Here is a 109631-nt window from a genome sequence, read left to right on the forward strand (position 1 = left end):
TTTTACAATGCAATATTAAAATTAGCAACCGCCTTGGCCGGTTCGCAGGCCGGTAATGGCGCATTAACGACCGCTTTTCAGGTACCAAGCCCGGAGGTTCGCTCCGGGCTTGGTGCATTTAATCTGACGGCGACGGTCAGAGCGTGCCGGCGCGCTGCTGCGTCATCATGTAGGTGTCGTAGGAATATTCGGCGATCTGGGCCCAGAGATAGGCGTCCTTCTTGAAGGCCTGCTGGCTGTCGTAGATCTTCTTGAAAGCCGGGCTCTTGGCCGAGAGTTCGGCATAGGTTTCCATCGCCGCCTTGAAGCAGACATCCATGATCTCGCGGCTGAAGGGCTTCAGGATCGCGCCTTCGGCGACGAGCTTCTTCAGCGCCGTGGCGTTATGGGCATCGTAATTGGCGAGCATGCTCATGTTGGCCGCGGCGCAGGCGTCGGTGAGGATCTGCTGGTAGCTCTTCGGCAGGCCCTTGAACTTTTCCAGGTTGAAGAAGGCATGCATGGCCGGGCCGCCTTCCCACCAGGCCGGATAATAATAGTACTTGGCGACCTTCACGAAGCCGAGCTTCTGGTCGTCATACGGGCCGACGAATTCGGTGGCGTCGATCGTGCCCTTCTCGAGTGCGGCATAGACGTCGCCGCCGGCGATCTGCTGAGGCGTGACGCCGACCTTCTGCATCACCTGGCCTGCGAGGCCGGCGATGCGCATCTTCAGGCCTTTCAGGTCGTCGATCGTGTTGATCTCCTTGCGGAACCAGCCGCCCATCTGGGTGCCGCTATTGCCGGCCGGCAGGGCATAGAGGTTGCGCGGGGCCAGGAATTCGTTGATCAGGTCGTTGCCGCCGCCGGCCGTGAACCAGGCATTGGTCATGCGGGCATTGAGGCCGAAGGGAATGGCGGTGCCGAGCGCAAACGCCGGATCCTGGCCGATGTAATAGTAGGAACAGGTATGGGCCATCTCGACCGTACCGTTGGCCACCGCATCTGCCGCCTGCAGCGGCGGTACGATTTCGCCGGCCCCGAAAGTCTGGATGGTGAACTTGCCATCCGTCGCGTTCTTCACGCTGTCGGCGATCTGGTTGGCGGCGTTGAAGATGATGTCGAGGCTTTTCGGGAAAGACGACGTCAGCCGCCAATTCACTCTGGGGCTTTCCTGGGCGAGTGCCGGAGCGGCGAGCGCGGTCGCAGCGGCTGCGCCGACCCCGGCCGTGGCGGCTTGCTTGAAGAAATGTCTGCGATCCATGAAAGTCCTCCTTGAAGCGAAGTGGGCGGCCTGTCCCGGCCCCGTCGGTCTCGCTCATAATCCTTTCATTTCCGGAACGGCAAGGAAATTCCAAAAACTCGCACTGGTGGCCGGCCCAACGTCGGGCCGGCCGGGTCGCGGCATTCGCCAGGAAAGTGTCTGATCGTCGAAGAAATAGCCCGCCGTCGGACCGTCCGGCCCGAGCATGGCAAGCCGCACCGGCGCCTCTGCCGCCTGTTCGACGGTGCGATAACCCGTATGGCCGTTAAAATCGGCCTTCGTATAACCCGGATCGGCCGCATTGATCGCTTCGCCAGCCCGCGATGTCGGGCGCCCGCGCGACAGGATGGCGGGCGATATCGAGCTGGTCGACGGCTGATGGACAAAAAAGCCCGAAGCGATGCTCCGGGCTTTTTGATGCTCAACTTCGGACGCTGATTACAGCGTACCCTTGCGCTGCTGCACCATCATGAAGGTGTCGTAGCTGTATTCGGCGATCTGGTTCCAAAGATAGCCTTCCTTCTTGAAGGCCTGCTGGCTATCGTAGATCTTCTTGAATGCGGCGTTCTTGGCGTTGAGTTCCGCATAGACTTCGAGGGCAGCCTTGTAGCTGGCTTCGAGGATTTCCGGGCTGAACGGCTTCAGGACCGCGCCTTCCGAAACGAGCTGACGCAGCGCCTTGGCGTTGTTGGTGTCGTAGCGGGAGAGCATGTTCTGGTTGGCATTGGCGCATGCATCCTTGATCATGCGCTGGTAGCTCTTCGGAAGGGCGTTGAACTTGTCCTTGTTCATGAAGGCGTGGACGGCCGGGCCGCCTTCCCACCATGCCGGATAATAATAGTACTTCGCGACCTTCACGAAGCCGAGCTTCTGGTCATCATAGGGACCGACGAATTCCGTGGCGTCGATCGTGCCCTTTTCGAGCGCCGCATAGACGTCGCCGCCGGCGATCTGCTGCGGGGTGACGCCAAGTTTCTGCATCACCTGGCCTGCAAGGCCGGCAATGCGCATCTTCAGGCCCTTCAGGTCGTCGATCGTGTTGATTTCCTTGCGGTACCAGCCACCCATCTGGGCACCGGTATTGCCGGCCGGCAGCGCGAAGAGATTGTAGCCGCCGAGGAAGTCGTTGAGCAGTTCGTTGCCGCCGCCGACCGAGAACCATGCATTGGTCTGGCGGGCGTTGAGACCGAACGGAACGGCGGTGCCGAGCGCAAACGTCGGATCCTTGCCGATATAGTAATAGGCGCAGGTATGCGCCATTTCGACGGTGCCGTTGGAAACGGCATCCGCAGCCTGCAGCGGCGGCACGATTTCGCCGGCGGCGAATGTGTGGATCGTAAAGTTGCCGTCCGACGCTTCCTTGACGCTTTCAGCGATGTCGGTGGCCGCGGACCAGAGGATGTCGGTATTCTTGGTGAACGACGAGGTCATCCGCCAGGTGATCTTCGGGGATTCCTGGGCGATGGCAGGCGCAGCAAGCGCGGTCGCTGCAGCGGCGCCCACGCCGGCGGTCGCTGCCTGCCGGAAGAAGTTTCTGCGGTTCATGGGATTATGCCTTCTAAACTTTGGGAGGTGCCCGGATTTTTGCCCGCGCGGGCCGCTCATAGTCCTTTCGTTTCGGGAACAGCAAGCAAAAAATCCAAAAGATTACGCTGCACCGCAGCAAAGCTTTCCGGATGTTGCGCCGCGCATTCCAGCCGCCTTTCGATCCTGGCGAGGCAGAAATCCCTTGAAGTTTTCAGGTGAGGCTTTAGTTTAGAATAATTCTAATAAGAGGTCTTTCATGCTCGCCCGTCTTCTTTCCAGTTCCAAGCGCGCCTTCGCCTCCCTCGACGAGAAGGAAATCCTGGCGCTCGCCATCGCGTCGGAAGAGGAGGATGCGCGAATCTATCTCGCCTATGCGGATAATCTCAAAGACCAGTTCCCGTCATCTGCCAAGGTGTTCGAAGACATGGCGGAGGTCGAGCAGACCCATAAGAACATGCTGATCGAGATGTACCGCTCGCGCTTCGGCGAGCGCATCCCGCTGATCCGCCGCGAGCATGTAAGGGGTTTCTACGAACGCAAGCCCGACTGGCTGACCCGCAACCTGCCGCTCGACACTATCCGGGAACAGGCGGAAGCCATGGAGCAGCAGGCCTTCCGGTTCTATACCGAGGCGGCAAAGCAGGTCTCCGACGCATCGACCCGGCAGCTGCTCGGCGATCTGGCGATTGCCGAGCAGGGGCATGAGGATATCGCCCGCATGCTCGGCGACAAGCACGTGACCGACGACGTGAAGACCGAAGAAGACGAGACCGCCCGCCGCCAATTCATCCTCACCTATGTGCAGCCGGGCCTCGCAGGCCTGATGGACGGTTCCGTGTCGACATTGGCGCCGATCTTTGCAGCGGCCTTTGCGACCGGTGACACCTGGTCGACCTTCCTGATCGGCCTGTCGGCTTCGGTCGGTGCGGGCATTTCCATGGGCTTTACCGAAGCAGCACACGACGACGGCAAGATTTCCGGCCGCGGCTCGCCGATCAAGCGTGGGTTTGCCTCCGGCATCATGACGGCGCTCGGCGGCCTCGGCCACACGCTGCCTTACCTCATCCCGCATTTCTGGACCGCGACCATCGTCGCCGCGATCATCGTCTTCTTCGAACTCTGGGCGATCGCCTTCATCCAGAACCGCTACATGGAAACGCCGTTCCTCAGGGCAGTCGTCCAGGTGGTGTTCGGCGGTTCGCTGGTGCTCGCCGCAGGTATTCTGATCGGGAATGGGTGAGGCGCGACGGCTGCAAGCCGTCAAAACGCTCCAGTGGAGCGTTTTGAGCGCTGAACGCCCTGAGCCTAAGGCGAAGGGCCGGGATACGGTGCGGCGAACTCCCCAAGCTGAGACGAGAGGGCAAGAGTCTGCCGGCGAAACGCCCTGAGTCGCTCTCACGCCGCTGCTTGTGGCGCCCTGACCCGCGGCACTTCGAGCGAAAACACCGCGCCGCCGTCGTTGTGGGTGGTGAAATGCCCGCCGAGTTGCTTGACGAAATTGGTGATCAGCTTGCTGCCCATGCCGCCGGCCCGATTGAAGGCCTCGATGCCCGGTCCGTCGTCGCGAATGACGAGGTTGAGATTGTCGCCGTCTTGGCGGAGTTCAACCGTAAGCCTGCCACCTTGACGGCCGGCAAAGGCATATTTGAACGAGTTGGAAACGACCTCGTTGATGATCATCCCGAGCGGCAAAGCCTGCTCGCGATCCACGGTCAGCGGCTGCAGCTTGAGGTCGAGAACGACAGGCGTCTCGTATCCCGAGGCGATGTCGGTGATCAGCTTGGTGGCATAGGGCGCCACCTCGACCTGTTCGAACTGATCGTTCTGGTAGATCTGCTCGTGCACGGCGATCATCGCCGCAATGCGCCTCGTCATGTCGTCGCGCGCATCGACCGGCAAGGCCTGTAGCCGCACGAGCGCCAGCACCGCCTGGAGATTGTTCTTCACCCGGTGATGAATTTCCCGCAGCAGGAAGCGGTTGCGCTCCACCGCCTGCTCCAGTTCTTCGTTGCGGGCTGCTGTGCGATAGAGAAGGCGGTTGATCCAGAGGGCGCCGAGGACCAGCAGCGCCATCAGTGGCAGCATGACCAGCGCGTCGGAAAAGAGATTGCGCCAGAACTGGTCGAGAATTTCCTGCCGTGCGATGGCCGCAAGCGCGATCAGCGGCCATCCGGAGACTTTCCAGAAGGCGACGATGCGGGCATGACCGTCGATCGGCGAGACCGGACTGTGGTAGAAGCCGGAGGGCATTTGGCGCGTCATCGGGTACCACGCGGTGGTACTGAGATCGATCGGGCGCATCGTCGCCGGCCGTCGGGCCATCAACCACCCGTCATCCCTGATGATCAAAATCGTCGAGTTCGGCCCGAGCCCCATCGAGGCCCAGAAGCCGTCCAGGCTCTCGTTCGGGATGGTAATGCTGGCGATGCCCCGGAAAATCCCGTCTCGCTCGATCCGCCGTGCGACGGTGAAGGATGGCTTGCCGGCACGTTCGTTGTCGAGCAGCTGGGTGAATGTCAGCTCCTGGCCATCCCTCAGCCTGCTGAAATATGAGCGCTCGCTGTGATTGTCGGAGACATTTCCGGCAGCATTCCCGCCGGCACTGGAAAAGCGGACCACGCCGGTGTCATCGAGAAGCGAATATTGAAAACCCGCCGGCAGTTGCCCGACAGCTCGCGACAGGTCGGCCGCAAGACCGGGCGAGCCATCGATCGGCCTGTCTCCCACCTCGGTCCCGATGCGCCGCAGGGCCTGGTCGCTTGCTTCGATCATCCACTCCAGGTGGGCCGCGACCACATGCGCGGATGAGAGCGCGCGAGCCTCGCCTTCCTTCAGGGCAGTTCGGTAGTTTTCGAGGACAATAAGACCGGCGACCGCCAGCAGGGCGACGGTGAACAAGCCGGTCAGCAGGATCGGGAGGGTGGGCCTCGTTGCACGGGGCACGTGTGGCAAGCCTGGTTTCACATCGTCACGCACAACCCGCTCCGGTTTCAGAGATTCCGTCCTAGCAGGTTGGACGCATCGGGGAAATGTCTTCCGACAAAGCGATACCAAAAACATTCGCCCGCAACCTGGATGATGCGGGCGAATGTCAATCTGTACTCAGGGCTGCATGTTATTTCAATGCGCCGACCAGCAGGTCGCGGCCGTTTTCGATGGTAACCCAGCGTCCCGTGTTGAACGAGGCCTGACGCTTCAGGAAGGTGTAGGGCGTCGCAAACCAGGGCTTCACCTCGTTATCGAGGTTGTCCAGGATGAAATCCCCGTCGGACGTGCGCAATGTCAGGACCGCATGGCCTTCGCCGTCCGGCTTGCGGACAACGGTCATCAGGAGATCGGAAAGGGCGAAACCCTGCGCCGCCAGTTCCTTGCGCTTCTCCAGCGCAAAGTCCTCGCAATCGGCGAAATTGGTCGGATAGCTCCAGACCTCTTCGCGGCCGTAGACTTCCTTGTCGGTCTTGGCGATGTAGCGGGCGTTGACAGCCCGGTTGATCTGGCGGACGGCAGCCCAGCCTTTTGCGCTGACCTTGGGGGAAGGAGCGGAACGGCTCTTGATGGAGCATTCCGCCCCATATTTTTGACAGAATTCGTAATGGCCGATCGGCTGGGAAGTGACGGCGCCGGTGACCATTGCGGCCATTGGCCTTGGAGCCGGAACTGCAGCACTCACTGGTACAAGTACGCTAACTAGGATCACGGCTATGCGCCGCGCCTGCAAGGCTATCATCATGGACCCGTCCCTTCAAATCCTAATGAAACGTTAAGGGCGGACGGGAGAAAGAGTCAATCCGTGACTTTTGTTAACGGGTCATCGCTCGCATTATGGTTAAGGCTGCAACATTTTTGTCTCAGCCCAAAATTTAATCATTCAATATTAGGGCCGAGACCGCGGCTCGCAATTTTTCGATGTCCTGCGGCCTGGAGAGCCGGTGGTCTCCGTCCCGGATCAGCGTCAGGACGACATCGTCGGCCGGCAGGAATTCGACGAGCTTCAATGCGTGGGCATAGGGCACGTCCGGGTCCTTCATTCCCTGCAGGATGTGGACCGGGCAGCCGGTCTCTATAATCCCGGTCATGACTAGGTTTCGACGGCCGTCCTCGATGAGGGCGCGCGTATAGATATTGGGTTCGGGACTGTATTCGGAATGCTCCTCAAAATAGCCGCGCTCGGCAAGCGACTGCCGCTCAACCTCGCCAAGATTGGGTTCGATGAGTTCCGCCGTGAAATCCGGCGCCGGCGCGATGAGGACCATGCCGTCAACCTTCGGCGCCTTCTTTCGTCTCTTCAGTTCCTGCGCGAGGCGCAGCGCAATCCAGCCTCCCATTGAGGAGCCGACCAGGATGACGCGTTTCGGCTTGATGTCGTCAAGGACGGCGATTGCCTCCTCCAGCCAACGCGAGATAGTCCCGTCCCGGAAGGCGCCGCCGGAAGTGCCGTGGCCCGAATAGTCGAACCGGATCGCCGCGAGCCCGAGTTCGCCGGCGAGCGCGTCGAGCTCGACGGCCTTGGTGCCCGCCATGTCCGACCGGTAGCCGCCGAGCCAGACGAAAGCAGGCCCGGACTTCTTCTTGCGCGCCGCCCGGTGGATGATCGCGATCTCCCGCGCAAGCGTTCCGGAGCCGACGGTGATCGTTTTGCGGGTGAGGTTGGCAGCGTCGGTCATGGTGGAATCCTGAGGTTTTGCCGCGCCTATAAAACAGATTCTTAGGCATAGGACAGCAGGTGATTTTTTCGCGCGGCTATGCTATTGACTTCGCCGTAGCGATCACGACATTGCCGTCGGCCGCAAGCCGGACGCTTTCGATGTGTCGCTGCGGTGCCGAAACAATCTAGGAGAATACGACCATCCGCAGACCATTCAAAACCGATGCCCCTGTTAAGGACGGGCCGCGCTCCAACCGGGAAATTCGCATTCCGAAGGTCCAGCTTATCGATGCCGAAGGCTTGAACCTGGGTATCGTTCCGACCGAGCAGGCCCTCAAGATGGCCGAGGACGCCGGCCTCGATCTCGTCGAGATCTCGCCGAACACCGAGCCACCGGTGTGCAAGATCCTCGATCTCGGCAAGCTGAAATATGCGAACCAGAAAAAGGCGGCAGAAGCCCGCAAGAAGCAGAAGATCGTCGAAATCAAAGAAATCAAGATGCGTCCCAACATCGACACGCATGACTATGACGTGAAGATGAAGGCGATGAACCGCTTCTTTGAAGAGGGCGACAAGGTCAAGGTGACGCTGAAGTTCCGCGGCCGCGAAATGGCCCACCAGGAACTCGGCATGAGGCTTTTGCTTCAGGTGAAGGACGACACCACGGAAATCGCCAAGGTGGAAGCCGAGCCGAAGCTTGAGGGCCGCCAGATGATGATGGTGCTGGCGCCGAAATAAGCGCCCACCATTTACCTTTAGCGGATTTGCCGGCATTTCGGCCGGGCCTTTGCCGCGTTTTTCTTTCCCATTGCGCTTTTGACCGACTGCGGTTATAAGCGCGCGTTCCGAACGGTCCGGCAGGGCATGCCGTGGCTGTTCTAAATGCTTGAAACCAGCATCGTCTGTGGTTTCGATACAAAACTGGAGTAGCAAAATGCCCAAGATGAAGACGAAATCGGCTGCCAAGAAGCGGTTCAAGATCACCGCCACCGGCAAAGTCGTTGCAGCCGCCGCTGGCAAGCGCCACGGCATGATCAAGCGGTCCAACAAGTTCATCCGCGATGCGCGCGGAACGATGATCCTTGCCGAACCCGATGGCAAGAAGGTTATCAAGAACTACCTGCCGAACGGTCTCTGAGACCCTCGTCACTTTTGGATCAGTTAAGGAGATCATGACATGGCACGCGTAAAACGGGGCGTCACTTCCCGCGCCAAGCACACCAAGACTTTGAAGGCAGCCAAGGGTTTCTACGGCCGCCGCAAGAATACGATCCGCGCAGCAAAGGCTGCCGTCGATCGTTCGCGTCAGTTCGCTACCCGCGACCGTCGCGTCAAGAAGCGCAATTTCCGCGCCCTGTGGATCCAGCGTATCAACGCTGCCGTCCGCGAATCCGGCCTCACCTACGGCCGCTTCATCGACGGCCTGAACAAGGCCGGTATCGAAGTCGACCGCAAGGTTCTCTCCGACATGGCAATCCATGAGCCGGAAGCATTCGGTGCTCTGGTTGCCGCTTCGAAGAAGGCTCTTGAGTACCTCAAGGACGCCGGCACCACCAACGAGTTTGAAAGCGCGGTTCGTTAACCAGCGCTTCCCAAGCTTTTGCTTTACTGATTTTGGGAAACCCGCGCTGGTTACGGCTGGCGCGGGTTTTTCTTTTGGCATCCCCGCACGTTATTTCCCAAACAGCCGTCACGACCTCGCAATAGATCTCGCCGAGCATCAAACGGAAGAAACCATGTCCGATCTGGAAAACCTGAAAACTTCGCTCCTGGCGGAAATCGCCGGCACCAGCGACGAGGCGGCGATCGAGGCCGTGCGCGTCGGCGCTCTCGGCAAGAAGGGCTCCGTCTCCGAGCTCCTGAAAACGCTGGGCTCGATGTCGGCGGAAGAACGCCAGACCCGCGGCGCCGCGATCAACGCACTGAAGAACGAGATCACCGACGCCATCACCGAGCGCAAGACGGTGCTGAAAGACGCGGCGATCGAGGCCCGCCTCAAGGCCGAGACGGTCGACGTCTCGCTGCCGGTGCGCTCCTCGCCTGCGGAACGCGGCCGCATCCATCCGATCAGCCAGATCGTCGACGAGATCACCGCCATCTTTGGCGACATGGGTTTCTCGATCGCCGAAGGCCCGGACGTCGAGACCGACTACTACAATTTCACGGCGCTCAACTTCCCGGAGGGCCACCCTGCCCGCGAGATGCACGATACCTTCTTCTTCCAGCCCGACGAGAATGGCGAGCGCAAGGTTCTGCGCACCCATACCTCGCCGGTGCAGGTGCGAACAATGGAAGCACAGAAGCCGCCGATCCGCATCATCATCCCCGGCAAGACCTATCGCCAGGATAGCGACGCGACCCATTCGCCGATGTTCCATCAGGTCGAGGGCCTCGTCGTCGACCGCAAGTCGCATGTCGGCAACATGCGCTGGATCCTCGAGGAATTCTGCAAGGCCTTCTTCGAGGTCGACAGCGTCACCATGCGCTTTCGCCCGTCCTTCTTCCCGTTCACCGAACCGAGCTTCGAAGTCGACATCCAGTGCGACCGCTCCGGCCCGATCGTCAAGTTCGGCGAGGGTACCGACTGGATGGAAATCCTCGGCTGCGGCATGGTGCACCCGAACGTGCTGCGCTCCGGCGGGCTCGACCCGGACGAGTTCCAGGGGTTTGCCTGGGGCATGGGCCTCGACCGCATCGCCATGCTGAAATACGGCATGCCGGACCTGCGCGACTTCTTCAACGCCGACGTCCGCTGGATGAACCACTACGGTTTCCGCCCGCTCGACATGCCGACGCTGTTTGGTGGGTTGAGCCAGTAAGAGATGCCGACCGTTCTTCGCAAATACGGCTTCCGTTTCCATTTCTACGGTTTCGATATGGGAGAGCCGCGGCACATCCATGTTGCAGGACATGGTGGCACTGCGAAGATCTGGCTGGAGCCTATCGAACTGGTCGAGGCCAAGGGCTTTAACGCCGGAGATCTCAAGCGTATTATGGAAGTTGTTACAGATCACCACGGCCAGTTTGTGGAGGCATGGGATGAATTCTCCAAGTCTGTATCCTGAAAATGAACGGCCCATCGAGGCATGGTGCGATCTGCACAATGTGCATGTCCGGCTCGCGGACGGACGCGAAGTGATTACCCCTCTTTGGTGGTATCCGCGCCTCTATACAGCGTCGCCGGCTGAGCGGAATAATATTGAGCTCATGCTTGCCGGGGTTCATTGGCCGGATGTCGATGAGGATTTGTCCATCCGGGGAATGCTGAGCGGCTGGAAATATCCAAAAGCCACGGCTCCGGAAAAGGCTGCTTAATCGAGCACGATACTCCTGATGATTTTGAGACGAGAACAAAGACAATGAAATTCACGCTTTCCTGGCTGAAGGATCATCTGGAAACGGATGCGACCCTTGATGAAATCTGCGAGCGCCTGACCGCGATCGGCCTTGAAGTCGAGGATATCGACGACAAGGCTGCCTACAAGCCGTTCGTCATCGCCAAGGTGCTCTCGGCCGAAAAGCACCCGTCCGCCGACCGCCTCAAGGTGCTGATGGTGGATGCCGGTGACGGCAAGCCGGTGCAGGTCGTCTGCGGTGCGCCGAATGCGCGGGCCGGCCTGATCGGCGCCTTTGCGAAGCCGGGCACTTACGTTCCCGGCATCGACGTGACGCTCGCCGTCGGCAATATCCGGGGCGTCGAAAGCCATGGCATGATGTGCTCGGAAAAAGAGCTCGACATGTCCGACAATCACGACGGCATCATCGATTTGGCCGAGGATGCGCCGGTCGGCACGCCGTTCGCCTCCTATGCCGGTCTCGACGACCCGGTCATCGAGATCAATCTGACGCCGAACCGTCCGGACTGCACCTCGATCCACGGCATCGCCCGCGATCTGGCGGCGTCGGGCCTTGGCACGCTGAAGCCCCAGGCAAAGCCGGACTTCAAGACCGAAGGCCAGACCACCGTCGGTCTGAAGATCATTCTCGACGACGAACGGCTCTGCCCCGGTTTCGGCCTGCGCCTCGTGCGCGGCGTCAGGAACGGCCCGAGTCCGCTCTGGATGCAGCAGCGGCTGAAGGCGATCGGCCTTCGTCCGATCAACGCGCTGGTCGACATCACCAACTTCATGACCTTCGACCACGGCCGACCGATGCACGTCTTCGACGCCGCCAAGGTCAAGGGCGACCTGACGGTGCGTCGCGCCCTGGAAGGCGAGACGGTGCTGGCGCTTGATACGCGCGAATACAAGCTGAACCCCGGCAACGTCGTCATTGCCGACGACAACGGCGTGGAATCGATCGGTGGCATCATGGGCGGCGAACATTCCGGCTGCGACGAGAACACCGTCGACGTGCTGATCGAGTCGGCGCTCTGGGACCCGATCAACATCGCCAAGACCGGTCGTTCGCTCGGCATCATCACCGATGCACGTTACCGGTTCGAGCGCGGTGTCGATCCGGAATACATGGTTCCCGGCCTTGATCGCACGACCCAGCTGGTCTTGGAACTTTGCGGTGGCGTGGCCGCGGAAGCGAAAGTCGTCGGTTACAAGGGTCATCAGCCGAAGGTCGTCGATTTCCCCTATGCGGAAGTGAAGCGCCTGACCGGCCTCGAAGTCTCGACCGAGGAAAGCCGCCACATCCTGACGCGCCTCGGCTTTGCCGTCGAGGGTTCCGGCGAGCGCGTCTCGGTGACCGTGCCGTCGTGGCGTCCTGACGTCGATGGCAAGGCGGATCTCGTCGAAGAAGTCATGCGCATCCATGGCGTCGACCAGATCAGGCCGGAGCCGATCGAGAAACTGTCGAGCGTCAACGGCAAGATCCTGACAACCCTACAGATCCGCACCCGCACCGCCAAGCGGGCGCTTGCCTCGCGCGGCATGCTGGAAGCGGTCACCTGGTCCTTCATTCCTGAAGACCAGGCAAGGCTTTTCGGCGGTGGCGCCCGGGGGCTGAAGCTGGCCAACCCGATTGCGGCCGACATGTCCGACATGCGGCCGTCGCTGCTGCCGGGCCTGCTCTCCGCAGCCCAGCGCAATGCCGACAAGGGTTTTGGTGACGTGGCGATCTTCGAAGTGTCCGGCACTTACGAAAACGACAGGCCGGAAGGCCAGCGCCGCGTTGCCGGCGGTATCCGCCGCGGCACGGCCTCGATCAACGGCACCGGCCGTCTCTGGTCCAACACTGCCAAGGGCGGCGGCAAGCCGGTCGATGTCTTCGATGCCAAGGCCGATGCGCTGGCGGTGCTGGAGGCCTGCGGCCTGCCGATGGGTAACGTGCAGATCGAGAAGGGTGCGCCCGCCTGGTATCATCCGGGCCGCTCCGGCACGATCAAGATGGGCCCGAAAGTCGTGCTCGGTTATTTCGGCGAGTTCCATCCCAAGACGCTGGGCGCCCTCGACGTTTCCGGCGTGCTTTGCGGTTTCGAAGTCTTCCTCGATGCCATGCCGGAGCCGAAGAAGAAGGCGACGCGCACCAAGCCGCCGCTCGAGCTTTCACCGTTCCAGGTCGTAAAGCGCGATTTCGCCTTCGTGGTTTCGAGTGATGTGGAAGCCGGGGCAATCGTCAAGGCTGCGACAACCGCCGACCGCAAGCTGATAACCGGCGTCAACGTCTTCGACGTGTTCGAAGGTGCATCGCTCGGCGAGGGCCGCAAGTCGGTGGCGATCGAAGTGCTGATCCAGCCGGTCGAGCGCACGCTGACCGACGAGGATTTTGACGCGCTGACCGGCAAGATCGTTGCCAATGTCGAAAAGACCACGGGTGGGGTTCTCCGCGCCTGAAACGGGTGGCCTGAATCACTGCGCAAAGATAGCCTGCCGCACGAATGACGTGGGGCAGGCTTTTTTGTTGGAGGAACGATGCGCACACCGGGATCGATGAAAGGGTTGGAGGAACTCGGCCGGGTGCGGCTATCGAAGAACTTCTTCTTCCGCGATTTCCTGTTTTCGGAGATCGCCAATTTCTACGCCATCCCGAACATTCCGGAAGATCCAGACCTGGCGATCGAGGCGGGACGGCACCTTTGCGAGGAACTGCTGGAGCCTTTGCAGGCGACGTTCGGGCGGCTGCATCTGCGCTCCGGGTATCGCTGCGCCAAGGTCAACGAATTCGGCAACAGGAACAATCTCAACTGTTCCTCGAACGCCAATACCGCCGCCGACCATATCTGGGATCGGCGCGATGCCAAGGGGTTCATAGGCGCCACCGCCTGCGTGGTCGTGCCGTGGCTGATCGACAATCATGAACGGGAGGGGGAATGGCAGAAGCTTGCCTGGTGGATCCACGACCATCTGCCCTACAGCTCGATCATGGTCTTTCCGAAACTCTGGGCGATGAACATCCAGTGGCACGAAAAACCGGCCCGCCGCATCCGCAGTTTTGCCGAGCCGCGTGGCGTTCTCACCAAGATCGGCATGCCCAACAACGAAGGCGATCACTCCGAATTCTACGAGGGGTTCCCGGAATTGGGACCGGGGCGCTAGAACTTCAACCGGGCGTCGGTCGGCCCGGCACGACAACCAGCGGAGTGCCGGTCGCGTCGATGAACCGTTGCTCCATCTCCGACCAGCTCTTGACGTTCTTCTTGAATATCTGAGGATGTTCGGCCTCGAGCACCTTGAAGGATTTCAGGTAGTCGGAAGCGTCTTTGCCGGTGGAGAGATATTGCCAATGCTCTGGGGGAATACTGACCCCGACCTGCTGCTCGACCACCGTATTGAATTTCGAAATCTGCTCGATCGATAGCTTTCTCAGGGATTCCGTTTCGACGGGATTTCTCTGTGGGAGATTCGTCAGCGCTTTACCATAGGCGTCCTGCACGGCGCGATCGATCTTTCCGCTTTCCTCCATTCCGAGGCTTTCGGTAGGAGAAGGGGATGACCCCGGCGATTGTCTCTTGAGATATTCGTCATAGGTCAGAATTTCGGCGGCATATGCCGAATGATCGAACGCGCGCGGAATGGACGCGACTGCCGATCCGATGAAGCCGAGCCAGTTCCCGCCATCGGTGACGATCTTCGGAGGGTCAAACTTGCCGGGAGTGGTTTCCACCAGCGTCACCTCAAATTGCTTGCCCTGCCAGATCGATTCCATATCGAATAGAAGCCGGTGATTGATCTGGCGATCGATCACGCCATCGGAAAAATAGACGGTCGCTTTTTGAGAAGAAAAGGCCGAGTAGATGGGAATATAAAAAGTGCCGGTCCCATCGAATACAATGGTGCGGATATCCCGTCCATCGAAATTCACGTTGAGCGAGATCTTCCCGCAACGATCCTGCTGAAGCGTGGTGCAATTTATAGTGCCGGTGACCATCCTAGGCGTCATCGCTAGAATGGAAAACAGGAAGACGAAGACCAGAACTACAATGTTGATGAGCCAGTTAGGCAACCTTTTCAACAAGGTAGGAAGGTACGAGAAAATTTGCCCCATGGCCGTAACCCTTCTTGGACCATGAGTTGAAATATAACACGTTTCAACTGTTAGTAAAGGTGATGCAACATCACATTGCAAGAGCGCCCTTGTGCAAGGGCGCTCGATCTCGCTGCTACCTGTTCGTCCAGGCCATTGCCTGTGCCGCATAGCGGGTTCCCGAGAATTTTTCCGGCGCCAGCATGTCGCCCAGCGTCTTCAGTTCGTCCGCCGAAAGCGAAATCTCGGTGGCGGCGACGTTCTGTTCCAGATGCGGGATCTTTCTGGCGCCCGGGATCGGCACGATGAAATCGCCTTGGGCGAGAACCCAGGCAAGCGCAAGCTGCGCGGCGGTGACGCCCTTCTGCGCTGCCATGTCCTCCAGCATCTTCACCAGGGCGGCGTTGGCGGCCATGTTCTCGGCGCTGAAGCGCGGCAGCGTGTTGCGGAAGTCGTCCGCGCCGAAATCCTCCGGCTTCTGGATCTTGCCGGTCAAAAAACCGCGGCCGAGCGGGCTGAACGGGACGAAACCGATATTCAGCTCGCGGCAGGTGTCGAGGATCTCGCCTTCCGGGTCGCGGGTCCAGAGGGAGTATTCGCTCTGCAAGGCGGAGATCGGATGCACCGCATGGGCGCGGCGGATGACCGAGGCGCCGGCTTCCGAGAGCCCGAGCGCACGGACCTTGCCCTCTTTTACCAGTTCGGCCATGGCGCCAACGGTATCCTCGACCGGCACGTTCGGGTCGACGCGGTGCTGGTAGAGGAGGTCGATTACCTCGACGCCGAGGCGCTTCAGCGAGGCTTCCGCCACTTCGCGCACATGTTCAGGACGGCTGTCGAGACCGGACATGGCCCGGGCGTCGGAGGCATTCGGATCGATCTTGAAGCCGAACTTGGTGGCGATGACGACCTTGTCGCGGAAGGGCTTCAGCCCCTTTCCGAGCAGTTCCTCGTTCCTGAAAGGGCCGTAGACTTCCGCCGTGTCGAAGAAATTGACGCCCAGATCGACGGCGCGGTGCAGCGTCCTGATCGCCTCCTGTTCGTCCTGGCCGCCGTAACCGTGGCTCATGCCCATGCAGCCGAGACCGACGGCGGATACGGTCAGTTCTTTTCCGAGCTTCCTCATTTTCATGAGAGCCTCCTTTTGTGATCGCAGAAAACGGACGGGCGTTTCGTGGCGCCCGTTGGATTGATCAGGCGCCCGCTTCGTTGAGCAGCTTCATCTGGTCGGCGGAAAGCGTCAGGCTGCCGGCGGCGATGATCGCGTCGAGCTGGCCGGTGCTGGTGGCGCTGGCGATCGGCGCGGTGACGCCGCGCGTCTGGTAAAGCCAGGCGAGTGCGATCGAGGCAGGCTCGGCATTGGTCTCGACCGAGACCTCGTCGAGGGCTGCAAGGATGCGCAGGCCCTTGTCGTTGAGATAACCGAGCGCCCGGCCGCCGCGTGCCTTGCCTTCGGTATCGGCCTTGTCGCGGTACTTGCCGGTCAGGAAGCCGGAGGCGAGGCCGTAATAGTTGATGACGCCGATCTCTTCCTTCACGCAAAGATCCGCAAGCGGGCCTTCGAACGTGTCGCGGTCATAGAGATTGTATTGCGGCTGCAGCACGTCGTAACGCGGCAGTCCGGCTTTCCTGGCGGCGTCGAAGGAGTCCTGCAGCATCCGGGCGTCGAGGTTGGAGCAGCCGACCGCCCGGATCTTGCCCTGTTGCTTCAGCTTGGCGAAGGCGCCGAGCGTCTCTTCGTAGGGAACCGTCTCGTCCGGCCAGTGGGCGAGATAGAGGTCGATATGGTCGGTCTGCAGGCGGCGCAGCGAGTTCTCCACCTCTTCGAGGATCCACTTGGCCGACAGGTCTTTCTTGCCCTGGCCCATGTCCGATCCGACCTTGGTGACGATGATTGCCTTGTCACGGGAGATACCGCCGCTCCTCAGCCATTTGCCGATGATCGCCTCGGACTCGCCACCGACATGGCCGGGCACCCAGCGATTGTAGCTGTCGGCCGTGTCGATCGTGTTGAAGCCGGCATCGAAGAACCGGTCGAGGATGTCGAACGACGTCCGCTCGTCGGCGGTCCAGCCGAACACGTTGCCGCCGAGAACGACGGGCGAAATGGAAAGGCCGGTCCGGCCGAGTGCGCGCAGCTCCATGATATTCCTCCAAAATTTTTAAAATGAGTGGATGAGCTTGGGAAAGGAGCCTGAGATTAGCCGATGTTCCGCCGCCGACCAGTCCCTATTTTGGGCGGACGATCACTTTTTCAAGCGTCGCATCCGGCGTGACATTGCGCTGCCTGCGGTGGCCCAATAAGGTGCGGCAACAACGCCATAGGGAGGCTTACATGCTGCGTTTCGGAATCCTGTCGACTGCCAGGATCGGCCACGAACAGGTGGTGCCGGCGATCCAGGACGCGGAAAATTGCGTCGTCACCGCCTTTGCCAGCCGCGATCTCGCCAAGGCCCGCGCGCTCGCCGACCGCTTCGGCGCCCCGCATGCCTTCGGTTCCTACGACGAGATGCTGGCGTCAGACGTCATCGATGCCGTCTACATTCCGCTGCCCTCCAGCCAGCATGTCGAATGGTCGATCAAGGCGGCGGAAGCCGGTAAGCATGTGCTTTCCGAAAAGCCGATCGCCATCAAGGCGAGCGAGATCGAAGAGCTGATCAAGGTGCGCGACCGCACCGGCAAGCTGATCTGCGAAGCTTTCATGGTCACTTACGCACCGGTCTGGCTGAAGGTACGCGAGCTTCTGAGCCAAAAGGCGATCGGCGAGCTCAAGCACGTGCAGGGCTCGTTCAGCTATTTCAACCGCGACCCGTCCAACATGCGCAATATCCCCGAACTCGGCGGTGGTGCGCTGCCGGATATCGGCGTCTACCCGACGATCACCACCCGTTTCGTCACCGGCCAGGAGCCGCAGCGGGTGCAGGCGCGGGTGGAGCGCGATCCCGGTTTCGGCACGGATATCTATTCGAGCGTCAAGGCGGATTTCGGTTCGTTCGAAATGACCTTCTATATCGCAACCCAGATGGCCGCCCGCCAGCTGATGGTCTTCCATGGCACCGAAGGTTACATCGAGGTCAAGTCGCCCTTCAATGCCGGCCGCTGGGGTGCGGAGGAAATCGAACTCACCAACCAGAACCACGCGGTGTCGCAGATCTTCCGTTTCCCCGACAGCCGGCAATACAAGCGCCAGGCGGAGGCCTTCGCGAAGGCCGCCACGGGCGAGCCGGTCGAAGTCGTGACGCTCGAGAATTCGCTGAAGAACCAGCGGTTCATCGACGCCATCTATCGCGCCGGCGGCCATGACGGCTGGGAAAAGGTTTAGTTCCGCCAGCGGCGGATGCGGTATAGCCCGAAGCCGCCGAAAAGCAGTGTGCAGGCCCAGGAAAAACCGAGATGCACGAGCGGCTGCACATGCGGCGCGCGCGAAACCAGCGCTGCAAAAACTCCGTAGTTAAGGGCAAGGCCGATCGCGACAAGCGGCCCGAAGCCCGGCTGGCGTGCCTGATCCCGAGCCGCGGGAACGATCCTGTGCAGGATCAGCACGGCAACGAGGCCCGCCCCGAGCGATATAAGCCGGTCTAAAAGCGTGCCGGCCTCGGTCGCCGTGGTCAGCAGCTGCAGGAGCAGCGCATCGACGAAGATCAGCAGCACGAGAAGAAGCGCGAACCGGGCACGGCGGGTCATCGCGCGATTAGCCGTTGATGGCCAGGAGACCGGCGAAGATCAGCACGGTCCCGAGCGCGTATCGAAACGTCAGCGGTTCGCCGAAGAACAATTGCGCCAGAAGCGGCACGAAGCAGAATGTCAGCCCCATGAACGAATAGGCGAGCGTCAGCGGCACGGACTTGAGCACATAGATCCAGACGATCGTTCCGAACCCGTACAGCGCCAGTGCCGCGATCAGCACCGGATTGGCGGCGAGCGCCGCGAGCCCGCGCAGCGAAAAATCGCCGGTGGTGGAGCTGGTCATCTTGAACAGAACCTGGCCCAGGGCGATAAGCAGCGGCGTTCCGAGAAGCCCGAGCCAGGTGATGGGGGAAAGCGAAACGAACATGAAAAACCCTCAGCCTGGCCGGTCTTCGCTGTAGAAGATGTCGCGTCCGATATCCTCGCAGGTATAGACCTCCGGTACCGGATGCGCGGCGCGCAGGAAGGAATGCGTGTAGGCGAAGAAGTTGAAATGCGGGTTGAACGTGTAGCGAGCTTCCCGTTCGCGCGGAACGACGATGATCAGCCGCCTTTTAGCGATCCGCCGCAGTTCGGCAATCGCCCGTTGATATTCCAGCACGTGCTCGATCACGTGGGTGCAGATCACTGTGTCAAATTCACCGTCGGCAAAGGGCAGGTCTTCGATCCTGGCGGCGACATATTCGACACCTTCGATGGCAGCGGCATCCTCAACGACGAAATCGACGCCGGCGAGGCGCTTGAGTTCGGGATGGGCGGCGCGGATATGGGTGAGCAGGGCACCGGTACCACAGCCGACATCGCAGACGCTGGTCCCGGTGATCATGGAGTTGATGCGCCGGATGCAGGCCGCCGAATTGTCGGTGCCCTCATGGACGCGCGGATGATTGCGGTAAAGGTCTGCATATTCCTCCGCCGTCAGGAATGGCGCCCGCTCCCGGAACCGGGCAAGGTGGCTGATATGGTCGCCCCAGACGCGTTTGGCCAGCCAGAGGAAAAGCCGCGAATCCCGCAGGATCGGCGGCAGCAGGTCTTCGATGACGAAGCGGATGCGATTGGTGGTTTCCCGGTTCATGCCGCTTTGGTCCTGCGCCGCTCGGGCTTGGCGGGCTGGGCGGGAGTTTGCACGGGACCAGCCGCATGGGCGCTGGCCGGCAGGCTCATATAATGGATGCGGAGCTGCTCGGCGCGGGCGCGCGAGACGGAATCGAGGATCAGCCCGGCGGTGAAGATCAAGAGCGAAACCAGCATCAGCACCAGCGAGAAGACCCAGGTGGGCATGCGCTCGACGAGGCCGGTCTGGAAATAGGCGACTAGCACCGGCGCCATGAAGATCAGGCTTGCCACCATGAAGGCGCCGCTGATCAGGCCGAAAAACGCGAAGGGCCGCGTCTCCTTCATCAGCATGGCGAACATCCACAGGATCTTCGCGCCGTCCTTGAACGTCGAGAGCTTGGAATGAGAGCCTTCCGGGCGCCTGCCGTAATCGAGTTCGATCTCGCAGACCGGCAGTTTGAGGAGCGAGGCATGCACCGACATCTCGGTCTCGATCTCGAACCCGCCGGAAACGGCCGGGAAGCTCTTTACGAAACGGCGCGAGAAGGCACGGTAGCCGGAGAAGATGTCGGTGAAGTCGGGTGCGAACACCGTCCGGTAGAGGAAGTTGAACAGCCGGTTGCCGGCTGCGTGACCCTGCCGGCCGGCATCCGCATGCACCCCGCGGCGGGTACCGACCACCATGTCGGCGCGCTCGGTCAGAAGCGTGCGGACCAGCTCCTCCGCATCCTGCGGCGCATAGGTGCCGTCTCCGTCGGCCATGATGTAGACGTCCGCATCGATATCGGCGAACATGCGCCGCACCACATGGCCCTTGCCCTGCCGGCGTTCGCGCATCACCAGCGCACCTGCAAGCATGGCCTGAAGTGCGGTGCCGTCCGTGGAGTTGTTGTCGTAGACATAAACCCGCGCCCCTGGCAGCGCCTCGCGGAACCCGCGCACCACGCCGGCGATGGTCATCGCTTCGTTATAGCAGGGCAGCAGGATCGCGATGTCGAAATGGCCGGTCAGGGCGTCGGTCATGTTGTTCACTCGATACATGGAAAACCGAACGCGGGAAGTCTCCCGTGCCGCGGCTTTACTATTTCTTGGGAAGGTTAAGGCTAGGTTTCCTCGACCCTCGAAACAGGCGAAAAGTCCGGACGGCGATGACGGAAAATGCAGCAGACACATCCTTTTCGAGGACGGCGGGCGGGGCCGCGGTGCCGCTTTTGTCGCGGCTTCTGCCGGCAGTGGCTCTTTATGCGGTCATTGTCGCCGTAGCGGCTCTCGCGTTTTCCCTACCGGACGCCACTGACTACCTCGGATCCGACAACGACGACGTCATGCGGCTCGTCGAAATTCGGGATTTACTCGCCGGCCAGGGCTGGTTCGATCTGACGCAGTACAGGCTCGGTCTCGAGGGCGGCACGCTGATGCACTGGTCGCGGTTGATCGATCTGCCGCTCGCGCTGCTGATCCGGCTGTTCTCGTTCTTCCTGACCCAGGACAAGGCCGAAGCCGTCGTTGTCACAATCTGGCCTCTTCTTCTGGTACCGCTTCTGCTCCTGCCGCTCGGCTTGGCTGCCCGCCGGTTGGCCGGCGTTGCAGCCATGCACATCGCACTCGGCCTCGGCGCGCTCTTCGTTCTCGGCTGTGTCCGGTTCAAACCCGGTTCCATCGACCATCACAACGTCCAGCTCATGCTCGTCATGTGGATCGCTGCCATGCTGGTCGATCCGCAGAGGCGGGCATCGAGCTATGTCGTCGCCGCCATCGTCTGTGCGCTGGCATTGGCGATAGGCGCCGAAACGACGCCCTTTATTGCCATCGTCTGCGTGTGCGTGGCGCTTCAATGGGTCTGGCACGGCCAGGCATTTTCCCGACCGGCCCGCTTCTTCGGCCTGTCGCTGGCGCTGTCGGTCTCGGCGGTCTTTTTCCTGACGATCCCGCCGCGCGCCTATGCGGTCGTCACCTGCGACAACTTTTCGTTCGGCTTCTATGCTCTTTCCGCGCTGGGAGGCGCCGCGCTCTTTCTCCTCGCAAGCCTGCCGAAACAACCCGATCGTATTGTTCGCGTCGCCCTGGCCGGCGTCACCGGCGGTCTCCTTCTTCTGACGGCCCGCGCCATCGCGCCGCAATGCCTCGCCGATCCGTTGAGCACGCTCGACCCGCTGCTGGTCGAGCTCTGGTTGAACGGCGTCACGGAGGCGCGTTCGTTTCTGGCCGAGGCCCGGGCGGAGCCGGAAATGGTCGGCGGGTTCTATGCGGTCGGGCTTTTTGCAATCGTGGTCTGCCTTGTCCGCAGCCTGAAGCGGGAGAAGACGGAACTCCATCTCCTGCTCTTGGCGCTGATCGGCGCCTCATGGGGCATCGCGCTGCTGCAGGTGCGGGGCGCCTTCTTTTCCAATATGCTGGCCATCCTGCCGTTGTCGCTTCTGATCACCGATCTGCGGCGCGCTTCCGCGGCCGATCCTCGGAACCCCAGTGTGGCCCTTGCCTATATCTGCGCGGTGCTGATGTCCGTTCCGGTCGTCTGGGCTCTGGGCGGCGTGCTCGCGGTGCATGGCTGGAAACAGGCGGCCGACATGCGGACACTCACCAAGGCGGGCATTTCCGATGGCGAGATCGGTGAATGCGGCGATCCGGCGGATATGGCCGCGTTGGCCACATTGCCTGCGGGCATCATAGCCGCCCCCTCGAACAGCGGGGCGGATATCCTGCGCTGGACCCCTCACAGGGTGCTGACGGCCCCCTATCATCGCAACCAGAAGGGCATGCTGACCGAACTCTACATCGGTCTCGCCCAGCCGGGGGAGGCAAAGGCCTTCCTGAGAGGGGCCGGGGTGACGGCGCTGGCCTTCTGCAAGACAGATCCGCAGACCGATGCCCTGATCAGGCGCAAGCCGGACGGGCTTTATGCCAATCTCGCCCGTGGCCAGGTGCCCGATTATCTGCAGCCGTTCGGGCAACCGAGCCAAAGCGGCTTCCGTCTCTATAGGGTGCTGCCGGACAAGAATTGATCGTGGATGAAGTGCCTCATGCCTCGCGGCGGGCATCCAGGGCGAAAAGACCGGCGAGGAACCCGATCAGGCCGGCATTGTAGCCGAGGATGGCGATCACCAGATTGAAATAGGACGCCGGGCCGGGTGAGACGGCGGTCGCAAGCGCAAATGTCGCGGGGATCATGACGGCGATGAAAGCGATCCAGAACGCGGACCGCATCATGCCGACGCAAATGCCAATCGATGCAGCGGTCAGGAAAAGCACTCGGATATATCCTTATCGGCCCTTAGGGAAAACGAGCCTATTAGCAACGTGCTAATAAATGCTTTCGTTCCAGCGTGGCAGGCACCCATGCGCCACGCGATGGCTGAGATACGACCTGATTCGGTGCGGCTTGGCCATCTTCAATGGCTCTGGTCCTTGCCTGAAGCGCCGGCATCCACAAGATATGGCGTCAATGAATAAGGCAGTTCTTCTCCTCGCCAGACCAGCCGGACATGATAGCCCGAAACCGGGCAGGTGAGGGCGACGACCTCGCCTTCGAATTGGGCCGTTTCGCCCGTCGGCTTGCGGATGATGCCGTCACCAGAGACGGCATCGAACGCAATGCCGATCTCGCCGAGCACAGACATGGCTTGCTGCCTGTCTTCGAAGCGCAACAGCAAGGGTTCACGCCGCATCGTTGCCCACCGTTTCCCTCAAACGAGGCCGGCGATCGCCGCTGCCGTCGTGCCGGTCGCGAACACGCGGGTCACCCGCAACGGCAGCAGGCCGCCAGCCGGTACGTTCGACAGCGTCAGCGTCTCGCCGGACAGCATGCGGACGGACAGATGGCCGCCGGTTCCCACATAGAGCGCGCGCGTCGTCTCCGGCAGGTCGGCGCTGTCGCTGGGCGTGATCGCAAATCCGGAGGAGGCGGGGCCGGAAAGCGAGGCTTGGGTATTGGCGAAACGGTCGGGCATGGACGAAATCTCCTTGAATATCGCTCGCCGTCATTGTCGCTCTCCTCTCTCCAGCGGGGAAAATGCGAGGCTTAAAAAAGCGCTGTACCCGCAGGTCTCCGGTTTCTCCCAGAAATGGAAATGTGGCGTGTCCGGCAAAAGAAAAGATGCAGCGTCAAATGCTTGGCTGCGAAGCGGCGAAGGGTTAGGTTCCCAACGCATTGTCGATCGGGCCACTCGAAGCCGCCGTTCGCGGGCCGCATCTTCCCCGCTTTCGCCGCCCGGAACTGGTGAAATCGCCACGCTCTTCCTTTAGAAGAAAAGGATGACCAGTTTGCTCGACAACGATTCGCCCACGAACCTCACCGAGTTTTCGGTGTCGGAACTGTCCGGCTCGATCAAGCGCACGGTGGAGAACGCGTTCGACCACGTGCGCGTGCGCGGCGAGATTTCCGGTTATCGCGGCCAGCATTCCTCAGGCCACGCCTATTTCTCGCTGAAGGACGATCGCGCCCGGATCGATGCCGTGATCTGGAAGGGCAGCTTCCCGCGGATCAAGTTCCGCCCTGAAGAGGGCATGGAAGTGATCGCGACTGGCAAGATCACCACTTTCCCAGGCTCTTCGAAATATCAGATCGTCATCGAGAACCTGGAACCGGCGGGTGCCGGCGCTCTGATGGCGCTGCTCGAAGAACGTCGGCGGCGGCTGGGCGCCGAGGGCCTGTTCGACCAGAGCCGCAAGCAGCTTCTTCCCTTCCTGCCGCAGGTGATCGGCGTCGTAACCTCGCCGACCGGCGCGGTCATCCGCGATATCCTGCATCGCATCGCCGACCGGTTCCCGGTGCATGTCATCGTCTGGCCGGTCAAGGTGCAGGGTGAAGGATCCGGCGACGAGGTGGCGGCCGCGATCCGCGGCTTCAACGCGATGGCGCCCGGCGGACCGATCAAGCGCCCGGACGTGCTGATCGTCGCGCGCGGCGGCGGTAGTCTCGAAGACCTCTGGAGTTTCAACGACGAGGCCGTGGTGCGTGCGGCGGCGGACAGCGAGATCCCGCTGATCTCGGCCGTCGGTCATGAAACCGATTGGACGCTAATCGACCACGCGGCCGATGTCCGTGCGCCGACGCCGACGGGTGCCGCCGAAATGGCGGTGCCGGTCAAGGCGGACCTCGAAGCGCAGGTCGCCAATCTCACAGCTCGCCTTCGCAGCGCCACCAGCCGCCAGATGGACCAGAGCCGCCAATCGGTTCGTGCACTGGTTCGCGCGCTTCCCTCGCTCGATCAACTGCTTGCCTTGCCGCGCCGTCGTTTCGACGAGGCGGCGGCTGGTCTCGGCCGCGGGCTGGAGCGCACGACGGTGGTCAAGCGCCGCAGTTTCGAGCGGGCGTCTTCCGGGTTGCGGCTGGAGCTTCTGACCAACCGGCTTGCCCAGCAGAGACAAGTGCTGGCCGACCGGCTGATGCGCAGCGACCGCTGCCTGGAGCGGCAACTGCTGAAGGAGAACAACCGCGTCGCCAAGGCCGGCGTCTCGCTTTCGGCGCTTCCCGCAAGGCTGCTCGGCCAGCTGCAGCGCGAGCGCCAGCACCTCGCGTCGATGGCCCGTCATGCGGATACGGCGATCTCGCACACGCTGACACGCGGCCGCGCGGCAATCACCGCGCAGGATCGCGTTCTGCAATCGCTCTCTTACAAGAACGTGCTGAAACGCGGCTTTGCCGTGGTGCGGGGTGAGGACGACCAGCCGCTGACCCGCGCTGGCGGCATCGGCGAAGGGGTGGCGATCTCGGTGGAATTCGCCGATGGAAGGATTACGGCGGTGACCGGCGAGGGTGGCGATCCTGCGGTTCCGTCCGCCGTGCCGCCTCAGCCAAAAAAGCGGCCGTTGAAATCGGAGCAGGGCGGGGACGCGCCGAAACAGGGCACGCTCTTCTGATGCATGTCCTCCTGGTGCTTGCTCATCCGCTGCCGGAAAGTTTTGCGCATTCGGTGGCCCGATCGGCGCGCGAGACCCTGGAGGCCAACAGCCACACGGTCGACCTGCTCGATCTTTATGCGGAGGGTTTCGATCCGCGGCTGACGGAACGTGAACGGCGCGGGTATTTCGATGTGCCCTACGACGCGTCGGAGGTGGCGGATCTGGTGGCGCGGCTGCACAAGGCCGAAGCGCTGATATTCGTCTTTCCGCAATGGTGGTTCAACCTGCCGGCGGTGCTGAAGGGTTTTTTCGACAGGGTCTTTGCGCCGGGCGTCGCCTTCCGCCACGACAAGGCGGGCGGAAGGATCATCCCGCTGCTCACCCACATCCGCCATTTCCAGGTTTTCACGACCACTGGTTCGCCCTGGTGGGTGGTGAAGTTCTACATGGGCGACCCCGTGCGCCGCCAACTCAGGCGCGGCATCGCCGTCTTCTGCAACAGAAAAGCCGAGTTCCGCATGCTGGCGCTGCACGACATGGACCGTGCCACGGCAGACAAGCGCGGGCGGCATCTGGAGCGCGTCAAGTCCGCGCTCCAATCCTTGCGATAGTCAGCGCACCCGCATGCCCGCCTTCTCGTCGAAATGCAGCGGCTTTTCGAATTTCTGAAGTGGTGCCTCCGGCACCGAGCCGATCGTCACGCCGAATTGCCAGTCCGGCGGGCATATAGCGATATAGCGGGCATAGCCGCCGACACCGCCGCCGAATTTCGGAAAGCCGATCGCCACCAGCGCACCCGTTTCCGGCACCTTGTCGAGGTTCGCCACGCCTTCCGCCTGGGCAAAGCCATTATGCATCAGCCAGTACTCGCCTTCGAGGTTCGGCGTGGTGTCGGTATCGAGCGGCTCATGGCCATGGAACAGGATCTTGCGTTCCAGATGCAGGAATTTCAACGCATCGAGGCTGACGCCGGGAAACGGCTTCGTCGTGGAAAGCGACGGATCCGGCCATTTCTTGTACCAGCCGGAGCGCACGAACACGACCGAGCCTTCCGGGATCCTGCCGTTCTTCTTCTCGAAATCGGTGATGTCGGAGACCTGCAGGTGATAGCCGGCATCGGTCTTCACCTTGTCCTCGATATTGATGACCACGAGCGGCCGCACGGCATAGGTGGCCGGAAGTTCGTCGATCGCCGCATATTCCGGCGCCCAATGGGCCGGCGGATCGAGCTGCGTACCGAGCTGGTCGGTGGCGAGGTTGTAGGTGGATGCCGCGAAACCATGCTTCTCGTAGGTGAAGGTGTCGCCCTTCTTGGCATAACCATCCAGATCTACACCGGCCGCGGCCTGGCCGAAGGCCGATTTGCCGAAGCCCGCCCAGACCGGGATATCCGGCGTGATCGTGTGGGTGAGATCCACGTATTTGGCGCCCTTCAGGGTCTCGTTATAGACCCTCCAGAGACCGGGCTCCTGGGCGGAGCCGCTGGTGACGGGCGCAATGGCGAGAAGTGCCGCGCCGAACGGTGCAGCCAGACGGATAAGCGAACAAGGCATTTCGGCTTCCCTCTTGTCATTCGTTCTGATCATCCGCCGACACGCCAAGCGTGCCGGCACGACCAGTTTCCCGCCGTAAAAGAGGGAAAGTCGACCAATTGGCGAAATCAGGCCCACTCGCCCTTGCGCATCACCGGCACCTTCGAGCCGTCGGCGCGCAGGCCGTCGATATCGACCTTGTCGGAGCCGATCATCCAGTCGATGTGGATCAGGCTCGAATTGCCACCCTGTGCCTTGATCTGGTCCTGGCTGAGCGTAGCCCCGTCGAGGAAGCACTTCGAGTAGCACTGGCCGAGCGCGATGTGGCAGGAGGCGTTTTCGTCGAACAGGGTGTTGTAGAACAGGATGCCGCTTTTGGAGATCGGCGAGGAATGCGGCACCAGCGCCACTTCACCGAGCCTTCGGGCGCCTTCGTCCGTATCCAGAACCTTGTTCAGCACTTCCTCGCCCTTCGAAGCCTTCGCCTCGACGATTCGGCCGCCTTCGAACTTCACCTGGATATTGTCGATCAGCGTGCCCTGGTGCGAAAGCGGCTTGGTGCTGGAGACATGGCCTTCCACCTTCAGCGCATGCGGCGTGGTGAAGACTTCTTCGGTCGGGATGTTCGGGTTGCAGGTAATGCCGTTCTTGGCGGTGGACGCGCCGCCATGCCATTCGTGGCCATCGGCAAGCCCGACCGTCAGGTCGGTGCCCGGGCCGGTGAAGTGGAGCGCGGAAAAGCGCTCGCCGTTCAGCCATGTCGAGCGCTTCTTGAGATTGCCGTTGTGTTCGGCCCAGGCCGCGATCGGATCGGCAAGATCGACGCGCGAGGCGGCGAAGATTGCGTCCGCCAGCTTGCCGACCGCGACGTCTTCCGGAACATCCGGGAACACCTGGCGCGCCCAGGAGGGGTTGGGATAGGAAACGATGTTCCAGTTGATGTCGAAATTGGCGATCTTCTCGAGCGCCGGCTTGTAGGCCATGGAATTGGCCTTGTTGGCACGCGCCACTTTGGCGGGATCCTGTCCCGAGAGCATCATCGGGTTGTCGCCGGAGATGGCAAGCCGCGCGGCACCGTTGGCATAAGCCTTGGCCATGCCGTCGTAGAGCCAATCGGACGCCTTGTCGAAGCTCGCGTCGGACGCGTATTCGTAGCGCGCGAGCGTCGTCTCCTCGTCGGAATAGAAGGTCGAGACGATGCCGGCGCCGGCAATATAGGCGTGTTTGGTGAGGAGCCGCACGAGCGGCAGAGCGGCGATCGGTGCCGTAATCACCAGATCCTGGCCCTTCTCGAGGCGCAAGCCCACCTTGATGGCGACTTCCGCCAGCTTCTCGAGCTTTTGAGGATCGACGACAGTTTGAAAATTCGGCACGATTGTCATGTTAGACCTCACCTGATTTCTGTGATCGAAGAGACTTAAAGAGGTTTGGGGCAAAATTGAAGCTGAGGGATAGATGTTCATGAAAACCGCCTTGCTGTGCGCCGCTCTCTTGGCCGCCTCGGCTTCTCCCGCTCTCTCGGCCGACTTTGCGGCGACGATGTTCGATCATCAGGTGGCCATCGCATCCGATGGCGATGAGGAGAAACTGACGATCGACGGCCGGCAAGTCCATTCCAACCGGTTCCTGCTGATCGACAATATCGGTCTGGTCGCAGGTGTGCCGTTCGTCGTGGTGGTGAGTTCGGACGGCGGCAACGCCTGCCCGGGTTCGCCTCTTGTCGTGTCGTTCCCGCAGGGTGGTGAGCCGCGCGTCGATGAGCCGATAGACGATTGCCGCGCCGCCGCCTCGATCACCACAGAGGATGACCACCTTCTGCTTGCGACGCAGGCGGTTGCCGGCCAGCCAAGCCTGCGCTGGACCTGGACGCCCGAAAAAGGCTTCGCCGAGGCCGGCAAGGTCGCCTTCCAGCCGAATGCGACGATGGGTTGGGACGACATGAAAAAGGCGGAGCACCCGTCCGACCTCCTCGGCATCGGGCCGATTGCCGAGGCTGCAAACGCGATGCTCAGCGAGCATAGGCAGGAGTTCGAGAGGTCCATCACCGGGCCCGGCAGCGGTGCGTTCAAGAACGGTTTCTATATCGGCGAAGCCTGCACGCCGCATATGTGCACCGAGGCCGAGGCACTGATCGCCGCGGATATTTCGGCGAGAAAGCTTTATCTTGCCTGGAAGCCTGCGGGTAGGAAGATCATCCTGCGTCCAGCGGTCCGCAGGTGGCCGGCACCGGCGCTCGCCGCTCTCAAGCAATGGTCGGCAAAGTGGCCGTGACGGTGGGAGAATGGCCGCTCAGCGCTGCAGCGCCGCCCTGACCGCGGCGGTGTTGCCGGCATGAACCTCCTCGTAGGGCGCGAAATAAAGCACGGCGCCTGAGGCGATCTCGTCCTCGACGAAGGATTTCAAGGAGGGATCGATATCCTGACCAGCGGCGATTGCGCCTGCCATGCGGCGCAGATAGGCGCGGTTGGCATCGATCAGGCCCGGCTCATAACCGCCCGCTGCAATCCGCTCCGCATCGCCATGCGCCGGCAGGATTCGCGCGATCGGCCAGGAGGCCATCCGGGCAAGTTCGGCGATATGCGTGCCGATCTCGGCGGCTTCCGAAATATAGGTGACGGTGTCCTCCAGCGTGTCGCCGGCGAGCAGAAGCCGTTCGTCCGGCATCCAGACCACGTTGCCATCGGCGCTGTGGATGGCGAAATGGTGCAGTTCGATCCGGCGGGAGCCGATCGTCAGGTCCAACCGGCCATCGAACAGGGTGGTCGGCATGACGAGCGGTGAGATCGGCGGGTTGGCGCTTTCGATCTTCTCCCGGTTTCCTTTCAGCTTCTCGGCCGTCAGCGTCAGCGCGATGATCTCGCAATCGGAAAAGATCGCGTTCCCGGCAACATGATCCTTGTGCCAGTGACTGAGCACGACGCGGATTTTCGTGACGCCGAGCCCCTCCAGATGGGTGCGGATCGCTCTGGCGTGGTCGAGCGAGATATGCGTGTCATAGACCAGCGCCTCGCCTTGATCGACGATCGCATAGGAGGCGACGCCGAGCGAATAGGCGCCGTCATCGAGCCAGTTTGCGCTTTTCGCATGGAGCCGCTTGCCCGATATCCGGCCATCATAATAGGCGAAGATGCCGGGATAGGGTTCGAGAACTCGAAGGGTCGAGGTCATCTCACTCATGGTTTCATGCAACCAGCGGTGCCGCGACCGCCTTCAGCGCGTCGCGGGCTGCCTTGGGATCAAGCCGCACCTGCAATCCGCGCTGGCCGCCATTGATGAAGACATGCGGCTCGTCGAGCGCGGTGATCTCGATCGCGGTCGGAACGAGTTTCTTCTGGCCGAAGGGACTGATGCCGCCGACATGATAACCGGTCGCCCGTTCCGCATCGGCGGGTTTCATCATGCTCGCGGATTTGCCACCAAACGCGGCTGCGAGCTTCTTCATCGAAACCTCGTGATCCGACGGCACCACGACGCAGACCGCCCTGCCGTCCACCTCCGCCATCAGCGTCTTCAAGACACGGCGAGGTTCCTCGCCGATCGCTTCCGCCGCCTGCATCCCGATCCGGTCCGCGTTCGGATCGTAGTCATAGGTGACGGTGGCAAAGGCGACGCCAGCCTTTTCGAGCATCTGGGTGGCACGGGTTGTCTTGGACATGGGCTAATCCTGGGTTCAGATCTCGGCAAAAGCCTCTTCGTAAACCTCCGGCTTGAAGCCGACGATCAGCTTTCCGTCCGCCTCCAGGACCGGCCGCTTGATCATCGAGGGCTGGGCGAGCATCAGCGTGATCGCCTTCTCACGGTCGAGGTTCGCCTTGTCGGCTTCGTCGAGTTTCTTGAAGGTCGTGCCGGCGCGGTTGAGCACGATCTCCCAGCCGGCGCGATCCGTCCAGGTATCCAGATGCGCGCGGTCGATACCCTCGGCCTTGTAGTCGTGAAAGGCATAGGTGACGCCCTTGCGGTCGAGCCAGCCGCGCGCCTTCTTCATCGTGTCGCAGTTCTTGATGCCGTAGATCGTGATTGCCATCGAAGCCTCTTCATTCCAGGCATGACCGATACCAAGCGCGACCCTTGCCGTGCAAGCCTTTCGCCGTGGTTAACAGTTGTTATGTGACAGTTGCATGGCTCCCCTGTTTCGTTGTGCATTGCACAAAAACAGCACAGGCATCATATTTTAGCAGAACGAAAAAGGAGAGTTTCACATGTCCGTACAGAAAAAAATTCGTGGCAGCGCCATTGGCCGCGCCTTCGCAGTTATGAGCGCCGCAATCTCGGTTTCGGCTGCCGTGGAAAACCATCGTCGCCCGAGCCACCGCGACCTGACCACCCTCGGCATCGACCCGAAGGCTTTCGATCGTCTCGGCTGATCTGTCTTTCCCGGCCTTGCCTGGCTGGGAAGGTGACCGCGTCTCAGCCTTAAGTATAAGGCTTTGCCAAGTACTCGCGGAAACTGTCCGTTAACCATGCCATCCTATATTCTCCTAATATTCCGGGGAGATGTGGATTTGGTCGGGCAGGTTGTCAGGGAAGAAGCGCCGTCGGGGCCTGTGTCTGTCGACGGCGAGGTGTTGAAGCGGTCCGTCGCCAAACTGGCGAACGAGGCTTCCGCGCTCGGCCTTCATCTGGTCGATATTGCCGGTGCCATCCAGGACACGGCTGCGCAATCCTCCGCACATGCGGCATTGCTTGGCCGCCTGACCCAGTCCGCCCAATCGATCGCGGACGCCAACGGCCACGTTGCCCGCTCCCTTCAGGAATCCGACAAGCTGACAGCGAATGCGCGCAAGGTGCTCGGCGAACAGGCCGAACAGCTTTCCGGCTCGATCACTGCGATCGATCACATGGTTCATGCGTCCCAGGAAATCGGCGCCGAGATCAAGCTGTTTTCGACGGCGCTCGGAGACGTCGGACGTCTGGCAGATGCGATCGGCATGATCGCCCGGCAGACGAACCTTCTGGCATTGAATGCCGCGATCGAGGCGGCACGTGCGGGCGAAGCCGGCAAGGGTTTTGCCGTGGTCGCCGCCGAGGTACGCGCGCTGTCGCTGCAAACCTCCCAGACCACCAGTTCGATCCAGTCCACGCTCGATCAGTTGAACAGCCGCATCGACAAGCTGGTCACGGCCGGCGAAGGCGCCAGCCAGTCGGCCGAGGGTGTCAAGACGACCGCGATGAAGGTTCAAGGCTCATTCAAGGGCGTCGAAGGCGTCATGACCCAGATCCTCGACAAGGCGTCCTCGCTCGCCGGAACGACGGAAACGGTCGACAGGCAATGCGGCGAATTTGCTTCGTCGATTGCCTCCGCGGCAAGCGCGATCCTGAAATCCAATGATCAGTTGCAGCAGACCTCGTCCCGCGTCGGAGAGGTGGTGACGATTTCCGAGCGGATGATCCAGACGACGGCAAGCGTCGGCATCGAGACTCCGGACACGCCCCATATCCGTGCCGTCATGGCCTATGCCGCCGAAGTTTCCTCCGCCTTCGAGGCAGGCGTAAAATCCGGCCGCATCGATCTTGGGGCATTGTTCGACCGGCAATATGTCGCGATCCCCGGTAGCGATCCTGTCCAGTACATGACGCGTTTCACGGAATTCACCGATACCGTGCTGCCGCCTATCCAGGAACGGGCAGCCGAAAGCGACGCGCAGGTCGCATTCTGCGCTGCCGTAGATGAAAACGGCTACCTGCCGACCCACAATCGAAAATTCTCGCAGCGCCAGCGTCCGGGCGACGTGACATGGAATACCGCCAACTGCCGCAACCGGCGCATCTTCAACGACCGCGTGGGCTTGGCGGCCGGCCGCAACAAGGAGCCCTTTCTGCTGCAGACCTACCGTCGCGACATGGGCGGCGGTGAGTTTGTACTGATGAAGGATATTTCCGCCCCGATCACCGTGAACGGGCGCCATTGGGGCGGGCTGCGTCTCGCAATCAAGGTCTGACATCGGGAGGCGGCGTGCGTCACCCCGCGTAGGCCGCGTCCAATTCGGCAATATCGATCTTCTTCATCGAGAACATGGCCTGCATGACGCGATGGGCGCGGGCGCTATCGCTATCCGTCAGCATCTTCGGCATCCTGGCGTAACTGACCTGCCAGACAAGTCCGAAACGATCCGTCAGCCAGCCGCAGGGCTGTTGCTGGCCACCCTCGACGAGCTTGTCGTAATAGTGGTCGATCTCGTCCTGCGTCTCGCAATGGACAAGGAAGGAAACCGCGCCGTTGAATTTCGCCCACGGTCCGCCGTTGATCGCCGCAAAATTCTGACCCTCGAGCTCGAAGCCCATCGCCATCACCGAACCCTTGAGCCCAAGAGCGGCATCGCCATAACGCGAGACATCGGTGATCCTCGAATTGTCGAATACAGAGACATAGAAATTGACGGCTTCTTCCGCGTTGTTCTCGAACCAGAGATGCGGGACGATTTTATGCTTCTGGATGGCCATTGTTCTCTCCTCAAATAGGCGACCGGCCATAGGACGCCGAGGCGCCCGCCGATCCGACTCGCCTGGCAAAATTCTTTCAGATCATCATGCGGAGCTGTTCCGGCCGCGTCGGATAGGCAGGAGCATTCGGATCGAGGCTCCATCTTCCGAATTCCTCGTGCCGCGTCTCGCCGTAATGGCTGTAGACGAGCATGAACTCGCCGGCGATCCAGGCATAGTTCCGCTCGATGGGCATGGGTTCAATGCGCCCGCAGCCATAGATCAGCGTCACATGCGGAGTAGTATCCGCTGTCCAGGAGTTCGGAAGGTTGTGGCGGGCGAGAGCGCGGCGCAGCATCTGCGCGAACTGGACGATCACCGGATTGCCTTTGGCGCGGTAGAGGGCGAGATGACGGTTGCCTCCGAACAGGGCGCAGTTGTCGAGCGTGATCGGGACAGGTCTCGCCTGAAGGCTGGCTGCGACCATTTTGGTTGCTTTGATAAGCGGCATGGGCGGCTCTTCGAACTGTTCCATGCAGAGCAGGCTCATGTGGAGAAGATCGGCGGGATAGGCATCGCGGGTATTCTCGTTCGCGGCGTGGATCATTGCGTCGCCATGCATGATGAGACCGAGGGGAGCCGACGGCTTCAACACGAACATCAGCTTGCTCTTGCGCCGGGCAGGCGGGGCCGGTTTCGGAAGCCAGCCTTCGCCAAAGGGGAGCGAAGGCTGGCCAGCATGCTTGCGCAAGCTCATCTTGCTACCGTCATAGTAATGCGACCTCATGCCGTTGAATCAAATCTAGCGGGACTCTCTGGACGAGTAAAGAACAAAAGAAGAACAATTGCAAGCATGGTTAATTTGCGAGCCGGTCCGGCACCGGCTTTAGCGGGTAGGCCTTCCAGAAGAAGCTGTCGGCGGCAGCCTGGTCGTAGGAGAAGTTGCGGGCCTCCCTGATCTTGCCGTCCTCGATGCGGAAGGCGAGCACCCAGACCGTATCGACATTGGCACCGTCACGGTTCGACCAGCCGCGATGCATGTCGATCACCCAGTTTTCGTCGGCCATCAGTGCGATGAGCTCGGCGCGAAAGCCGGCCTTTCCGAGTTGCTGGAAGAACGCGGCGACCTCCGCCTTGCCGCGTTTCGTGCCTGCAAGCGGATGGTGTCCGGGAATATGCCATTCGATGTCATCGGCGAAGAAGGATGCGACCCTGGTCATGTCGCCGCTGCCGTAGGCGGCATAATAGTCGGTGATGACCTTGCGGTTCTGTTCGGGGCTGGCGGCCATGGCGGGCACTCCTGAAAGAAAGGCGGCGGTAACGAGCAGCGCTCGGAAGCTGGTTTTGAACATGGGTTCCTCCTCAAGGTTCAGCGGATTTTCGCAGCGCGTTCCGCCGCACGTCCGGCGAGTCCTCGGTCGCCGTTTTCCTGCCTCGCAGTCATGGTCAGCGCGGAGACTTTCCAGGCGCCGTTAATCTTGACGAGTTCGTAGCGATAATGGCCCGTCAGCACCCAGAGATCGCTTCCGATGCGATGGGTGGCCTGGAAATCGGCCTCGGCGGTTGCTTTCGCGCTCTCAAGGCTCGTGATCGTGGGATTGGTCACGAGATGCAGCGTCTCGTCGAAGCCTGGCAGGAAACCCGACCATTGCCGGATTATGTCGCCGGCCGCCTGGGTCGTCGGTTTGCCGCCCCAAAGGCTCGTGTAATCGAGCGTCACCTCGTCTGCGAAGGCGCGGCGTACCCGGTCCCATTGATGCCGGTCGGCGCCAGCGGCGATATCGGTAATCGTACCGATGATCGCCGCACGGTCCTGGGGAGCGATCTGTTGAGGCGCCTTCACGCGGGTGAAATGGGCCGCCGCGGCGTCCGCTGCGATTGTCACCGGCTCTGACCGGTCGTAGAAATCGAACTGGCTGACATCGTCGAGCCAGAGCTCCGATTTTTTGCCCGGTAGCAGCGCGTAAAATGCATGTGCCCCCTGCGGCACGGCGGCGGCTTCCGAATGGACGATCAAGGTAGGCTTGTCGAGCTTTGCCCCGAGCGAGACGGAATCATAGGTCAGCCACGGCTCCCAGGAGGCGAGATTGAACCGGTTGTCATATTGCGGGATGAGGCCACGATCGGTCTCTGTGTAATAAGGTATCCGATACATGAGCGACGCCTGGTCGGTCATGCTGGCGGCGGTGATGGTCCTCGGCTGGCCCCGGCGCTCGGAGGCCTCCGCCTCGTGCGAGGTGGCGATCAGCCTGGAAACACCCTCTTGTCCGCCATAGACCTGCTCGACCATCTGTCGATTGTGCAGCCACGGGGCAACCAGGGCGACGGCGGCGAAATTCGCATTGCCCGTTGCCGCCGCTGCCGCTGCCATGTATCCCGCCGAGGCGCAGATGCCGAGCCCGTTGATATCGGTCGCATCGACCTCCGGCAGGGTCGCCATGAATGCGGCCGCGGCGGAGATGTCGCTGGTCTTTTCCGCCGGATCCTCCTTGAAGCGAATTTCACCGCCGGACTGTCCCCAGCCGCGATGATCGAAGGCGAGTGCGGCAAAACCGCGTTCCGCCATTTCGCGGGCGTAGCGGCCGGACATCTGCTCCTTGATCGAGGTCCAGGCGCCGCTGACGACCACACCCGGGCGTCTTTCTCCGGATCGGTAGTCCGGCGGCAGGTAGAGCGTGCCGGCGAGCATCGCACCTCGGTTCTCGAAGGAAACCCTGCGGGTCTGGATATCCTCCGCGATGGCGGCAGAGCCCATCATCGCGATGCAGAAGGTTGAAACAGCTGCGGCTTTCATGGCGTTTCTCCTGTCTCATGTCGAATGACGGGAGGTTTGCAGATCTGCCGCCGCCGCACAGGCGCAGATCTTGGCGTTCGTTATGCGATTGTTGATTCAATCGGCTCTGAAGGCAGCGGGCGTTGTACCCGCATGGCGACGGAAATGCTGGCCGAACCGCGAGACATCCTCATAACCGACGCGGGCCGCAACGGAGGAGATTGGCAGGCGCGTGGTCTTCAGGAACAGTTTCGCCAGTTCCATCCGTTCCTGGATGACATATTGAAGCGGCGATCTGCCGAGTGCCCTGGTAAACGCCCGCGCGAAATGAAAACGGCTCATCGCCGCTTCGGCTGCCATGCCTTCCAGCGACAGATTGGCCGTGAGGTTGTCGTGGATATAGTCGAGCGTGCGGCGCAAACGCTTGTCATCGATGCCGACAAGCCTCGGTGGGGCGGGAGCCAGGATCTGGGCGAGGTGGGCCGCGAGCGCCAATTGCATCGTCTCGCGATAGAGCTGCGACGCATGACCAGCGATCGAGACCGTCTGGTGAGCAAGCTGCGCCAGCAACGGGTCGAAGGCGCCGACCACAGGCCGGAAGTCCGAATGATGTTCGAAGCCCACATCGGCGAGCAGGTTTTCCGGCACTTCAAGTCTCAGGAAAGACAGCGCCTCGTCGTATTCGCAGATGCCCGTCGCACCGGCCGGCAGGATCCAGCCTTCGCCGGCTTTCAGCGGCACATGCTCTCGTTTGTCCGAGCCGATGGCGATCCGGTGGCGCTCCTGATCGACGAGAAAAAGCCCGAGCGCCAGGCGCGTTATCGCAAAGCGTCCGCCGCCGGGAGGCGTATGCAGCCTCTCCGCCGTCAATTGCGCCTGGTCTGCAAATGCCTGCGATCTGCTCATGCGGAAAATCTAGGGATCGGGCATGGAACTTCAACCAACAGTTCTGTGAGAACTTCGCCCCTGCAGGCAAGAAACGGGTTGAATCCCTGGGCCTGAGGCATGATTTTAAGGTCAATCGCAATGCGGAGGTTTCCTCATGACAACGCATCAATACCTGATTTTTGAAACAGCGGGCGGCTTCTGCGGCATCGCCTGGAACGAGGTCGGTATCACGCGCTTCCAGCTCCCGACCAAGAGCACGGATTCGACCGAAAAGCTGCTGCTGCGACGGCTGCCTGAAGCCGAGCCGGGCACGCCGCCGGCCGAGGTTCTGGAGGCTGTCGACGCCGTGAAGCGTTATTTTGCGGGCGAAGAAGTCGATTTCTCGAAGGTCAAACTCGATCTCGAAGAGCAGGATGATTTCTTCAAGCAGATCTATGCCGCCGCCCGCCGGATCAGCTGGGGGCATACGACGACCTATGGCGCGATCGCCAAGCAGCTCGGCGCCGGTCCTGAGGCCGCTCGCGATGTCGGCCAGGCGATGGCGAAAAACCCCGTGGCGCTGATCATCCCATGCCACCGCGTGCTTGCCGCCGGTGGCAAGATCGGCGGTTTCTCGGCTCCGGGCGGCTCGACCTCGAAGACCCGCATGCTGGAACTCGAAGGCGTGCGCCTGACACCGCCGGAGCCGGCACAGCAATCCCTCGGGTTCTGAAACATTCGTCCACGGTCCTCTATCGCCGACCACCTGCTCGCTTGGGTCAGACGGCCGGCAAGCCTGGATCGACGCCGGTCATGGCGATGGAGACGTCCCAGAGCCGCTTCGAAAGCGCGGGATTTTCGGCATGCGGCGCGCGCCTTGCTTCGCCGGCTACACCGCGGATTCCGCCAAAGCCGGTGGGACCGTAATAGCCTCCGGGCTTTACCTGGCCGGTCGCAGCCAGAAGTGCCGGCCACGCGCCCTTGTCGGCGCTATTGAGCAACAGGCCGACGATTGGGCCTACGATCCGGATCAGCCCCATGTGACGGCCAAGACTTGTGCTGGCGATGCCAGGGTGGATGCCGATCGCTGTGACGGGTGACTTCGCCGCCCGCAGGCGACGATCCAGTTCGAAGAAGAACAGCGCGTTCGCCAGCTTGCTGGCGCCGTAGCGTTCGTTCTTGACGTAGCTCTTGTCGGCGTTGAGGTCGTCCCAGTCGATCTTGGCCTTTAGATGCGCGACGCTCGAGGTCACGACCACCCGCGCTCCCGGCGTCTCCGCCAGTTTCGGCAGGAGCAGCGAGGTGAGCGCGAACACGCCGAGATGATTGATGCCGAACTGCGATTCGAATCCCTGCTTCGTGCGCGTCAGCGGCGGGTTCATGATCCCGGCATTGTTGATGAGCGCATCGATCCGAGGCTCCCTCGCGGCGATCTCGGCTGCGGTGCGAACGCTGTCGAGGTCGCCGAGGTCCAGCGGCAACCAGACGAGATCGGCGTTCGGTGTGATCCGCTTGATCCGCGCGATGGCATCCTGCGCCCTGGCCTGCTCGCGGCAGCCAAGCAGGACGCGCGCGCCCCTGGCGGCAAGCACCCGGGCGATTTCGAATCCTACGCCGGCATTGGCGCCTGTGACGATGAAGCTTTTTCCCGCCTGTTGGGGGACGTTGGCTTCGGTGAAACCCTTGCTGTTAAACATTTTTGATCCTTCATATGAGTGATTACATACTCATTATGGGTTGAAAACTCAGGCGGCGGACCCCTTCCAGAACAGGTCGAATCCGGCCTGCCGGATGGCGTCACTTTCCTGAGGCTTGGCTGTGACCGCGTTGATGCTGATGTCGGCCAGGTCGAAGAGAATGGTATCGATGTAAAAGGCGATCCTGTCAGGCGCGGCATGGCCGGCGAGACACTCTTCAACCATCGTCCGCGCATCCCGCAGCATGGCGTGGCACCGGTTGCGGCTTTCCGCTGTCACGCGATCCGACACCTTCAACTGGCGAAGGGCCTTGCGCGCCGTGGCGTGAGCCAGTCCCCAGTCGATCAGACGGTTCCAGACCGCGAATAGTCGGTCTTTGGCAGAGGCGCCCGCAGGATATGGCGCCAGCATCGTCTCGGTGAGGTCGGCCTCGATCTCGATGAAGAGTTGGTTGAGCAGATCGTCCTTGGTTGGAAAGTAGGTAAACAGCGTCCCTTCGGAAACGCCAGCAGCCTTTGCGATCTTGGCCGTGGAAGCGCCTGTGCCAAGGTGCGCGACGAACTCGGCCGCGGCATCCAGCAGTGCCTGTCGCTTTTCTTCACTGAGGGGACGCGCCATATTTCTGTCTATCGATATTGAGTGAGTGGATGCTCAATTATATAGGGGATGACATGAGATTGGTCAAGGATGCAACCCCGCATCTTTCGCGACCCACGCCGATCGGAACTCTCCGCAAGAAAAGAGCGGCGTATCCGGTGTGCCAAAGAGACCGTCAGCGATGGAGAAGTCCGTCGCCATCAGCCGTGTGGCCCTCGCGCGATATGGACAGCCCCGCGAGAAGCGGCGCGTAGGCGGCGAGCCTGCGGGATACGAACTCCGTGAAGAGTTGCACGCGCTTCGTCTTGCGTGTCTCCCCCTGTGTGAGAAGCCAGAGGGTACCGTACATGTGCAGGTCGGTGCCCGGCACCCTCACCAGGTGGGGGTCGGCATCTCCGACAAAGCACGGCAGCGTCGTGATCCCGAGCCCTTGCCGTACGGCAACGATCTCCGCCGCGGCGTCCGTGACCCTGAAGGGGACCCCCGTGGTTCGAACCTCACCCTCGCTGGCCCACTCCGGAATGCCATGCATGCTGATGACGATCCACCGGATGGGATCAGGCGCGCCCGCACGCCATGCGGCCAGTAGATCGCGAGATATGTAGACGCCACCGAACAGCTCGGGTCCCTTCAGACCGTGAAGATTGAGCGGCAGCGTTTTGCGGTCGTAGACCACGCGGATCGCCACGTCGGCCTCCCTGTTGGTCAGGTTTGCCAGCTCGCCGGACGACAGGATTTCCATCTCGATGTCCGGATGCAGACGCGCGAAATCGGCGAAATCCGGCATCAGCAGGTGTGTCGCGAGGATCGGCGTCAGCGTCACTCGTAGAAGCCCGCGCACGCCCTGGTCTCGCCCGAAGACGCGCGTCTCCAACTGGTGCGACGACGCTTCCATCTGGTTGGCGAGCTCGAGGACCTCCTCGCCCACAGCCGTCAGGCGATAGCCCGCAGGCAGCTTTTCGAACATCTGCGCCCCGAGGCGTTCCTCGAGCTGGGCGATACGCCGCAGCACGGTCGCATGATTCACTCCGAGGCGCTTGGCGGCAGCCCGCACTGAACCTCCGCGCGCCACGGCAAGAAAATAGCGAATGTCATCCCAGTCGATCATGGTGCAATCCGGCACCGCATGGTGCGCCTTCCCAAGCCCGTATTCAACGCGTCGTACAGCAATAGGGGCGGCCAATCAAAGCTTATATCGATCCGCGCGGCCCGTTCCCGAACGGCGGACAATTGATCGTCGCGGCTGGCGTCAGTCTTTCAGCCGGATCGATTTTGCACCACCGATGTGCGCGCTTCCACACTCAACAACAGATGCCGGCGGACCCATTTCGAGGGTCTCGGGGGCATCCCCGAACGACCAAAGGCAGAGCCTGGAAGGAGAAGTCATGGGAAAGCTTGAAGGTAAGGTTGCAGTCATCACCGGTGGATCGAGCGGCATGGCGCTGGCGAGCGCCAAGCGGTTCGTTGAAGAAGGCGCCCATGTTTTCATCACGGGCCGGAGACAGGAGGCGCTGGACGAGGCCGTCAAGCTGATCGGCCGGAACGTAACCGGCGTGCGCGGCGACGCTGCCAATCTCGACGACCTCGACCGCCTCTTCGATACGGTCAAACGGGACAAGGGCAAGATCGACATCCTGTACGCGAGCGCCGGCACGGGCGAAGCCGTCCCGCTGGGCGAGATAACCGAGCAGCATTTCGACGCGACCTTCAACCTGAATACGCGGGGCACCCTGTTCACGGTTCAGAAGTCGTTGCCGCTGTTCAACGATGGCGGATCGATCTTCATGACCGGGTCGGTTGCTTCGATCAAAGGGTTTCCCGGTTACAGCGTGTATGCGGCGAGCAAGGCGGCGTTGCACGCATTCGCACGCGGGTGGCTCAACGAACTCAAGGGCAGGAATATCCGGGTGAACGTGCTGCACCCGGGGCCGATCGCCACGCCGATGCAGGACCAGGTTCTCACCGAGGAGGCGAAGCAGATGTTCGAATCCCTGATCCCGCGGGGAAAGATGGGGCGTCCTGAGGAAATTGCGGCGGTCGCGCTGTTCCTTGCTTCAGACGATTCGAGCTTCGTGAATGGGTTGGAGTTGTCCGTCGACGGCGGCTTCTCGGCCATCTGAATTCGCGCCGGATCGCGGGAAGCGGCTGATCGGCGGGAACTAGCGTGTCCACGGTGAAATGACTTCCGCGCTGAACGGCCGGCCCGGCCGCGCGGAAGTCATTCACGACGGGACGCCTACGCAAAGGTAGGCACACGGCAACCCGGCGCCGTTGAGAGCCAGGAACTCAATGTCAAAATAACATCGGAGAAACACTATGAGCTATGCGATTGTAGGATTCGGCAAGGTAGGCCAGGCTCTCGCCCACGCCTTCGCCCGTAAAAACATCGAGGTGGCCGTCGCGAGCCGCCGTTCGCCCGAGGCGTTGGCGCCGCAGGCTCGGGCGATTGGACCCACGGTCGTCGCCAAGTCGCTGCGGGATGCACTCGAGGCCGACACGATCATCCTGGCGGTCCCGTTCGGGGAGCATCGCGAGGTTGCGAAGGCCCTGCCGAGCTGGAAAGGCAAGAGGGTCATCGACGCGATGAACGCGTTTCCAGTCCCTGAGGAGTTGGACGGCCTCCCGTCCTCCGCCTTCGTCGCGAAGGCGTTCACCGGCGCCAAGTTCGTGAAAGGCTTCAATCACCTGATTGCGGCCACCCTGGCTGCCGATCCGGTCGTTGAGGGCGGCCACAGGGTGGTCTTTCTGTCTGGTGACGACGAGGACGCGATCGCTCCCGTGGCGGCCCCTGGCCAAACAACTCGGGTTCGCACCCGTCAAGCTGGGAAAGCTCAACGAGGGTGGCGCGCTGGTGCACGCACGCGACCGCACCTGGGGCCAGCTCATCTTCCAGGATTTGTTCAAGAAGGAGCAGTAATCGATCTACGACCGTGTGATCGACACCGAGAATTGGTCGCGCGCGCTAACGTCTTCGAGCCGCGCGCGACCGAATATTTGAAGGCCACAAAGTCGCGAAGGCTGGGGTGGGCCTGACGGCCTCCCTTTCACTCCCACTCGATCGTGCCGGGTGGCTTGCTGGTCACGTCATAAACGACGCGGTTGATGCCGCGGACTTCGTTGATGATGCGGGTCGCTGTGCGGCCGAGGAAGTTCATGTCGTAGGGATAGAAATCCGCGGTCATGCCGTCGACGGAGGTGACGGCGCGCAGCGCGCAGACGAAATCGTAGGTGCGGTAATCGCCCATGACGCCAACGGTCTGCACCGGCAGGAGCACCGCGAAGGCCTGCCAGATCGTGTCGTAGAGGCCGGCCTTGCGGATCTCGTCGAGATAGATCGCATCCGCCTTGCGCAGGATGTCGAGTTTTTCCTTCGTGACGGCGCCGGGGCAGCGGATGGCAAGGCCTGGACCCGGGAACGGGTGGCGGCCGATAAAGCTGTCCGGCAGGCCGAGTTCGCGGCCAAGCGCGCGCACCTCGTCCTTGAAGAGTTCGCGCAGCGGCTCGACGAGCTTCATGTTCATGCGCTCGGGCAGGCCACCGACATTGTGGTGGCTCTTGATCGTCACCGACGGGCCGCCGGAGAAGGAAACGCTTTCGATCACGTCCGGATAGAGCGTGCCCTGGGCGAGGAAGGCCGGTGCGCCCTTGCCGTCGGAAGCGATCTTGGCGGCTTCCGCCTCGAACACCTCGATGAACAGCCGGCCGATCGTCTTGCGTTTCACTTCCGGGTCGCTAACGCCAGCAAGCTGGGTGAGGAAGAGGTCGGACGCGTCCACATGAACGAGCGGGATGTTGTAGTGGTCGCGGAACATGCCGACCACCTGCTCTGTCTCTCCCTGGCGCATCAGGCCGTGATCGACATAGATGCAGGTCAGCTGGTCGCCGACCGCTTCGTGGATCAGCACGGCTGCGACGGAGGAATCGACGCCGCCCGAAAGGCCGCAGATCACCCGTTCCTTGCCGACCTGTTCGCGGATCTTGCGGATCATCTCGGCACGATACGCGGACATCGTCCAGTCGGACTTCAGGCCGACGATCTTGTGCACGAAATTGGAGAGCAGCTTGGCGCCGTCGGGCGTATGCACCACTTCCGGGTGGAACATGGTAGTGTAGTAATGCCGGCTCTCGTCGGCCGCGATCGCAAAAGGCGCATTCTCGGAAGTCGCGATGACCTCGAAACCGTCCGGAAGCTGGGTGACGCGGTCGCCATGGCTCATCCAGACCGGATAGCGGCCGCCGACTTCCCAGAAACCTTCGAACAAGGGGCTCGGGGCCTTGATCTCCACGTCGGCGCGGCCGAATTCCGCTGCATGCCCGCCTTCGACGACGCCGCCGAGCTGGGTCGCCAGCGTCTGCTGGCCGTAACAGATGCCGAGGATCGGAACGCCGCTGTCGAACACCGCCTGCGGAGCGCGAGGGCTGCCTTCCGTGGTCACCGAAGCCGGTCCGCCGGAAAAGATCACGCCTTTGGGCCGGAGCCTCTCGAACGCGGCACTCGCGTTCTGGAAGGGGTGGATTTCGCAGTAGACGCCCGCTTCGCGGATGCGACGCGCGATGAGCTGCGTCACCTGGCTGCCGAAATCGATGATGAGGATGCTGTCGGGATGAGCTATCTGGGTCATGCCGAGCCTTTAAAGAAACTTCCCCTTTCTGGCAACGGGGAACGAGGCGAAAATCGCGCCTTCAGAGGATGATGGCACCATCCTCCAGCCCCTCGAACAGGCTGTCGACCGCATCCGCCAGCTTTTTGTCGATTACATGCAGGTATTCGGTCCAGTCGCCGACATGCTTCAGTTCTTCCTTGCCGTCGGAAATACCGCGCAGGCCGATCAGCGGCAGGCCAAAAAGCTGGCAGCAGCGCAGCACCGCAAACGTCTCCATGTCGACCATGTCGGCGCCGACGAGATCGTAGGCAGCACCGGAGACGATATTGCCGCCGGTAGACAGCGAGGCTTGCCTGACGCCCGGGATGCGCAGGGGAAGCGGGATGATCGCCGGATGGTCGAGGAAGGGCGTGCGGCCCTTTTCGAAACCGAGCGGCGAGGCGTCCATGTCGCGATAGGCGACGGACGAGGCCTGGTAGATTTCCGTCTGCTCGAGATTGCGGGAACCGGCGGAGCCGAGCGAGACGACGAGATCAGGCAGGTCACCCGTCGCTTCAAGCCGGGTCAGGGCATGGGAAAGCACGACGGCGGCTTCAACCGGGCCGACGCCGGTCATCAACGGCTTGATGCGGGATTTCAGCGCCGGCCCGTATTCGGCATCGACGGCCATCACGAAGAGAATGGATTTGCCGCCGGCGAGGCTAGGTTCGCCGAGCGGAAGTGAAGACGTCATCCCGTTATATCCTCTCGGCCACGGATCACCATCATGGTGCCGGTCATGGAAGCAATGAGTTTGGCGGGCCCGTCGCCGATCGCATAGGCGCGGCCATCGGCGACGATGATCGTCGAACCCGGCTTGGTGATTTCGCCGCGAAACAGGAAGCGCTCGCCGCGGCCGGGCGACATCAGGTTCACCTTGAACTCGATGGTGAGGATCGAGGCATCCGGCTCGATCACCGTATAGGCGGCATAACCGCAGGCGGCATCAAGCGCCGCGGAAATCACGCCGGCATGCAGGAAACCGTGCTGCTGGGTGAGCTTGATGTCGAAAGGCAACTCGATCTCGACGATCGCCTGCTCGACGCGTGTCAACTCGGCGCCGAGCATCGCCATCGCGCCCTGTCGACCAAAACTCTGGCGCACCCGTTCGCGGAAATCGCCCGTGTCTCTCCCGTTCATGTCCCATCCCTTTCGCAGATGCGAAATTGGCATGGCGGGCGATGTTCGGCAAGCCGTACGATGGAGCGTGCTTAATTCATAAGGACGATCGACAGGTTGAGGAGCGTCGCGAAGGCGACCCAGAGAGCGTAGGGCACGAAGAGCCATGCGGCGGCACGACTTTCCCGCCAGCTTGCGGCGATGAACAACAGGATCGAGACCAGCAGCGGCACGATGACGACGAGGCCGAGAACCGGGCTCTGCAGGCCGAAGAAGGCCGGCGACCACAGAAGGTTGAGGGCCGCCTGGATGGCAAAGAGGACGAGGCGGCGGCCGTTGTTCTCGTCAAACCAGGTCGCGGAAAGTGCGACGCCGATCAGGATGTAGAGGAACGTCCAGACCGGTGCAAAAATCCAGCCCGGCGGATTGAAGAAGGGCTTGTCGAGCGACTGATACCATTCGCCGGGCTGGTTGCTTGCGCCGCTCAGCGCACCCAGTGCCACACAAGCGACGATGAAGAGGATCATAACGACAGTTTTGGTCATCCCGCCGCAACTATGGCGCTCCGGCAGCGGGAAAAGGTCAGCCTAGCCGGACGATATGCTGATCCCAGGCGACCGCACTGCGGGTGTCGTTGAACTGGCCGTCATAGGACGAAACCGCAATGCCGTGCGCGGCGGAGGCGACGCCGGCGGCCTCGCGGACAGTCTCTTCCTTCGCCACGGCCCCGGTTTTCGCGTCAAGCGTGACCGCGGCCCCGCCGATGGGCGAGGTGAGGCCGACGACGCCGTCGTGGCGGTTGACGGCGATGGCGCCGATATAGTTGCCGAGTCGGACGGTGGTTTCCTCGGGCAGCGAGACGAAGGACAGGTCTTCGCCCCTGGAAAACCAGCCGGCAAGCGGCGGCAGGGCGTTGCGCGCCCCTTCCCACTGGCAGGCGAACCAGATGCGGCCGTTTTCGGCCATGTCGAGATGGCGGGTGGAGAGCTGTTTCAGCGACGCGGGCAGGCGGTGTCGCTGGATGAGCACGCCGGTCTTCGCATCGAGCAGGACCAGCGACGGTTCCATGCGGTCGACGTTCAGCTTGGTGCGACCGAAATCCGGATGCGTCTCGATGCCGCCATTGGCGATGACCAGCAGCTTGCCGTCGTCGGAAACGGTCATGTCATGGGTGCCGATGCCATGGGCGTCGAACTCGCCGATGCGGCGGAATTTGTCTCGCGCGTCATAGACGCCGATCATGCCGCGATTGCCGTCGAAATCGTTCTCGCTGGCATAGAGCCGCGTTCCATCCGGCGAGAAATGGCCATGTCCGTAGAAATGCCGGCCTTCCGGCGAGGTGATCATCACCGGCTCAGTCTGCCGCGACGGATCGAACACCATGGCAAACGTGCCCGGGCGGCGGGCGAAGGCGACGGTTCGGCCCGTGGCGGCACTATAGGCCAAACCGTGGGCGCGGGCGGGAAGCGGAACACGGTCGATGATTTCGCCGCGTTCCGAAACGGTGGCAACGCCGAAGGAGCCGTCCGGCGCGCGAAAACCCGAGGCATAGACCGCATCTGTGCGTTCGAGCGCCATCAACGAGCTGGGCGCAAGGGCGGCTGTGAAGGTGATCCCCGCTGCCTTCAGAAAGCCGCGCCGGTCGATGGCCTCGCCGCGCCACATGGTCTTAGTCGCCGTCCGCAAACGAGAAGCCGGAGCTGAGTCCGATGGCGCCGCCGTAACCGTCGTTCAGCTTGGCGATGACGTCCTTTCCGTCCGCCAGCAGCGTATCGAGCTTCTTGCGCTCGGCGGCATTCTCGACTGCCTTTTCGAGATCCGGCGTGATCTTCGCTGAAAGCTCGATCATCGACTTCAGCTTCGCCTGGGTCGCGGCGACGATCGGCCGGTCCTTCTCCTTCAGCAGTTCCACCATGCCGGATTTTTCGAGCAGGGTGGAAAGGCCTTCGAGATTGCCCTTGATGGTCGGCCAGGTGTTTTCCGAGCGCCAGAACAGTGCCTGTTTCGGGAATTTCGCCTTGTCGGAGCCCTTGTAGAAAGTCTCGATCCGCTGGTCGCGCACCGCTTCCGCACCATGCACGAGAATGCCGAGCAGTGCCGTGATCGCCTCGCCGCCGGTGCGGAAATTGAGGTTGTCCGGCCCCGGCTGTTCCCAGGCCTTCTGGATGCCCTCGGGCGCGTCCCAGATATCGGAAAGCTCCTTGGCGACATTGGCGATATTGCCGGCGATGGCCGCGCCGTAGCGGCAGCGGTAACTGTTCTTCGCCTTGAGAAGCTCTTCGGAGCCGGTGCCGGCAAGAACATATTCGAGCGCGCCAAAACCCTGCATGGCGACGCTCTTGGTGCCGAGCGTGGCGGGGTCGGTGGCGGTCTCATCGACCTTGGACAGGAGCGACTGTACCTGCTTCAGCCCCGTGCTCTTGCGATCCGGGTAAAAGAGGATGCGTTCGAAGCGGTTCTGCTCGATGACGGGACCGACGCGGACCACTTCGATATGCGCCCAACTGACCGCCGCATCGCGGAAGGCACTTTTCGCGGCGTCGTATTTCGCCTTGGAGGGCGCCTCGCAGAGCGCCTTCATCGCAGTCGTCATCTTATCCGCGGATTCGTGGAAAGCGTCGTATCCCGGCCGGATGAACCCATCGACCGCCGCCGTCATCACCTTGGTGACATCAGCCATCGGCAGATCCACGGTGGGAGCGGCATCGCTCTCCTGCGCGAGAGCCGCGACGGGGAGCAGCGAGACGAGTCCGGCAAGGAGGATTTTGCGCATCAAAGTGACTCCAGAAATCTGAGCAGGGCGGCACGGTCCTGTTTGGAGAGCGCGGCAAAGGCGTCGCGGGCTCTCTGTGCCTCGCCGCCATGCCAGAGAACGGCTTCGGTGAGGTTTCGCGCCCGGCCGTCATGCAGGAAGAACGTATGGGCGTTGACGGTTTCCGTCAGCCCTATTCCCCACAGCGGCTGGGTGCGCCATTCGCTGCCGGTCGCGACACCCACCGGCTGACCGTCCGCAAGGCCTTCGCCCATGTCATGCAGCAGGAAATCCGAATAGGGCCAGACGAGCTGGAAGGCATGCGCCTTGTTGCCGGCATCGCGGCTGGTCACGAATTTCGGCGTATGGCAGCCGGTGCAGCCGGACTGGTAGAAAATCTCCTTGCCCCTCAGCACCGTCTTGTCGCCGATCTCGCGGCGGGCCGGCACGGCCAGGTTTTCGGAATAGAAGGTAACCAGCGGCAGGACCGGGTCGGGCGCTTCGACTGGCCCCAGCCGCTGCTGCACGCCGGTCGGCATGGCGAGGCATGCGGCTTCCGCCTTGGTGCAGTCGCCGTGGTCGAACGGATTGTCCGGGGTCGAGATACCGAGGTCACCGGCAAAGGCGGAAGAACTCTGGTCGCGGACCGAGGCATTCTGCGCCTTGAAGCCGAAGCGGCCGAGCTTCAGTTCGCCGGTCTTGTGGTCGCGCACCATGGCCGGCTTGCCGGAAATCCCGTCCCCATCCTTGTCGTCCGGGTCGGCCTTGGCGAGGATGTCGGTATCGTGGATCGCCTGGATCAGCCCCATGCCGATCATCGGCGGAGCGATGCGTGGCGACAGCGTCACGTCGCCTTCCATCGCGCCGTAACCGAGGTCGGCAACCGAATAGCTCGGCTTGCGCAGGTTGACCACTTCGCCATCGCCGAGCCTGACCGGGATCTCCTCGTAGGAAATCCGCATCCTGCCTTCGGCGGCAAGGCCCGGCACCGCGAGATCCTGCAACTGCTCGCCATAGATCGCGTCGGGGAAATTGAGCTTCCTGTAATCGGCGACAGCTTCGCGTTCCTCGTCGGTTCGCGCCGGGCGGGCGAGCCGGAAAAACATCGAAGTCGCGTCCGCACCGCCTTCCGGAGGATGGCCGCGTCCATCCTTCAGGTGACAGCTCTGGCAGGCGCGCGCGTTGAAGAGCGGGCCGAGCCCGTCGGAGGCCTGCGTCGAGGAAGGCGCCGAGACCCAGAGCTTGGTGAAAAGCGCGTTGCCGAGCTTGAACGTCCCTTCTTCCTCGAAGGTGAGGTTGGCGGAGAAATGCGAGAAGGCGTCGCCATTGACGTCGGCACGGCTGGTCGCGGCCCCGCCGGACATGGTCTCGAATTGCTCGGGTTTGGAAAAATCCGTCGTCGGGCGCGTGACGCTTTCGACGCGTTTCTGGTCCTTGGGATTGAGATCCGTGCGGATGGTCGGGAAAAGAGCGTCGCCACCGGTCGCGATCAGCGGCGTGAGAAGGAAAGCGCCCGAAAGCAACGGCAACAGGAAGACGAAAGACTTGGGCGTTCTCATGGGAAATCGGGCCGCAGGCTGAAGGTCAGCCGCGGCCCGCCTTTTCATTGCTTATTTGAAGACGGCGTCAGGATTATCGAGGCTGTCGGAACCTTCAAGCTCTACTTTGCCAAGCTTCAGCGACGCAATGACGCGCTCGACGCTTTTGCTCTGGTCGATCAGGCCATCGATCGCCTTCTGGACCACCGCGTTGCCCTCTTTATTGCCCTCGCCGATCATCTGGTCGTAGGCCTCGACCTTCTTGGCGCGGTCGGCCATGGCGTTCATGGCGGTGAGCGTCGCGTCGAGCTTGCCGAGCATTTCGGTGTCGAGCGCCTTGTCGGTTGCGGCGACCAGTTCGGAAAGCGAGGGTCCCGTCATCTTCGTGCCGTCGACGCGGGTGTATTCGCCCGTATAGGCCGACTTGATGCCGATCGCGTCGTTGAGATGCGAGTTGTAGGTGTTGTCGGAGAAGCAATCGTGCTCTTCTTCCGGATCGTGCAGCAAAAGGCCGAGCTTCATGCGCTCGCCGGCAAGCTCGCCATAGGAAAGCGAACCCATGCCGGTCAGGATGGCGGTCAGGCCCTTCTTGGAATTGGCCTCGACGTTTTTGGTCGCCTTGCCCTTGGGGCCCCAGGCGGTGACAATGTCCTTGAGGTCGGAGACCAGCAGGGCGGACGCGGCCTTGAGGTAATCTGCGCGGCGATCGCAATGGCCGTTGGTGCAATTGGCCTTGTCGTAATCCGTATAGGAGCGCTTGCCGGCGCCCGGTCCGGTGCCGTTCAGGTCCTGGCCCCAGAGCAGGAATTCGATGACATGGTAGCCGGTCGCGACGTTCGCTTCGATCTCGCCGGCCTCGTTCAGGCTGCGTAGCGTCTTGGCGTCGAACTTCGAAAGGTTGAGCGTTTTGCCGTTGACCTTGATCTTCGGGTTGGCGATGACGTTTGCGGTATAGAGCGCGTTCTCGTCGCTCTCGGTGCCGTAGGAGGCATCGACATAGTCGATCAGGCCTTCATCGAGCGGCCACGCGTTCACCTTGCCTTCCCAGTCGTCGACGATCGGGTTGCCGAAACGATAGACTTCCGTCTGCTGGTAGGGAACGCGGGCGGCGATCCAGGCGTCCTTGGCAGCCTTGAGCGTCTCTTCGCTGGGCTTGGCGATCAGCGCGCTGACGGCCTTGTCGAGGGCCTGCGCGGTTGTCAGCGAGTCCTCGTATTTCGCATGCGCCAGCTCGGCATAATGCTTGAGGACGGCGGCGGATGTGGTGGCGGCCTCGGCCTCTGTCACGACGAACGCCGCGGAGGCGGCAAAAAGCGCCAGGGCGGCGCCGAGAACGGTCTTGCGGATCATGTCCCTCTCCTTCACGGCCCGGATCTCTCCCCGGCCGTCCAAGGGTTCATCGCGCAATTGGAAACTGGTGTCAAACTATCTAGTTTAGAATAATTTGAAAGTGGAACTCGACTTTAACCTCGTTCCAGCCGCATTCATGCTCTGCGTTGCATGCGGCAGAAAAAGAATCCGTCCGTATCGGTACTTGCCGGCGTCAACGTCACCGTCAGTGCATCTTTCGAGCGTGGCCGCGGTGCATCCTTCCCGAAAATCTCATCCCAGCGCGCTGCAGCCGGCGCGATCGAAAATTCCGGGTTCTCGGCGCAGAAACGAGAAACCTGGGCATCGTTCTCCTCCGGCAGGATGGAGCAGGTGACATAAAGAAGCGCACCGCCCGGCTTCACGAAGACGGCGGCTTCCGAAAGCGCCTCCTGCTGCTGGGCGATGCGCTCGTCGAGGTTTTTGGGCGTGAGCCGCCATTTGGTGTCCGGACGGCGGCGCCAGGTGCCGGTGCCGGTGCAGGGCGCATCGACCAGGACCGCGTCCAGCTTGCCCTTCAGGGCATTGAGCTGGCGCGCATCGTCATGCACCTGCACATTGCGGGTGCCCGCCCGCCGCAGCCGCTCGATGATCGGCGCCAGCCGCTTGCGGTCGGCGTCATAGGCATGGATCTGGCCCTTGTTGTGCATGGCGGCGGCCATGGCAAGCGTCTTGCCTCCGCCGCCGGCACAATAGTCGAGAACCTGGTCGTGTTCGCCCGGCTGCACGAGATCGGCGACGATCTGTGAGCCTTCGTCCTGAACTTCGAACCAGCCTTTCTGGAACGAAAGCTCGGCGGTGACGTTGGGCAGGCGGGACGCTCCTTCGCCGGCGGCAATCCGGATGCCGTTGCGGGCGATACGAGACGCCTTTGCGTTCGAGCGTTCCAACGCCTTGACGACCTTGTCGCGGGACGCCTTCAGCGTGTTGGCGCGCAGATCGAGGGTCGGGCGGTCGGCCAATGCCTTGGCCTCAACCAGCCAGTCCTCGCCGAAATTGGCCTCAAACGACGGCTGGATCCAGTCGGGTATGTCCCCTTGCACATGCAGGGGCGCATCATCGAGATTGCGGGAGGCGAGCGACGAGAGGTTCGCCTCGGTCAAAGCCGGCGGGGCGAAACGGTCGTCGGTAAACTCGGCCTGCAGTGCCTCGGGTGTGAGGCCCCATTGCCGGATGAGGACTGCGTAGGCGAGTGCGGCCGGGCTTTCGTCATCCATCAGCCAGGCATGCGACAGTCGCATGCGCAATGCGTCGTAGACGATGTTGCCGATTGCGGCCCGATCGCCGGAACCGGCGAAACGATGGGCAAGCCCCCAGTCCTTGAGGGCGTCGGCGACTGGGCGCCTGCGCGTCTCGATATCGGCCAGCACCTCAATGGCTCCGGCAATTCGTCCGCCCAATCGCATATCGCTCTCCGTGTCGGTTGCACCCGTATGGCACGGGTCGTAACCGCGATTGTGCGACAGGGCAAGAGGCCGGCCTAAACAGCGTCTCTGGACAGCCTCAGCCGTCGATTGCTTTCAGTCCCTTGCCCGGGACCTTCTGATCGCTGGCATCGACGATCTGGTAACAGACCTGGGCGGTGCCGGAGCTGATCATGCCGATGTTCTTGGCCGCGGCCTTGGAAACGTCGATCACCCGGCCGCGGATGAATGGGCCGCGGTCGTTGATGCGAACGACGACGCTTTTGCCGTTGCGCTTGTTGGTCACGACAACCTTGGTGCCGAAAGGCAGCGTCCGGTGGGCCGCCGTCATCAGAGAGGGGTTCATTCGCTCCCCGGATGCGGTCTTGGATCCGAGGGCATACCAGGATGCGTGACCGCATCCAGGCGCAGCATTGGCCTGCGCGGCGCCGAGTGTTGCAAAAGCAGCAATGGAGGCCGCGGCGAAAGTCGAGCGTCGAATTGTTGTCAAGTCGGTCGTCCCCGTTCGTTTTGTCCCTGCACGTTGCGTGCAAAATGGCTAAGCGGGGCGAAAAGTGGCAAAAAAGTGGGACTTTCGATCACGGAACGTTACAGCCTGTAACATTTGTGATTAGATTGCCGTCGATCTTTTTAAGAAGCCAGCTAAGCTTCTTCGGAAGAAAACCTTTAAAAACAGTCAGAAAGAGGAATGTAGTTTCAGCGAGACTCGCAAGGAGTTTGCGATCACGAAAACTGCAGAAAAAAATTTATCGTGATACGAGGCTTATTGCCTCATTTGGGCAAATTTTGTGGCGTTCAGCCGTAAGGATTAAGAAATAATAACTAGATCAACCGATCAGGATGAAAATTCCAACCGTTTCAAAATGGGAATTTCAACCTCGCCAGCGGCCCGAGGTCCACATTTCGGCGAGCGACATCCGGTAGTTCGGGAAGCGGAATTCAAACCCGACCGCGCGGATCTTGGCGTTCGAAACGCGCTTGTTGGCGCCATAGAAGGAGCGCGCCATCGGCGTCATGTCGGCAGTCTCGAAATCCTGTTCCGGTGGCGGCTGGACACCCATCAGCCGCGCCGCTTCGACGATGACATCCTGCGGCGGACCGGGCTCGTCGTCGGTGACATTATATAGGCCGCCCATATTGCCCTTCGCTAGGAAGAGCGCCGCCCCGCCGATGTCTTCGACGCGGATCCGGTTGAAGACCTGGTCTCTCTTTATAATGCGTCTCGCGGTGCCGCGTGCGAGATTGACGAAGGCGTTGCGGCCGGGCCCGTAGATGCCGGAGAGGCGCAGGCTCGCCACAGGCAGGCCGGCGGCCCGTCCTTCGGCGGCCCAGGCATCTTCCGTATCGACCCGTTCGATCGACCGGCCCAGGATCGGGCTGCCCGGCGTCTCCTCGGTGACCCAGCCACCGCCGTGGTCGCCATAGACGCCGACGGTCGAGAGATAGCCGACCCATTCGAGCTTCGGGCAAAGCGTGCGCAGCCGTCCGGAGACGAGCTTCAGCAGCGGATCGCCCTCGGCGCCGGGCGGGATCGACTGAACCAGATGCGTCGTTTCCCGAAGCTCTGTCAGCAGTTCCTCGCTGAACGGGCTGCCGTCGAATACGAAGGCCTTGATGTCACGGGCCGCGAGTTCCAATGCCTTGTGGGCCGTTCTGACCGTGCCGGAGACCCGGTGGCCTTCGGATTTGAAGGCCTCGGCGATCGCCTGGCCCGAATAGCCGCATCCGAAGATCATCACATTCATCAGGCCGCTCCCGCCAATCGCCATTCTTCCAGCACTTGCGTATCCTCTTCGGCGCCGCGTGCCGCGGCAAACCGCGCGAAGTCCATATCCGTCATCAGCCGCTTCAGAGCCCATATAGCCATGCCGCGCACCGTGGGCGAGGGGTCGCCGGCAAGTTCGAGACATTGCCCGATGAGCCTGGCATCGCCGGAATTGCCGGCGGCGATCAGCACGTTGCGGATAAACCGGTCCCGCCCGATGCGCTTGACCGGCGAGCCGCTGAAGAAGGTCCGAAAAGTCGCGTCGTTCAAGGTCAGCAGAAACGCGATCGACGGCTCCTTCAAGTCCTCGCGCGCCTGCAGCTTCATCTCCGAGGCGCTTGCCGCAAACTTGTTCCACGGACAGGCGGCAAGACAGTCGTCGCAGCCATAGATCCGGTTGCCGATCAATGGCCGGAATTCCGGATCGATCGGCCCTTTGTGCTCGATCGTCAGGTAGGAGATGCACCGGCGGGCGTCGAGCCGATAGGGCGCCGGAAAGGCAGCTGTCGGACAGGAGTCGAGACAGGCGCGGCAGGAGCCGCAATGGTCGGTCTCGGGCGCGTCCATGATAAGGTCCGCCGTGGTGAACAGGCTGCCGAGGAACAGCCAGGAACCATGGGTGCGGCTGACGAGATTGGTATGCTTGCCCTGCCAGCCGAGGCCTGCCGCCTCCGCCAGCGGCTTTTCCATCACCGGTGCGGTATCGACGAAGACCTTCACGTCCTCGCCGGCGCGCGCCGCAAAGCGCGTGGCGATCTCCTTCAGCCGGCCCTTGATGACGTCGTGATAGTCGCGGTTGCGGGCATAGACCGAGATCGCCGCCTTGTCCGGCTTGTCGAGAATGCCGCGCGGATCTTCGTCCGGCCCGTAGTTCAGCCCGAACATGACGATCGAACGCACCTGATCCCACAACACCTTCGGGTCGGCGCGGCGCAGCCTCGTCTCCGACATCCAGTCCATGCTGCCGTGGTGGCCGTCGGCCAGAAAGATTTCCAGCCGCTCCGGCGCCTGCGGAATGCTGTCAGGGCCTGTGATCCGGCAAAGATCGAAGCCCCGGGCCGCCGCTTCCTCGCGAATGAAGGCGGTCAGCTTCCCCCGCCGCCGAAGCGTCTTTTCTTCCTCCCGCGAGGTCGCGTCAGAAATCGAGGTCCGCATAATGGGATACCGGGGTAAGGCCGCGGATGCGTTCGGCAAGCATCGGCCGGAAGGAGGGGCGCGATTTCAGCCGCTGGTACCAGTCCTTGGCGACTGGCGTCTCCGACCAGTCGATTTCTCCAAGATAGTCGAGGATCGAAATCGAGGCGGCGGCGGCAAGGTCGGCATAGCTCAGCCGGTCACCCGCAAGCCAGGGCCGCGAACCGGCAAGCCAGGAGAGATATTTCATATGCTGGCGGATATTGGCGCGGGATGTACGAAGTACCTTCGAGTCCGGCGCGCCGCCGCCCTGGGCCGTCGTCATCTGCAGCTTGAAGACCCGCTCGCGGGTCAGCGGCCGGGTGACATCCTGCTCCATCTTCTGCAGGAACCATTCCGTCAGGCGCCGGATCTCGGCGCGCTGCCACGGGTCTTCGGCAAGCAGCCGCCGGTCGCGCTTCAGCACGCCATGGGTTTCGTCGAGAAATTCCAGGAGCACGGAAGGGCCACAAAGCACTCTCATGCTGTCGTCGACATAGACCGGGAGCGTGCCGGCAGGATTGAGCGTCAGGAATTCCCGCCGCTTTTCCCAGGGCTGCTCCTCGACCAGATCCGCCTGGAAGCCATATTCGGCGAGAATCAGCCGGACGAACCGCGAGGCCGAAGACATGGAATGATGATAGAGCGTGGGCATGGATACTTGAACTTCACGAACTTCGTATAGGAGGGGCAGGGGCGCCTCGCGCGCCCGCCTGACATATGGCAGCTATATGGATTTGGTAGTCCCAAGACAAGCAACGGCTCATAAACTGCTTAAAACTGCCCTTATCTGCTCAATAAAGGATTAAGAATGGCGGATCAGTCCATCATCAGTGCGCTCGTCCTCGGTTTGATCGAGGGGCTGACTGAGTTTCTTCCCGTTTCCTCGACCGCTCACGTTCTTTTGGCTGGTCATTTCCTCGGTTTCCAATCCCCCGGCAACACTTTCGCGGTGCTGATCCAACTCGGTGCGATCCTCGCCATCCTGCTCGTTTATGCCCGCAAGCTGCTGCAGATCGCGGCCGATCTGCCGACCAGTCCCAAGGCGCGCAGGTTCGCGGCAACGGTGCTGATCGCGTTCCTGCCTGCGGCGGTGATCGGCGCTTTGGCCCACGATTTCATCAAGGCCGTGCTGTTCGAAACGCCGATGCTGATCTGTATCATGTTGATCCTCGGCGGCTTCGTGCTGCTCGTGGTCGACAGGATCAAGTTCCAGCCGAAATACCACGACGTGATGGATTATCCGCTGTCGCTCGCCTTCAAGATTGGCCTCTGCCAATGCGTGGCGATGATCCCCGGGACCTCGCGTTCCGGCGCGACTATCGTCGGCGCTCTGCTGCTCGGCGCGGACAAGCGCTCGGCGGCGGAATTTTCGTTCTTCCTCGCCATGCCGACCATGCTCGGCGCCTTCGTGCTCGACCTTTACAAAAACCGAAATGCCTTGAGTTTCGACGACGGCGCGGTGATCGCTGTCGGTTTCGTCGCCGCCTTCGTCACCGCCATCGTGGTGGTGCGATCGCTGCTCGATTTCGTATCGAGCCGGGGGTACGCGCCGTTCGCCTACTGGCGAATCGTCATCGGCGCCGCGGGCCTGATCGCCCTGCTGCTGGGAGCGTAAAAAGAAGGCGGCTCAAAGGGCCGCCGACTTCCCGATCATGTCAGTGATGGATAGATGCCGTGCTGCACGGATCGACGCCGTATGCAGGCGTGCATTCGCTCTTGCCGGCGGCTCCCGTCGTCGGGGCCATGAACGAGCCCGCGAGGATGATCAGCGCTGCGCACGCAAAAAAGAGTGCGATGGGCTTGCCCATGGAGGAATGCCTTTCGATGGAAGATTTTATCGTCACGGTTGCGCCGCTTGTTTGGTGAGGGAGGATCTATGGGTTGGATTAGAAGAATTCAATAAAGGATTTTGCTGAACCGGCCGTTAACGCGACTGCATCAGCCACTGCGACCTTTGTGCCACAATCCTTGCCCGAAACATGAGCGACAACAAAGGGGTGCCCGAATTTTCAGCGGGCACCGCCGGCATGCCGGGGCGAAATCGATCGCGAGATATGGTTAACGAATGTCAGGCCGCGCGGCCGGAGCCGGTGTACTGGCCCTGCGGGCGGTACTGCACAAGGTAAGATGGCAGGATGGAAGAGACGAGCGTCGGGCGGATGTCCATCCCCTGCAACGTGCGGCCTTCCGTGGCGGCGGCATCGGAAACCACATTATCGACCTTCAGCAGCTTCACCTGGTCACTGGTGATCGGCGGCTGGACGAAGGGGATCAGAGACGCGATGCTGCCGATCAGCGACGCGATGCCGAAAGGCAGCGAGACGAGCGCATTGCTGCGATTGGTGACGCGCAGCATGGTCTCGAGACACTGGCGGAAGGTCATCACCTCGCCGCCGCCGAGCTCATAGATCTTGCCGGACGCGATCGTGCCATCGACGGAGCGGGCGACGGCTTCGGCGACATCCTCCACATAGACCGGCTGAAACTTCGTCTTGCCGCCGCCGATCAGCGGCAGAGCGGGGAAAATGCGGGCCATGGAGGCGAACTTGTTGAAGAAGCTGTCTTCCGGCCCGAACATGATCGACGGCCGCAGGATCACGGCATCCGGCAGCGTCGAAAGGATCGTCGCCTCGGCGCGGCCCTTGCTGCGGGCATAGGACGATTCCGAATTGGCATCGGCGCCGATCGCGGAAATATGGGTGAGCCTGGCGCCGGCCGCACGTGCCGCATCGGCGACCGCGCGAGCCCCAAAATCCTGGACCGCGTCGAACGTGTTGCGGCCGCTCTCGAACATGATGCCGACACAGTTGACGACATGCGAAGCGCCTTCGACGGCCCGCAGAACCGACTGGCGGTAGCGAAGGTTCGCCTGGACCAGCGAAATTTGCCCGACATAGCCGGCCGGCAGCAGGAAGCCTGCGAGATCCGGGCGGCGGACGGCGACCCGGACGCGATAACCGCGCTTGGCAAGCGTTCGCACCACATGCCTGCCGACGAAGCCCGATCCTCCGAAAACGGTGACGAGCGGCGGAAGGTTGTTGATGGTCATGGCGTGCTCCGGGAGCCTGTGGGACGAGATGAGTGCTGTTTAACCGAATCGCGGCACGGGTGGAAGTGTCTCCACTGCCGCACCGACCGCGACAACCGGGTTCTTAAAGGCCGTCGAGAACGACGATTTCACCATCCGCCACTTCCTGGCGGATCTTGATGGCGATCGCATATTCGGGCGAATTGTAGCAGTCGATGGCGGCCTGCATCGACGGGAATTCGATGATGACGTTGCGGGCCCGGGACTTGCCCTCCATCGCCGCCATTGCGCCCCCACGGGCGAGGAAGTTGGCGCCAAATTTCTCGAAGGCCGGCGTGGCCGCCGCGATATAGTCCTTATAGCGTTCCGGATCGCGGACATCGACGCGGGCGACCCAATATCCCTTGGCCATGGCATTTCCTCCAACGTGTTTTCGGTTGCTGTGACTTCTGGCAAATTCCAGGGCGAGTCAAGATGACGGCTTTGCTCAGTTATCCTTGCGCCCCCACCGGGACTCATCCCGGATCACGATCGGGAGAAATCATCTCCTGCAACGGCTCGTTGTCAGAGCACGCCCTGCATCTCGGCGAGGATGGCTTGCGCTGCAGCCTTCGGATCCGGCGCCATGACGATCGGGCGGCCGACGACGAGATGGCTCGATCCGGCACGCAATGCGTCCGAAGGTGTCATGACCCGCTTCTGGTCGCCCGCTTCCGAGCCCGCAGGGCGGATGCCGGGCGTGACGATCGCCATGTCGGGGCCGACGATCTTGCGCACCGCAGCCGATTCCTCGGCCGAGCAGACGATGCCGCCCATGCCGGCGGCCAGCGCCTGTTCGGAGCGTCGCAGAACCAGCGTATGAGGATCGTATTCGTAACCGGCATCGACGAGATCCGTCTCGTCCATCGAGGTCAGGACGGTGACCGCCAGCAGGCAGAGGTCGGAACCTTTTGCTGCCTCGACCGCGGCGCGCATCGCCTTCGGATAGGCGTGCAGGGTGAGCATGGTCATGCCCATCTTGACGATGTTCTCGACGCCCTTCGCGACCGTGTTGTCGATGTCGAGCAGTTTCATGTCGAGGAAGACTTTTTTGCCATCCTTCGCGAGATCGCGTGCAAGTTCGAGACCGCCGGCGAATACGAGCTGGTAGCCGATCTTGTAGAAGGAAACGGTGTCGCCGAGCGCGGAGACCATCTTTTCGGCTTCGCCGATGGTCGGAATATCGAGGCCTACGATGAGGCGATCACGAGCGTTCATGCCTGGAACCCTTCCCATTTTTCGATGGGCGTCCAGTCGCATGAGACGGTTCGATCCGCAAGTGTGAAGCAGAAGAGATTTCCCCCACCACCCGGCTGGTCCCTGTCGCGGGCGATCGGCGAGCCGCTGAGATGGCATTTCAACAGCGTACCAACGCCGCCATGGCCGACGAAGGCGATCGGCACGTGTGGATCGTGATCGGCGAGAATTCTGGCGACCGCCGAAACGATGCGGCTCTGCGCGTCCACGGCGCGCTCCCAGCCTTTGAAGCTCTCCTCCGGATGGGCAAAGAACCAGTTCGCGGCGTCCTCGAACAGCGGCGGCGGCAGAAAGCCTGTCGCCGAGCGGTCGTTCTCGTGGGTGTCCTCGGCGATCTCGATCGAAATGCCCGAGGCGAGGCCAAGGATTTCCGCAGTCTCGATCGCCTTCACTTCGTCACTGGAGACGATCCGGCCGAGCTTTCTGGCCCAGTCGGATTGTGCGGCTTCGCGGGCGCGGGCGGCGCCAATATCGGAAAGGCCCCATTTTGGCACCGATATGTTCGGGTCGATACGAACCTGCGGATGGGTAATGTAGAGGCCGAATGTCATCGTCAGCCGCGTGTATAGGTCCAGAGCTGCGCCGGCGGGATGTTGCGGACGACGAAGTCGTAGTGCTTGATCCGGTAGCGGTCGGGCTGGGCGATGATCGGCGAAACGGGGCCGTAGGTGATCTGCATTACGGGCCGGCCGGCCGGAATACGGTCGAGCAGGTCTTCGAGCAGCGCAATACGGCGCTCCATCGGAAAGCTCAGGAGCGGGATCGCCGAAATAATGCTGTCGAAGGTCTTGTCCTTCCAGGCACCAAGCGTGCGCTTGAGATCGAAGGCGTCGCCGTTGATGAAGTTCACGCCCTGGTAGGTGCGGACGAGATGCTGGAAGAAATCGGTCGAGTATTCGATCGAGACCAGGTTCTCCGGCGAGATGCCGTGCTTCAGGATCGCCTTGGTGATGATGCCGGTGCCGGGTCCGAGTTCGAGGACAGGCAGGCCCGATTGGGTGTCGATGACGCTCGCCATGCGCTTGGCGGTGACCGAGGAGGTGGGGCAGATCGCGCCGACCCGCTTTGGTCCGTCGATCCAGCCCTTGAAGAACCGGATTTCATCATCGAACTTGCGGCCGAGCCGCTCCTTCAGGCGCAATTCCATTTTTTATCCTCTCCCTTTTTTGCCCTATGTGAACCTCTATGCCGCAAAAGCAAGAAGAAATGTCGCACCGGGAAAACTGCGTGAAAAAGGCGGCTGGAGTTTCCCAGCCGCCTCGATGACCTAGACGCGCATCGGCATCAAGACATAGAGCGCGTCGTCACCCGCCGTGTCGCGCACCAATGTCGGAGAACCGGCATCGGCCAGCATGAAGATCGCATCCTCGCCGGAAAGCTGGGCGGTGATGTCGAGCAGGTACTTGGCGTTGAAGCCAATTTCCATCGGATCATTGTCGTAACCGACCGCAACTTCTTCCGTGGCGCTGCCCGAGTCCGGATTATTGACAGTCAGCATCAGCTGGCCATCGGTCAGCGACAGCTTTACGGCGCGGCCGCGCTCGGAGGAAATGGTCGAGACGCGGTCGACCGCCCTGGTAAAGCTCTGGCAATCGACGCGCATTTCCTTGTCGTTGCCCGTCGGGATGACGCGCTGATAATCCGGGAAAGTGCCGTCGATCAGCTTGGAGGTCATCACTACCGAGCCGAGCGTGATGCGGATCTTGGCATCTGAAACCTCGATCGTGACGACCGCTTCCGGATCATCGACCAGTTTCTGCAGCTCGCCGACCGTCTTGCGGGGAATGATGATGCCCGGCATTCCTTCCGAGCCCGACGGCGCCTGCACATCGGCGCGCGCCAGGCGATGACCGTCGGTCGCGACCGCGCGAAGCTTGAGGTCCCCGTCGGCTTCGATCGTGTGGAAGAAGATGCCATTCAGGTAATAGCGCGTCTCCTCGGTGGAGATCGCGAACTGGGTGCGGTCGATCAGCATTTTCAGATCGGTCGCCTTCAGCTTGAACGTATGTGTGAAGCTGCCGGCGGTGAGATCCGGGAAGTCCGATTCCGGCAGGCACTGCAGCGAGAACTTGGAACGGCCGGATTGCACCGTCATCGAGCCGCCGTCCGGGTTGGTGGCGAGCAGCACCTCGGAACCGTCCGGCAGCTTGCGGACAATTTCATAAAGCAGGTGCGCCGGAACCGTCGTGGCTCCGGCTGTTTCGACCATGGCCGGCAGGACCTCGGTGATTTCGAGATCGAGGTCGGTCGCCTTCAGGTCGAGGCTGGCCCCGGACGCGCGCATCAGCACGTTGGAAAGGATCGGGATCGTGTTCCGACGCTCCACCACGCGATGTACGTGGTTCAGCGACTTCAGAAGGTTGGACCGCTCAAGAGTAATACGCATGGACGCAATCGCTTTCGACCGTGGCGATCCGGCAGGGCCGGACCCCTGATATTCTGCCGGCTTTGGGCGAGCCGGATGATGTGGACCGGCAAAATGGCAGACAACGCGTTCCAAAAGCAAGAGGTGAACAAGGCGTTAGCAAGTCATTTCACATCTGTCTCACGCACTGCACACAGAAAATATGCGTTCTCAACAGCTTGCGCTTTACTTGCCGAAGCCTGCCGGCTTGCCCATAAAGGCTCATGACCATCCTTTTGCGCGTGACACCCCTTGACCGATGACCTGAAGAGCAGCCAGCGCGGCTATCGCGTCGCCAATACTTTCGTGCCCGCGCGGCCGCTGGAGCCGGCGCTTTATCTGGTCGCAACCCCGATCGGCAATCTCGGCGACATCACGCTGCGGGCGCTCGAAACGCTCTCCGGCGCCGATGTGCTGGCCTGCGAGGATACCCGCGTCACCCGCGTGCTGCTGGACCGCTACGGTATCGTCAACCGGCCCTACGCCTATCACGAGCACAATTCGGATGAAGTCGGGCCGAAGCTGATCGCCGCGCTGCAGGAGGGGAAATCGGTGGCGCTGGTCTCCGATGCCGGCACGCCTCTCGTTTCCGATCCCGGCTACCGGCTTGGCCAGATGGCAATCGAAGCCGGCTACAAGGTCGTGCCGATCCCCGGCGCCTCGGCGCCGCTCGCAGCCCTTGTCGGTTCCGGCATGCCGTCCGATGCGTTCCTGTTCGCCGGTTTCCTGCCGGTCAGGGACAAGGGCCGGCGCGACCGGCTGGCCGAGCTTTCAAAGGTGCCGGCGACGTTGATCTTCTTTGAATCGCCGCATCGCATCGGCGCAACGCTTGGCGCCGCCGCCGAAGTGCTGGGGGCGAACCGGCGTGCGACGGTCTGCCGCGAACTGACCAAGACTTTCGAAGAGTTCCGCCGTGGCACGCTGGAAGAACTCGCCGCCTATTATAATGACGACCGCGTCGTGAAGGGCGAGATCGTGCTGCTTCTGGCGCCGCCGGAGGCCGAGGAGCCTCCCGGCGAGATCGAGGTGGACGCGCTGTTGCGCCAGTTGGCGTCTGTCATGCCGGCCGCCAAGGCCGCCGCCGAAGCTGCCCGCGTGACGGGACTTCCGCGCAAGGATCTCTATCAGCGGCTTCTGGACCTGAAAGGCGACGCAGGTGGCGGAGAGTGACCCAAGCCTGAAGCGCCGCAAAGCGGAGCGGCAGAAGGCTCAGCGATGGGGCCATGTCTCGGAATATCTCGCCGCACTTTATCTATTGGCCAAAGGCTACAGGATTTTGGCGATCCGCTACCGCACCAGGCTCGGCGAGATCGATCTCATCGTCCGCAAGGGTGATGTCGTGGCCTTTGTCGAGGTGAAGGCGCGGATCGGCGAACGGGAGGCGATCGATGCCGTCGGTTACACCACCCAGAACCGGATTCGAGCCGCAAGCGATATCTGGCTTTCAAAGCGGAAGGATGCTGCAAGATTGTCCCAGCGTTACGACGTGATCGCGGTGCTTCCTGGCCGCCTGCCGCGGCATTTTGCGAACGCTTTCTGACGATGATGTGAAATTATTGCATAGGTGTGCAATGTAATATTTCTGACATGAAACTGTTAAGGGCCTGTCACAGCGTAGCCCTATTGCGATCCTCACCCCAACAAAGGTGGAGAGGACCTTAAAAATGTTCAAAAAGCTTTCGATGGCCGCGCTCGCGGTCGCACTGTCCGCGACTTCGTCGCTTGCCGCGACCGAGGTCACCTGGTGGCATGCCATGGGCGGCGAGCTCGGCAAGAAGCTCGAAGAGATCGCTCAGAAGTTCAACGAGAGCCAGAGCGACTACAAGGTCGTCCCAGTCTACAAGGGAAGTTATCCGGAAACGTTGACCGCCGCGATCGCCGCGTTCCGTGCCGGCCAGCAGCCGGCCATCGTCCAGGTCTTCGAAGTTGGCACCGGCACGATGATGGCCGCCAAGGGCGCCGTCTATCCGGTCTACAAGCTGATGGCCGATGAAGGCGAGCCCTTCGACACCAAGACATTCCTGTCTCCGGTCACCGGCTATTATTCCGATACGAAGGGCAACATCCTGTCGCTGCCCTTCAATTCCTCCACGCCGATCATGTATTATAACAAGGACGTCTTCAAAAAGGCCGGCCTTGATCCCGAGGTTGCCCCGAAGACCTGGAAGGAAGTCGAGGAATTCTCGAGGAAGATCGTTTCCTCCGGCGCTGCCAAGTGCGGCCTCACCTCGGCCTGGATTACCTGGGTCCAGACCGAAAACCTTTCGGCGCTGCACGACAAGCCTTTCGGCACCCTGCAGAACGGTTTCGGCGGTGTGAAGTCTGAGTTCACCTTCAACGGTCCTCTGCAGGCCAAGCACTGGGCAAACCTGAAGAAGTGGCAGGACGAAGGCCTGTTCAAGTATGGCGGTCCGGTCGGCGGCGACCAGGCGGCGACCATGTTCTATTCCCAGGAATGCGCTATCACGATGAACTCCTCCGCAGGCCGCGCAGGCGTCATCAACAACGCCAAGACCTTCACGCCGGGCTTCGCTCCGCTGCCTTATTATGACGACGAGATCAAGGAGCCGAAGAACTCCATCATCGGCGGCGCCACCCTCTGGGTGCTGAACGGCAAGGAAAAGGCGACCTACAAGGGTGTAGCCAAGTTCTTCAGCTATCTCTCCAAGCCGGAAGTCCAGGCCGATTGGCACCAGTTCACCGGTTACCTGCCGATCACCAATGCCGCGTACGATCTCGGCCAGAAGCAGGGTTATTACGCAAAGAACCCGGGTTCCGACATCGCCATCAAGCAGATCACCCGCGGTACTCCCTCGGAAAATTCGAAGGGCGTGCGGTTCGGCAACTTCACCCAGGTCCGTACCATTGTCGACGAAGAGTTCCAGGCACTCCTCGCCAACAAGAAGGACGCCAAGCAGGCGCTCGACAGCGCGGTGCAGCGCGGCAACGCGCTTCTGCGTGAATTCGAGGCTGCCAACTCGAACTGATTGCTTCGATCGCTCAGGGGAGGACCGGCTGTCGCCGGCCCTCCCTTGCTTGCTTGTTACGTTGTGGTGAGGGACCGGTGGATACCAAAAGAACAACCTTCAACAACCGCCTGCTGCCCTATCTGCTGCTCGCGCCCCAGCTCGCTATCACGCTCGTTTTCTTCATCTGGCCTGCCGCGCAGGCAGTGAAATCCTCCTTCGAGCGGGAAGATCCGTTTGGCTTCTCGACCGTTTTCGTAGGGCTGACCCACTATCGGCAGTTGTTTGCGGACCCGAACTATCTGGATGCGCTCTGGCGCACCGCCGTATTCGCGGTGTCCGTAACCGCCCTTTCGATGGTGCTCGGCCTGGCATTCGCGGCGGCGGTCGACCGCCTGGCACGGTCCGCGAAAATCTATACCACCCTGCTTGTCTGGCCCTATGCCGTCGCACCTGTCGTGGCGGGCGTCCTGTGGTGGTTTCTCTTCAATACATCCACCGGCCTGCTGCCCTTCTTCCTGGAGCGCATAGGAATTCGCTGGGACCATGATCTCAACGGCACGCATGCCATGATCCTGATCATCATCGCGGCAGCCTGGAAGCAGATCTCCTACAACTTCCTTTTCTTCCTGGCCGGGCTGCAATCAGTGCCCCAGTCGCTGATCGAGGCTGCCGCCATTGACGGTTCGGGGCCGGTGAGGCGCTTCTTCACCATCTCTCTGCCGCTTCTGTCGCCGACGACGTTTTTCCTGTTCATCATCAACGTGAACTACACGATGTTCGACACCTTCCCGATCGTCGATGCCACGACGGGCGGCGGGCCTGCCCAGACGACGACCACGCTCGTCTACAAGGTCTATCAGGACGGTTACGTTGGTCTGAACATCGGGTCGTCCTCGGCGCAGTCGGTATTGCTGATGTTGATCGTGATGCTGCTGACCTTCGTTCAGTTCCGCTTCGTCGAACGCCGCGTCCAGTATTGAGGAACGATCATGGTTGAAAATCGCCCCTTCCTCACCTTCGTCACCCACGCTTTCCTGATTCTGGGATTTCTGGTGGTCGCGCTACCGGTCTATGTCGCGATCGTGGCATCGACCCATGACATCTCGACGCTGATGAGCGGGCCTGTTCCGCTTCTGCCGGGCTCGCATCTCATCGAGAACTATTCGACCATTCTGACGAGCGCCTCTGCCGCTCACGGCCTGCCCAACTATTCGCACATGGCGCTGAACTCCCTGATCATGGCGTTGGCGATCACGGTCGGGAAAATCGCGATCTCGATCCTGTCAGCCTTTGCGATCGTCTATTTCCGGTTTCCTTTCCGGCTGCTGGCGTTCTGGATCATCTTCGTGACGCTGATGCTGCCGGTCGAGGTGCGCATCATGCCGACGTACAAGATCGTCGCCGACCTTGGCATGCTGAATTCGTGGGCCGGCCTGACCGTCCCCCTGATCGCATCGGCCACGGCGACCTTCCTGTTCCGCCAGTTCTTCATGACGGTCCCGGACGAGCTTCTGGAAGCGGCCCGGGTGGACGGAGCAGGCCCCATGAAGTTCTTCCGGGACATCCTGCTGCCGCTCTCGCGCACCAATATCGGCGCGCTATGCGTCATCCTCTTCATCTATGGCTGGGTTCAATACCTCTGGCCGCTCCTGGTGACCACCGACCCCGGCTACTACACGCTGATGATGGGGATGAAGCGCATGGTCACCGTGCAGGATGGTGTCATCGAGTGGCAGCTCGTCATGGCAGGCTCCGTGCTTGCCATGCTTCCCCCCATCCTCGTCGTGGTTTTCATGCAGCGGTTGTTCATCCGCGGGCTTACTGAAACGGAGAAATAACATGGCTGGAATCCACATTTCGGAAGTCTCGAAGATTTATAATGGCGGCGTAAAGGCGGTAAGCTCCGTCTCCATCGACATCGTCGACGGTGAGTTCATCGTCCTCGTCGGTCCTTCGGGCTGCGGCAAGTCCACGCTCTTGCGCATGGTTGCAGGGCTGGAAGCCATTTCCGCGGGCGAGGTGAAGATCGCCGGACGGGTCGTCAACCAGATCGAGCCGGCCGAGCGCGACATCGCCATGGTTTTCCAGAACTATGCGCTCTATCCGCACATGACGGTCTACAACAACCTCGCCTACGGCCTCAAAAACCGGGGCACGCCGAAGGCCGAGATCGACGCCCGTGTCGCCGAAGCTGCCCGCATGCTGGAGATCACCCAATATCTGGAACGCAAGCCGCGCGCCCTTTCCGGCGGTCAGCGTCAGCGTGTTGCCATGGGCCGCGCCATCGTCCGCAAGCCGGCCGCCTTCCTGTTCGACGAGCCGCTCTCCAACCTCGACGCCAAGCTGCGTGTTTCCATGCGCGGCGAGATCAAGCGCCTGCAGCGCCGCCTCGGCACCACGTCGATCTATGTGACCCACGACCAGCTCGAAGCCATGACGCTGGCCGATCGCCTCGTCGTTCTGAACGGCGGCCAGATCGAGCAGATCGGTGCGCCGCTGGAAGTCTACCACGCGCCGGCCTCCACCTTCGTCGCAAGCTTCATCGGCTCGCCGGCCATGAACCTCGTCAAGGGCGAGCTGCACGGCGACAAGCTGGCGATCGGCCCGGCGATGATCGGCCTCAACGGTTTCGCACCAACTTCGGGCGCCGTTACCGTCGGCGTCCGCGCCGAGGATCTGCGCATTGCGCGCGACGACGAAGAGGCTCTGCCGTTCCGTCTCGAATATACAGAGGAACTGGGTGCCCAGCGCCTGATTCACGGTCTGGTTGGCGACCAGCAGATCACCGCTGCCGTTTCGCCGGAGATCGCGCTGTCGCCGGACATGCGCGTTGCCGTCGATGCCAAGCGCCTGCACTTCTTCTCGATCGATACGGGTAAGCGCCTGCCGGGCAACGTTCCGGCGGAGGCCAAGCTTGCGCCGGTCGAGCCGGTTATCTGAGGGCCCAATCCGAAATTGAGGCCGATCGTTAAAATTCTAGCATCGGCCTGAAGAGTGGGCTTACTCTTTGCCACTAGCATCTCCCGGAATTGACAGCTTCCGGGGGAAAGATGAGTTGGCACGTCCTCGCCGCGACCGCAGCGGCAATTGCATTTCGGTACAAGTCCTACACGCCCGAGAAGCCGAAGGTGAAGCCGTTCATCGGCGCCTGCCCCCATTCTCTTGAAATGAAGCCGATGCCGATCGAGCCCACATGGGTGCTCGCCGGCGATCCCCAGGCGCGCGCCGGTTCCCATTCCACCGCCGAGGACGATTGCGCGACGACCGGGGTGTGGGAATGTACGGCGGGCGAGTTCCGCTGGTACTTCCATTGGGACGAAACAGTGGTGATCCTGGAAGGCGAAGTGCATGTGACTGCCGAGGACGGCACTGAGCGCGTTCTGCAGGCAGGCGATGTCGCCTATTTCAAGGGCCGGACCTGGGCCACCTGGCGGATCGACACATATCTGAAGAAGGTCGCCTTCATCCGCCGGCCTTTCCCGAAGCCGATCGCCATGCTTTTCCGCCTGCGCAACATGTTGCGGGCAAAGACGCAGGTCGGCATCTCCGCGTGATATCGGCCCGATTGCAGTTGCCTTTGGAGGCTCGCCATCCTACATCAGGCGGGCCAATCCTAGGGGGCTGAAGTCATGGCGAAAATCCGCAAGGTCGCGTTCCAGATGGACCATATTTCCGGCATCAGCATTGCCGGCGATTCTACTTTCGCCATGGCGCTCGAAGCGCAGGCGCGTGGCTTCGAGCTGTTTCACTACACCCCCGACCGCCTGACCATGCGTGACGGAAAGATCTTCGCTGCCGTCGAGCCGTTGCAGGTACGCGACGTCAAGGGCGAGCATTTCACGCTCGGAAAGAAGGAACGCGTCGACCTGTCGGCGATGGACGTCGTCCATCTCCGCCAGGATCCGCCCTTTGACATGGGCTATATCACCTCGACCCATCTGCTCGAGCGCATCCACCCGAAGACGCTTGTCGTCAACGACCCCGCCTGGGTGCGCAACTCTCCGGAGAAGATTTTCGTCACCGAATTCGCCGATCTGATGCCGGCAACGCTGATCAGCCGAGATCCGGGCGAAATCGCCCGCTTCCGGGAAGAGATGGGCGATATCATCCTGAAGCCGCTTTACGGCAATGGCGGTGCGGGTGTTTTCCATTCCGCCCGCGATGACCGCAATTTCACGTCGCTGCTCGAAATGTTCGGCCAGATGTATCGCGGCGAACCCTATATCGCCCAGGCCTATCTGCCGGCCGTGCGCAAGGGCGACAAGCGTATCCTTCTGGTGGACGGCGAGCCGGTCGGTGCGATCAACCGGGTTCCCGCCGAACACGACAGCCGTTCCAACATGCATGTCGGCGGCCGCGCCGAGGCGACCGAGATCACGCCGCGCGAGAAGGAAATCTGCGCCCGTATCGGACCCGCCCTGCGCGAGCGCGGCTTCATCTTCGTCGGCATCGATGTGATCGGCGACTACATGACCGAGATCAACGTCACATCTCCGACGGGCATCCGCGAAGTCAAGAAGTTCGGCGGCGCCGACGTCGCAGGCCTCCTCTGGGATGCGATCGAGGCAAAACGCGCCTGACGAAGACAAGGCGTTTCGGATACGGATCGCCTTTGTTCTCACGATACAACCGCACGCAACCCATATGCAGCGGATGCGTGAAATTGTTCGATCAATGTTCTTGTTTCATTCCTATTTCTATGCCAGATTGCAATTCCTGGCACGGAAAGCGTGTATCGCTGGCGTCCCGGACATGAAGTTAGGGGCGGGGTGGATATGGTTTCGCGCGTCAGTACAGTCGCATTCCAGGGCATAGAAGGCGTTCCGGTCGACGTGCAGGTCATGGTCGGGCCTGGAAAAATAAACATGCATATCGTCGGCCTGCCGGATAAGGCGGTGGCCGAGAGCCGCGAGCGGGTGCAGGCGGCATTGCACGCCTCGGGCCTTGCCATGCCGCCGAAGAAGATCACCGTCAATCTGGCGCCGGCCGACCTGCCGAAGGAAGGATCTCATTTCGACCTGCCGATCGCGCTGGCGCTGATGGCGGCGCTGGGCGCCGTTCCCGGAGATGCGCTTACCGGTTATGTGGTGCTTGGGGAACTGAACCTCGACGGCACGCTTGCGCCTGTGGCCGGCGCACTTCCGGCGGCGATCGCCGCCAACGCGCTGGGAAAGGGCCTGATCTGCCCGGCCGACAGCGGCGCGGAAGCCGCCTGGGCAGGGGCCGATATCGATATCGTCGCACCGCGTAGCCTGATCGCGCTCGCAAACCATTTCCGCGGCACCCAGGTCATCTCGCGTCCGCAGCCGGCAATCCGCGCCTTGCCTGCCAATTTGCCGGATCTCATCGACATCAAGGGCCAGGAAAGCGCCAAGCGGGCGCTGGAAGTCGCCGCCGCCGGTGGGCACAACCTTCTGATGGTCGGTCCTCCCGGCTCCGGAAAATCGATGCTCGCCGCCCGGCTGCCGTCCATCCTGCCGCCGCTTTCGGCTGCCGAACTGCTGGAAGTGTCGATGATCCACTCGATCGCAGGCCAGCTTTCCGGCGGCAAGCTTTCCGATCGCCGGCCTTACCGCACGCCGCACCATTCGGCCACCATGGCAGCACTGGTGGGCGGTGGCCTGCGCGCCAGGCCCGGGGAGGCATCGCTTGCCCATCACGGCGTGCTGTTCCTCGATGAATTCCCGGAATTCTCGCCGCAGGCTCTGGACGCGCTCCGCCAGCCGCTGGAGACCGGCGAATGTATTATCGCCCGCGCCAACCATCGGGTTTCCTATCCCGCCAGTATCCAGCTCGTTGCCGCCATGAACCCATGCCGCTGCGGCATGGCAGGCGAACCCGGCCATTCCTGCGCACGTGGGCCAAAATGCATGTCGGACTACCAGGGACGCATTTCGGGGCCGCTGATGGACCGGATCGATATCCGCATCGACGTGCCGGCGGTCTCGGCCGCCGATCTCATTCGCCCGATGCCGGCGGAAAGCAGCGCGGATGTCGCCAGGCGCGTGGCGGCTGCGCGTGACAGGCAGCGCGAGCGGTTCGAGCAGGCCGGTTATCCGCGCGTGCTCACCAATGCCCGCTGCTCGACGGCGCTGATCGAGAAGATCGCCGAACCCGATCCCGGTGGTCTCCAACTGCTCAGGGATGCGGCGGAAAAGCTCAAATTCTCGGCCCGCGGATACCACCGCATATTGAAAGTCGCCCGCACGCTCGCCGATCTCGACGGCAAGGACACGGTCGGCCGCATTCATCTCGCCGAGGCGATTTCCTATCGCATGGCCGGCGAACGGCTGGCGACCGCGGCGGCATGAAGCAGAAGGTTAGGGATGGGGTTGCGAAGGCCGGGAGGTGGCGATGAATTAGCTCTGCGGCCAGGGCAGGCGGTCACCGATGACCAAGCTCCACTTGGGCGGACCGCCGCTTAGGCAGACGCGGATAGCATACGCTTCCGTCGTTATCCTCAGGTCAAGCCCGAGGACGACGACCTGAAGAAGTGCAGCTAACCACCCAACCCCTCAAACAGCGCGGTCGAGAGATAACGTTCGGCGAAGGACGGGATGATGACGACGATGGTCTTGCCGGCATTTTCCTCGCGGCTGCCGACTTCGATAGCTGCCTGAAGCGCCGCACCGGAGGAGATGCCGACCGGAACGCCTTCGAGCCTGGCCACCAGTCGGGCCATCTCCATCGCCTCACCGCTGTTGACGGTGATGATCTCGTCATAGATGTGGGTGTCGAGGATCTTTGGCGCAAAACCTGCGCCGATGCCCTGGATCTTGTGCGGGCCTGGCTGGCCGCCGGAGAGTACGGGCGATTCCTCCGGCTCGACGGCAATGACCTTGAGCGCCGGGTTGCGCTCCTTCAGCACCTGGCCGGCGCCGGTGATCGTGCCGCCGGTGCCGATGCCGGAGACGAAGATGTCGATCTTGCCCTCGGTATCGTTCCAGATTTCCTCGGCTGTCGTCTTGCGATGGATTTCCGGATTGGCCGGGTTTTCGAACTGTTGCGGGATGATGGCGTCCGGAAGCGTCGCGGCGAGTTCTTCCGCCTTGGCGATCGCACCCTTCATGCCTTTCGGCCCTTCGGTCAGCACCAGTTCGGCCCCGAGCAGGGCCAGCATCTTGCGCCGCTCGATCGACATCGTTTCCGGCATGGTGAGGATCAGCTTGTAGCCCTTGGCGGCGGCGGCGAAGGCGAGCGCAATCCCGGTATTGCCGGACGTCGGCTCGACCAGCGTCGTCCTACCAGGGGCGATCTTGCCCTCGGCCTCCAGGCTTTCGATCATAGCCACGCCGATACGGTCCTTGACGGAAGCGATCGGGTTGAAGAACTCAAGCTTGGCCAAAAGATTGGCCTTCACGCCCTTTTCCTTGGCCAGCTTGTCGAGGCGCACGATCGGCGTGTCGCCGATGGTTTCGGTGATCGACGAATAGATTCGGCCGCGGCCCGGCTTTCTGGTCTCTGGCATGGTGCTCTCCCTGAGTTTGGAGAGAAGTTAGGGCGTGTTCCCGAGGAATACCAGCAAGGCAGAACCGGACGGAAAGAGAAATGGAAATTTTGTTCCCGGAAGGGGTGGGGAACGAAAACGCCTTTGCGTTCAGAGGCCAGTCGAGCCGAAGCCACCGGCGCCGCGGACAGTTGCAGAGGTTTCCGCAATCTCGGTTACCCGGACCCGGGTGACAGGCGCGATCACCATCTGCGCGATCCGCATGCCGCGGGTGATGACGAAATCCTCGTCACCGAGGTTGATGAGCAGCACCTTCACTTCGCCGCGATAGTCGCTGTCGATCGTGCCGGGCGTGTTGAGGCAGGTGATGCCGTTCTTGAAGGCAAGGCCGGAGCGCGGCCGGATCTGCGCCTCGAACCCTTCCGGGATTTCGAAGATGAAGCCGGTCGGCACCAGCACCCGTTTGCCGGGCGCGATCGTCAGCGGCATGCCGTCCTCGACGGCGGCACGCAGGTCCATGCCGGCGGCGCCAGCGGTTTCATAGGCCGGCAAGTCGAGGCCGGCGCCATGGGCGAGACGGATCAGGTTCAGCTTCGGCGAGGAGGGGGCGTGAATGTTCATCATGTCATTTGGCGACCCGGTGTCGCTCCGGTCAAACACGAATTGAAAGTTATCCACGGAGTCGTTAGATACGCGGCAACGTAAAGGATCTAGAAAAAATGCCCGAAACGATTGCCGAGGCGGTTTCCCGCCGCCGCACATTCGCAATTATTGCCCATCCGGACGCGGGCAAGACGACGTTGACCGAAAAACTGCTGCTGTTTGGCGGCGCTATCCAGCTCGCCGGCGAAGTCAAGGCGAAGAAGGACCGTATCCAGACGCGGTCCGACTGGATGAAGATCGAGCGCGAACGCGGCATCTCGGTCGTCACCTCGGTGATGACCTTCGAATATGACGGCAACGTCTTCAACATTCTCGATACGCCCGGCCACGAAGACTTCGCCGACGATACCTATCGCACGCTGACGGCGGTGGATGCCGCGGTCATGGTCATCGACGCGGCAAAAGGCATTGAGCCGCGGACGCTGAAGCTGTTCGAAGTGTGCCGCATGCGCGATATCCCGATCATCACCTTCATCAACAAGATGGACCGCGAAAGCCGCGATCCCTTCGAGATCCTGGATGAGGTCGAGGAGAAGCTGGCGCTCGATACCGCTCCGGTCACTTGGCCGATCGGCCGGTCCAAGACCTTCTGCGGATCCTACCATCTCGCAGACAATACGGTTCGCGGTTCGGATACCGATATCAAAGCGACCCCGGTCAACGGACCTCAGAGCGTTGCCGACCGCCTGCCGGAAAACGAACGGGCGGCCTTCGTCGAGGAGACCGAACTCGCGATCGAGGCTTGCCGGCCGTTCGACCGTCAGGCCTTCCTGGAGGGCCACATGACGCCGGTCTTCTTCGGCTCCGCATTACGCAATTACGGCGTGCGCGATCTGATTGACGCGCTTGGCGATTTCGCACCGCCTCCGCGCGATCAGGTAGCGGATGTCCGCACAGTGCATGCCACCGACGAGAAGATGACCGCCTTCGTTTTCAAGATCCAGGCGAACATGGATCCCAACCATCGCGACCGTATCGCGTTTGCGCGCATCTGCTCCGGCAAGCTGGAGCGCGGCATGAAGGCGCGGCTGGCGCGTACCGGCAAGCAATTGGGGCTCACGGCGCCGCAATTCTTCTTCGCTTCGCAGCGCCAGCTTGCCGACACCGCCTATGCGGGTGATGTGGTCGGCATCCCGAACCACGGCACACTGCGCATCGGCGATACGCTGACCGAAGGCGAGCAGCTCGTCTTCCAGGGCGTGCCGAACTTCTCGCCGGAAATCCTTCGCCGCGTGCGGCTGGAGGATGCCATGAAGGCGAAAAAGCTGAAGGAAGCCCTGCAGCAGATGGCGGAAGAGGGTGTCGTTCAGCTCTTCTCCCCGGAAGACGGCTCGCCGGCCATCGTCGGGGTCGTCGGCGCGCTGCAGCTCGACGTCCTGAAGGAACGGCTGCAGGGCGAATACGGCCTGCCGGTTTCTTTCGAGATGTCGCGCTTCTCGATCTGCCGCTGGATCTCGGCCGATCATCAGGCCGATCTCGACAAGTTCCTGACGGTGAAGCGCGGCGATATCGCCCGCGATCTCGATGGCGATCCGGTTTTCCTGGCGCAGGACAGCTTTTCGCTGCGCTACGAGTCGGAGCGTTATCCGGCGATCAAGATGGTCGCGATCAAGGAATATCAGGTCGCCAAGGCGGCCTGATACCATCCCTGTGTTTTAGCCGAACTTGACCGCTGTCGTATTGGACCCGCAGACCAGCACGCAGACGCGCTCATCGGGGTCGGGAACATATTTGCCGGACAGCAGCGCGGCGAAGGCGGCGGCACCGCCGGGTTCGGCAACGATGCGGGCGCCGGCCCAGAGTGCCTTCTGAGCCGCGAGGATTTCGTCGTCGGTCACCAGGACCGGCGGCTGGACATATTTCTGCGCGACAGGAAACATCAATTCGCCGACCTGCTTCGGCGCCAGCGAATCCGCCGCGATGCCGCCGGCCGGCGCATCGACCGGGTGACCGGCCTTGAAGGCTTCGTAAAGCGTCGGCGCGCCGTCCGATTCCACCGCGACGATCTTCACACGGCCGCGGAACCAGGAGGCGATGCCGCCGATCAACCCGCCGCCGCCGACGGCCACGAGCAGCGTCGTCATCTCCGGCAGGTCGTCCTCGATCTCCTTGCCGAGCGTGCCCTGGCCGAGCAGGGTTTCCACCTGGTCATAGGCATGGGCGGCGATTGCGCCGCTCGTCGCCACATAGGCCTGGCTTGCCGCCAGTGCATCGTTATAGCGGTCGCCGCCGACCACCAGTTCCGCGCCATAGGAGCGAATGAGATCGATCTTTGCCTGCGAGGCCACGCTCGGCACGAAAATATGCGCCGGAACGCCGAGCCGCATCGCCGCATAGGCGACGGCCGCCCCATGGTTGCCGCCGGACGCGGCAACGACGCCGGCAGCCGGGACATTGCGCGTCAAAAGGTTGGTAAAGGCGCCACGGGCCTTGAATGAGCCGGAATGCTGCAGCAGTTCGAGTTTCAGGTCGACCGGCAGCGGTGTCCCCCCGAAATCCCGCATATCGACGCGCATGACCGGCGTGTGGCGGATATGCGGGCGGATGAGCTTCTCGGTTTCCGCGATACGTTCTGGCGTGACTGTGTGTTCGATCGACATGATGGCCTCGTGGGATTGGAGCGGCCATGGGTATCCGCCAAATCACCGAAATGAAAGTCCCTTCAGGCGCCGATCCGTTCGCTGAGAAAATCGACGACGGCGCGCACCGCGGGAAGCTGCCCGCGCCGGTGCGGCATCAGGATCGTCGTGGTGATACTGCCGGCCGTCCAATCGGGCAACAGGCGGATCAGCCTGCCCTCGGCAAGCGCGCCGCGGCAGACGGAAGTCGGCAGGCAGGTCAGGCCAAGGCCTGCCATCGTTGCCTTCATGATCACCATCGGCTCGTCGGCGGAAAGCACGGATCTGGGTGTCACGGCGACTGCTTCGCCATCCTCGCAGGACAACTTCCAGACCATGTCCGTCGGGCCGGCGGTGACCGCCCTGTGCCCGGCGAGATCCTCCGGCCGAAAGGGTTCGCCATGGATGCGAACATAATCCGGTGAGGCGACGACGAAAAAGGAGTGGGTGGCAAGCTTCTTCTGCAGCAGCGTCGAATCCGGCAGCGGCGCCTGGTGGCTGCGTACTGCAATGTCGAAACCTTCCTGAACGATATCGACAAACCGGTCGCTGACATGCAGCGAAAGATGCAGTTTCGGATATCGTGCCGAAAGCTCGGCGAGATGATCGGCGAGCGTGAATTGCGCGGTCGGCACCGCAGCCGTCATCCGCACGATGCCGCTCGGCTCGCCGAGATGGGTACGCACGACGGTTTCCGCCATTTCCGCCTCGATCACAGACGCCTGCGCGTGCCGGAAGAAATCCCGGCCGAGATCGGTCAGCGAGAAGCTGCGGGATGTCCGTTGGATCAGCCGCACGCCAAGCCGGTCCTCGAGCTCCGCCACGCGTTTGCTGACGGTGGATTTCGGTACGCCGAGCCGGCGGCCTGCCGCGGAAAAGCCGCCGTGCTCCACCGCCTGCACGAAGAAATAGAGATCGTTGAGGTTGGGTAAAGTCATTCTCAGCTTCCATACCCATGGACTTAAAGGCGGAAAATTGATGTCTATCGCACCAGCGTCCACGAAATCATATTGCCGGTGCCTCAGAATTTCAATCCAAGGAGTGATGAAATGACACCGATCCTGTTTTATGGCGTGCCGGAAGGATGTTCCTTCGGCTCGATCGTGGCGCTTGAATGGACCGGCGCACCCTATCGGCTGTGCCGCGTCGAAATGCCGGCCGTGGTTTCGAGCGAGGCCTACAAGCCGGTAAATCCGATTGGCGAAACACCGTCGCTGATGCTGCCGGACGGCCGGGTAATGAGCGAGAGCATGGCGATCCTCATCCACATCGCCGCCCGCACGGTGGGGAAGGGCTGGGGCTTCGATCCGAAATCGGAGAAGTTCGACCGGCTGAACCAGATGCTGGCTTTTTTGAATACCGGGTTCTTCAACGCCTTCAGCCCGCTCTGGTACGCTGTCGAGCATGAGCTGGTGCCGCAGGCCAAGGAAGCTCTTCGCGCTTACGGTATCGCCAAGGTGGAGAAGGCGCATGCCCAGCTCGAAAAGCTGCTTGGCGGCCGAGACTGGCTGCTCGGCGACGAGAAGAGTTTTGCGGACGCCTATTTCGTCGGTATCGCTCGCTGGAACGATTTCCACCACGTCGTCGACCGGCGGCAGTATCCGGCGCTGAATGCGCTTTACGAACGCATGCAGCAGGACCCGGCGGTACGGTTCGCCTGGGCCATCGAGCACCAGGAGGAGGCGCAGACGAGTGGCCAGTTCCTCGGCCATGTGAGCCTCGATGAAGCGCTTGGATCTCTGAAGCAGGCAGCCTGATTGCCGATATCCATGTGCACAGCCCAGTCGTGGCGCTCCTTGTCGGTGCCACGACCCTGATCCCTGCGGGAAGTGATATTCGGAGGTTCTAAGGAATCTACGCCCCGGTGAGATCCTTGAGGAAGTCGTCGCACCAGCGGGTGACGTCGTGTTCGAGGAGATGCTCCATCATGCGGCCCCAGCGCTCCTTGCGCTCTTCGAGCGGCATGTTGATGCCGCGCGCAATCGCGTTCGCCGTGCCTTCGATATCATAAGGATTGACCAGCAGCGCACCGCGGAGTTCGCGCGCCGCACCCGCAAAACGCGACAGCACCAGAACGCCCGGGTTTTCCGGATCCTGTGCCGCGACATATTCCTTGGCGACCAGGTTCATGCCGTCGCGAAGCGGTGTGACGAGCCCGATCCTGGCGAGCCGGTATAGGCCTGCCAGAACGGGCCTGCCGATCGAGCGGTTGATATAGCGGATCGGCACCCAGTCGACCGTGCCGATGGCACCGTTCACGCGGCCTGCCTGTTCGGCCACCATGCGCTGCATCTGCTCGTATTCCGGCACTTCGGATCGGGATTTCGGGGTGATCTGCAGGTAGGTGACGCGGTTGTGATGGGCGGGGTTGGATTTGACGAAGTGCTCGAACGCATCGATCCGCTGGGTGATGCCCTTGGAGTAGTCCAGCCGATCGACGCCGATGATCAGGTCGCGGCCTTCGACGCTCTGCTTGGCCTTGCGCACCATGATATTGCTGGCCGCCTTCTTCGCGTATTCGGCAAATGCGGCAGTTTCGATACTGATCGAGTAGAAGCCACCTTTGAAGGTGCGCCCGTAGGAACTAAGCTTACCCCCTTCCAGCGCGTCACCGATGCCTTCGCGTATAAGCCCGCCGACGAAATTGGCGAGATCGTGGTCTGTCTGGAACCCGACCAGATCGTAATACGAAAGCCCCTTCATGATCTCCTCGTGCACCGGCATGGTGAAGAGCACGTCCGCCGGCGGCCAGGGAATGTGAAGAAAGAACCCGATCTTGTTCTTGAGGCCCATCTGGCGCAGTTCCGCGGCAAGCGGGATCAGGTGATAGTCGTGTATCCAGATGATGTCGTCTTCCTGGATGAGCGGCGCGAGCTTGTGGGCGAAGAAGCGGTTGACGCGGAAATACCCAGCCATTTCCTTGCGTCCATATTCCGCGAGATCCATCCTGTAATGACAGATCGGCCACAGCACACGGTTGGCAAACCCGTGGTAATATTCCTCGACATCCGTCTTGGTGAGATCGGTGAGCGCATAGGTGATGTTGCCGTGCTGCTGGATGTCGAGCGGCGCCGGCTCCTTCGCGCCGCTGGATTTACCGGACCATCCCATCCAGATGCCGCCGTGCTCCTCCAGAGCGGCCTGCAGCGCGACGGCCAGTCCGCCGGCTGGGGCATCGCCGCTTTTTTGCGGAAGGGAGACACGGTTCGAAACGACGACAAGTCGGCTCAAGATATTGTCCTTTCAACTCAGGCAGCGTTGGGCTTTACGCCGCTCGCAAGCGCTTTGATTGCCGCGCGCAGTGCAGCGGCCGAGGGGAGGGTGGATTTGGCTTCCGTGTCACCCGGTGTCTCAGTGATCCGGATGGAATGGCCGCCAAGTTCGTTGGCGGTGCGGAACATCGCCTCGTCGGTCACGTCGTCGCCGATCGCGATCGGCTTGCGGCCCTGGAAGGGCGGTTGATCGAGAAAGGCCTGCAAGGCGTGACCCTTGCTCGCCTGGGCAGGCCGGATTTCCATCACCATCTTGCCGTGCTGGAGCGTGAAGTCCGGACCTGCCATATCGAGGTAGCGCGGCATGGCCGCCTCGACCGCCTCGCGTCGCTCCGGCGCCTGGCGATAATGGGCGGCGACGGCCGCACCCTTGTCCTCCACCAGAACGCCCGGCCATTGGCCGGCTTCACGGATAAGAGCCGCCTTCAGATCCTCGAACGCGGCATCGATCTCGACACGGCTGATCGCCCCGGAGGGATCGCGGCGCTCCGAGCCGTGCAGGCCTGCTATCGGAAATTTGTACGGCGTGAAAAGCTGGTCGGCATAGGGAAGTGCCCTGCCTGTGACCAGTGCCAGCGCGCCGCCGAGCCTCATGGAAAGACGGTGCAGATTTTCGGGCAGTTCCGGCGGTACGACGATCCCGTCCGGGGTTTCGGCGAGGTCGATCAGCGTGCCGTCGATATCGAGAAACAGCGCCCATCGCTCCGGTTCGAGCATGAGCCTTGCGAGAATGGGATCCTCTGGAAGGAGCACTTCTGCTGTAGCTGGGCTCGACTGTTCTTTACGCGACATGTGCTTCTATCTAGGCCGCCAAATTCCAGCGGCAACCTCGAAAGATCACGCACTGTCGCAAAAAGTGATACCTGCTTTGGCGAAAACCTGGCATGAAGCCATCGAATTCATGTTTCATTAAGTCTTTGTCGCGACCCTGAAGTTCCTGGATTTCTGGCCGCGCACTGTCGGCAATGTCGGAGCAAAAAGACCCATGTGTCGTTGGGCAGCCTATCGCGGCGAACCTCTTTATCTCGAAGAACTCGTCTCCTCGCCGGCCCACTCCCTGATAGAGCAGTCTCATTGCGCCACCCGCGCCAAGACCGCGACGAATGGTGATGGTTTCGGCATTGCCTGGTATGGCGAACGGCCGGAACCCGGCCGTTACCGTGACATCCTGCCCGCCTGGTCCGATTGCAATCTGAAGAGCCTGGCGCGGCAGATCCGTTCGCCGCTTTTCCTTGCTCATGTGCGGGCGGCCACCCATGGCGCGACGCGGCGCGACAACTGCCATCCCTTCGTCCAGGGCCACTGGTCGTTCATGCATAACGGCCAGATCTCCGGCTTCGAGCGCATCCGCCGGCATATGGAGGGCATGCTCTCGGATGCGCTGTTCGATGCCCGCACCGGCACGACCGATTCCGAGCTTCTCTTCCTGCTCGCGTTGCAATTCGGCCTGGATACCGATCCGTTCCAGGCCATGGAAAAGGCGATTGCCACGGTCGAGGACCTGTCTATCGAAAAATCGGGAGAGGCATTGGTGCGCTTCACCGCCGCCTATTCCAACGGTCGGGAACTCTACGCCGTGCGTTACGCCACCGACCATAAGCCGCCGACGCTCTATGCGGCGCCAATGGGCGGCGAGACGGGTCATTGCCTCGTGTCCGAACCACTGAACGACGAGGCCGACACCTGGGTGGAAATCCCGGACGGCAGCGCCGTCGTCCTTGATGCCGATGGCATGCGGGTCTCGCTCTTCCGGCCGAATGCGCTGTCCGAGGCAGCCTGAAATCTATCCCAGCTTCGAGGCGATCAGTGCCGCAAGACGTTCCGCGACCTCGTCCTTGCCGAGGTCCGGCCACTCGTCGACGCCATTGGCGCTGATGATCTTCACCCGGTTGCGGGTGCCGCCCATGATGCCGGTCTCGGGTGAGACGTCGTTGGCGACGATCATGTCGGCGCCCTTGCGTTCCAGTTTCGCGCGTCCGTTCTTTTCGACATCCTGGGTCTCCGCGGCAAAGCCGACCACGACATTGGGCCGCTTCTCATGATGCCCCACGGTCTTGAGGATATCCGGGTTTTCCGTCAGCAACAGGGGAGGCGGAGCCTCGCCCGGCTGCTTCTTGATCTTCTGGCCGGCCGACGAGGCGACGCGCCAGTCGGCGACCGCCGCCACCATGACGGCGATATCGGCCGGAAGACGGGAAACCACTGCTTCCAGCATTTCCTCTGCCCGTTCCACATGCACGGTTTTCACGCCTGCCGGATCGGCAATCGTCACCGGTCCGGAGACGAGCGTCACATCCGCGCCGAGCTTCGCGAGTGCTGCCGCGATCGCATGGCCCTGGCGGCCGGAGGAGCGGTTGGCGATGTAACGCACCGGGTCGATCGGCTCGTGGGTCGGGCCGGATGTGACGATCACCTTTTTGCCGGCAAGCGGTTTCGGTGCGCCGTCCAGCAGTTTGACCGTCGCCGCGACGATTTCCAGCGGCTCGGCCATGCGGCCGGTGCCGGCTTCGTTGCTTTCGGCCATCTCGCCCGCCATCGGGCCGACGAAATGGATGCCGTCGGTCTTCAGCGTCTCGACATTGCGCCTGGTCGCCGGTGCGGCCCACATTTTCGGGTTCATGGCAGGCGCAATCAGGACCGGCCGGTCGGTGGCAAGCAGCACGGCGCTTGCGAGATCGTCGGCGAGACCATGCGCCATCTTGGCCATCAGGTCGGCGCTGGCAGGTGCTACGATGACGAGGTCGTTGTCGCGGGCAAGCCTGATATGTCCGACATCCTGTTCGTCCTCGCGGGAAAACAGATCGATATAGACATGGCTGGCAGAGAGGGCGCCAACCGCGAGCGGCGTGATGAATTCCTGTGCCGCCTTCGTCATCACTGGCCGGACGGAGGCGCCTCTCTCGCGGAGCCGGCGGATGAGATCGAGGCTCTTATAGGCCGCGATGCCGCCGGAGATGATCAGAAGGATGCGCTTGCCAGAAAGTTCCATGCCCGTACCCGATACCAGAATGGCCGGAAGCTAAGCCTTTGGCCGCCAAGTTGCAATTGTCTTCCGCATCGCTGGGGCCGCGGAACAGTTGCAGCCGATGGGAGTTCGGCGGCAAAGGGAGAACCGTCATGAAAAAGAAGATCGTTCCGAAGAAGATCGCCGGATTCAAGGTGCCGAAATCCGTGCGCAAGTCGTCCCTGCTGCGCAATATGCTGGCGAGCCGCGCCGGCCGGCAGATGCTGGCGAGGGCGCTCGTTGCCGGCGCCGGTGCAGCGGCCGCGGTGCTGACCGATGAGCGTGCCGACATCCGCAGGTCCAGCAACACGGAAGGCCGCAAACGCGCGCTTGCCGCGGGCGTGGCCGGCGAGGCGATCGAGAGCGCGACCGCCGCGGCCACCGACATCGTCGCCGGCGCGACGCGCCCTCTCTTCGAGGCAAGCGCGAAGGCGAAGCAGGGTCGCATTTTCCGGGAGCCTGTCACGCACTGACAGGAAGGCGGTTCGAGCATCTTGCACTAAATTCTGGAGTGAGTTACTCCTGTTTTCGGCCGGATGCGGCCAGCCGCCCGCGGCGCCCAGAGCGCCAAGGTGAACGCATCCACCGCCTCTCATCCTTCGCCAATCCGGCCAGCGATGACGAACGGATCAGCAATGCGGGCGCTGATTGATGGGGGGACCTGACCGGTCTTTGTTCGTCTGTTGAAAGGATGATGAGATGCGCGATTTCCGCGATGCAAAACTGATGGCGAAAAGCCTGCGCGAGGCGCTTGCCGAACGTAAGGTAGAGCTGACCCATAGCCAGGCCCTGGAACTGGTTGCGACCCAGTTCGGCTATGACAACTGGAACATTCTTGCCGCAAAGATCGACGCGTCGGAGCCGCAGCAAAGGAAGCCGGATGCGGTGTCGATCCAGCCGGCCATTCCGATCTTCCGGATATTTTCGATCGACAAGGCGATGGAATTCTACCGCGATTTCCTGGGCTTCACCGTGGACTGGGAATACCGCTTCGGCGAAAACTTCCCGCTCTATTGCCAAGTCTCGCGAAGCGGCATGCTGATACACCTCTCCGAACATGCGGGCGATGCCTCGCCCGGTGCGCGGGTCTTTGTGCCGATGACGGGCGTGCGCGCCTTCCAGCAGGAGCTGATCGGCAGGAACTACCCCTATATGAGGCCAGGGCTCGAACAGGCGGATTGGGGTCTGGAAGTGACGGTCATCGACCCGTTCAGCAACCGCATCACGTTCTGCGAGCGGGAGATCAAGCCGCAGGCCTGATCGGAAGCCGGATCAGCCAAGACCCGGCATATTGAGCGCAATTGGGTGGTCGGCCGGTGGACGACGCACGCGTCTTTCTGCTCGCGGCGTTCACGGGCCGGCGGGACGCTAGATCTTCTTCCTGGCCGTCGCGAGCGGCTCGGTTGTCAGCTTGAAATCCGTCATTTCCTTCGGCGTCAGATAATAGAGCCGGTCGGGCGGCGTTTCGAGTGCATGGATCCAGAGCCCCGCGCCGATGCCCATCTGGTCTAGATGCCGGGCGACCCGCGCGGTTGTCGCCTGCGCGGCGGACATCGCCTGTTCCGCCGAAGGCCGGTCCTTGCTTCCGTTGAACACCTGGTGGACGCCGATCACGGCATCCTTCTCGGCCGAACGTCCGACACCGCCGGCAAATACGATCGGGCAGGAAGAGGCGCAGAGCGCCTTCGAGGCCACCTTCGCGTCGAGCTTCCGGTCGCGGATCAGCTTCGACATGGCGAGAGCATCGTCCACCGAGCCGCCGGGGGAGTTGAGCGTCACGGTCTTTACATATTCCCCGCGCGTTTCGATCTCCTTGGAGAAGCGGGCGGCAGCGCCTGGATCGATCGTACCTTCGGCGAGCAGCACGCCGCCCGTCGTTAGCTCGAAGGTCATCGGCTTTCGCAGCACTTCCTTCGGGCTGGCGGGCTGCACCGGCGGCGCCGCAGGTACGCCTTCGGTCAAGGCCGGCGGCAACACGGGCTGGCCCTCATGCATCGGATCGAAGCCGGGCAAGGCGGCGTTCATCGTCGTCATGTCGCGAATATCGACGACCAGGAAAACCACCGCGGCCGAGAGAAGCACATAGAAGGCGCCGCGCATCAGCGCGCCTTCGTCGAGCTTCCTGATCGCCTCACCGATCCTCATGCGAACGGTCCCGGCTGCGTGACTTGAGATCGATCGCGGTGATGTTGTTCGGCTCGAGTTCAGACGCTGGTTCCGGCCTTGGCGCCGATGTCTTGTCCTCGGCTTCCGCCTTGGCGATCGTCTGTTCGACGTTCACTCTGCTCGCAGTAACCGCACGTTGAACTTCGAGCGCTCTGAGAAGCTCGGCCGCCGTGATCCGTTCGGCGAAGGGCAGGTTTTCCTCCTGGCGGCGGATCGCGCCATGGACAGTGGCGAGAATGAACACCATCACGCCGGGCAGAAGGTCGATGGAAATGGCGCCGGCCCAGGCGGGAATGAAGTCCTGCGCATAGTGCAGTACGGCCTCGGCGGACGAGAGCGGCACGAAACGACGCTCCTGAACCCCTGGACGGGCAAGGATCTCGTCGGCGGCCTTGGCGAGCGCCTTGGATTGCGCCGAAACCGAGGTGCGGACGGTGTCCATGACCTGGTTCTGGCGGTTGACGAGATCGGCCGCACCGCCATCCGGGACCGGCGCTATGAACCCAAGCGACAGGTCGTCCGCCGCGCGGCGGATCGACGGCGCGATCGAGGTCTGGGCGAGCGAGGTGATGACACCCGTCAGCGCTACGGCTTCGGTGGAAAACTGGTCGGCACGCGGCTCGATCGTGCCCGGCGCGGAAACCAGCGAACGCATCGTCTCGAGCCGTTTCTGGCCCTGGGTGAAGAGGTCGTCCACCTGCTCTCGCGAGGCGTTGATATTGGCCTGCAGCGACTTCATCTGCGCCGACATCTGGCTGAGAAGTTGCACCACGCTGCCCGAACCGGTCGTGCCGGTGAGCGAGCCGGATTGCCGCTCGACGCCTGCAAGCTGGGAGAAACGTTCGGATGCGCGCTGGATATCCGGCAGCAGGCTTTGCGCCGCGAGTGCATTCTGGTGGGCACGGTCGAGATCGGCGGTGTAGTCCTCGACCGTTTCGGAAAGATGCTGCTCCACGGCTGCAGAGCCGGCAAGTGCCGCCGCGTTCAGCCAGCTCGACATGGCAAGGATCATCGCAGCGCCGATCGCCATGACGCCGAGCATGGCTGACCGCCCGGCACGGGTCGTCACATGCGGATAGAACCGGGCCATATAGGACCAGAAGGCATAGATACCGACCGAGACCGAGGCGGAGTAAATGACCGCCGCGAAGAACACGGCCGTCGGCGACCCGTCGAGAATGCTGCGCGCACCGAGATAGGTGTAGACGCCCGATGCCAGTGCCAGCACGGCGAGCGCGAAACGGGTCATCGTCTCGACGGCCGCGACACCGTCATGCAAGCGTTGAGTCGCGCCTAGCGCCATGAACTGTCTCCGGAAAGCCAAGTCCCCAAAGGAATGTATTCCTTAACAGAGAATGAAGAACTCGGCGGAATAAAGGCCGCCATAGAGCGGCAATAGGGCGGAAGCCCCTGTGGTACAGGGGAATTTCACCATCAGTAAGCCATACACCGGGTGTGTGGGATCAGCTCAGAGTAAAGGCGAGATACAGCAGAGATAGCGCGATGATCCAGAGTGCGACACGGCCCGAACGGTTGTGGCGTGCTTCCGACTTGCCGATCGCGTCCGCGGTCTCGGGATCGAAGCGCAGGCCGTGCTCGCTCATATGCACAAGTTCCTGGTGTAGTTTTTCCGTCTTGGCTGCGATCTCCGGCAACGCCTCGGCGAGCTTGACGGCGGCTTTGACGCCGTCGCGCAGATCCGAGACGATCCGTTTCGGTCCGAGATTGTCGCGGATCCACTGACCAACGACCGGCTCCGACGCCTTCCACATGTTGAAGCGCGGATCGAGCATGCGCGACACGCCTTCGACCACGACCATGGTTTTCTGCAGCAGGATCAGTTCGGTGCGGGTCTGCATCTCGAACAGGTCGGTGACCTCGAAAAGCAACGCCAGAAGCCGTGCCATGGAGATCGTTTCAGCCGGCTGGCCATGGATCGGCTCGCCGATCGCCCGGATCGCCTGGGCAAAGCTCGCCACGTCGTGATGGGAAGGTACGTAACCGGCCTCGAAATGCACTTCCGCCACGCGCAGATAGTCGCGGGTGATGAAACCGTAGAGGATTTCGGCGAGGAAGCGGCGCTCCTTCTTGCCGAGCCGGCCGACGATGCCCATGTCGACCGCGACGATCGTGCCGGCGGAATCGACGAACAGATTGCCGGGATGCATGTCCGCATGGAAGAAGCCGTCCCGCAGCGTGTGGCGCAGGAAGGACTGGATCAGTACCTCGGCGAGCTTTTCGAGGTTATGCCCGGCGGCGCGAAGACCTGCGACATCCGACATCTTGACGCCGTCGATCCACTCCATGGTGATCACGTCGCGGCCGGTGCGTTCCCAGTCGACCAGCGGCACCCGGAACCCGGGGTCCTCCTTGGTATTCTCGGCGATCTCGGAAAGCGCCGCGGCCTCCAGGCGCAGGTCCATTTCCACCTTGGTGGTCTGTTCGAGCGTCCGCGTCACCTCGACGGGCCTTAAGCGGCGGCTGGAGCGCATGAAGCGCTCCTGCATGCGCGACAGGAGGTACATGCTCTCGATGTCATGGGCGAAGCGCTGGCGCACGCCCGGGCGCACCACCTTGATGGCCACTTTCCTGTCATTGACGACGCCGGGATGGACCTGGGCGATCGAGGCGGCCGCGATCGGCTCGTCGAAGGAGGAGTAGAGATCGCCGATCGTTCGGCCGAGCGACGCCTCGACCGCCGCTTTCGCAATCTCGGTCGGGAAGAAGGCCATCCGGTCCTGCAGCATGGCAAGATCGACGGCCCAATCGACGCCGACCACATCTGGGCGGGTCGCCAGGAACTGGCCGATCTTGACATAGGAAGGCCCCAGTCGGTCGACGGCACGGGTCAGCCGCTCGCTGCGCGCCTGCGTCTTGGAGCGAAACCGCGCCAAGGGCTCGACCAGTGCCTTGATGAGGCCGACGGAAGGCGGCATGTCCTGGGTCGGCAGCGCCGATACCACGCCCTCGCGCACAAGAACCCAGCCGACGCGGACAAGCCGGAAATAAGCGCCAATCGTGCTCATGCTTTCAGAGCTTCCAGCCGGAATGCAGCGCCGCGATGCCGCCGGTGTAATTGGTGTAGGTGACGCGCGAAAAACCCGCATTGCGGATCATCGCCGCGAAATTCTCCTGGTTCGGGAATTTTCGGATCGATTCCACCAGATATTGGTAGGGCTCGGCTTCGCCGGTGATCATCTTGCCGAAGCGGGGGATCGCCTTGAACGACCATTCCTCGTAGAAGCGCTCGAGAAGCGGAATCTCGACTTCGGAAAATTCCAGCACCAGCAGCCGTCCGCCGCGCTTCAGCACGCGATAGGCCTCCTTCAGCGCCACGTCGATATGCGGCACGTTGCGGATGCCGAAAGCGATCGTATAGGCATCGAAGGAATTGGCCTCGAAGGGCAGGGATTCTGCATTGGCCTCGACGAAGGCGAGGTTTTCGGAAAGACGTTTCTTCTCGGCCCGCTCGGCCCCGACTGCCAGCATCGAGCCATTGATGTCGAGCACGGTCACATGCGCCTTGCGGTCGGAAGCCTCGACGATCCGGAAGGCGATATCGCCCGTGCCGCCGGCCACATCCAGGGTTTTGTAGCCGACGTCCTTTCTCGGACTGAGCGAGGCGATCAGCGCGTCCTTCCAGACGCGGTGCATGCCGGCCGACATCACGTCGTTCATCACGTCGTAGCGTTTGGCGACCTTGTGGAAGACGTCGTTGACGAGGCCCTGCTTCTCGCCGTCCGCGACCTTGCGGAAGCCATAGGACGTTTCCATCCCGCCGTCGGCGCTGGTACGAGCTTCAGTCATCGGTGAACTCCTAACGTCTCTCTTCTCGTCGGCGACCATAGCGAAATCGCTCATCCCACGCTATCTGTGGCACGTCTCATTACGTGGGTGCGACATCCGGTCCGGTCTATAGACCAGGCGCGATGTTGTTGAAACAGGAAGTTAGTCAATCATGCCCGAATTGCCAGAGGTGGAAACCGTCCGGCGCGGTCTCGCCCCGGCAATGGAAGGCGCGGTGATCGCCAGGCTGGAACTCAACCGTCCGGACCTGCGCCTTCCGCTGCCGGAGAATTTCGCCCAGGCGGTCAACGAGCGCCGCATCGTCTCGCTTGGCCGGCGCGCCAAATATCTGCTGATCGATCTGGAGGACGACCTCACCGTGATCAGCCATCTCGGCATGTCGGGATCGTTTCGGATCGAGAACGAAGCGCTCGGCGAGTTCCACCATCCGCGTTCGAAGGATCTGAAGCACGATCATGTCGTCTTCCATCTGAGACAGAGGCAAGGCCTGCTGCGCGTCATCTACAATGACCCGCGCCGTTTCGGCTTCATGCAGTTGTGGAAGCGCAGCGAACTCGACCTCTATCCGGCTTTCACCGAGCTCGGACCGGAGCCGACCGGCAATGCGCTCGATGCCGATTACCTGGCGGGCAGGTTGGCGGGCAAGAGCCAGCCGCTCAAGGGCGCGCTACTCGATCAGACGGTGATAGCAGGCCTCGGCAATATCTATGTCTGCGAGGCGCTGTGGCGTGCGCATCTTTCTCCGAAGCGCGCGGCCGGCAGTGTCGTGACCAAGACCGGAAGGCCGAACAAGGAACTGGTCCTCCTCAACCAGTCGATCCGTGACGTCATTGCCGATGCGATCGCCGCCGGCGGCTCGTCGCTCCGGGACCATATCCAGACGGATGGCTCGCTCGGTTATTTCCAGCACTCCTTCTCCGTCTACGACCGGGAAGACGAAGCTTGCCGCACGCCGGGCTGCAGCGGTACCGTCGCGCGCATCACCCAGGCGGGCCGCTCCACCTTCTTTTGCCCCGTCTGCCAGAAGTAACTGCTGCCAGAAGCCCAGGGCAGAAGAGGAGACATCGGATGAGCTACGAAACCCTGCTGACCGAAACCCGGGGCGCCGTCGCGCTCATCACCCTCAATCGCCCGAAGGCGCTGAATGCGCTCAACTCGACCGTGATGGCCGAGCTGACTGAAGCGCTTGCCGCATTCGGCAAGGACGAGGCGATCGGTGCGATCGTGCTGACCGGTTCCGAAAAAGCCTTTGCCGCCGGCGCCGATATCAAGGAAATGCAGGGCATCGATTTTGTCGAAGCCTATGTCAACGACTTCATCTCGGGCTGGGAGGCGATTGCCGCCACCCGCAAGCCGATGATCGCCGCCGTCTCCGGCTTCGCGCTCGGCGGCGGCTGCGAACTCGCCATGATGTGCGATTTCATCATCGCCTCGGAAACCGCGAAGTTCGGCCAGCCGGAGATCACCCTCGGCGTCATTCCCGGCATGGGCGGCTCGCAGCGGCTGACCCGCGCGGTCGGCAAGGCGAAGGCGATGGACATGGTGATGACCGGGCGGATGATGGATGTCGCGGAAGCCGAGCGGGCAGGGCTCGTGTCGCGGATCGTTTCGCCGGAGCGTCTGATCGACGAGGCGGTCGAGGCGGCAGCGAAGATCGCCTCTTTCCCGCGCGCCGCAGTGCTGATGGCCAAGGAGGCTGTCAGCCGTTCCTTCGAGACGACGCTTGCCGAAGGCCTGCGCTTCGAACGGCGGCTTTTCCATTCGCTGTTTGCGACCGCCGACCAGAAGGAAGGCATGACCGCCTTCGTGGAAAAGCGCAAGCCGCAGTTCTCCAACCGCTAAATCGCGCAAAAGCGGATGGTCATCCGCCAAAATGCGCGTTGACTGGGGCGGGTATTCCGGTTATATGCCCGCCCACAGTTGGGAAAGCCTGATCATGGCTTCCTCTATTGCTCCCGAATTGCTGGATTGATGGTCGCAAGGACCGGCGCGGCAACGGCGGAGTTTGGTTCGAATTCGTAGAGAGGCATGAAATGGCCAATACAACTTCGGCGAAAAAAGCGACCCGCAAGATCGCTCGCCGTACCGCAGTCAACAAGTCCCGCCGCTCGCGCGTTCGCGGCTTCATCCGTAAGGTCGAGGAAGCCATCGCTTCCGGCGACATGACCGTTGCTGCAGAAGCCCTCAAGGCTGCCCAGCCGGAGATCCAGCGTGCCGCTACCAAGGGCGTGCTTCACAGCAATACGGCATCCCGCAAGGTGTCCCGTCTTGCTGCACGTGTGAAGGCCCTTTCGGCCTGATTATTTCACAAACTGTATCATAATGAAGCCTGGTCCTCTTGACCGGGCTTTTTGTGATTCTCTCAGGCCCCCTTATATTTATCCGGCTCATTAACAATTTCGTGTCATCGGCGTGACAGAAAATAGTTATTTTAATCAGTGGGTTACGGGAGGTCTATGAGTCTGTGGGTGACTTTGGTGATGGCTAAAAGCCCTCAGATGGAGTCAAGCAGATTTTTATTTTTTCTGTGAACGATCGTTCAGAATGTATGTCATTTTTGAATCCCATTGATTCAACAGCGATTCTCCATGAATGCCTCTGTGACATTCAAATCACGCTCGCGGAGTCAACGCCCGCCTCTTAATTTTGCGTAAAATTCATCATTGATCTTGGCATTTGATCCTGCCTAAATGGCCTTCAGCAAGGGGCGCGGGGATTACTTCAGAGGGCTGCCGGGCACCGTCACGTGTTGGACGGCAGGCAGACTTTTACCCTTTGCAACGGGATAAATTCTCCCGTTTTCCTGATAACCATCGGTTGCGATCCGGAAATTGGCATTTCCGGAAACGATCGGTTTTTGTCAACGCGATCCGGTCCCAGTGTCCGGGTGAAGGAGGTGGAAGAGGTTCGGACGACTCACGATGAGGATGAGGGCGTTCGTATATGTGGGGTGGCTCCCGCAAGCGCAGACCGTTCACGAGGCGGGCTGGGCGTAACTTTCGATCGGCTGCGAGGACGAGAGAAGGTTTTGAAACAAAAGGGGACGGGCGGCGACGGTTCTCAATGATTGGGAATGGTTTGCTATGCCTTGAAACGAAGTTTGTTCTGGCGGCGTTAACGAGAACCGCCAGGCTACGCGATTTGGAAGGCGGCGAATTATGCATATGAATACTATATCAGCCCGTGCAGGTAATGGGGACCAAGCGCGGCAGGCATTTGATTCAAGTTGCTCCCAGGCGGCAGGGGAAACGACGGAAATGAAGCATAATGCTCTTTTTGAGCGGTTTAGTGCACGTCTGAAGGCACAGGTCGGTCAGGATGTTTATGCAAGCTGGTTCGGGCGTTTGAAGCTGCATTCCGTCTCGAAGAGCGTTGTTCGGCTTACGGTACCCACCACTTTTCTGAAGTCCTGGATCAACAATCGTTACCTCGATCTCATCACCACCATATTCCAGGCGGAAGACGCCGAGATCCTGAAGGTGGAAATCCTGGTGCGTAGCGCAAGTCGCAGCACCAAGGCGCCCGTGGCAGGTGAAGAGCGCAGTCTGGCGCCGGAACCCGCTGTTGTTGCCTCGTTTCCGCGTTCTCAGGGCCCTCGCGAGATTGGCAAGATCGCCGCTTTCCCGTCGCCGTCAGCTGCGCCGGCGCGCTCCACCCAGGCCCCGGGACCGCTGTTCGGCTCCCCGCTCGACAGCCGATTTACCTTCGACACTTTCGTGGAAGGCCCGTCGAACCGGGTAGCGCTTGCCGCGGCCAAGACCATCGCTGAAGCCGGCGCCAGCGCGGTGCGTTTCAATCCGCTCTTTATTCATTCGGGCGTTGGCCTCGGCAAGACGCACCTTCTGCAGGCGATCGCCAATGCGGCCGTCGGCAGCGAGCGCATGCCGCGGGTCGTCTATCTGACGGCCGAATATTTCATGTGGCGCTTTGCGACCGCGATCCGCGACAACGACGCGCTGACGCTCAAGGACTCGCTGCGCAATATCGATCTGCTGATCATCGACGACATGCAGTTCCTGCAGGGCAAGATGATCCAGAACGAGTTCTGCCATCTCCTGAACATGCTGCTCGACAGCGCCAAGCAGGTGGTGGTTGCCGCCGATCGTGCGCCTTGGGAGCTGGAATCGCTCGATCCTCGCGTCCGCTCTCGCCTGCAGGGTGGGGTGGCGATCGAAGTCGAGGCGCCGGACTATGAAATGCGTCTCGAGATGATCAAGGGCCGCCTGGCGACTGCCCGTCAGGACGACCCGTCGCTCGATATCCCGGCGGAAATCCTGAGTCATGTGGCTCGGAATGTGACCGCCAGCGGTCGCGAACTGGAAGGCGCGTTCAACCAGCTTCTGTTCCGCCGCTCCTTCGAACCTTCGCTCTCGATCGAGCGTGTCGATGAGCTGCTCGCTCATCTGGTTGGCGCAGGCGAAGCCAAGCGCGTCCGTATCGAGGATATCCAGCGCATCGTGGCGCGTCATTATAATGTATCGCGCCAGGAACTGGTCTCGAACCGGCGCACCCGGGTCATCGTCAAGCCGCGCCAGATCGCCATGTATCTGTCGAAGACGCTGACGCCGCGCTCCTTCCCGGAAATCGGTCGCCGTTTCGGCGGCAGGGATCACACGACCGTCCTTCATGCTGTCCGCAAGATCGAGGAACTGATTTCGGGTGACACGAAGCTCAGCCACGAGGTAGAACTGCTGAAACGGCTGATCAACGAAAACAACGCTTAAGATCCATGTTTCTGCTATCCGTTGCAACGATCTGGGCCGTGGCGTGCATAACGCCAGGGCCCAATACGCTTCTGGTCATGCGTTATGCGCTGACCGCTCCGCGGCGCGTGCCGATCATGGCGGCGATGGGGACAATCACCGGCACGCTCTGCTGGGGTTTTGCGGGCTGGCTGGGGATCAATGTCCTGTTTCAGGCGGCTCCCTTTGCCTATGTGGCGCTCAAGATCGTCGGCGGGCTGTATCTCGTCTGGCTTGGATTGAAGATATTCCTGGATGCACGAAAGTCGCGCCGGTCGGCTGATATCGTGGCGGCTCGTATCGAGGTGCCGCTCAAGACCGCCTACCGGATGGGGCTGGCGACCAATCTTGCCAATCCGAAATCGGCGCTCTTCGTTGCCAGTCTTTTCGCCGCGACCATGCCGGCCGGCACGCCCTTCCTGTATGGCCTGGCGGCGATTGCCGTCATGGTCGCCGTCTCGACGGTCTATTATACCTTCCTGGTGGCGCTGATCACCCACCGAACGGTGGCGGCCGCCTATATCAAGGCCAAGAAGAAGATCGATCTCGGCGTCGGCATGGTCTTCGTCGGCTTTGGCACCAAGCTGCTGATGTCCCAGCGCTGAGGATCATGAATGGCTGTCGAAAAGGATCCGATTGCCAGTTTCTACAGCGAAAACGCGGTGACCTACGCGGCGAGTTCCGCGCCGAGCATGCGCCACCTCGATGGTTTCCTATCAAAACTTGCGCCGGGCGCCGCCATCCTCGAACTCGGCTGCGGCAGTGGGCGGGATAGTGCGGTGATGATCGCGCGCGGCTTCGATGTTTCACCGACCGATGGCACACCCGAAATGGCGGAGGAGGCCTCGAAACATCTGGGCAGGCCGGTCGGCGTGCTGCGTTTCGGGGATGTCGAGGCCGTCTCGGCTTTTGACGGCGTTTGGGCCAATGCATGCCTGCTGCATGCGCCGCGGGCGGAGCTTGGCGGAATTCTCGGCCGTATCCACAGGGCCTTACGACCGGGCGGTATCTTCTACGCGAGCTTCAAGGCCGGAGAAGCCGAGGGCCATGACGGATTTGGGCGTTATTTCAACTATCCGTCCAAGGCCTGGCTAGGAGCCGCTTACGAGGTGTTTGCCTGGACTTCCATCGATATCGATGAGGAGCAAGGCAGCGGCTACGACGGAAAGCCGACCGACTGGCTGCACGTTCTGGCGGTAAAAGCCTGAACGTCGGATTTCAGCAGGCCAGATCGGCAACCACCGCGTCGAGTATCAGCATGCCGGACGGCGTGCAGCGCAGCCGCGAATTGCCGAGGCGCTCGATGAAGCCGTGTTCCAGCAGGCGCTCCTCGCGGATCGGGTCCGGGTCCCGGCCGGAAAGCTGCTGCCAGCGGGCGAGATCGACGCCTTCCCGCAGGCGCAGACCCATCAGCAGCAATTCGTCGGCCTGTTCCTCGTAGCCGAGGATTTCCTCGTCCAGCATGCCGTGGCCGATGCGTTCCACCTGTTCCAGCCAGGTTTCCGGACGCCGCTCGGTGGAAGTCGCGATCTTGTTTCGGCCGCGCATCAGGCGGCCGTGAGCACCCGGGCCTATGCCGGCATAATCGCCATACCGCCAATAGGTCAGGTTGTGGCGGCTTTCAGCACCGGGGCGCGCGTGATTGGAGACCTCGTAGGCCGGCATGCCGAAGCGCTCGGTAATCTCCTGGGTCGCCTCGTAGAGTGCTGCTGACTGATCATCATCCGGCACGATCAGCTTGCCGGCCTTGTGCAGGCCATAGAAGGGCGTGCCTTCCTCGATGGTGAGTTGGTAGAGGGATAAATGGTCGACGGCGTAGGAAATCGCTTCCTTCAGCTCCGCCTCCCAGGCCTCGACCGTCTGTTTAGGGCGGGCGTAGATGAGATCGAAGGACATGCGCGGAAAGATATCCCGCGCCAGCCTGATCGCCTTCAGGGCATCGGCGACGTCATGCAGCCGACCGAGGAATTTGAGGTCCGGATCGTTGAGTGCCTGCACGCCGAGCGAAACGCGGTTGACGCCGGCGGCACGATAGCCGCGGAAGCGGGTCGCTTCGACGCTCGAAGGGTTGGCCTCCATGGTGATCTCGATACCATCGGGCACGTGCCAGTGTTTGGCGATGCCGTCGAGGATCGCCGAGACTGTCGCCGGGTCCATCAGCGACGGCGTGCCTCCGCCGAGGAAGATGCTGGTCACGGTCTTCGGCCCGCTCATGCGTCGCATCACCTCCATCTCCTTCAGGAAGGCGGCAGTGAAGCGCGGCTGGTCCACCGGCTGGTGGCGCACATGGCTGTTGAAGTCGCAATAAGGGCACTTGGCCGCGCAGAACGGCCAATGCACATAGACGCCGAAGCCCGGTTCGCCGGTATCCGGCAGAAGGGTATTGGACAGAAGGGGGGCGGCAGAATTCAAAGCGCCTCAAGCCTCCAGGCAGGTTTCGACGAAACGCTTGAAGGCACGGGCGCGGTGCGAAAGCGCTTCCGGCTCGCCGGGTTTCCAGCCGTGTTTCTGATCACTACTCATTTCACCGAATGTAATATCATAGCCTTGCGGTTGGAAGACCGGGTCATAACCAAAACCCTGGGTGCCGCGCGGCGGCCACACCACCGTGCCTTCCACCTCGCCACGGAACATTTCCGTGTGCCCATCCGGCCAGGCGAGACAAAGTACGCTCACAAAGCGGCAGCTGCGCTGCTCCGGCCTTGTCGCGCCGCGCTCCTCCAGCGCCGTCTCGATCTTCTCCATCGCCATCTGAAAGTCCCGGCTGCCGTCCGCGCGTTCCGCCCAGTTGGCGGTATAGACGCCGGGGGCGCCATCGAGCGCGTCGATGACGATGCCGGAATCATCCGATAAAGCCGGCAGTCCTGAGGCTTTGGCGGAGGCGATCGCCTTGATCGCTGCATTTTCTTCGAATGTCGTGCCCGTTTCGTCGGGCTCTACGAATTTCAGTTCGGCGGCGGATTTCGCCGAAAAGCCGAAGGGACCGATCAGTTCTGCAATCTCGCGGATTTTTCCGGCATTGTGGCTGGCCACGACGATCGTCTTGGTATCGAGCTTGCGCATTACAATTCCTGTTCGATATTCCAGAGCCTTGGCTCTGCACATTCCAGGCTGTTGCCGGCCGGATCGCGGAAATAGATTGAGCGGGCACCGTTCGGCCAGCGGAAATCGCTTTCGATGGCAATACCCGCCTTGTTGAGCTTTTCCCTGATCCTGTCAATCGCCTCGCCCGTCATGCGAAAGCAGATATGCCCAGGTCCCGTCGCGCCATGTGGCGGTACTGGCAGCGCATCGGCCGGAGGCGGCTTGATCGTCTCGGCCGGGTTGAAGATCAGCAGGATGCCCGGCCCGCAGCGGAAGAATACATGCCTGCTGCCGGCTCGCAGCACTTTTTCAAGGCCGAGAATGCCGCCGTAAAAGGCTTCGGCGGCATCGAGATCATCGGCGTAAAGCGCGGTTTCGAGAATGCCTTCGATCAAACAGCACCTCTTTTCTGCGAGTTTCAGGCAATCGCCTGCTTCTGCATCGCCACCAGTTGCTGGGTGCCGTCCTGAGCCAGTGCCAAGAGGTTCAGGAATTCTTCCTGGCTGAAAGGCTTGCCCTCGGCCGTGCCTTGCACTTCGACAATGCCGCCGGTGCCCGTCATCACGAAATTCGCATCCGTCTCCGCGGCCGAATCCTCGATATAGTCGAGGTCGATGACCGGCTGGCCTGCAAAGATGCCGCAGGAGATCGCCGCGACGTGATCCTTGAGTACCTTGTCGACCTTGGTCATCGAGCGGGCTTCCATCCACTTCAAGCAATCGTAGAGCGCGATCCAGCCACCGGTGATCGAAGCCGTGCGCGTGCCACCGTCTGCCTGGATAACGTCGCAGTCGATGGTGATCTGCTTTTCGCCGAGCGCTTCGAGATCAATGACGGCGCGCAGGGAGCGGCCGATCAGGCGCTGGATCTCCTGGGTGCGGCCGCCCTGCTTTCCGGCAGCGGCTTCGCGCTTCATGCGGTCGCCTGTGGCGCGCGGCAGCATGCCGTATTCGGCGGTCACCCATCCCTTGCCGCTGTTGCGCAGCCACGGCGGGGTCTTTTCTTCCAGACTCGCGGTGCAAAGCACATGCGTGTCGCCGAACTTCACAAGGCAGGAGCCTTCCGCATGTTTGGAAAAATTGCGCTCGAATGAGACCTTGCGCATCTGGTTCAACTGTCTGCCTGAAGGCCGCATGCTTCGCTCCCTGGATTTCTGTTTCCGCCTTCTACGGCCCCGGCCAAGCTTTTGCAAAGAAAAAGCCCCGGGGGGCGTCCTGAAGGCGTTTGATTGCGGCCGTGGTGATTTTCCCTTTGGAGAAGGCGAGGCGAATGACTATATTTTGTCAAAAGATCAACGGAACGGTGAAGGTTTAGATGGGATTTTCGGCATCGACGGGTAGGGACAGCGGCTCTGTGCTCGATGACCGTTCGCGCGAAATTTTCCGCCGCATCGTGGAAAGCTATCTGGAAACAGGTGAGCCGCTCGGCTCCCGCAATCTTTCCCGCCTGCTGCCCATATCGCTGTCGCCGGCCTCCGTGCGCAATGTGATGAGCGATCTCGAGGAACTCGGCCTCATCTACTCGCCGCATATCAGCGCCGGCCGCCTGCCCACCCAGTCCGGGCTTCGCTTTTTCGTCGATGCTTTCATGCAGGTAGGAGACCTCTCCGCCGACGAACGCGCCAATATCGACCGGCAGATCCGGCCCGCAGATCGCGATCAGCCGATGGAGAGCCTGATGGCGGAGGCGAGCCGCATGCTGTCGGGCGTCTCGCGGGGTGCCGGCATCGTCATCACCACCAAGAGCGATCCGGTCCTCAAGCATGTCGAGTTCATCCGCCTCGAGCCAACCAAGGCGCTTGCGGTGCTTGTCGGCGATCACAATCAGGTGGAAAACCGTATCATCGAACTCCCGGCCGGCGTGACGTCGTCGCAGCTGACCGAGGCCGCAAATTTCCTGAATGCCCACCTGAGCGGCCAGACGCTGCCGGAACTGCGTGGCCAGCTGAAGACACTCAAGGATCAGGTACAGGGTGAGCTCCATACGCTCTCGCAGGAACTGGTCGAGCGCGGTCTTGCGGTCTGGTCCGGCGACAGCGAGGAAGGCAAGCCGACCCAGCTTATCGTCCGCGGCCGGGCCAACCTGCTCGAGGGCCTTGCGGATGTTGCCGATCTCGATCGCCTGCGGTTGCTTTTTGACGATCTCGAAAAGAAGGACAGCCTGATCGAGATCCTCGATCTGGCTGAAAAGGGACCGGGCGTTCGAATCTTCATCGGCTCGGAAAACAAGCTGTTCTCTCTCTCGGGCTCCTCGCTCATCGTGGCGCCCTATCGTGACGGCGAGGACCGGATCGTCGGTGCCGTTGGTGTCATCGGGCCGACGCGGCTCAACTATTCGCGCATCGTACCGATGGTGGATTACACCGCGCAGCTGCTTGCCAGGTTATCGCGCTGATTTCGCGACGGAGCCGCCCCAACTTTCCCAGCAAGCCTTGATTTTTTCACTTTAAACCTCGATATCGGGCACAAATCCAAGCCCATAAATCCAAGTCAAGAATAACCGGAGACCGTCATGACCGACGAAACCAACAAGAACGGACCTGACGCAGCTGCCGCCGAGAACACGGCGGAAGCTGTTGCCTCTGCTCTTGAGGACGCGGCCAACCAGAAGAATGCCGAGGCGCCCGTCGCCGAACCGGATCCACTGGAATTGCTGAAGGCCGAAAATAACGAGCTGCGCGACCGCTTCCTGCGGCTTGCCGCCGAGATGGACAACCTGCGCCGTCGCACCGAACGCGAAATCAAGGATGCAAAGTCCTATGCAGCCGCCGGCTTTGCGCGCGACATGCTCGCCGTTTCGGACAATCTGCGCCGCGCGCTGGACGCCGTGCCGACCGAAATGCGTGCCACGGCAGATGCCTCGCTGACCACGCTCCTGGAGGGCGTCGAGATGACCGAGCGTTCCATGCTGTCAGCGCTGGAACGCCATGGCGTGAAGAAGATCGATCCGGAAGGCCAGAAATTCGATCCGAACTTCCACCAGGCCATGTTCGAGATCCCGAACCCTGCCGTTCCGAACAATACGGTCGTTCAGGTCGTTCAGGCTGGTTTCACGATCGGCGAACGTGTGTTGCGCCCGGCCATGGTCGGTGTCGCAAAGGGCGGCCCGAAGGCGGAAGCCTCCGCAGAAACCGCCGGCGAAAAGAACGCCTGAAAGCTTTGAAAAGCGGGCGCAAGCCCGCTTTTCGCTTTGCGCCGGACGCCCAGTCGGCGCTTCGCAGCCCTAACGGCAACCGTCCGCTCCGCCAAGTCCACGTAGATATTCCCGTTAAACGGCGGCTCAAGGACAAAACCGCCCGGCGCTTTGTCAGCGGCCGGGCGGTTCGTTTCGTCCCCACGGATGTGTATGCGGTCAGGCGGCGTGGTTTGCCTGCTCCTCGTTGAGGAAGGCATAGATCGCCGAAGCGGAATCGGTCTTGCGCAGCTTGGCGACAAGATCCTGGTCGCGCAGGACGCGGGCGATGCGCGACAGCGCCTTCAGGTGGTCGGCGCCGGCGCCTTCGGGTGCGAGCAGCAGGAACACCAGATCGACCGGCTCGTCATCGAGCGCTTCGAAATCGACCGGCGCTTCAAGGCGCGCGAAAATCCCCTTGATCGACGAGATGCTGTTGAGCTTGCCGTGCGGGATGGCGATGCCGTGGCCGACGCCGGTGGAACCGAGCCTTTCGCGCTGCAGGATGATGTCGAAGATTTCTCGTTCGCTCACGCCCGTCAGCTTGGAAGCCTTGGCCGCCAGCTCCTGCAATAGCTGCTTTTTGGAATTTACCTTTAGGGTAGGAATAATCGCATCTTGCTGCAGCAAATCTGCCAATGCCATTCTCGTCATCCTTCGTGCCGCAAGAGCTTGTGCCCTAGGCGAAGGGGAGCGCCGTCTCCGACGCTCTCCCCAGGTGTCAGTTCTTGATATTGGTGGAATCGATCCAGCCAATATTGCCGTCATTGCGGCGATACACAATGTTCAGATGTTCCTTGCCGGGGCTGCGGAACAGAAGAACAGGCTCGTCGGTCATATCAAGTGCCATGACGGCGCTGGCGACCGTCATCGTCTTCAACTGCTTCGAACTTTCCGCGACAATAGTCGGCGCGAAATCCTCGGGCACTTCCTCCCCTTCATCCGGTACGCTGTCCATAACAGTGTAGGCAACTTCCGCAAAACCATTCATATGGTTGCCGGCATGATGATCCTTGAGCCGCCGCTTGTAGCGGCGCAGACGCTTTTCGATCCGCTGTGCCGCGGCGTCGAAACTGATCTGCGGATCATTCGCCTCGCCAGCCGCATGCAGGACGATCCCGGTATCGAGATGCACCTTGCAGTCGGCAGAAAAGCGCGAACCTGCCTTTTCCACAATGACTTGGCCTGAATAGCCTCCGTCGAAGTATTTTGTAACCGCTTCTCCGATTTGGTCCTCGATCCTCTGACGGAACGAATCGCCAATTTCCATATGCTTACCGGATACACGCACACTCATGGAGTTCTTCCTTCTTGTCGTGACTTGCGTGTTCCAGTCTACGCCAAGCCGTCCCCTCATCCAAGCCGTTCGCACGCCACCGGGCTAAATTGCTGCAATCGGTGCCAGTCTGAATGATGGGATACGTTTCGTGCCATGTCCCGTGCAGTTGCGGCGGGCTTCTAGCGCCCGATGTTTTGAATGTCAACGGTGGCCGGCCCGGGGATTTCTACGTAGGCCTGTGGAAAATCGCGTGCTTCGGCCGGCATCTCAATATGCCGCGACCCCGGCGATCGCACGCTTTTCACGGCGGCGCTGGACGGAGGAGGGGATGTTCATCGCCTCGCGGTATTTAGCGACGGTCCGGCGCGCAAGTTCGACCCCGCCGCGTTTCAGGCTGATCACGATATCGTCGTCCGAAAGCACCGCATCCGGCGTCTCCTGGGCGATGAGCAGGCGAATCCGGTGGCGCACGGCCTCCGCCGAATGGCTGTCTCCGCCTTCTTCCGCCGAGCCGATCGACACCGTGAAGAAATATTTGAGCTCGAACAGGCCTCGCGGCGTCAGCATGTATTTGTTGGAGGTGACGCGGCTGACCGTGGATTCATGCATCTTGATCGCTTCGGCAACGGTCTTGAGATTGAGCGGCCGCAGGTAGTCGACGCCGTGCATCAGGAAGGCATCCTGCTGGCGTACGATTTCGGTCGCCACCTTCATGATCGTCTTGGCCCGTTGGTCGAGGCTGCGCGTCAGCCAGTTGGCGTTCTGCATGCAATCGGAGAGGAAATTATGGTCGTCGCCGTTTTTCGGGCAGTTCTTCGACACTGTCTGGAAATAGCTATGGTTCACCAGAACGCGCGGCAGGGTGTCCGGATTGAGTTCCACCATCCAGCCGCCGTCGGGTGCTGCGCGCACGACGATATCCGGCGAAATCGTCTCTGACATGCCGCGCTCGAAACCCGCGCCTGGCTTCGGGTTGAGGCCGCGAATTTCCGCAAGCATGTCGATCAGGTCTTCGTCGTCGACCCCGCAAATCTTTCGAAGTGAGGCGAAGTCGCGTTTGCCGAGCAGGTCCAGATGTCTGATCAGTGCATCCATGGCCGGATCGAGCCGATCCTTTTCCCGAAGCTGGATTGCCAGACATTCGCCGAGCGACCGCGCGAAGACGCCCGGCGGATCAAGCGTCTGCAGCGAATGCAGGATGGCTTCCACATTCCCGGCGCTTCTGCCGAGGCGAGCAGCGATCTCTTCGATGTCGCCCAGCATGTAACCGGCCTCGTCCAGCTGATCGACGAGATGCTGAGCAATCAGGCGGCTGGCCGCATCGACGATCAGGAAGGGGATCTGCTGGTTCAGGTGATCGCGCAGCGTTACCTGGCCGGCGACGAAATCATCCAGGTCGTAGTCTTCGCCGGTGTCGCCGCCCGGCATGGACTTCCATTGGCTGAGCAGCTCCGGCGCATCGGCGCGCCGCACCGGGCCGTCGTCCGGGAAGACATTTTCAAAGCCCGTATCGAGCCCTTCGCCGAGCCTCTCGGCGCTGATGGAAGAGGAGCCCTCATACCAGTCGCTATCGACTTCGGCGGCTGCCGAACTCTCGTGGCCCTCGGCGGGGGCAAAGTCGTCGGCCGTTTCGAAGCCTGTTTCCGCGTCGTTTTCGCTCTCGCTTGACGTAATTTCGAGCAGCGGGTTCTTTTCGACTTCCTGGGCGATGAACTGGTTGAGTTCGAAATGCGTCATCTGCAGCAGCTGAATGGATTGCATCAGCTGCGGTGTCATCACCAGCGATTGAGTTTGGCGTAGGAAAAGATTAGCGGATAGACCCATGGCGGACGCGAAACTCCCCTGCAATCCCCTTGAACCACCCGGTCATGGAGTGGTGGACACTCGATTGGCCGAGCCTCCACAAGGCCAAATTTGCATCTGGCACAAGAATTGCTTTTTTGAAAGATTTGGTCAAGCGCTGCAGTGCGGGAAAGTAAATTTCTTTGTCGCCTGCAGCGACTGAGCTCTCGCCTAAAGGCTGAACTTGTCGCCGAGGTAAAGACGGCGAACATCCGGGTTGTTGACGATATCGTCGGCCCGGCCATGCGTCAGCACTTCGCCCGCGTGGATGATGTAGGCCCGGTCGATCAGGCCCAGCGTCTCGCGGACGTTGTGATCTGTTATCAGAACGCCGATCCCGCGCGCCGTCAAGTGGCGTACGAGGTTCTGGATGTCGGAGACGGAAATGGGATCGACGCCGGCAAAAGGTTCGTCGAGCAGCATGAAGGCCGGATCGGTCGCAAGCGCCCGGGCGATTTCGAGGCGCCGGCGTTCGCCGCCGGAGAGTGCGACGGCCGCCGATTTCCGCAACTGGCTGATGTGGAACTCTTCCAACAGTTCGTCGAGCTTGCTTTCCCGTTTGTCCCTGTCGGGTTCATGCACTTCCAGCACCGCGCGGATGTTTTCCTCGACGGTCAGGCCGCGGAAGATCGAGGCTTCCTGCGGCAGATAACCTACCCCCAGACGGGCGCGGCGATACATCGGCATATGGGTGACTTCGTTGCCGTTGATCGCGATCATGCCTTCGTCCACCGGCACCAGGCCGGTGATCATGTAGAAGCAGGTCGTCTTGCCCGCGCCGTTCGGCCCGAGCAGGCCGACGGCCTCGCCACGACGCACGACCAGCGACACGCCGTTGACGACGCGACGGGTATCGTAGGTCTTCGAAAGCCCGTGCGCGACCAGCGTACCCTCGTAGCGCGCTTTATCGCGTACGACGAAGGGTTCGGGCGCGGACGGCTTCCCTGCCGACAGACTGGTGAGGAACGGTATTTTCACGTCAAATGTCTATTATTGCTTCGGTCGCGATTTCGGGTCGAGCAGGATTTCGACGCGCCCGCCACAGGCGTCGAGCTTGGCCTGGCCGGTTTCCATCAGCACGGTGAGTTTGCAACCCTTGAAGACGTTGGGGCCTTCGGAGAGCACGACCTGCTTGCCGGAAAGCACGAAGGTCTGGGATTTCATGTCGAACTCGCCCTTCTCGGCGGTCGCCTGCTGCGTGCCCGAGGTCAGGAACACCGTCTCGTCAAGGAAGATCTTGTCGATATTGGCGCTACCTGAGGTTACGGAACCACCTTCACCCGTATAGAGAACCGTCATCTTGCCGGCCTTCATCGTGGTCGTGCCCTGCACGACCTGGACGTTGCCGGTAAAATAGGCCTTCTTTTCCTGCTCCTTGATCTCGAGCTGGTCGCTCTGGATCTGGATCGGCTGGTCGCCGGAAAGCTTCAGGCCTTCCATCTGGCTGGTGGTCGTCTGGGCATGTGCGGTCGCTGCCAGACAGGAGATAAATCCTGCCGCGATCAGAACTGCGGTATTGCGTGTAAGAAGGCGGCGATTGATCATGACGGCCGGGGCTCTACTTGCCTTGGTTGCGGATGGTGGCTGGATCGAGGTGGACGCGAACCTGGCCTTTGAAGGTGATGGTACGTCCCTTATCCGTTATCTTTAAAGACTCTGCAACAATAGAGCCTTCTTTCATGGAGATATCGACGTGCTCGGGTGATTCCATCACACCTGCATTGATATCCAGATGCGCTGACTTGAAGCGGGCGGTGATCCCGTTGCTCAGATTGACGTCGAACGGGGAGTTGAGATCGAGCATGTCGGTGCCGCGGTCGAAGTCGGCGGCGGTCGCGGTCACCCGCGCGATCACGTCGTCATTGACCGGCACGGCAGCCTTTACGTCCTCGAGCGTGATCATGTTCGAGTTCTGGATATCCTGCAGCGCGCGGTTGGCGGTCATCGAGTAGCTGATGCCGTCCTTGTTGCGGCCGGAGATCGCCGGCCGTTCCATGACGATCTTGCCGTTCTCGATCCGGGCGTTTTCAATCGAGAGGTTCTCCGGCAGATAGGCGCGGATGATCGAGACGCCGATGAAGGCGGCCGAGATCACGCCGGCCAGGATGGGCAGCAGTATCTTGAGCCTGCGCACGATGGCGGAATGCGCCAGCGCCGCCTGATAGGCATCCGGGCGCGGCTCCAGCGCCGCCGTAAAGCCTGCCGTTTTTCGAATATGCTGCAGCATGAGTGCCGGATAGTTCCTTACTAGCCCGTCTCCGTTCTCATCCCGGTTATGCCGGTTGGAGCGGTTGCGAGCTTTGCGTTGTCCGCCAATATGGTTTTGATTCAATCAACAAACAATAATGGGCAACATAAAAACGTGATGTGGCCTGCTGCAAAACGCGCTAGAGAGCCTATTTAGCAACGGCGGTTCAGCTCGAAGGGTGATTTTATGGATCAAATGGCAATTGCGGACCGGCGTTCCCTGCGCCGCAAGCTGAGTTTCTGGCGGATCGTCGCACTTGTTTTCCTCGTCGGCATCGGATTCGCGCTTTACCGTGTCGTTGCCGGCGACGGTGTCGGATCTGCGGTGCCGCATGTCGCCCGCATCGAAATCTCCGGTATGATCACGGATAACAAGGATCTGCTGGAGCGCCTCGACAAGATCGCCGAAAGCAGTCAGGCCAAGGCACTGATCGTTTCGATCTCTTCGCCGGGCGGGACCACCTATGGCGGTGAGCGCATCTTCAAGGCGATCCGGAAGGTTTCTGAAAAGAAGCCGGTGGTTTCGGATATCCGCACGCTGGCCGCCTCTGCCGGCTACATGATCGCCACGGCGGGCGACCAGATCGTCGCGGGCGAAAGCTCGATCACCGGATCGATCGGGGTGATCTTCCAATACCCGCAGATCGACGAGGTGATGAAGAAGGTCGGCGTCTCTCTTCAGGAGATCAAGTCGGCGCCGCTGAAGGCCGAGCCGTCGCCCTTCCATCCGGCGAGCGAGGAAGCCAAGACGATGATCCGCAACATGGTCATGGACAGCTATGCCTGGTTCGTCGATCTCGTTGCCGATCGCCGCAAGCTGCCGCGCGACGAGGTTGTGAAGCTCGCGGACGGCACGATCTTCACCGGCCGCCAGGCGCTCAGCGTCAAGCTTGTCGACAAGCTGGGCGGTGAGGAGGACATCCGAGCCTACTTTGAATCGCGCGGCGTCTCCAAGGACCTGCCGGTCGTCGATTGGAAGGAGCGCAATTCCTCCTCGTCCCTCTGGTTCGCGAGCGCCGTCAGCGAATTGTTCAAGCTCTCCGGTTTGGGCCAGACGATCACTCCCGACGCCCTTCGCACCTTCGGCGCGGACAAGTTGTTTCTTGACGGTCTTGTCTCCGTTTGGCAGGTTGGGCGCGGTTGAAAATCTAAACTTTTCAGGGGGCAACCGTGATCAAGTCAGAACTGGTGCAGATCGTCGCGGCTCGCAATCCGCATCTCTACCACCGCGACGTCGAGAACATCGTGAATGCCGTGCTCGACGAGATCACAGATGCCCTGGCAGGCGGAAATCGTGTCGAACTTCGCGGCTTCGGCGCGTTTTCGGTGAAGAACCGTCCCTCCCGGTCGGGCCGCAATCCGCGCACCGGCGAGAGCGTTTTCGTCGAAGAAAAATGGGTTCCTTTCTTCAAGACAGGCAAGGAACTGCGCGAGCGCCTGAATCCGGGCCTCGACGACGAAGAAGATTGATTCCTCCGGCGCGCCCTTCCGTCGCCCTTGAAACCCCATAAAGCGCGCCTATTCTGCAACAGATGCTGTTAAACAGCAGAGGTTCTGCTGCCGGAGATTCACATGGACAAGTTCAAACGGATCATTTCGCTCGTGATTTTCGTGCCGCTCGGCATCGTGCTGATCGTGCTCGCCGTTGCGAACCGCCAGATGGTCACGCTCGCGCTCAATCCCTTCCGGCCCGAAGACGGCATGTTGGCGGTGAGTGCGCCGTTTTTCCTGTTCCTGTTCCTGGCCTTGCTGATCGGGATGTTCATCGGCTCGTTCGTGACCTGGTGGAGCCAGGGCAAGCACCGCAAGCAGGCTCGCGTCGAAGCGCGCGAAGCGGTCCGGTGGCAGAACGAACACAAGGCCGCCGTCGCTGGACGGCCGGCCTCGGCTCAACTTCCTTCCAAGTGAATTCAGGCGCAGTAAATTAGGCTTGCGCGGCCTTGGCGACCACCGCCTTGTTGAAGTCCGCGAAGAACTGGCCCGCGAGCTTCTGCGATGTGGAATCGATCAGCCGCGAGCCGAGCTGCGCGATCTTGCCACCCACCTGAGCCTTGGTGGAGTATCGAAGCAGCGTATCGCTGCCGTCTTCCATCAGCGTAACGGTCGCGGAACCCTTGGCAAAACCTGCGATGCCGCCCTTGCCTTCGCCCGATATCGTGTAGCTTTCCGGCGGGTTGATGTCAGAGAGGGTCACCTCGCCGGAGAAGCTGGCCGAAACCGGGCCGACCTTCAGCTTGACGGTTGCGGCAAGCTCGGTTGGAGACTTCTGTTCGAGCGTCTGGCAACCGGGGATGCACTGGCGAAGGATCTCCGGATCGTTCAATGCCGCCCAGACCACTTCGCGAGGTGCTGCAATACGTTCTTCGCCGCCCATATCCATGTGATGATCCTCCGTCCACCGTTGCAAGACTTATTGCAAGGGCGATGATCTTTGCCAAGGGGGACAAAAGGCGGACAGGCCGGGCCGTCAATAAAACGCCCAGCCATCGGCTCTCCGGCTTTGAAGAATGACCAGCAAATGCTATCTGCTGCCGCAACTCTCAAAAATCCGAGCGGATGAACGTATTGAAGAACAAGGAAAGGCGGCCGGGTGAAAAAGCCCGGAGCGAGGCGGGCAACCGGTCCTCCCGCGGATACGCCGCCGCAAAACCAGCGGCAGTCAAGCAGGCCCTGCGGCCACAGGAAAGGGCTCCGAAACCCGCGCCAGTAGCAGCGCCGGCCGAAACCCGACCGCTTTTGCCGCGTAGCGGCGAGCGGCCACCGGAGCGCGTGCCGATCATTCTCGAATCGTCCGGTGCCGGCGATTTTCACCTGATCGACAGCGGCAACGGGCTGAAACTCGAGCAATACGGACCTTATCGCATCGTCCGGCCGGAAGCCCAGGCGCTCTGGCAGCCGTCTCTTCCCGCCCATCTATGGGAAAAGGCGGACGCGCTGTTTACCGGAGACACGGATGAGGACGGCATGGGTCGCTGGCGGTTCTCCAAGGAAGCGCTGGGCGAAACCTGGCCGCTGTCGCTGCTCGGCGTCGATTTCCTCGGCCGCTTCACCTCCTTCCGCCATGTCGGGGTCTTCCCGGAGCAGATCGTTCACTGGGAATGGATGAAGAACCGCATCGAAGAGGCGAAACGGCCGGTGAAGGTGCTGAACCTGTTCGGCTACACGGGCGTCGCCTCGCTGGTCGCGGCGGCTGCCGGCGCGGAAGTCACCCATGTGGACGCCTCCAAGAAGGCGATCGGCTGGGCGCGCGAAAACCAGTCGCTTGCCCGTCTGGACAAGGCTCCGATCCGCTGGATCTGCGAGGATGCGATGAAGTTCATCCTGCGGGAAGAACGCCGCGGCAACCGCTACGACATCATCCTCACCGATCCGCCGAAATTCGGCCGTGGCCCGAATGGCGAAATCTGGCAGCTTTTCGATCATCTGCCGCTGATGCTCGACATCTGCCGCGAACTGCTGTCACCGAAGGCGATAGGCCTGGTGCTGACCGCCTATTCGATCCGCGCCAGCTTCTATTCGATCCACGAGCTGATGCGCGAGACGATGCGCGGCGCCGGCGGCGCCGTGGAATCGGGCGAACTCGTCATCCGCGAGGCGGGGCTGGACGGCAATACGCCGGGCCGTGCGCTTTCCACTTCCCTTTTCAGTCGCTGGGTGCCGGCATGAACGACGATTTTCAGAAGTCCGGACCACGACGGGTCGGCCAGGTGAAGGAAGTCACCTCGCTTTCCAATCCGATCATCAAGGACATCAAGGCGCTCACCAACAAGAAGGACCGCGAAGAGAGCGGCACTTTCATGGCCGAAGGCCTGAAGCTCGTCATCGACGCGCTGGAACTCGGCTGGGAAATCCGCACGCTGGTCTATGCCAAGGCGGCCAAGGGCAAGGCGCTTGTCGAGCAGGTCGCGGCAAAGACCGTCGCCCATGGCGGGCTGGTGCTGGAGGTCAGCGAGAAGGTGCTCTCCTCAGTCACCCGCCGCGACAACCCGCAGATGGTCGTCGGCATTTTCGAGCAGCGCTGGAAAAAGCTCGACGAACTGAGGCCGGGCAGGGACGAGACGCTGGTCGCGCTCGACCGCGTGCGCGACCCCGGCAATCTCGGCACCATCATCCGCACCGCGGATGCGGCAGGCGCGACCGGCGTAATCCTGGTCGGCGAATGCACTGACCCGTTTTCGCTGGAAACCGTGCGTTCGACCATGGGGTCGGTCTTCGCGGTACCGGTCGTCAAATGCTCAGTGGAAGAATTCCTGAACTGGCAGAAGCGATCCGGCACCCAGGTGGTGGCGACGCATCTCGCCGGCGCCGTCGACTATCGCACTGTGGATTATTCGAAAAAGCCGGTCGTGCTGCTGATGGGCAACGAGCAGTCCGGGCTGCCGGATAATCTCGCCAGGGCGGCCGATCGCACCGTTCGCATTCCCCAGCAGGGCAGGGCAGATTCGCTCAACCTCGCCGTCGCTTCCGCCGTGATGCTCTTCGAGGCCCGCCGCCATCTGCTGACCCTGGATGAGAAGAAATGACCGGACGCAAAGCCCTCCTTTCACGGCCTCTGGTGGCTCTGGTCGTCATCGTCTTTGCGGTCGTTCTCGATCAGGTGGTGAAGATCGCCGTCGAGAATTATCTTCCGATGGAAGTGCGTGAGGATTTCCTGCCGGTTCTGTACCTTTACCTTTATCGCACTTACAATCTCGGTGTTGCCTTCTCGCTGCTGTCCGGCATGGAGCGGGAATGGATCATCGGCATGCGGCTCCTCATTGTCGCCTTCGTGATTTGGCTCTGGCGTCGCACACCGAATGACCGGCCATTTGCCCATACCGGCTTTACGCTGATCATCGCCGGCGCCATCGGCAACCTCATCGATGGGGTGATCTACGGCCATGTGGTGGATTATGTCCTCTTCCAAACCGAGACGTGGTCCTTCGCCGTCTTCAATCTGGCGGACAGTTTCATCACCATCGGCGCAGGCCTGGTCATCCTCGACGAGCTGTTCGGGCCGAAAAAGGCCGATCAGTAAAATTTTACCTGATTGCTCTAAGGATTGGGAAAGAAACCCGGTTAGTCTTTCCCGATGCGAGATATCGCCGACATACATGAACGAATCTCGAAGGCGTTCGCGTCTCCCGCCGCGGCCGATATGGCCGACCCGGCGGCGGAAAAGGTCGTGCCCGCATTGGGATTGCCGCAGGATGGAGAAAAGAGGGCGGCGCGCAACGTCTTTGCCTCGCTCTTTTCCCGGATATCCGAGTGGCGCCGCCAGCGCACGGTTCCCCGGCTCCAGCATGCATTGAAGAATGCCGAGGCGGCCAGCGCTGCGAAATCCCGGCAGATTGCCACCGTCGTCCATGAGATCCGCACGCCGCTCAATGGCATTCTCGGCATGACCCACCTTCTCGGCCAGACCAAGCTGACGGCGGAACAGCAGAACTATCTGAGCGGCATTCGCCAGTCCGGTTATGCGCTGGCGCAGCTAGTTGAAGACCTGCTTGACTACTCGACGCTGGAGGCC

At 61.6% G+C, this 109631-nt stretch carries 118 protein-coding genes and 1 pseudogene (1 of these 119 running past the window's edge); 49 read left to right on the plus strand and 70 right to left on the minus strand.

Features of this window, described 5'->3' with window-relative positions:
* Window positions 1-136: 136 nt before the first annotated feature.
* The gene (locus ABCW43_RS24155) at window positions 137-1243 is read right to left on the minus strand and encodes a TRAP transporter substrate-binding protein (RefSeq protein ID WP_345929168.1); all 1107 of its coding nucleotides are present in this window, start codon (window positions 1241-1243) and stop codon (window positions 137-139) included.
* A 438-nt stretch (window positions 1244-1681) separates the two neighbouring features.
* On the minus strand, window positions 1682-2788 hold the full coding sequence (locus tag ABCW43_RS24160) for a TRAP transporter substrate-binding protein (protein ID WP_345929169.1): 1107 nt from the start codon (window positions 2786-2788) through the stop codon (window positions 1682-1684).
* Window positions 2789-3026: 238 nt separating this feature from the next.
* Between ABCW43_RS24160 and mbfA the strand changes: the two genes are divergently transcribed.
* On the plus strand, window positions 3027-4010 hold the full coding sequence (gene mbfA / locus ABCW43_RS24165; RefSeq protein WP_345929171.1) for an iron exporter MbfA: 984 nt from the start codon (window positions 3027-3029) through the stop codon (window positions 4008-4010).
* A gap of 155 nt (window positions 4011-4165) precedes the next feature.
* Here mbfA and ABCW43_RS24170 read toward each other — a convergent pair whose 3' ends face one another.
* From ABCW43_RS24170 to ABCW43_RS24180, 3 genes are all read right to left on the minus strand, one after another.
* Entirely contained in the window at window positions 4166-5713 is a 1548-nt protein-coding gene (locus ABCW43_RS24170; RefSeq protein ID WP_345929173.1) for a sensor histidine kinase, read from the minus strand.
* A 172-nt stretch (window positions 5714-5885) separates the two neighbouring features.
* Entirely contained in the window at window positions 5886-6500 is a 615-nt protein-coding gene (locus ABCW43_RS24175) for a transglutaminase-like cysteine peptidase (protein WP_345929175.1), read from the minus strand.
* Between the two features lie 130 nt (window positions 6501-6630).
* Window positions 6631-7434 (minus strand): alpha/beta hydrolase, encoded by an 804-nt coding sequence (locus ABCW43_RS24180; protein ID WP_345929177.1) that lies wholly within the window; start codon window positions 7432-7434, stop codon window positions 6631-6633.
* Between the two features lie 182 nt (window positions 7435-7616).
* Between ABCW43_RS24180 and infC the strand changes: the two genes are divergently transcribed.
* The 8 genes from infC (at window position 7617) to ABCW43_RS24220 (ending at window position 13900) form a co-directional block, all read left to right on the plus strand.
* Window positions 7617-8153, plus strand: coding sequence for a translation initiation factor IF-3 (gene infC / locus ABCW43_RS24185; RefSeq protein ID WP_345929418.1), 537 nt, complete (start codon window positions 7617-7619; stop codon window positions 8151-8153).
* A gap of 196 nt (window positions 8154-8349) precedes the next feature.
* Window positions 8350-8553, plus strand: a complete 204-nt coding sequence (rpmI, locus tag ABCW43_RS24190; RefSeq protein WP_007751830.1) for a 50S ribosomal protein L35 — start codon at window positions 8350-8352, stop codon at window positions 8551-8553.
* Window positions 8554-8592: 39 nt separating this feature from the next.
* Window positions 8593-8997, plus strand: coding sequence for a 50S ribosomal protein L20 (gene rplT / locus ABCW43_RS24195; protein WP_046627769.1), 405 nt, complete (start codon window positions 8593-8595; stop codon window positions 8995-8997).
* Window positions 8998-9151: 154 nt separating this feature from the next.
* Window positions 9152-10234 carry a phenylalanine--tRNA ligase subunit alpha gene (gene pheS / locus ABCW43_RS24200; RefSeq protein ID WP_345929181.1) on the plus strand — a complete coding sequence of 361 codons (1083 nt, stop codon included), beginning with the start codon at window positions 9152-9154 and terminating at the stop codon, window positions 10232-10234.
* 3 nt (window positions 10235-10237) lie between these two features.
* Window positions 10238-10480, plus strand: a complete 243-nt coding sequence (locus ABCW43_RS24205; protein WP_345929183.1) for a DUF4160 domain-containing protein — start codon at window positions 10238-10240, stop codon at window positions 10478-10480.
* A complete protein-coding gene (locus tag ABCW43_RS24210; RefSeq protein WP_345929185.1) occupies window positions 10455-10730 on the plus strand; it encodes a DUF2442 domain-containing protein in 276 nt (91 codons plus the stop codon). The genes ABCW43_RS24205 and ABCW43_RS24210 overlap by 26 nt, the downstream gene beginning before the upstream one ends.
* Window positions 10731-10774: 44 nt before the next feature.
* On the plus strand, window positions 10775-13198 hold the full coding sequence (gene pheT / locus ABCW43_RS24215; RefSeq protein ID WP_345929187.1) for a phenylalanine--tRNA ligase subunit beta: 2424 nt from the start codon (window positions 10775-10777) through the stop codon (window positions 13196-13198).
* 78 nt (window positions 13199-13276) lie between these two features.
* Window positions 13277-13900, plus strand: a complete 624-nt coding sequence (locus ABCW43_RS24220) for a hypothetical protein (protein ID WP_345929189.1) — start codon at window positions 13277-13279, stop codon at window positions 13898-13900.
* Between the two features lie 4 nt (window positions 13901-13904).
* Here ABCW43_RS24220 and ABCW43_RS24225 read toward each other — a convergent pair whose 3' ends face one another.
* The 3 genes from ABCW43_RS24225 to ABCW43_RS24235 all read right to left on the minus strand — a co-directional run bounded on the left by ABCW43_RS24225 (window position 13905) and on the right by ABCW43_RS24235 (window position 16972).
* On the minus strand, window positions 13905-14849 hold the full coding sequence (locus ABCW43_RS24225; RefSeq protein ID WP_345929191.1) for a hypothetical protein: 945 nt from the start codon (window positions 14847-14849) through the stop codon (window positions 13905-13907).
* 115 nt (window positions 14850-14964) lie between these two features.
* Window positions 14965-15960 (minus strand): aldo/keto reductase, encoded by a 996-nt coding sequence (locus ABCW43_RS24230; protein ID WP_345929193.1) that lies wholly within the window; start codon window positions 15958-15960, stop codon window positions 14965-14967.
* 61 nt (window positions 15961-16021) lie between these two features.
* Entirely contained in the window at window positions 16022-16972 is a 951-nt protein-coding gene (locus ABCW43_RS24235; protein ID WP_345929195.1) for an aldo/keto reductase, read from the minus strand.
* Window positions 16973-17163: 191 nt separating this feature from the next.
* Between ABCW43_RS24235 and ABCW43_RS24240 the strand changes: the two genes are divergently transcribed.
* Window positions 17164-18150 (plus strand): Gfo/Idh/MocA family protein, encoded by a 987-nt coding sequence (locus tag ABCW43_RS24240; protein WP_345929197.1) that lies wholly within the window; start codon window positions 17164-17166, stop codon window positions 18148-18150.
* On the opposite strand, the gene ABCW43_RS24245 is transcribed toward ABCW43_RS24240, so the two are convergent.
* Genes ABCW43_RS24245 through ABCW43_RS24260 form a run of 4 tightly spaced genes read right to left on the minus strand, consistent with a single transcriptional unit; the run spans window position 18147 to window position 20594 of the window.
* Window positions 18147-18512 (minus strand): hypothetical protein, encoded by a 366-nt coding sequence (locus ABCW43_RS24245; RefSeq protein ID WP_345929199.1) that lies wholly within the window; start codon window positions 18510-18512, stop codon window positions 18147-18149. The two genes, ABCW43_RS24240 and ABCW43_RS24245, sit on opposite strands and share 4 nt — an antisense overlap.
* Before the next feature lie 7 nt (window positions 18513-18519).
* A complete protein-coding gene (locus ABCW43_RS24250; protein WP_345929201.1) occupies window positions 18520-18882 on the minus strand; it encodes an EamA family transporter in 363 nt (120 codons plus the stop codon).
* Between the two features lie 9 nt (window positions 18883-18891).
* Complete coding sequence (locus tag ABCW43_RS24255; protein WP_345929203.1) at window positions 18892-19590, minus strand: class I SAM-dependent methyltransferase; 699 nt, start codon at window positions 19588-19590, stop codon at window positions 18892-18894.
* The gene (locus tag ABCW43_RS24260) at window positions 19587-20594 is read right to left on the minus strand and encodes a glycosyltransferase (protein WP_345929205.1); all 1008 of its coding nucleotides are present in this window, start codon (window positions 20592-20594) and stop codon (window positions 19587-19589) included. Before ABCW43_RS24260 ends, ABCW43_RS24255 begins: the two co-directional genes overlap by 4 nt.
* 125 nt (window positions 20595-20719) lie before the next feature.
* Here ABCW43_RS24260 and ABCW43_RS24265 point away from each other — a divergent pair, with 125 nt between their 5' ends.
* Window positions 20720-22573, plus strand: a complete 1854-nt coding sequence (locus tag ABCW43_RS24265; protein WP_345929207.1) for a hypothetical protein — start codon at window positions 20720-20722, stop codon at window positions 22571-22573.
* A gap of 16 nt (window positions 22574-22589) precedes the next feature.
* On the opposite strand, the gene ABCW43_RS24270 is transcribed toward ABCW43_RS24265, so the two are convergent.
* The 3 genes from ABCW43_RS24270 to ABCW43_RS24280 form a co-directional block, all read right to left on the minus strand.
* Window positions 22590-22820: a hypothetical protein gene (locus ABCW43_RS24270; protein WP_345929209.1), complete on the minus strand. Its 231-nt coding sequence runs from the start codon at window positions 22818-22820 to the stop codon at window positions 22590-22592.
* 140 nt (window positions 22821-22960) lie between these two features.
* Window positions 22961-23236, minus strand: a complete 276-nt coding sequence (locus ABCW43_RS24275; protein ID WP_345929211.1) for a hypothetical protein — start codon at window positions 23234-23236, stop codon at window positions 22961-22963.
* 18 nt (window positions 23237-23254) lie between these two features.
* Window positions 23255-23518 (minus strand): spike base protein, RCAP_Rcc01079 family, encoded by a 264-nt coding sequence (locus ABCW43_RS24280; RefSeq protein WP_345929213.1) that lies wholly within the window; start codon window positions 23516-23518, stop codon window positions 23255-23257.
* Window positions 23519-23822: 304 nt separating this feature from the next.
* Between ABCW43_RS24280 and xseA the strand changes: the two genes are divergently transcribed.
* Both xseA and ABCW43_RS24290 read left to right on the plus strand, forming a co-directional pair.
* Window positions 23823-25430 (plus strand): exodeoxyribonuclease VII large subunit, encoded by a 1608-nt coding sequence (gene xseA / locus ABCW43_RS24285; RefSeq protein ID WP_345929215.1) that lies wholly within the window; start codon window positions 23823-23825, stop codon window positions 25428-25430.
* Complete coding sequence (locus ABCW43_RS24290; protein ID WP_345929217.1) at window positions 25430-26023, plus strand: NAD(P)H-dependent oxidoreductase; 594 nt, start codon at window positions 25430-25432, stop codon at window positions 26021-26023. Before xseA ends, ABCW43_RS24290 begins: the two co-directional genes overlap by 1 nt.
* Here ABCW43_RS24290 and ABCW43_RS24295 read toward each other — a convergent pair whose 3' ends face one another.
* On the minus strand, window positions 26024-26965 hold the full coding sequence (locus ABCW43_RS24295) for a cyclase family protein (RefSeq protein ID WP_345929219.1): 942 nt from the start codon (window positions 26963-26965) through the stop codon (window positions 26024-26026).
* A gap of 107 nt (window positions 26966-27072) precedes the next feature.
* A complete protein-coding gene (locus ABCW43_RS24300; RefSeq protein WP_345929221.1) occupies window positions 27073-28326 on the minus strand; it encodes an aminopeptidase in 1254 nt (417 codons plus the stop codon).
* A gap of 79 nt (window positions 28327-28405) precedes the next feature.
* On the opposite strand from ABCW43_RS24300, the gene ABCW43_RS24305 reads away from it, so the two are divergent.
* Window positions 28406-29215, plus strand: coding sequence for an Ivy family c-type lysozyme inhibitor (locus tag ABCW43_RS24305; protein WP_345929223.1), 810 nt, complete (start codon window positions 28406-28408; stop codon window positions 29213-29215).
* Between the two features lie 18 nt (window positions 29216-29233).
* Here ABCW43_RS24305 and ABCW43_RS24310 read toward each other — a convergent pair whose 3' ends face one another.
* Genes ABCW43_RS24310 through ABCW43_RS24320 form a run of 3 tightly spaced genes read right to left on the minus strand, consistent with a single transcriptional unit; the run spans window position 29234 to window position 30968 of the window.
* A complete protein-coding gene (locus ABCW43_RS24310) occupies window positions 29234-30121 on the minus strand; it encodes an MBL fold metallo-hydrolase (protein WP_345929225.1) in 888 nt (295 codons plus the stop codon).
* A 4-nt stretch (window positions 30122-30125) separates the two neighbouring features.
* A complete protein-coding gene (gene ybaK / locus ABCW43_RS24315) occupies window positions 30126-30599 on the minus strand; it encodes a Cys-tRNA(Pro) deacylase (RefSeq protein ID WP_345929227.1) in 474 nt (157 codons plus the stop codon).
* A gap of 15 nt (window positions 30600-30614) precedes the next feature.
* Entirely contained in the window at window positions 30615-30968 is a 354-nt protein-coding gene (locus tag ABCW43_RS24320) for an ArsC family reductase (RefSeq protein ID WP_345929228.1), read from the minus strand.
* A 175-nt stretch (window positions 30969-31143) separates the two neighbouring features.
* Here ABCW43_RS24320 and ABCW43_RS24325 point away from each other — a divergent pair, with 175 nt between their 5' ends.
* Together ABCW43_RS24325 and ABCW43_RS24330 are read left to right on the plus strand one after the other, a co-directional pair.
* The gene (locus ABCW43_RS24325; protein ID WP_251090421.1) at window positions 31144-31308 is read left to right on the plus strand and encodes a hypothetical protein; all 165 of its coding nucleotides are present in this window, start codon (window positions 31144-31146) and stop codon (window positions 31306-31308) included.
* A 96-nt stretch (window positions 31309-31404) separates the two neighbouring features.
* On the plus strand, window positions 31405-32883 hold the full coding sequence (locus tag ABCW43_RS24330) for a methyl-accepting chemotaxis protein (RefSeq protein ID WP_445738997.1): 1479 nt from the start codon (window positions 31405-31407) through the stop codon (window positions 32881-32883).
* Between the two features lie 19 nt (window positions 32884-32902).
* Here ABCW43_RS24330 and ABCW43_RS24335 read toward each other — a convergent pair whose 3' ends face one another.
* From ABCW43_RS24335 to ABCW43_RS24355, 5 genes are all read right to left on the minus strand, one after another.
* On the minus strand, window positions 32903-33385 hold the full coding sequence (locus ABCW43_RS24335) for a VOC family protein (protein WP_345929233.1): 483 nt from the start codon (window positions 33383-33385) through the stop codon (window positions 32903-32905).
* Window positions 33386-33461: 76 nt separating this feature from the next.
* Complete coding sequence (locus ABCW43_RS24340) at window positions 33462-34121, minus strand: 2'-5' RNA ligase family protein (RefSeq protein WP_345929235.1); 660 nt, start codon at window positions 34119-34121, stop codon at window positions 33462-33464.
* Window positions 34122-34221: 100 nt separating this feature from the next.
* Window positions 34222-34716: a nuclear transport factor 2 family protein gene (locus tag ABCW43_RS24345; protein ID WP_345929238.1), complete on the minus strand. Its 495-nt coding sequence runs from the start codon at window positions 34714-34716 to the stop codon at window positions 34222-34224.
* A 17-nt stretch (window positions 34717-34733) separates the two neighbouring features.
* On the minus strand, window positions 34734-36158 hold the full coding sequence (locus ABCW43_RS24350) for an alpha/beta fold hydrolase (protein WP_345929240.1): 1425 nt from the start codon (window positions 36156-36158) through the stop codon (window positions 34734-34736).
* A 96-nt stretch (window positions 36159-36254) separates the two neighbouring features.
* Window positions 36255-37043, minus strand: coding sequence for an AraC family transcriptional regulator (locus tag ABCW43_RS24355; RefSeq protein WP_345929242.1), 789 nt, complete (start codon window positions 37041-37043; stop codon window positions 36255-36257).
* A gap of 136 nt (window positions 37044-37179) precedes the next feature.
* Between ABCW43_RS24355 and ABCW43_RS24360 the strand changes: the two genes are divergently transcribed.
* Window positions 37180-37737, plus strand: a complete 558-nt coding sequence (locus ABCW43_RS24360; RefSeq protein ID WP_345929244.1) for a methylated-DNA--[protein]-cysteine S-methyltransferase — start codon at window positions 37180-37182, stop codon at window positions 37735-37737.
* 46 nt (window positions 37738-37783) lie between these two features.
* Here ABCW43_RS24360 and ABCW43_RS24365 read toward each other — a convergent pair whose 3' ends face one another.
* The 3 genes from ABCW43_RS24365 to ABCW43_RS24375 form a co-directional block, all read right to left on the minus strand.
* Entirely contained in the window at window positions 37784-38701 is a 918-nt protein-coding gene (locus tag ABCW43_RS24365; protein WP_345929246.1) for an oxidoreductase, read from the minus strand.
* 48 nt (window positions 38702-38749) lie between these two features.
* Window positions 38750-39319, minus strand: coding sequence for a TetR/AcrR family transcriptional regulator (locus tag ABCW43_RS24370; protein WP_345929248.1), 570 nt, complete (start codon window positions 39317-39319; stop codon window positions 38750-38752).
* Between the two features lie 154 nt (window positions 39320-39473).
* Window positions 39474-40406: a LysR family transcriptional regulator gene (locus tag ABCW43_RS24375; RefSeq protein ID WP_345929250.1), complete on the minus strand. Its 933-nt coding sequence runs from the start codon at window positions 40404-40406 to the stop codon at window positions 39474-39476.
* A gap of 277 nt (window positions 40407-40683) precedes the next feature.
* On the opposite strand from ABCW43_RS24375, the gene ABCW43_RS24380 reads away from it, so the two are divergent.
* Both ABCW43_RS24380 and ABCW43_RS24385 read left to right on the plus strand, forming a co-directional pair.
* On the plus strand, window positions 40684-41418 hold the full coding sequence (locus ABCW43_RS24380) for an SDR family NAD(P)-dependent oxidoreductase (protein WP_345929252.1): 735 nt from the start codon (window positions 40684-40686) through the stop codon (window positions 41416-41418).
* Window positions 41419-41614: 196 nt separating this feature from the next.
* Window positions 41615-42215, plus strand: a pseudogene (locus ABCW43_RS24385) (NADPH-dependent F420 reductase).
* A 127-nt stretch (window positions 42216-42342) separates the two neighbouring features.
* On the opposite strand, the gene guaA reads toward ABCW43_RS24385, so the two are convergent.
* The 13 genes from guaA to ABCW43_RS24450 form a co-directional block, all read right to left on the minus strand.
* Window positions 42343-43920 carry a glutamine-hydrolyzing GMP synthase gene (guaA, locus tag ABCW43_RS24390; RefSeq protein WP_345929254.1) on the minus strand — a complete coding sequence of 526 codons (1578 nt, stop codon included), beginning with the start codon at window positions 43918-43920 and terminating at the stop codon, window positions 42343-42345.
* A 61-nt stretch (window positions 43921-43981) separates the two neighbouring features.
* Window positions 43982-44635, minus strand: a complete 654-nt coding sequence (locus ABCW43_RS24395) for a 5'-methylthioadenosine/S-adenosylhomocysteine nucleosidase (protein ID WP_345929256.1) — start codon at window positions 44633-44635, stop codon at window positions 43982-43984.
* A complete protein-coding gene (locus ABCW43_RS24400; RefSeq protein ID WP_345929258.1) occupies window positions 44632-45081 on the minus strand; it encodes a PaaI family thioesterase in 450 nt (149 codons plus the stop codon). Before ABCW43_RS24400 ends, ABCW43_RS24395 begins: the two co-directional genes overlap by 4 nt.
* Window positions 45082-45152: 71 nt before the next feature.
* Window positions 45153-45605: a TspO/MBR family protein gene (locus tag ABCW43_RS24405; protein ID WP_345929260.1), complete on the minus strand. Its 453-nt coding sequence runs from the start codon at window positions 45603-45605 to the stop codon at window positions 45153-45155.
* 37 nt (window positions 45606-45642) lie between these two features.
* The gene (locus ABCW43_RS24410; RefSeq protein WP_345929420.1) at window positions 45643-46725 is read right to left on the minus strand and encodes a DUF1513 domain-containing protein; all 1083 of its coding nucleotides are present in this window, start codon (window positions 46723-46725) and stop codon (window positions 45643-45645) included.
* Between the two features lie 4 nt (window positions 46726-46729).
* Window positions 46730-47833 (minus strand): imelysin family protein, encoded by a 1104-nt coding sequence (locus ABCW43_RS24415; RefSeq protein WP_345929262.1) that lies wholly within the window; start codon window positions 47831-47833, stop codon window positions 46730-46732.
* The gene (locus tag ABCW43_RS24420; RefSeq protein WP_345929264.1) at window positions 47833-49371 is read right to left on the minus strand and encodes a di-heme oxidoreductase family protein; all 1539 of its coding nucleotides are present in this window, start codon (window positions 49369-49371) and stop codon (window positions 47833-47835) included. Before ABCW43_RS24420 ends, ABCW43_RS24415 begins: the two co-directional genes overlap by 1 nt.
* Window positions 49372-49422: 51 nt before the next feature.
* Window positions 49423-50700, minus strand: a complete 1278-nt coding sequence (locus ABCW43_RS24425) for an imelysin family protein (RefSeq protein WP_345929266.1) — start codon at window positions 50698-50700, stop codon at window positions 49423-49425.
* A gap of 134 nt (window positions 50701-50834) precedes the next feature.
* Window positions 50835-52124, minus strand: coding sequence for an RsmB/NOP family class I SAM-dependent RNA methyltransferase (locus ABCW43_RS24430; RefSeq protein ID WP_345929268.1), 1290 nt, complete (start codon window positions 52122-52124; stop codon window positions 50835-50837).
* Between the two features lie 97 nt (window positions 52125-52221).
* A complete protein-coding gene (locus tag ABCW43_RS24435; RefSeq protein WP_345929270.1) occupies window positions 52222-52632 on the minus strand; it encodes a septal ring lytic transglycosylase RlpA family protein in 411 nt (136 codons plus the stop codon).
* A gap of 382 nt (window positions 52633-53014) precedes the next feature.
* Window positions 53015-53887 carry an SDR family oxidoreductase gene (locus tag ABCW43_RS24440; protein WP_345929272.1) on the minus strand — a complete coding sequence of 291 codons (873 nt, stop codon included), beginning with the start codon at window positions 53885-53887 and terminating at the stop codon, window positions 53015-53017.
* Window positions 53887-55062: a tRNA epoxyqueuosine(34) reductase QueG gene (queG, locus tag ABCW43_RS24445; RefSeq protein ID WP_345929274.1), complete on the minus strand. Its 1176-nt coding sequence runs from the start codon at window positions 55060-55062 to the stop codon at window positions 53887-53889. Before queG ends, ABCW43_RS24440 begins: the two co-directional genes overlap by 1 nt.
* Window positions 55043-55735 carry a glutathione S-transferase family protein gene (locus ABCW43_RS24450; protein ID WP_113125496.1) on the minus strand — a complete coding sequence of 231 codons (693 nt, stop codon included), beginning with the start codon at window positions 55733-55735 and terminating at the stop codon, window positions 55043-55045. The genes queG and ABCW43_RS24450 overlap by 20 nt, the downstream gene beginning before the upstream one ends.
* A gap of 156 nt (window positions 55736-55891) precedes the next feature.
* On the opposite strand from ABCW43_RS24450, the gene ABCW43_RS24455 reads away from it, so the two are divergent.
* Window positions 55892-56698: an undecaprenyl-diphosphate phosphatase gene (locus ABCW43_RS24455; protein ID WP_345929277.1), complete on the plus strand. Its 807-nt coding sequence runs from the start codon at window positions 55892-55894 to the stop codon at window positions 56696-56698.
* A gap of 40 nt (window positions 56699-56738) precedes the next feature.
* Here ABCW43_RS24455 and ABCW43_RS24460 read toward each other — a convergent pair whose 3' ends face one another.
* The 7 genes from ABCW43_RS24460 to dnaN all read right to left on the minus strand — a co-directional run bounded on the left by ABCW43_RS24460 (window position 56739) and on the right by dnaN (window position 61793).
* Entirely contained in the window at window positions 56739-56891 is a 153-nt protein-coding gene (locus ABCW43_RS24460; RefSeq protein ID WP_007763306.1) for a hypothetical protein, read from the minus strand.
* A 260-nt stretch (window positions 56892-57151) separates the two neighbouring features.
* The gene (locus ABCW43_RS24465; protein WP_345929281.1) at window positions 57152-58132 is read right to left on the minus strand and encodes a complex I NDUFA9 subunit family protein; all 981 of its coding nucleotides are present in this window, start codon (window positions 58130-58132) and stop codon (window positions 57152-57154) included.
* A gap of 103 nt (window positions 58133-58235) precedes the next feature.
* Complete coding sequence (locus ABCW43_RS24470) at window positions 58236-58523, minus strand: DUF1330 domain-containing protein (protein ID WP_345929283.1); 288 nt, start codon at window positions 58521-58523, stop codon at window positions 58236-58238.
* A 152-nt stretch (window positions 58524-58675) separates the two neighbouring features.
* Window positions 58676-59368: an orotidine-5'-phosphate decarboxylase gene (gene pyrF, locus ABCW43_RS24475; protein ID WP_345929285.1), complete on the minus strand. Its 693-nt coding sequence runs from the start codon at window positions 59366-59368 to the stop codon at window positions 58676-58678.
* A complete protein-coding gene (locus ABCW43_RS24480) occupies window positions 59365-59958 on the minus strand; it encodes a histidine phosphatase family protein (RefSeq protein ID WP_345929287.1) in 594 nt (197 codons plus the stop codon). Before ABCW43_RS24480 ends, pyrF begins: the two co-directional genes overlap by 4 nt.
* A gap of 2 nt (window positions 59959-59960) precedes the next feature.
* Window positions 59961-60554, minus strand: a complete 594-nt coding sequence (gene pmtA / locus ABCW43_RS24485; RefSeq protein WP_345929289.1) for a phospholipid N-methyltransferase PmtA — start codon at window positions 60552-60554, stop codon at window positions 59961-59963.
* A 120-nt stretch (window positions 60555-60674) separates the two neighbouring features.
* The gene (gene dnaN / locus ABCW43_RS24490) at window positions 60675-61793 is read right to left on the minus strand and encodes a DNA polymerase III subunit beta (protein ID WP_345929291.1); all 1119 of its coding nucleotides are present in this window, start codon (window positions 61791-61793) and stop codon (window positions 60675-60677) included.
* A 270-nt stretch (window positions 61794-62063) separates the two neighbouring features.
* On the opposite strand from dnaN, the gene rsmI reads away from it, so the two are divergent.
* The 9 genes from rsmI to ABCW43_RS24535 all read left to right on the plus strand — a co-directional run bounded on the left by rsmI (window position 62064) and on the right by ABCW43_RS24535 (window position 71091).
* A complete protein-coding gene (gene rsmI / locus ABCW43_RS24495; protein ID WP_345929293.1) occupies window positions 62064-62981 on the plus strand; it encodes a 16S rRNA (cytidine(1402)-2'-O)-methyltransferase in 918 nt (305 codons plus the stop codon).
* Window positions 62968-63351 carry a YraN family protein gene (locus ABCW43_RS24500; RefSeq protein ID WP_345929295.1) on the plus strand — a complete coding sequence of 128 codons (384 nt, stop codon included), beginning with the start codon at window positions 62968-62970 and terminating at the stop codon, window positions 63349-63351. Before rsmI ends, ABCW43_RS24500 begins: the two co-directional genes overlap by 14 nt.
* A 124-nt stretch (window positions 63352-63475) precedes the next feature.
* Window positions 63476-64798, plus strand: a complete 1323-nt coding sequence (gene ugpB / locus ABCW43_RS24505; protein ID WP_046627868.1) for a sn-glycerol-3-phosphate ABC transporter substrate-binding protein UgpB — start codon at window positions 63476-63478, stop codon at window positions 64796-64798.
* A gap of 77 nt (window positions 64799-64875) precedes the next feature.
* Window positions 64876-65760 carry a sn-glycerol-3-phosphate ABC transporter permease UgpA gene (gene ugpA, locus ABCW43_RS24510; protein ID WP_345929297.1) on the plus strand — a complete coding sequence of 295 codons (885 nt, stop codon included), beginning with the start codon at window positions 64876-64878 and terminating at the stop codon, window positions 65758-65760.
* Window positions 65761-65769: 9 nt separating this feature from the next.
* Entirely contained in the window at window positions 65770-66618 is an 849-nt protein-coding gene (gene ugpE / locus ABCW43_RS24515; RefSeq protein WP_345929299.1) for a sn-glycerol-3-phosphate ABC transporter permease UgpE, read from the plus strand.
* A gap of 1 nt (window position 66619) precedes the next feature.
* Window positions 66620-67720, plus strand: coding sequence for a sn-glycerol-3-phosphate ABC transporter ATP-binding protein UgpC (ugpC, locus tag ABCW43_RS24520; protein ID WP_345929301.1), 1101 nt, complete (start codon window positions 66620-66622; stop codon window positions 67718-67720).
* A 110-nt stretch (window positions 67721-67830) separates the two neighbouring features.
* The gene (locus ABCW43_RS24525) at window positions 67831-68334 is read left to right on the plus strand and encodes a cupin domain-containing protein (protein WP_345929303.1); all 504 of its coding nucleotides are present in this window, start codon (window positions 67831-67833) and stop codon (window positions 68332-68334) included.
* A gap of 75 nt (window positions 68335-68409) precedes the next feature.
* Window positions 68410-69360, plus strand: a complete 951-nt coding sequence (gshB, locus tag ABCW43_RS24530; protein ID WP_345929305.1) for a glutathione synthase — start codon at window positions 68410-68412, stop codon at window positions 69358-69360.
* A gap of 195 nt (window positions 69361-69555) precedes the next feature.
* Window positions 69556-71091 (plus strand): YifB family Mg chelatase-like AAA ATPase, encoded by a 1536-nt coding sequence (locus ABCW43_RS24535; protein ID WP_345929307.1) that lies wholly within the window; start codon window positions 69556-69558, stop codon window positions 71089-71091.
* Window positions 71092-71279: 188 nt separating this feature from the next.
* Here ABCW43_RS24535 and cysK read toward each other — a convergent pair whose 3' ends face one another.
* Window positions 71280-72248: a cysteine synthase A gene (gene cysK / locus ABCW43_RS24540; protein ID WP_345929309.1), complete on the minus strand. Its 969-nt coding sequence runs from the start codon at window positions 72246-72248 to the stop codon at window positions 71280-71282.
* Between the two features lie 129 nt (window positions 72249-72377).
* Window positions 72378-72848 (minus strand): dUTP diphosphatase, encoded by a 471-nt coding sequence (gene dut, locus ABCW43_RS24545; RefSeq protein ID WP_345929422.1) that lies wholly within the window; start codon window positions 72846-72848, stop codon window positions 72378-72380.
* A 98-nt stretch (window positions 72849-72946) separates the two neighbouring features.
* Here dut and ABCW43_RS24550 point away from each other — a divergent pair, with 98 nt between their 5' ends.
* Complete coding sequence (locus ABCW43_RS24550; protein ID WP_345929311.1) at window positions 72947-74530, plus strand: peptide chain release factor 3; 1584 nt, start codon at window positions 72947-72949, stop codon at window positions 74528-74530.
* A 15-nt stretch (window positions 74531-74545) separates the two neighbouring features.
* Here ABCW43_RS24550 and ABCW43_RS24555 read toward each other — a convergent pair whose 3' ends face one another.
* Window positions 74546-75490, minus strand: coding sequence for a threonine/serine dehydratase (locus ABCW43_RS24555; protein ID WP_345929313.1), 945 nt, complete (start codon window positions 75488-75490; stop codon window positions 74546-74548).
* A 62-nt stretch (window positions 75491-75552) separates the two neighbouring features.
* Complete coding sequence (locus tag ABCW43_RS24560; RefSeq protein WP_345929315.1) at window positions 75553-76446, minus strand: LysR substrate-binding domain-containing protein; 894 nt, start codon at window positions 76444-76446, stop codon at window positions 75553-75555.
* A 111-nt stretch (window positions 76447-76557) separates the two neighbouring features.
* Between ABCW43_RS24560 and ABCW43_RS24565 the strand changes: the two genes are divergently transcribed.
* The gene (locus ABCW43_RS24565) at window positions 76558-77265 is read left to right on the plus strand and encodes a glutathione S-transferase family protein (protein ID WP_345929317.1); all 708 of its coding nucleotides are present in this window, start codon (window positions 76558-76560) and stop codon (window positions 77263-77265) included.
* A 97-nt stretch (window positions 77266-77362) separates the two neighbouring features.
* Here the strand turns inward: ABCW43_RS24565 and otsA are convergent, their stop codons facing one another.
* Both otsA and otsB read right to left on the minus strand, forming a co-directional pair.
* Window positions 77363-78739 carry an alpha,alpha-trehalose-phosphate synthase (UDP-forming) gene (gene otsA / locus ABCW43_RS24570; RefSeq protein WP_345929319.1) on the minus strand — a complete coding sequence of 459 codons (1377 nt, stop codon included), beginning with the start codon at window positions 78737-78739 and terminating at the stop codon, window positions 77363-77365.
* Window positions 78740-78756: 17 nt separating this feature from the next.
* Window positions 78757-79572, minus strand: a complete 816-nt coding sequence (otsB, locus tag ABCW43_RS24575) for a trehalose-phosphatase (protein WP_345929321.1) — start codon at window positions 79570-79572, stop codon at window positions 78757-78759.
* A 193-nt stretch (window positions 79573-79765) separates the two neighbouring features.
* On the opposite strand from otsB, the gene ABCW43_RS24580 reads away from it, so the two are divergent.
* The gene (locus tag ABCW43_RS24580) at window positions 79766-80560 is read left to right on the plus strand and encodes a class II glutamine amidotransferase (RefSeq protein WP_345929323.1); all 795 of its coding nucleotides are present in this window, start codon (window positions 79766-79768) and stop codon (window positions 80558-80560) included.
* Between the two features lie 3 nt (window positions 80561-80563).
* Here the strand turns inward: ABCW43_RS24580 and coaBC are convergent, their stop codons facing one another.
* Window positions 80564-81769: a bifunctional phosphopantothenoylcysteine decarboxylase/phosphopantothenate--cysteine ligase CoaBC gene (gene coaBC, locus ABCW43_RS24585; RefSeq protein WP_345929325.1), complete on the minus strand. Its 1206-nt coding sequence runs from the start codon at window positions 81767-81769 to the stop codon at window positions 80564-80566.
* 128 nt (window positions 81770-81897) lie between these two features.
* Between coaBC and ABCW43_RS24590 the strand changes: the two genes are divergently transcribed.
* Both ABCW43_RS24590 and ABCW43_RS24595 read left to right on the plus strand, forming a co-directional pair.
* The gene (locus tag ABCW43_RS24590) at window positions 81898-82257 is read left to right on the plus strand and encodes a hypothetical protein (RefSeq protein ID WP_345929327.1); all 360 of its coding nucleotides are present in this window, start codon (window positions 81898-81900) and stop codon (window positions 82255-82257) included.
* Window positions 82258-82483: 226 nt separating this feature from the next.
* On the plus strand, window positions 82484-83044 hold the full coding sequence (locus tag ABCW43_RS24595) for a glyoxalase superfamily protein (protein ID WP_345929329.1): 561 nt from the start codon (window positions 82484-82486) through the stop codon (window positions 83042-83044).
* A 108-nt stretch (window positions 83045-83152) separates the two neighbouring features.
* Here the strand turns inward: ABCW43_RS24595 and ABCW43_RS24600 are convergent, their stop codons facing one another.
* From ABCW43_RS24600 to ubiE, 4 genes are all read right to left on the minus strand, one after another.
* Window positions 83153-83929 (minus strand): COG3904 family protein, encoded by a 777-nt coding sequence (locus ABCW43_RS24600; RefSeq protein ID WP_345929331.1) that lies wholly within the window; start codon window positions 83927-83929, stop codon window positions 83153-83155.
* Window positions 83916-85253: a hypothetical protein gene (locus tag ABCW43_RS24605; RefSeq protein ID WP_345929333.1), complete on the minus strand. Its 1338-nt coding sequence runs from the start codon at window positions 85251-85253 to the stop codon at window positions 83916-83918. The genes ABCW43_RS24600 and ABCW43_RS24605 overlap by 14 nt, the downstream gene beginning before the upstream one ends.
* A 160-nt stretch (window positions 85254-85413) precedes the next feature.
* Window positions 85414-86976, minus strand: a complete 1563-nt coding sequence (gene ubiB / locus ABCW43_RS24610) for a 2-polyprenylphenol 6-hydroxylase (protein WP_345929335.1) — start codon at window positions 86974-86976, stop codon at window positions 85414-85416.
* A 4-nt stretch (window positions 86977-86980) separates the two neighbouring features.
* Complete coding sequence (ubiE, locus tag ABCW43_RS24615) at window positions 86981-87757, minus strand: bifunctional demethylmenaquinone methyltransferase/2-methoxy-6-polyprenyl-1,4-benzoquinol methylase UbiE (protein ID WP_345929337.1); 777 nt, start codon at window positions 87755-87757, stop codon at window positions 86981-86983.
* A gap of 151 nt (window positions 87758-87908) precedes the next feature.
* Here ubiE and mutM point away from each other — a divergent pair, with 151 nt between their 5' ends.
* The 6 genes from mutM (at window position 87909) to ABCW43_RS24645 (ending at window position 93707) form a co-directional block, all read left to right on the plus strand.
* On the plus strand, window positions 87909-88787 hold the full coding sequence (gene mutM, locus ABCW43_RS24620; protein WP_345929339.1) for a bifunctional DNA-formamidopyrimidine glycosylase/DNA-(apurinic or apyrimidinic site) lyase: 879 nt from the start codon (window positions 87909-87911) through the stop codon (window positions 88785-88787).
* A 38-nt stretch (window positions 88788-88825) separates the two neighbouring features.
* Complete coding sequence (locus tag ABCW43_RS24625; RefSeq protein WP_345929341.1) at window positions 88826-89599, plus strand: enoyl-CoA hydratase; 774 nt, start codon at window positions 88826-88828, stop codon at window positions 89597-89599.
* 191 nt (window positions 89600-89790) lie between these two features.
* Entirely contained in the window at window positions 89791-90057 is a 267-nt protein-coding gene (gene rpsT / locus ABCW43_RS24630; protein WP_038594489.1) for a 30S ribosomal protein S20, read from the plus strand.
* A gap of 858 nt (window positions 90058-90915) precedes the next feature.
* Window positions 90916-92481, plus strand: coding sequence for a chromosomal replication initiator protein DnaA (gene dnaA, locus ABCW43_RS24635; protein ID WP_345929345.1), 1566 nt, complete (start codon window positions 90916-90918; stop codon window positions 92479-92481).
* Window positions 92482-92486: 5 nt separating this feature from the next.
* Window positions 92487-93104, plus strand: a complete 618-nt coding sequence (locus ABCW43_RS24640) for a LysE family translocator (protein WP_345929347.1) — start codon at window positions 92487-92489, stop codon at window positions 93102-93104.
* 9 nt (window positions 93105-93113) lie between these two features.
* On the plus strand, window positions 93114-93707 hold the full coding sequence (locus ABCW43_RS24645; RefSeq protein WP_345929349.1) for a class I SAM-dependent methyltransferase: 594 nt from the start codon (window positions 93114-93116) through the stop codon (window positions 93705-93707).
* A gap of 10 nt (window positions 93708-93717) precedes the next feature.
* Here ABCW43_RS24645 and hemW read toward each other — a convergent pair whose 3' ends face one another.
* Genes hemW through rph form a run of 4 tightly spaced genes read right to left on the minus strand, consistent with a single transcriptional unit; the run spans window position 93718 to window position 96718 of the window.
* Window positions 93718-94911, minus strand: a complete 1194-nt coding sequence (gene hemW, locus ABCW43_RS24650) for a radical SAM family heme chaperone HemW (RefSeq protein ID WP_210010497.1) — start codon at window positions 94909-94911, stop codon at window positions 93718-93720.
* Between the two features lie 6 nt (window positions 94912-94917).
* Window positions 94918-95562, minus strand: coding sequence for an RdgB/HAM1 family non-canonical purine NTP pyrophosphatase (gene rdgB / locus ABCW43_RS24655; RefSeq protein WP_345929352.1), 645 nt, complete (start codon window positions 95560-95562; stop codon window positions 94918-94920).
* On the minus strand, window positions 95562-95978 hold the full coding sequence (locus tag ABCW43_RS24660) for a VOC family protein (protein WP_306863014.1): 417 nt from the start codon (window positions 95976-95978) through the stop codon (window positions 95562-95564). The genes rdgB and ABCW43_RS24660 overlap by 1 nt, the downstream gene beginning before the upstream one ends.
* A 23-nt stretch (window positions 95979-96001) precedes the next feature.
* Window positions 96002-96718 carry a ribonuclease PH gene (gene rph / locus ABCW43_RS24665; protein WP_345929355.1) on the minus strand — a complete coding sequence of 239 codons (717 nt, stop codon included), beginning with the start codon at window positions 96716-96718 and terminating at the stop codon, window positions 96002-96004.
* 179 nt (window positions 96719-96897) lie between these two features.
* Between rph and hrcA the strand changes: the two genes are divergently transcribed.
* Complete coding sequence (gene hrcA, locus ABCW43_RS24670) at window positions 96898-97977, plus strand: heat-inducible transcriptional repressor HrcA (protein ID WP_345929357.1); 1080 nt, start codon at window positions 96898-96900, stop codon at window positions 97975-97977.
* Window positions 97978-98094: 117 nt separating this feature from the next.
* Window positions 98095-98736, plus strand: a complete 642-nt coding sequence (gene grpE / locus ABCW43_RS24675; protein ID WP_345929359.1) for a nucleotide exchange factor GrpE — start codon at window positions 98095-98097, stop codon at window positions 98734-98736.
* Window positions 98737-98934: 198 nt separating this feature from the next.
* Here grpE and ptsN read toward each other — a convergent pair whose 3' ends face one another.
* The 6 genes from ptsN to lptC all read right to left on the minus strand — a co-directional run bounded on the left by ptsN (window position 98935) and on the right by lptC (window position 104102).
* Window positions 98935-99399: a PTS IIA-like nitrogen regulatory protein PtsN gene (gene ptsN, locus ABCW43_RS24680; protein ID WP_046627940.1), complete on the minus strand. Its 465-nt coding sequence runs from the start codon at window positions 99397-99399 to the stop codon at window positions 98935-98937.
* A 76-nt stretch (window positions 99400-99475) separates the two neighbouring features.
* On the minus strand, window positions 99476-100051 hold the full coding sequence (gene hpf / locus ABCW43_RS24685) for a ribosome hibernation-promoting factor, HPF/YfiA family (protein WP_210010503.1): 576 nt from the start codon (window positions 100049-100051) through the stop codon (window positions 99476-99478).
* A gap of 249 nt (window positions 100052-100300) precedes the next feature.
* Window positions 100301-101857, minus strand: a complete 1557-nt coding sequence (gene rpoN / locus ABCW43_RS24690; protein ID WP_345929362.1) for an RNA polymerase factor sigma-54 — start codon at window positions 101855-101857, stop codon at window positions 100301-100303.
* 189 nt (window positions 101858-102046) lie between these two features.
* Window positions 102047-102829: an LPS export ABC transporter ATP-binding protein gene (gene lptB, locus ABCW43_RS24695; protein WP_210011660.1), complete on the minus strand. Its 783-nt coding sequence runs from the start codon at window positions 102827-102829 to the stop codon at window positions 102047-102049.
* 36 nt (window positions 102830-102865) lie between these two features.
* Window positions 102866-103420, minus strand: coding sequence for an LptA/OstA family protein (locus ABCW43_RS24700; protein ID WP_046630413.1), 555 nt, complete (start codon window positions 103418-103420; stop codon window positions 102866-102868).
* Window positions 103421-103433: 13 nt separating this feature from the next.
* Complete coding sequence (lptC, locus tag ABCW43_RS24705) at window positions 103434-104102, minus strand: LPS export ABC transporter periplasmic protein LptC (RefSeq protein ID WP_345929365.1); 669 nt, start codon at window positions 104100-104102, stop codon at window positions 103434-103436.
* 207 nt (window positions 104103-104309) lie between these two features.
* Between lptC and sppA the strand changes: the two genes are divergently transcribed.
* The 3 genes from sppA (at window position 104310) to ABCW43_RS24720 (ending at window position 106030) form a co-directional block, all read left to right on the plus strand.
* Window positions 104310-105266, plus strand: coding sequence for a signal peptide peptidase SppA (gene sppA / locus ABCW43_RS24710; RefSeq protein WP_345929367.1), 957 nt, complete (start codon window positions 104310-104312; stop codon window positions 105264-105266).
* 26 nt (window positions 105267-105292) lie between these two features.
* Entirely contained in the window at window positions 105293-105592 is a 300-nt protein-coding gene (locus ABCW43_RS24715) for an integration host factor subunit beta (protein ID WP_007759833.1), read from the plus strand.
* Window positions 105593-105694: 102 nt separating this feature from the next.
* The gene (locus ABCW43_RS24720; RefSeq protein WP_345929370.1) at window positions 105695-106030 is read left to right on the plus strand and encodes a lipopolysaccharide assembly protein LapA domain-containing protein; all 336 of its coding nucleotides are present in this window, start codon (window positions 105695-105697) and stop codon (window positions 106028-106030) included.
* Window positions 106031-106046: 16 nt separating this feature from the next.
* Here the strand turns inward: ABCW43_RS24720 and ABCW43_RS24725 are convergent, their stop codons facing one another.
* On the minus strand, window positions 106047-106502 hold the full coding sequence (locus ABCW43_RS24725; protein WP_345929372.1) for an SRPBCC family protein: 456 nt from the start codon (window positions 106500-106502) through the stop codon (window positions 106047-106049).
* Window positions 106503-106678: 176 nt separating this feature from the next.
* Here ABCW43_RS24725 and ABCW43_RS24730 point away from each other — a divergent pair, with 176 nt between their 5' ends.
* From ABCW43_RS24730 to ABCW43_RS24745, 4 genes are all read left to right on the plus strand, one after another.
* Window positions 106679-107788, plus strand: a complete 1110-nt coding sequence (locus ABCW43_RS24730; protein WP_345929374.1) for a class I SAM-dependent methyltransferase — start codon at window positions 106679-106681, stop codon at window positions 107786-107788.
* Entirely contained in the window at window positions 107785-108645 is an 861-nt protein-coding gene (locus tag ABCW43_RS24735; RefSeq protein WP_345929376.1) for a TrmH family RNA methyltransferase, read from the plus strand. The genes ABCW43_RS24730 and ABCW43_RS24735 overlap by 4 nt, the downstream gene beginning before the upstream one ends.
* Window positions 108642-109139 carry a signal peptidase II gene (lspA, locus tag ABCW43_RS24740; RefSeq protein ID WP_345929378.1) on the plus strand — a complete coding sequence of 166 codons (498 nt, stop codon included), beginning with the start codon at window positions 108642-108644 and terminating at the stop codon, window positions 109137-109139. The genes ABCW43_RS24735 and lspA overlap by 4 nt, the downstream gene beginning before the upstream one ends.
* Window positions 109140-109259: 120 nt before the next feature.
* Window positions 109260-109631, plus strand: partial view of a hybrid sensor histidine kinase/response regulator gene (locus ABCW43_RS24745; RefSeq protein WP_345929380.1) — the 5' portion only. Its footprint extends 1344 nt past the window's final position; only the first 372 of its 1716 coding nucleotides appear in the window; it begins with the start codon at window positions 109260-109262; the stop codon falls past the right edge of the window.

The organism is Neorhizobium tunisiense (assembly GCF_039631515.1).
Classification (GTDB): domain Bacteria; phylum Pseudomonadota; class Alphaproteobacteria; order Rhizobiales; family Rhizobiaceae; genus Neorhizobium.

Coding starts and splice junctions, on each gene's coding strand:
- ABCW43_RS24155 (WP_345929168.1), bottom strand. CDS start 1,243: ATGGATCGCAGACATTTCTTCAAGCAAGCCGCCACGGCCGGGGTCGGC.
- ABCW43_RS24160 (WP_345929169.1), bottom strand. CDS start 2,788: ATGAACCGCAGAAACTTCTTCCGGCAGGCAGCGACCGCCGGCGTGGGC.
- mbfA (WP_345929171.1), top strand. CDS start 3,027: ATGCTCGCCCGTCTTCTTTCCAGTTCCAAGCGCGCCTTCGCCTCCCTC.
- ABCW43_RS24175 (WP_345929175.1), bottom strand. CDS start 6,500: ATGATGATAGCCTTGCAGGCGCGGCGCATAGCCGTGATCCTAGTTAGC.
- ABCW43_RS24180 (WP_345929177.1), bottom strand. CDS start 7,434: ATGACCGACGCTGCCAACCTCACCCGCAAAACGATCACCGTCGGCTCC.
- rpmI (WP_007751830.1), top strand. CDS start 8,350: ATGCCCAAGATGAAGACGAAATCGGCTGCCAAGAAGCGGTTCAAGATC.
- rplT (WP_046627769.1), top strand. CDS start 8,593: ATGGCACGCGTAAAACGGGGCGTCACTTCCCGCGCCAAGCACACCAAG.
- pheS (WP_345929181.1), top strand. CDS start 9,152: ATGTCCGATCTGGAAAACCTGAAAACTTCGCTCCTGGCGGAAATCGCC.
- ABCW43_RS24205 (WP_345929183.1), top strand. CDS start 10,238: ATGCCGACCGTTCTTCGCAAATACGGCTTCCGTTTCCATTTCTACGGT.
- ABCW43_RS24210 (WP_345929185.1), top strand. CDS start 10,455: ATGAATTCTCCAAGTCTGTATCCTGAAAATGAACGGCCCATCGAGGCA.
- pheT (WP_345929187.1), top strand. CDS start 10,775: ATGAAATTCACGCTTTCCTGGCTGAAGGATCATCTGGAAACGGATGCG.
- ABCW43_RS24220 (WP_345929189.1), top strand. CDS start 13,277: ATGCGCACACCGGGATCGATGAAAGGGTTGGAGGAACTCGGCCGGGTG.
- ABCW43_RS24225 (WP_345929191.1), bottom strand. CDS start 14,849: ATGGGGCAAATTTTCTCGTACCTTCCTACCTTGTTGAAAAGGTTGCCT.
- ABCW43_RS24230 (WP_345929193.1), bottom strand. CDS start 15,960: ATGAAAATGAGGAAGCTCGGAAAAGAACTGACCGTATCCGCCGTCGGT.
- ABCW43_RS24235 (WP_345929195.1), bottom strand. CDS start 16,972: ATGGAGCTGCGCGCACTCGGCCGGACCGGCCTTTCCATTTCGCCCGTC.
- ABCW43_RS24240 (WP_345929197.1), top strand. CDS start 17,164: ATGCTGCGTTTCGGAATCCTGTCGACTGCCAGGATCGGCCACGAACAG.
- ABCW43_RS24245 (WP_345929199.1), bottom strand. CDS start 18,512: ATGACCCGCCGTGCCCGGTTCGCGCTTCTTCTCGTGCTGCTGATCTTC.
- ABCW43_RS24250 (WP_345929201.1), bottom strand. CDS start 18,882: ATGTTCGTTTCGCTTTCCCCCATCACCTGGCTCGGGCTTCTCGGAACG.
- ABCW43_RS24255 (WP_345929203.1), bottom strand. CDS start 19,590: ATGAACCGGGAAACCACCAATCGCATCCGCTTCGTCATCGAAGACCTG.
- ABCW43_RS24260 (WP_345929205.1), bottom strand. CDS start 20,594: ATGACCGACGCCCTGACCGGCCATTTCGACATCGCGATCCTGCTGCCC.
- ABCW43_RS24265 (WP_345929207.1), top strand. CDS start 20,720: ATGACGGAAAATGCAGCAGACACATCCTTTTCGAGGACGGCGGGCGGG.
- ABCW43_RS24275 (WP_345929211.1), bottom strand. CDS start 23,236: ATGCGGCGTGAACCCTTGCTGTTGCGCTTCGAAGACAGGCAGCAAGCC.
- ABCW43_RS24280 (WP_345929213.1), bottom strand. CDS start 23,518: ATGCCCGACCGTTTCGCCAATACCCAAGCCTCGCTTTCCGGCCCCGCC.
- xseA (WP_345929215.1), top strand. CDS start 23,823: ATGACCAGTTTGCTCGACAACGATTCGCCCACGAACCTCACCGAGTTT.
- ABCW43_RS24290 (WP_345929217.1), top strand. CDS start 25,430: ATGCATGTCCTCCTGGTGCTTGCTCATCCGCTGCCGGAAAGTTTTGCG.
- ABCW43_RS24295 (WP_345929219.1), bottom strand. CDS start 26,965: ATGCCTTGTTCGCTTATCCGTCTGGCTGCACCGTTCGGCGCGGCACTT.
- ABCW43_RS24300 (WP_345929221.1), bottom strand. CDS start 28,326: ATGACAATCGTGCCGAATTTTCAAACTGTCGTCGATCCTCAAAAGCTC.
- ABCW43_RS24305 (WP_345929223.1), top strand. CDS start 28,406: ATGAAAACCGCCTTGCTGTGCGCCGCTCTCTTGGCCGCCTCGGCTTCT.
- ABCW43_RS24310 (WP_345929225.1), bottom strand. CDS start 30,121: ATGAGTGAGATGACCTCGACCCTTCGAGTTCTCGAACCCTATCCCGGC.
- ybaK (WP_345929227.1), bottom strand. CDS start 30,599: ATGTCCAAGACAACCCGTGCCACCCAGATGCTCGAAAAGGCTGGCGTC.
- ABCW43_RS24320 (WP_345929228.1), bottom strand. CDS start 30,968: ATGGCAATCACGATCTACGGCATCAAGAACTGCGACACGATGAAGAAG.
- ABCW43_RS24325 (WP_251090421.1), top strand. CDS start 31,144: ATGTCCGTACAGAAAAAAATTCGTGGCAGCGCCATTGGCCGCGCCTTC.
- ABCW43_RS24330 (WP_445738997.1), top strand. CDS start 31,405: ATGCCATCCTATATTCTCCTAATATTCCGGGGAGATGTGGATTTGGTC.
- ABCW43_RS24335 (WP_345929233.1), bottom strand. CDS start 33,385: ATGGCCATCCAGAAGCATAAAATCGTCCCGCATCTCTGGTTCGAGAAC.
- ABCW43_RS24340 (WP_345929235.1), bottom strand. CDS start 34,121: ATGAGCTTGCGCAAGCATGCTGGCCAGCCTTCGCTCCCCTTTGGCGAA.
- ABCW43_RS24345 (WP_345929238.1), bottom strand. CDS start 34,716: ATGTTCAAAACCAGCTTCCGAGCGCTGCTCGTTACCGCCGCCTTTCTT.
- ABCW43_RS24350 (WP_345929240.1), bottom strand. CDS start 36,158: ATGAAAGCCGCAGCTGTTTCAACCTTCTGCATCGCGATGATGGGCTCT.
- ABCW43_RS24355 (WP_345929242.1), bottom strand. CDS start 37,043: ATGAGCAGATCGCAGGCATTTGCAGACCAGGCGCAATTGACGGCGGAG.
- ABCW43_RS24360 (WP_345929244.1), top strand. CDS start 37,180: ATGACAACGCATCAATACCTGATTTTTGAAACAGCGGGCGGCTTCTGC.
- ABCW43_RS24365 (WP_345929246.1), bottom strand. CDS start 38,701: ATGTTTAACAGCAAGGGTTTCACCGAAGCCAACGTCCCCCAACAGGCG.
- ABCW43_RS24370 (WP_345929248.1), bottom strand. CDS start 39,319: ATGGCGCGTCCCCTCAGTGAAGAAAAGCGACAGGCACTGCTGGATGCC.
- ABCW43_RS24375 (WP_345929250.1), bottom strand. CDS start 40,406: ATGATCGACTGGGATGACATTCGCTATTTTCTTGCCGTGGCGCGCGGA.
- ABCW43_RS24380 (WP_345929252.1), top strand. CDS start 40,684: ATGGGAAAGCTTGAAGGTAAGGTTGCAGTCATCACCGGTGGATCGAGC.
- guaA (WP_345929254.1), bottom strand. CDS start 43,920: ATGACCCAGATAGCTCATCCCGACAGCATCCTCATCATCGATTTCGGC.
- ABCW43_RS24395 (WP_345929256.1), bottom strand. CDS start 44,635: ATGACGTCTTCACTTCCGCTCGGCGAACCTAGCCTCGCCGGCGGCAAA.
- ABCW43_RS24400 (WP_345929258.1), bottom strand. CDS start 45,081: ATGAACGGGAGAGACACGGGCGATTTCCGCGAACGGGTGCGCCAGAGT.
- ABCW43_RS24405 (WP_345929260.1), bottom strand. CDS start 45,605: ATGACCAAAACTGTCGTTATGATCCTCTTCATCGTCGCTTGTGTGGCA.
- ABCW43_RS24410 (WP_345929420.1), bottom strand. CDS start 46,725: ATGTGGCGCGGCGAGGCCATCGACCGGCGCGGCTTTCTGAAGGCAGCG.
- ABCW43_RS24415 (WP_345929262.1), bottom strand. CDS start 47,833: ATGCGCAAAATCCTCCTTGCCGGACTCGTCTCGCTGCTCCCCGTCGCG.
- ABCW43_RS24420 (WP_345929264.1), bottom strand. CDS start 49,371: ATGAGAACGCCCAAGTCTTTCGTCTTCCTGTTGCCGTTGCTTTCGGGC.
- ABCW43_RS24425 (WP_345929266.1), bottom strand. CDS start 50,700: ATGATCCGCAAGACCGTTCTCGGCGCCGCCCTGGCGCTTTTTGCCGCC.
- ABCW43_RS24430 (WP_345929268.1), bottom strand. CDS start 52,124: ATGCGATTGGGCGGACGAATTGCCGGAGCCATTGAGGTGCTGGCCGAT.
- ABCW43_RS24440 (WP_345929272.1), bottom strand. CDS start 53,887: ATGAATGTGATGATCTTCGGATGCGGCTATTCGGGCCAGGCGATCGCC.
- queG (WP_345929274.1), bottom strand. CDS start 55,062: ATGCGGACCTCGATTTCTGACGCGACCTCGCGGGAGGAAGAAAAGACG.
- ABCW43_RS24450 (WP_113125496.1), bottom strand. CDS start 55,735: ATGCCCACGCTCTATCATCATTCCATGTCTTCGGCCTCGCGGTTCGTC.
- ABCW43_RS24455 (WP_345929277.1), top strand. CDS start 55,892: ATGGCGGATCAGTCCATCATCAGTGCGCTCGTCCTCGGTTTGATCGAG.
- ABCW43_RS24460 (WP_007763306.1), bottom strand. CDS start 56,891: ATGGGCAAGCCCATCGCACTCTTTTTTGCGTGCGCAGCGCTGATCATC.
- ABCW43_RS24465 (WP_345929281.1), bottom strand. CDS start 58,132: ATGACCATCAACAACCTTCCGCCGCTCGTCACCGTTTTCGGAGGATCG.
- ABCW43_RS24470 (WP_345929283.1), bottom strand. CDS start 58,523: ATGGCCAAGGGATATTGGGTCGCCCGCGTCGATGTCCGCGATCCGGAA.
- pyrF (WP_345929285.1), bottom strand. CDS start 59,368: ATGAACGCTCGTGATCGCCTCATCGTAGGCCTCGATATTCCGACCATC.
- ABCW43_RS24480 (WP_345929287.1), bottom strand. CDS start 59,958: ATGACATTCGGCCTCTACATTACCCATCCGCAGGTTCGTATCGACCCG.
- pmtA (WP_345929289.1), bottom strand. CDS start 60,554: ATGGAATTGCGCCTGAAGGAGCGGCTCGGCCGCAAGTTCGATGATGAA.
- dnaN (WP_345929291.1), bottom strand. CDS start 61,793: ATGCGTATTACTCTTGAGCGGTCCAACCTTCTGAAGTCGCTGAACCAC.
- ugpB (WP_046627868.1), top strand. CDS start 63,476: ATGTTCAAAAAGCTTTCGATGGCCGCGCTCGCGGTCGCACTGTCCGCG.
- ugpE (WP_345929299.1), top strand. CDS start 65,770: ATGGTTGAAAATCGCCCCTTCCTCACCTTCGTCACCCACGCTTTCCTG.
- ugpC (WP_345929301.1), top strand. CDS start 66,620: ATGGCTGGAATCCACATTTCGGAAGTCTCGAAGATTTATAATGGCGGC.
- ABCW43_RS24525 (WP_345929303.1), top strand. CDS start 67,831: ATGAGTTGGCACGTCCTCGCCGCGACCGCAGCGGCAATTGCATTTCGG.
- gshB (WP_345929305.1), top strand. CDS start 68,410: ATGGCGAAAATCCGCAAGGTCGCGTTCCAGATGGACCATATTTCCGGC.
- ABCW43_RS24535 (WP_345929307.1), top strand. CDS start 69,556: ATGGTTTCGCGCGTCAGTACAGTCGCATTCCAGGGCATAGAAGGCGTT.
- cysK (WP_345929309.1), bottom strand. CDS start 72,248: ATGCCAGAGACCAGAAAGCCGGGCCGCGGCCGAATCTATTCGTCGATC.
- dut (WP_345929422.1), bottom strand. CDS start 72,848: ATGAACATTCACGCCCCCTCCTCGCCGAAGCTGAACCTGATCCGTCTC.
- ABCW43_RS24550 (WP_345929311.1), top strand. CDS start 72,947: ATGCCCGAAACGATTGCCGAGGCGGTTTCCCGCCGCCGCACATTCGCA.
- ABCW43_RS24555 (WP_345929313.1), bottom strand. CDS start 75,490: ATGTCGATCGAACACACAGTCACGCCAGAACGTATCGCGGAAACCGAG.
- ABCW43_RS24560 (WP_345929315.1), bottom strand. CDS start 76,446: ATGACTTTACCCAACCTCAACGATCTCTATTTCTTCGTGCAGGCGGTG.
- ABCW43_RS24565 (WP_345929317.1), top strand. CDS start 76,558: ATGACACCGATCCTGTTTTATGGCGTGCCGGAAGGATGTTCCTTCGGC.
- otsB (WP_345929321.1), bottom strand. CDS start 79,572: ATGTCGCGTAAAGAACAGTCGAGCCCAGCTACAGCAGAAGTGCTCCTT.
- ABCW43_RS24580 (WP_345929323.1), top strand. CDS start 79,766: ATGTGTCGTTGGGCAGCCTATCGCGGCGAACCTCTTTATCTCGAAGAA.
- coaBC (WP_345929325.1), bottom strand. CDS start 81,769: ATGGAACTTTCTGGCAAGCGCATCCTTCTGATCATCTCCGGCGGCATC.
- ABCW43_RS24590 (WP_345929327.1), top strand. CDS start 81,898: ATGAAAAAGAAGATCGTTCCGAAGAAGATCGCCGGATTCAAGGTGCCG.
- ABCW43_RS24595 (WP_345929329.1), top strand. CDS start 82,484: ATGCGCGATTTCCGCGATGCAAAACTGATGGCGAAAAGCCTGCGCGAG.
- ABCW43_RS24600 (WP_345929331.1), bottom strand. CDS start 83,929: ATGAGGATCGGTGAGGCGATCAGGAAGCTCGACGAAGGCGCGCTGATG.
- ABCW43_RS24605 (WP_345929333.1), bottom strand. CDS start 85,253: ATGGCGCTAGGCGCGACTCAACGCTTGCATGACGGTGTCGCGGCCGTC.
- ubiB (WP_345929335.1), bottom strand. CDS start 86,976: ATGAGCACGATTGGCGCTTATTTCCGGCTTGTCCGCGTCGGCTGGGTT.
- ubiE (WP_345929337.1), bottom strand. CDS start 87,757: ATGACTGAAGCTCGTACCAGCGCCGACGGCGGGATGGAAACGTCCTAT.
- mutM (WP_345929339.1), top strand. CDS start 87,909: ATGCCCGAATTGCCAGAGGTGGAAACCGTCCGGCGCGGTCTCGCCCCG.
- ABCW43_RS24625 (WP_345929341.1), top strand. CDS start 88,826: ATGAGCTACGAAACCCTGCTGACCGAAACCCGGGGCGCCGTCGCGCTC.
- rpsT (WP_038594489.1), top strand. CDS start 89,791: ATGGCCAATACAACTTCGGCGAAAAAAGCGACCCGCAAGATCGCTCGC.
- dnaA (WP_345929345.1), top strand. CDS start 90,916: ATGCATATGAATACTATATCAGCCCGTGCAGGTAATGGGGACCAAGCG.
- ABCW43_RS24640 (WP_345929347.1), top strand. CDS start 92,487: ATGTTTCTGCTATCCGTTGCAACGATCTGGGCCGTGGCGTGCATAACG.
- ABCW43_RS24645 (WP_345929349.1), top strand. CDS start 93,114: ATGGCTGTCGAAAAGGATCCGATTGCCAGTTTCTACAGCGAAAACGCG.
- rdgB (WP_345929352.1), bottom strand. CDS start 95,562: ATGCGCAAGCTCGATACCAAGACGATCGTCGTGGCCAGCCACAATGCC.
- rph (WP_345929355.1), bottom strand. CDS start 96,718: ATGCGGCCTTCAGGCAGACAGTTGAACCAGATGCGCAAGGTCTCATTC.
- hrcA (WP_345929357.1), top strand. CDS start 96,898: ATGGGATTTTCGGCATCGACGGGTAGGGACAGCGGCTCTGTGCTCGAT.
- grpE (WP_345929359.1), top strand. CDS start 98,095: ATGACCGACGAAACCAACAAGAACGGACCTGACGCAGCTGCCGCCGAG.
- ptsN (WP_046627940.1), bottom strand. CDS start 99,399: ATGGCATTGGCAGATTTGCTGCAGCAAGATGCGATTATTCCTACCCTA.
- hpf (WP_210010503.1), bottom strand. CDS start 100,051: ATGAGTGTGCGTGTATCCGGTAAGCATATGGAAATTGGCGATTCGTTC.
- rpoN (WP_345929362.1), bottom strand. CDS start 101,857: ATGGGTCTATCCGCTAATCTTTTCCTACGCCAAACTCAATCGCTGGTG.
- ABCW43_RS24700 (WP_046630413.1), bottom strand. CDS start 103,420: ATGATCAATCGCCGCCTTCTTACACGCAATACCGCAGTTCTGATCGCG.
- lptC (WP_345929365.1), bottom strand. CDS start 104,102: ATGCTGCAGCATATTCGAAAAACGGCAGGCTTTACGGCGGCGCTGGAG.
- sppA (WP_345929367.1), top strand. CDS start 104,310: ATGGATCAAATGGCAATTGCGGACCGGCGTTCCCTGCGCCGCAAGCTG.
- ABCW43_RS24720 (WP_345929370.1), top strand. CDS start 105,695: ATGGACAAGTTCAAACGGATCATTTCGCTCGTGATTTTCGTGCCGCTC.
- ABCW43_RS24725 (WP_345929372.1), bottom strand. CDS start 106,502: ATGGATATGGGCGGCGAAGAACGTATTGCAGCACCTCGCGAAGTGGTC.
- ABCW43_RS24730 (WP_345929374.1), top strand. CDS start 106,679: ATGAACGTATTGAAGAACAAGGAAAGGCGGCCGGGTGAAAAAGCCCGG.
- ABCW43_RS24735 (WP_345929376.1), top strand. CDS start 107,785: ATGAACGACGATTTTCAGAAGTCCGGACCACGACGGGTCGGCCAGGTG.
- lspA (WP_345929378.1), top strand. CDS start 108,642: ATGACCGGACGCAAAGCCCTCCTTTCACGGCCTCTGGTGGCTCTGGTC.